This window comes from Flavobacterium geliluteum (genome assembly GCF_017948595.1).
GTDB classification, from domain to species: Bacteria; Bacteroidota; Bacteroidia; order Flavobacteriales; family Flavobacteriaceae; genus Flavobacterium; species Flavobacterium flavipigmentatum.
Map to the genome: position 1 here is coordinate 115344 of NZ_JAGFBV010000002.1, position 115343 is coordinate 230686.

The following is a 115343-nucleotide window of genomic DNA, read 5'->3' on the forward strand; positions in this document are numbered from 1 at the left end:
TTTTCAGATTTGTTATTCAAAAATTGAATGACCGATTTAAAATTAATTTTACAATCATTATCACCCACAAAATCGTTGCAGACTTCAGCAAACTTTAGTGCTTCATCATCTGTAACCGCTATATTTCCAGAGGTTTGATATACCACGTGTACATCATGTCCTTGTTTTATCAATTTTGAAAAAGTTCCACCCATAGAAATGACATCATCATCTGGGTGTGGACTAAAAAGAATGACTCTTTTTTTGGCAGGATTGGCTCTTTCTGGTCGGTGAGAATCATCTGTATTTGGTTTCCCTCCGGGCCATCCTGTAATAGTATGCTGCAATACATTAAACATATTGATATTCAAATCATAAGCAGAACCTTCTTGCGCCAAAAGATCAGACATACCGTTATTGTTATAATCACGATCTGTCAATTTTAAGATAGATTGTTTTGTTTTTTGGCACAACCAAACAATCGCTTTACTTTTTAATTCTTGTGTCCAAATACACTCTCCAACGAGCCAAGGCGTTTTAAAACGGGTTAGTTCTGAAGCAGCAGATTGGTCTAAAACAAAAGTGGCATTAGAATGATTTTGTAAAAATGTAGCAGGAACTTCAGAACTAATATCACCCTGAATGGTTCGTTTGATGATATCGGCTTTGTTTTGTCCCCAAGCCATTAATACGATCCTTTTGGATCTCATAATAGTAGAAACTCCCATGGTAATTGCTCTTTTTGGAACATTATCGATACCATTAAAATCAGATGAAGCATCTACTCGTGTAATATGATCGAGTGTAATAATGCGCGTTCCCGAGTTGATGTGCGATCCCGGTTCGTTGAAACCAACGTGACCTGTACGTCCGATACCTAATAACTGAAAATCAAGGCCTCCGACATTTTTAATATTCATCTCGTAGTCGATGCAATATTGATTCAATTCATCAATTGCTACAGTACCATCCGGAATATTAATATTGTTCGGATTAATATCAATATGATTAAAAAGATGTTGGTGCATGAAATAGTGATAACTCTGATTATTCTCTCTGTTCATCGGATAATATTCATCCAAATTAAAAGTAATCACATTGCTAAAACTCAAGCCTTCCTGTCTGTGCATTCTCACCAATTCTTCGTATACTTTTATAGGAGAAGAGCCTGTTGCTAAACCCAATACGCAAGTTTTTCCTTTTTCTTGTTTTGATCGAATTAGCTGAGCGATTTCTTGTGCTACAATAACTGAAGCTTCAGCCGAATTTTTGAAGATTTCGTTGTGAATTTTTTCAAATCTAGTCTCTTCAAATTTTCCCGCACTTTTATAACTAATATCAGGTTTTATTTCTAAAGCACTTTTCATTTTTTTCTTTTTGAAGTAATTATCGCTTTGGTTTTTGAAATAGCATAGCTAATTTTCATTACCTATGCTATTTACTAACCAAACTTAATATTCTCTTTTTTTTTATTTTTCTAGAAGTTAGGACCAGTAGTATCCCACCAAAGTCGTGTTCCTCCGTTGTCTGCACCTCCTAATTTAGCAACACCAGAAGCAACGCCTCCTGAATTACCGGCTTTCTCAGATTGTACAAAATTTATTCTTCTTACCCCAAACTCAGTTGTAATGGTACCTCCACTGTAATTTTTAATTACAGGGAAAAGTTTAGGATATCCAGTTCTTCTGTAATCAGACCAAGCTTCTTGTCCTTCAGGGAAACCTGCGATCCATTTTTGAGTAATGATTTTTTGCAGTTTTACTTCGTTAGTTGCAGCGGCATCCCATGCAATAGTAACATTGTTTACTGCCGGAGAATTATTTACAGGAAAATTAGGGTCTACATAAGCTGTAGGTAATTTTACATTATCTGCAATATAAGCGGCTGCACCAGAAGCTCCTCTTTGCTCAAATGAAGCCGTTATACCTGCTTCGTATAATGATTTGGCATCACTTCCCATGTTCCATCCTCTCAAGGCTCCCTCTGCTCTTAGGAAATAAGCTTCGGCAGTTGTCATAAGAACAATTTCTTTGGATTTAATAACAGCACCAACACCCGAAAAATCCTGATGATCTGATTTGGCTGCAATATCAATACCTGTGCGTACTCCTTTGTACTGCCCCGGAAATTGAGTCGAAGTATCAAAATAAGTAGCAATTCGGGGATCACTATAACCTGTTAAAATAGACTCCATATCGGCAGACATGCGAATATCTAACCAAGCACCACTAATGGTAGAAATTGGATTATTATAGACTGGAGATACAATTTTGAATAAATCAGCATTGGCAGTAAAAACACCAAATTTTTGAGCCACAGCTTTTTCAGCTTCCGTTTTTGCCAAGGCAGGATTTACTTTTACAATACGCATTGCTAACCTTAAACGTAAGGTATTGGCAAATTTTACCCATGCTTTATAATCTCCTTTGTATCCAGACAAATCAGTTGTGGCAAAACTTGTAGCCTCGCCAGCATCTACTCTTTTGGTTAATTCGGCAACTGCAAAATCTAATTCGGCAAACATTTGCGTGTACACTTCTTGCTGAGAATCATATTCTATCGTTGCATCTGTAGTTCCAAATTTAGAATAAATAATAGGACCGAAAGTATCTGTTAATCGGTGCATACCTTCCACTTTTAGTATCAGTGACAATGCATAAAACTGATCGTATTTACCTTTCGATTTTTGTGCAATATCGTATGCATTAAACATTACGTTACTATACGCATAATCCCAAATAAATCCATTCCAACCATCAACTAATGAGTAAGTTGTATTGTTTATACCTCCTGCAAAACCGGTTGGAGTTGCCATATAACCTGACCAAATATCACTATTTAAGCCCTGTTGTAATTGGTATACCCATTCTGGTGTCAGAACCTGAATATTGTTAAACATCGGAGCAAATCCTCCTTTAATATGATTAAAATCTTGTTCAAACAGTTCGGGAGTAATCCCATTGGGATTTGTATTAATATCTTCAAAATCACCTGTACAACCTACTGCTGTAAGTAGCGAAATACAGATTGCTGTTCTTTTTATCGTATTTAATTTCATGTGTTTAAAATTAGAATGTTACATTTAAATTAAGACCTATACTTCTTGTAGATGGTAATCCGTAAATATCAACACCTTGTAAACCCTCACCCGTACTCAATGCAATATTTGGATCAAACGGTGCATCTTTGTAAAGGAAGAATAAGTTTCTGGCAATTAAAGAAACATTTGCTGTTTGGATAAAAGGTAAATTTTTTGGGTTAAAATTATAGCCAATAGAAATCTCTCTTACACTTACGTTGGTTGCTTTGTACACATATTCTCCTGTAATTCCTGCTCTACCACCTACCAGAGTGTAGTAAAGTTGCGCATCCATGTTTGAAACTGGTGTTCCATCGCTGGCTCTTACAGCATTAATTGGTACTCCGCCCGCATTTCTTGCATCTCCTGTAGCTTTAGAAACACCAAAAGAATCATTTTGAGCCTGTGTTAAACTCATTACGTCACCACCAAAACGACCATCAATTAATACATTTGCAAAGAACGAACCTACTTTGAATGAGTTAGAAAAACCTAACATAAAATCAGGATTAGAATTACCAACTTCTTCAAAATCAGTTTTTTGAATAGTACCATCATCATTCAACAACATTCTTCCCTGAGCATCTTTTTTGATGTTTATACCTTCTATAACACCAAATGGCTTACCTTCAATTAAAGCGTATCTGTAACTGTTTACACCCGCCTCAGTAAGATTAACTCTACCTCCTAATTCAGTAGGGATTTCTTTTACTTTATTTTTGTTTTGAGAGAAATTAATGCTTGAATCCCAAGAGAATTTTTCTCCTCTGAAAATACCTGCTGTAACAACTGCTTCAAAACCTTTATTCTCTATGCTACCTGCATTGATACCATAAAAATCAACTCCTTGCGAGTTTCCTTTTGGCGCTACAACCTGTAAATATTGGTTTTTAGTTTCTGAATTATAATAAGATAATTCAAATCCAAATCTGTTATTAAACATTCTCCATTCTGTACCTACTTCATACTCAGATTTTAACTCAGGTCGCAATGAAGTTCCTTCCTTTGGTGCAACTTTTGGTTTTGGATCTGTAACACCAGGGGTATAATAGTAAGTTGGAACCGTTACAAATGCATTAACATCATTACCCACCTGAGCATAAGTCGCACGAACTTTACCAAAATTAATAAACTCCGGAAGTGTCGTCATTTCGCTAATGATAGCTGTTACACCAACAGATGGATAAAAATATCCAGCATTTTTTGTGTTTGATAAAGTTGAAGACCAATCATTTCTTGCTGCAATATCTAGATACAGCATTTCTTTGTATCCAAAAGTTGTAGCGGCAAATACCGATTGAATTTCTCTTTTGGCATCAATTGTTTGATAGTTACCAGAGTTATTATTGAAATTTTGCAATGTAAACCAGTTAGCATATTTTAATCCAGCGCCAATTCCTGAATCAAGAATAGTCTTTTGATTTCCTAATGTATTGTTGATACTGGTACCAATATTTGCATTAAAAGTAAAATTTTCGCTAAAGTTAGTGTTAATAGTAGCTATCAAGTCGGCATAACGCTGTGTACTTAACGTATTTTCTACATAATAACGACCGTTTTCATGAGATATCGTACCTTGTGTAGTAGCATAGATTTTTTTATCAAAATCACTTTCTATCCTGTTATAGCTATATCTACCAGCAATACTTAACCATTTATTTGCTTTATATGTCAATGCTAATGCACCATTAAAAAAGTTGTTTTTGTCTTCAGATTTATTTCTGTTAATTGCCCAATATGGGTTTTGCATAATATCTCTGTTTGTCATCCAGTTTTGAGCCATTAAATTTCTGTTTGGATCAAAAACTTCATAATTATCTTTATAGAAATTAAAATCATTTCCTCTTGGCATCAAATACACTCCTGTTAAAGGATTGAAATAAAAACCACTCACAGGTTTATTGATTATCGTTTGAGAAGTATAATTTGCACTTGCCGTAAAACTAAGTTTATCCTCAAAGAACTTAGCGGTCTGACGCACACCAAAGTTATTTTTCTTAATACTATTGCCCGGCATAATCCCCGATCCAGATGTATTAGAATAGGTAAAAGAGGTAGTAGAATTTTCTGCAGAAGTAGAATAACCAAGAGAGGTAATTTGAGTAGTTCCCGTTTCGAAGAAATCTTTTACATGGTCTTTTGATTTTCCTGCAACACCCCAAGATTCATCAGCTCCCGGAGCAGCAATATAATCTGTTTGGAATTCCGGCAAATACGCAGCTGACTCAAAAGTAGTTACTGATGAAGCCGAAAGTACTGGTTTACCCGCTTTGGCTTTTTTAGAAGATAATAAAATAACTCCATTAGCACCTTGGCTACCATATAATACAGATGCAGCTGCACCCTTTAATACAGTCATCCCTTCGTAATCATCAGGATTGATTAAAGAAACAACGTCTCCTCCGTCACGGTTTCCTGTAGATGTACTACCGAAACTATCATTTGGTTGTCCCGAACCACCATTATATAAAGGAATACCATCAATAACATATAAAGGCTGATTATTAGAAACAGAAGAGTTTCCACGAATAACAACCTTTGTAGAACCACCTGTACCACCCGCGCTTTTGGTTACGGCAACACCCGCAATTTTACCTGCGATAGTGTTGATAAGGTTGGCATCTTTTACACGAGTCAATTCTTCGCCTTTCAGCTCCTGAGCAGCATAAGTTAAAGATTTTCTGGTTTTCTTGATACCTAATGAAGTTACGACAACTTCAGTTAATGCATTAGAAGCACCTTGTTGCATTTTTACATTTATTGTAGTTTCATCTCCTACCACTATGTTTTGCGTCTCAAGACCTACATAGCTAAAAACTAAAGTCTGTCCTTTTTGTACTTCAATGGTGTACAAACCGTCAAAATCGGTACTTGTACCTTTTTGACCTCCTTGCACAGCAACAGATGCCCCTGGTAACGGCATCCCATCAGAATCTGTAATCACACCTTTGATATTCTTTACCTGAGCAAGCGAAACTTGCGTTGTAAAGGCAATCATAAAGATTAAGAAAATTTTTTTCATGTTGATTTATTTTGTTAGTTATGGTGTAAATTTATTCTTAAGGTATTGTTAAAAAAAATAATTTATACAAACTGCTTTAAACTTTAAACCAACGACACAAAACAATCAATAATACGTTACACGAAAACGTTTTCAGTCAGAAATACTACATCTTTTTAGAATAATAATAAAATTTTATTTAAAAAAATTGTGTTTTTACTAACTAATTGTTTAAAGTTGCAAAATATTTTTCAGCAACAACAATTAACAATAACCTATTCATTATTATAAAGTGAGTGAAATTCAGAAAGTAAAGTTTGATATTAAACTTCAAAATCATATTTGGTTCTGGGGTATTTATTTTACTCTTAATTTTTTGAGATGGGGCGCTTACTTTAACGACTACACCTATTCTTTCCAATCAAATCTGATCGAATTTTCACTACATATTCCGCTCGTGTATTTTAACCTTTTTGTTCTGGTTCCCCGACTTGTATTAAAACAAAAATACATACCCTACACGATTGCTTTATTGTTGAGTTTGTTCGGAGTATATTTGATAAAAACCGCGCTTACCTATTATGTCATTTCAGAAAATATTTGGCCCGAAGCCAATCGCGAATACCATCCTTTTGATATCAATCACATTCTGGCAGTTTGCATAGGAGAATTGTACGTTCTCGCGATGGCTTCGTCGGTTTATTTAACCTTGACATGGTTGCGCGAAAGAGAACGAAACAGGTCGTTGCGCGAGAATCAATTCAAAATCAAACTAAAATATCTTGAAAATCAGATTCAGCCTCATTTTTTCTTCAATACTTTAAATAATTTATATGCGTTGTCTTTAGAATCATCCAATAAAGTTCCAGACGTTATTCTAAAATTATCACGGCTAATGGAATATGTTTTGTACGACATAAAATCGACTAAATTTGTTCCGTTGGTGAAAGAAATAGAGTATATTCAGAATTATATCGAAATCGAAAAGCTTCGTTTTGAGTATGTTGAAGTTGCAGTAAATCTCGAATCGAATATCGAAGATGTTAAAGTTCCGCCTTTAATTTTTATCTCACTGGTAGAAAATGCCTTTAAACACGGTGGTTTTAATAATCAGGATTTGAAAATAAAAATTAACTGCAAAGTTATTAATAACAAAATCCTCGACTTTGAAATCATCAATAACTTTGTAATTTCGCAAAAAAAGAATCAAAAAGGAGGTATCGGATTACACAATACCAAAAAGAGGTTAAAATTAATTTACAAAAACAATTTTGGCTTAGAGCACAAAACAAAGTTTAATTACTATATAATCCGTTTGCAAATACCCATTTATAATGAAGATTAAATGTCTGTTGGTTGATGATGAGCCTTTGGCGATCAAAGTGATACAAAATTACCTTGCTAATTTTGTAGATTTTGAGGTTGTGGGCACATTTTATAACCCGTTAGAAGCTCTGGATTTTATAAACACAACACCTGTAGATGTTGTGTTTCTTGACATCAATATGCCAATGATGACGGGTTTTGAATTAATCAGTTTAATCGAGAGCAAAACCAAAGTAGTTATCACGACTGCCTTTAGAGAATTTGCCGCAGAAAGTTATGATTTGGATGTTTTAGATTACTTAGTAAAGCCTATTCCGCTGCCAAGATTTATAAAATGCATCCATAAAATTACCACAGAATACAATTTAAAGAATAATATCAAAGTTGAAACCAGCAAAGGAGATTCGCATATTTTTATTAAGGTAGATAAAAAAATGATGAAAATCAATATGGAGGAAATCTTGTTTGTCGAAGGAATGAAGGAATACATAAAAGTGGTCACGCCCGATAAAACGTACATCACCCACAAATCATTAACTTCATTATCAGAAGAATTGCCTGCTGAGCGTTTTATCCGCATTCATAAATCATACGTTATTGCACTCAACAAAGTAAAATCTATAGAAGGCAATCGCATCCAGATTTTATCTTACACCATTCCGATTGGCCGAAATTACAGTAAAGAAGTCAAAAACAAGATATTAGAATAACCGCAACATTTTCTGCATTTTAAAACCCTAATAACTAACACATTGTTGAATAATATGTGCTGTTGGTTTAAATTTAACATTATTTGTGTTGTTTTATTTTTTTTTGATAATTGTAACAAATATATTTACGGTCTTCAAAAAACATTAAATTAAAAATTAACCTTAACACATTATGAGTTCAGAAAATGTACAGACCAAATGGGGACAATTTATCTCGTTGATAATCGTCTTCTTCTTTTGGGGTTTTGTTGGGTCTGCCAATGATATCCTAATTCCAGTTTTCAAAAAAGTATTTACTTTATCGCAAGTACAATCACAACTAGTGGCTTGGGCATTTTATGCAGCTTACTTTGTAGGATCAATAATTTTCTTTTTAATATCTCTTAAAATAGATGTTTTACAAAAATTTGGATACAAAAAAACACTATCTGCCGGATTACTTCTTTCTGCTGTGGGTTCGTTTTTGTTTGTTCCAGCAGCTACAATGGAAAGTTTTCCGTTCTTTTTAACCGCTTTATTTACAGTAGGTTTAGGATTTTCTATCCAGCAAATCGTTGCCAACCCTTTGGCTATTAAAATGGGAAGTGCCTCAACAGGAGCTCACCGTCTTACCTTGGCTGGTGGTGTTAACTCTTTTGGAACCACCATCGGAGCTATTTTACTAGGAATTGCTTTATTTGGAATGGGAGACAACAAAAACACTTCTCTTTCATTAGAAGATATCAAATTGCCTTTTATCATTCTTGGACTTGCCTTTATTCTGGTAGCCATTTTTATGTATTTGTCTAAAATTGAAGATCCTGTAAAAGAAGAAGTAGTTGTAAAAGTAGCGCACGAAAAATTTAATATTTCAGACTATCCTCAACTATACTTAGGAATGTTAGCTATTTTTATCTATGTTGGAACAGAGGTAACCATCATCAGTAATTTACCCGCTTTACTTCACACTGCCGAATTTGGTAATGTTCTGGAAGATGCAATTGCTCCATTTATTGCCCTATATTGGGGAAGTTTAATGATCGGACGCTGGAATGGTGGTGTAAACGTTTTTAACACATCCAACTTAGTCAATACAGCATTAAAATTTATTGTTCCAGCTTTGGCATTTGGAGTAATTATTGGTGCTAACATTTTTGCTGCACATGATGTTTCGTCTTTTTATATTTACCCAATCTGGATCTTATTGTTTATTGCTATAAGTTTTGTTGGAGGTAAAAATGCCGGTAAAACTTTAATGCTTTTCGGAATATCAGGTTTGATCATGATGTTGGCAGGATTAGTTTGTCCGAGTCCGGAAATTGCTAAATTCTTCTTTATCTCAGGAGGTTTATTCTTATCGATCATGTGGCCCTCTATCTTTGATTTGGCGATCGCTGGTTTAGGCAAAAACACTGGAAAAGCGTCTTCATTCTTAATCATGATGATTTTAGGAGGTGGAGTTATTCCTTTAATTCAGGGAAGTATTTGCGATATCGATGTTACAAATCCCGAAGGTATATTTGGTATTACCTGGACACATTTCTCTTATGTTGTGCCACTTTTAGGTTTTGCTTATTTAGGTTTCTACGGATTTTACTGCCCTAAAATATTAAAAAAACAAGGCATTAGTTATATCCAAAGCGAAGGCGGAGGTCACTAATATTCTTTTCAACCATAAAAAAATTCCATCTGCAAACGTAGATGGATTTTTTTTTATGTGAAATGTTTTATGTAAGAAGTGAGATATTTTGCTAAGTTACTAAGGGTCTGAGGTGTATACTTAATTCTTTTTATCAGAAAATTAATTCTACCTACAAGTCACTTTTCACTATTTACTAATCACTAAGTACTAACCACTACTTATTTCCTTTCTCAAAATCAGCAACAAACTGCGCCAATCCAATATCTGTCAATGGGTGTTTCAACAATCCGTAAATAGCAGAAAGAGGACCTGTCATTACATCAGCACCAATTTTTGCACAGTTTACAATGTGCATCGTGTGGCGCACAGAAGCTGCCAAAATTTGAGTCTCATATCCGTAATTATCATAAATCTCTCTAATCTCCTGAATCAGGTTCAGACCATCAGTAGAAACATCATCCAAACGACCAATAAATGGCGACACATACGTTGCACCCGCTTTAGCAGCCAACAAAGCCTGGCCAGCAGAGAATACAAGCGTTACGTTGGTTTTGATACCTTTATCAGAAAAATATTTTGCAGCCATAACACCCTCTTTGGTCATAGGCAATTTTACAACGATTTGCTCGTGCAATTCGGCCAATTCCTCACCTTCCTTAATCATTCCGTCATAATCCAGCGCATTTACCTCAGCACTTACATCGCCTTCAACCAGATTGCAAATGTCTACATAATGCTTCAAAATATTGTTTTTTCCGGTAATTCCTTCCTTCGCCATCAACGACGGATTGGTCGTTACACCATCTAAAACACCTAAAGCTTGTGCTTCTTTAATCTGAGCTAAATTAGCTGTGTCAATAAAAAACTTCATATTATATCTATTTAATTGTGTTCGTATTTTGGGCGTGACCACAAGGGTCGGGCTTTCTGTTGCAATCTTTTGTTTTTTAAAGAAAAAAACAAAAGGATTTCCACTCCAATCCCTCACGCAAATTTCGTTGCAAAATTACAACTTATAATTATTTAAGAGAATTGTTTTTGTTCAATTCTTTTAGCTCATCCCTAATTTCTTCGAGAACATTAAGAGTATCTTCTCTATAAAGTTCTGCATTATTTATCCGGTCACTTATCGATTTGAGTAGTCTTCGAATAATGATCCAAAACGCAACAAGAAACAAAATACCAATTGCTACAGGTATAAACTCATTAATATTTTCCATGATTTTATAATTTATAATGGTTCATTAGCATCTTTTCATACACTTTGTCGGGAAGCGCACGTTTCAAAACAATCGAAAACTTTTGCATAAAAGCGCCCACTTTATAATGTATTTTAGGCGATTTTTGCTGTACAATTTGGTACACGGCTTCGGCCATTTCGTTAGGATTGCTTCCTGCGTCAACATGCTCATTCATTGCTGCAAGCGTATCTCCATATACTTTTTCGTAAGCCGAACCTTTAATCACAGGCGCATGAAAACGCCCCGAAGCAATATTGGTCGCAAAATCTCCTGGTGCGATGTTGGTAATTTCAATACCAAATTGCTTCACTTCCATTCGCAACGCTTCGGTAACCAACTCCAAAGCCCCTTTTGATGCCGAATACACACTTCTGTACGGCAAACCCATGTAAGCCGCAATTGAGGTGATATTAATAATCAGACCCGATTTTTGCTCACGCATTTGTGGCAAAACTGCTTTCATCACTTCAATCGGCCCAAAGAAATTGGTTTCAAAATTATTCTTGATTTCCTCCATCGGAATCTCTTCCAAAGGTCCTGTAATTCCCACACCAGCATTATTTATGACCACATCCAGTCGTCCAGAAGTTTTGATAATATTGGCCACCGCAGCCTTTATAGATTCGGCATTTCGAACATCTAACGCCACAAGCGGAAAAATAGAATTTAATACTTTTTCAGGATTTCTGCTCGTTCCGTACACAACGAAACCTTTTTTATGCAAAAATTCTCCAATAGACTTTCCAATTCCTGACGATCCTCCGGTAATTAAAACAACTTTATTCATTGCTTGGTTAGATGTTAAATGTTATATGTGATAAGTTAAATATGATTGTCTGTAATCAGATTTGATGCTATAGGTAAAAACTTCTCAGTTACGACAAGCCCAAAAATAAAAAAATCCTCCATAAGGAAGACTAGTTTTGTAATAATTCTGATAAAAGAATTTCGATAAAATAAAAAATGGCAAGCGACCTACATCGCACCGCTCAACCACGTACCCTTGCTATGTTCCCATCCTGGGGGAGTCTGCAGGAGCTGGTCGTGTAGGACTTGCCGGTGCAAATATACAATCTTTTTATATTTTTGCAAGAGCTTTGTTGCTATAAAAATATCGTCGTATATTGGCTTATTCAAATTTTAAACTATGAAAAATTATAACTTCCTAACTGTCATTTTATTAGGAATCACATTAATTGGATGTGGGGACACAAAAAAAGGTGAAAATTCTCTATTTACGATCGATGATTCGGCTTTTCCAGCCCATTTTTTATCGTCAGAAGCAGTTTCGATAGGTATTTTAAACCCAAAATCGAAAGAAATTGACAGTATTGCGTACACCATAAACGATAAAAGAGCAGGAAGTACAAAAGGTACTGAGAAATTCAAATTCGAATTAAAAGACCAAAAATTAGGCTATCAATACCTCAAAGCAACTGTTTATTTTGGAGCAGATTCCTCTATTGCCACCAAAAGAATCGAATTGGTTTCAAATGTGACTCCAAAATTATTAAAATACAAAGTAATCAATACTTATCCTCATGACATTGCATCATTCAACGAAGGTTTAGAATTCCACAACGATACTTTGTATGAAAGCACAGGACAAAAAGGAAGTTCTTACATAAGAAAATACGATTACAAAACAGGCAAAGTCTTCAAACAAGTTGATCTTGACCAACAATATTTTGGCGAAGGCATTACGATTGTAAACGGTAAACTGTACCAATTGACATGGCAAGAGAACAAAGGTTTTATTTATGATGCAAAAACCCTAAAACTTGAAAAAACTTTTAATTATGATAAAAAGATAGAAGGTTGGGGAATGACCAATGACGGAAAGTTTATTTATCGCTCTGACGGAACTGAAAAAATCTGGAAAATGGATCCAAACACTCAGAAGTTGATCGATTATATCAATGTTTATTCAGGAGAATCAAAAATAAAAGCCATTAATGAATTAGAATTAATTAACGGAAAATTTTATGTAAATGTGTGGCAAAAAGACGCTATCGCAGTGGTAAACCCAATATCAGGAGCAGTTGAAGGTATTCTCGACATGTCTGGCTTACGCAAATTAATGACCGGCGTTACTAAAGACGATGTTCTAAACGGAATTGCTTACAACCCAAAAACAAAAACAATTTTTGTAACGGGTAAAAACTGGAATAAAATGTTCGAAATCACCGTTTCAGAATAAACAATATGATTACTTTAATAACCAATATAAAAGAGCTGTTACAAGTTCGTGAAACTGCTATTGATAAAGTTTCAGGGGCAGAAATGGCAGTACTCCCTACCATAAAAAATGCTTTTTTAATACTCAAAGATAATCTTATAGAAGATTTTGGTTTAATGGAAAATCTTCCTAAAATCAAAGCCGATAAAGTTATTGATGCCACAGGAAGAATTGTTTTGCCTTCTTGGTGCGACAGCCATACACACATTGTATACGCAGGCAATCGCGAGCAGGAATTTGTAGACCGAATCAACGGATTTACGTACGAGGAAATCGCCAATCGTGGTGGCGGAATTTTAAATTCGGCTAAAAAACTCAACGAAACTTCTGAAGAAGAACTTTATGAGCAATCCAAACTCAGATTGGAAGAAGTCATACATTTAGGAACTGGTGCGGTCGAAATAAAATCGGGCTACGGTCTTACAGTTGAAGGCGAATTGAAAATGCTGCGCGTGATTAAAAAACTAGCGCAAAATTATCCTATTGCAATAAAAGCTACTTTTTTGGGCGCACACGCTTTTCCGTTGCATTATAAAGAGAACAAAGCGGGTTATATTGATGAAATCATCAACAAAATGTTGCCGGAAATAGCGCAACACCAACTAGCCGATTATATTGATGTTTTCTGCGAAACGGGATATTTTTCTGTAGAAGAAACACAGAAAATTATAGCTGCGGGCATTCGATTCGGCTTAAAGCCAAAAATTCACGTCAATCAGTTCAATTCTATTGGCGGAATTCAGGCTGGAGTTCGATTTAAAGCCCTTTCTGTCGATCACCTAGAAATTATGAATCCAGAGGATATCGAAGCTTTAAAAAACTCCGAAACGATGCCTGTTGCCTTGCCATCGTGTTCTTATTTTTTAAGTATTCCCTACACACCTGCGCGAGAAATGATACAAGCGGGATTGCCTCTGGCATTAGCCACAGATTTTAATCCAGGCTCTACTCCTTCCGGAAATATGAATTTTGTAGTAGCAACGGCTTGCATCAAAATGAAGATGACTCCCGAAGAAGCTATAAATGCTGCCACCCTAAACGGTGCTTATGCAATGGGACTTTCTGAGACTCACGGGAGCATTACAAAAGGTAAAAAAGCCAATTTGATCCTGACAAAACCTATTTCGTCTTATTATCAAATTCCGTATGCTTTTGGCAGTAATCTTATCGAAAGTGTTTTTATAGAAGGTAAAATTATAGTATAAAAAAAGAGGAGCCGTAAAGCTCCTCTTTTTTATAATAACATGTTTTTTTAGACTTATTTTAAAGTAAAACTTGTTTTAGAAACCAATTCGTCATTATCAAATACATTGATAAAATAAGTTCCTTTTTCAAAATCTTTACCAATTAAATCTTCAGAAACATTTACTGTTTTATTTTCGTACTGAACAGTTGTTTTAAAACTGTAAGTTAATGATTGCTCACCAAAATTTTCTGTTTTCTTATCTCCTAAAACATTGTTTTTGCTATCAATCACTTGTACATAATATGTTTTATCACCAGATTTTGCGATTTGATTTTCAGCAATCGTAAAACTAACTTTTAAAACGTCTGCACGGCTTGCTTTATCAGTCTCGATTTGTTTACCAGAACTTTTTACTTTGTAAGCAATTGTTTTAGTATTCAAAACAGATAATTTTGCTCCTTTTTCAACAGTTTTAGCTAACTCCTCATTTTGACCAACCAAAACTTCGTTGTATTTTTTAGATTCTCCTAAAACCACAATAGTACTATCTCTCTGAATAGTTAATACTCCGTTTTGTTTTTTCAATTCGTCGTTTTCTGCCACCAAAGTTTTCATTTTAGTTTGCATCGCCTGAACTTGGTTTTTGTATTTAGATACATCACCTTTAGATTTATTCAAATCATCCATTAGCGCTACTACTTTATCTCTTTCCTGAATTAATTCATCAGACATAGAAGTATTTTCTGCAATGGCTGCATCATAAGTAGATTTTAATTCTTGCAAATCTTTCATAACAGATTCTTTCTCTGTTAGGGTTGTAGTAAGTTCTGTCTTAACTACGTCTGTGTCAGAAGACAATTTAAAAATATACACTAAGCTACCAATAAGTAGGACTGCTAAAACAGCGATAACTGCCTTTAGACTTGAGTTGTTGTTCTTTGGGTTTTCCATATTTAAATAATTTTCTTTAAAACAAATTTAAGAATTAATATAAGGTTATAACGTAAGTTAGTGCAATTATATTATTTTTGAACAATATTTTTTTTCATGGAGAAATTAATTCCTTTTACTGTTAACGACTTAGCCAGGGTAACCAATCACCGAAGCGGCGAAATAAAATTCGGAGAAAAGATGATTGTCATTCCAAAAGGAGCCGACATCATTCAATTTCTGAAAGAGACCGATGCTAAATATGTCCTTTTGGGCATCCCTGAAGATATTGGCATACGTGCTAATTTCGGGCGTCCTGGTGCGGCGTCTGCTTGGGAAAGTGCGATCAGAGGAATTGCAAATATTCAGCACAATCGTTTTTGCAAAGGCAGCCAGATCATTGTTTTAGGTCAGATTAATGTAAGTCAGGAGATGCGTGACGTCGAAAACTTAGATTTTAATGATATTGATGACCGCTCAAAACTCAGTCAGTTGGTCGAAAAAATAGACAAAGAAGTTTCGCATATTATTTTTAACATTGTCAAAGCAGGAAAAACTCCGATCATTATAGGCGGTGGTCACAATAATGCGTACGGAAACATAAAAGGTTCGGCTTTGGCCAAAGGAAAACCGATTAATGCTATCAATTTTGATGCACATTCAGATTTTAGAATTCTGGAAGGACGTCATAGCGGAAATGGTTTTTCTTATGCTTATGAAGAAGGTTTTCTAAAAAAATATTTCATTTTTGGTTTACATGAAAACTACACCTCAAAAAGTGTCCTCGATATTATAAAAAAAATAGAAGATCGTGTACGTTACAACACCTACGACAGTGTTAACATCCGTAAAGAAAAAGATTTTAGCAGAGAAATGTTTTATGCTTTAGAATTTATCAAAACAGATGCTTTTGGAATCGAAATTGACTTAGACGCCATTCCTAACATTGCCAGTAGCGCAATGACTATCAGCGGTTTTTCGATCGAAGAATTACGTCAGTTTATTTCGTTTTTTGCCCAACATAAAAATGCGACCTATTTGCATATTTGCGAAGGTGCTCCCGATCTGGATGATTCACAGAACAAACATTTAATTGGCAAATTAATTGGATATTTAGTAACCGACTTTATAAAAGCAAACAACGAAAAAGAGTAATTTACGCAAAGATAATCAACTGAAAACAAACACTTTTACCAAATAAAGCAATATTCGGCTAAACGATTACGCGAATAAACCTATCTTTGCAAAGAATTTTAGTACTTAAAACTAAATTCTTAATACCTAAGATATGTTATTCGAAGATTTATCACTTTCAAAAAGTATACAAAAAGCCGTATTTGAAGAAGGCTACCTAAATCCCACTCCAATTCAAGAACAATCTATCCCCATCGTTTTGGCAGGAAGAGATTTAATTGGCTGTGCTCAAACCGGTACCGGAAAAACAGCAGCTTTTGCAATCCCCATCATACATCAGTTACACCGCATTGTAGGTTCATCAAAAAAAGCAAAAGTCATTAGAGCTTTAGTAGTCACCCCTACCAGAGAACTAGCGGTACAAATTGGGCAAAGTTTTGATACTTACGCCAAATATACCAATCTTACTCAGTTGACTATTTTTGGAGGCGTTTCTCAAAATCCTCAGGTTGATACTCTAAAAAAAGGTGTTGATATTTTGGTCGCAACCCCGGGAAGATTATTAGATTTACAAAAACAAGGTTTTCTTGATTTGGATAATTTGCACGTTTTAGTATTAGACGAAGCCGATCAAATGCTGGACATGGGTTTTATAAACGATGTCAAAAAAATTGTAAAATTAACGCCAAAAAATCGCCAGACCCTTTTGTTTTCAGCTACTATGCCGATTGCAATTCGCGAACTAGCCGAAATGTTTTTGCAGGATCCTGCAAAAGTAGAAGTTTCGCCAGTTTCGTCAACGGCAGAAAATGTAGAGCAACGTGTCTATTTTGTTGAAAAAACAGAAAAAAGAAATTTACTTTATCATTTAATAAAAAATGAAGATTTGTCAAATGTGTTGGTTTTTTCGAGAACCAAACATGGCGCTGATAATGTGGTAAAAGCACTTCGTAAAAAAGATATTCCAGCCGAAGCCATTCACGGTGATAAGTCACAAAATGCAAGACAACGAGTTTTGGATGCTTTCAAGAACAAAGAAGTGGGCGTTTTAGTCGCTACCGATATTGCTGCGAGAGGAATCGACATTGACCAATTGCCTTTTGTAATCAACTTTGATTTGCCTAACATTCCAGAAACTTACGTACACCGAATTGGTAGAACAGGACGTGCAGGAAATGGCGGAATTGCTATTTCGTTTTGTAGCAAAGACGAGCATCCGTACTGGAAAGACATTCAGAAACTGATTAAAGTAGATGTAAAAACCATCAGCGATCATCCTTACCAATGGCATGCCGGAAGTCCGGAAGCCACGGTTGAACAGCCTAAAAACTCTAACCGAAGCGGTGGTGCACACAAGTCAAGAAAATCAAATGCTTCTAAACAAAATAAAAAACGTTGGTATTAATAACCAACGTTTTTTGTTTCTACAATTAGGCAATTTATAATTTTAAATAGTTTTACAGGTTCAAATGGCTTGATAATAATTTCATTTATTCCTGATGCAACTGCTTCATCATTTATTTCATCTTTATCAAAAGCAGTAAGTGCTACGATTGGCGTTTTGATGTTTTTAAGACGAATTCTTTTTGTCGTTTCAAATCCATTCATCAAAGGCATATTAATATCCATTAAAATGATATCAAAATCTTCTATTTCTAAGATTTCTAATGCGGCAAAACCATCATCTACAACTTTGCAGCTGTAATTATTATTTTCGATGATCCGTTTGGTCACAATTTGATTGATGCGATTGTCCTCGACCACCAAAACTTTATATTCCTGATTAGATGTCAAATCAACTTGTATTTCGTTAATTAATTTTTTTGTTTTCTCCAGATTATATTCAAAAGCAATCGTAAAAGTAAACATTGTTCCCTTACCAATATCACTTTCTATTTCGATAGAACTTCCAAAAAGTCCCAATAGTCTCTTTACAATGGTCAAGCCTAATCCTGTGCCTTGATAATCTTCCTCTTTCCTGCCAACTTGCACAAATTTTTCAAAAATTTTACTTTGATCTTCTATGGCAATACCAATTCCGTTGTCTTTGATAGTAAATTTAATAAAATAATAAATCCCTTCTACTTTAATAAGATTTGCAGTAATAATGACTTCGCCGTTTTTAGTAAATTTTAAGGCATTACTAACCAAATTGATCATAATCTGGGCCAATCTTAATTTATCACCAATGAGGTATTCCGGGATATTAGGATCGATATTTACAGCAATAGTATTATTATTTTTTTGAGACAAAAAAGACAGTGAATTTTTAATCATACTGATTTCATCCAAAATATTAAAAGTCAGATTCTCGAGAACGACTTTATTTTCTTCAATTTTATTAATTTGGAGAATATCATTGACTAAGGACAATAAATAACGCGCCGAAAACTTTAGGGAACTCAGATGCGGACTGCGAGCGAGTTCTTTGTGTTCCTCAAGAAGCATGTTGGTAATCCCAACCACACCATACAAAGGCGTACGCAGTTCGTGACTTATTGTCGAAATAAATTGTGTTTTTAAAAGTGATGCTTCTTCCGCAATTTCTTTAGCCTTCAAGAGCTCAATATTGGTCTTTTTCTTAAAACTGATATTTTTGAATAAAGTAAAAATCAGAATTAAAAAAACAAACGAAATCAACACAAATAAAAAGACTATAATTCTCGATTTTCTAAGACTTTGATATTGTGAATCTTTTTCGCTCTCAATTTTATCAATTTGCCTTTTATATTCGTCTAATTCGAGATTAAAACCAGCAATAGAAGCCTTTTTTAATTTTTCGACATTGTATAATTCATCGGTAATTGCATTGTATTTTTGAAGATTATAATACGCCTCTTTGTATTTTTTAATATCAGAAAGAAACTTTGAATATTCTAAATGTGCAAAAGACAAATCTGATTTTTCGGTACTTTTTTTACCTAATTGAATCGCTTTTAAGAAGTAAGCATTTGCTTTTTCAATCTCTTTTGTATGTCGACAATACATTCCGTTGAGCATATTCAATATAACTTCTGTAGAATCGTCACCAAATTTTATATGATTTTTGTTTAAAAAGTCTAAATATCGCTTTCCCTGAGTAAAACTTGCAATATCAAAAAAAGCCCACGTAATATTTACAGTAGTAAAATAAACCTGACTGGAATCCTTAATTTTAAGACAATATCGTATAGATTTTCTATAATAATCTATCCCTTCGCTGTAGCTCTTTTTCTCAAAGCAATACATATTTCCGAGATTATTGCAAATCTTATTTTTGATGGTATCATTATCTGTTTTGCTGGCGTATATTAACGCTTTTTTATAAAAAAAAATGGCTTTATCAAACTCAACCAATTCGTTATAATTGGCAGCAATAACTTTATAAGAACGCGCTATTAAATAATCATTTTTTATATAGGTAGAAGTATTTAATGCGACTCTGGAAGTAATCAATGATTGCTCAAAATTGGCTTCTTTAAATTCATTTTCAGCCTTTTTTAAAATCCTTAAAACATTCGCATCCGTTTGAGCCAGTACAAAATTGTCACAGCAGCTCATAAATAGTAGGAAAAACAAAACAATCCGTATTGGGGGCATAATTCGGCTATTTTTGATCAAATATACGTTTTAAAATAAAAAAAGTCGCATTTTATTTACAAAACGCAACTTTCTCTATTTTATTTATTATTTACTTTTTTAAGTACGAAATTATAAAGTCTTATTCTTCAGAAGAAATTTGAAGCTCTTTGTTCTCTTCCCATTTTCCTACCACAGAAGTTGCCAAAGCGTTTCCTAAAACGTTGGTAGCGCTTCTAAACATATCGCAAAAATGGTCAATTGGCAAGATCAAAGCAATCCCTTCAATCGGAATATCAAACATACCACAAGTAGCGGCTACAACCACCAAACTTGCTCTAGGCACGCCTGCAATTCCTTTACTGGTCAACATGAGTACCAGAAGCATTACCATTTGAGTGCCTAAATCTAAGTGTACTCCGTAAAATTGTGCAATAAAAATACTGGCAAAAGTCATGTACATCATACTTCCGTCCAGATTGAAAGAATACCCTAGTGGGAGCATAAACGACACAATTTTGTCTTTTACACCAAACTCTTCTAATTCTTCTGTTAATTTAGGAAAAACGGCTTCGCTGCTGGTTGTTCCAAAAGCAATTGCCACAGGCCCCATAATGCGTCTTAATAATTCTGTCATTCTTCCCTTTAGAAAAATATAACCAATTAAAATCAAAATAAACCATAAAGTACCTATTCCGATTAAAAAAGATCCGAAAAATTTAAAATAAGTAATTAAAAGCTCTGAAGCATTTCTGGTTGCAAAAACGCCCGCAATGGCACCAAAAACACCAATTGGAGCAAAATTCATTACATAATTTACCATTTTTAAGATAATATGTGATGTTTTATCCAAAGCATTTATTACAGGTTTTACAGTATTTCCTAACGAAGCCGCTGCTAGTCCAAAAAAGATAGAAAACACAACAATTTGTAGAATTTCATTGGTTGCCATTGCTTCAAAAATACTTTTAGGAACAATATGCTCTACAAAATTATTAAAAGACAATGTTTGTGTTTTTCCAGTCACCTCAGATGCTGCAGCCATATCTACGTGTTCTAATTTAAGACCTACTCCCGGTTCTAAAATATTTACATAAAACAACCCAATTAAAAGTGATACAAATGAAGCAGTAAAAAACCATCCAAGTGCCTTTCCTCCTACTCTTCCTACCGTTTTCACATCTCCTAATTTGGCAATTCCCACTATTAAAGTGGTAAATACTAAAGGCGAAATAATCATTTGTACCAATCGGATAAAAATTGTCGCCAGCATTTTTATTTTATTGCTAAATGATAGTGCCGCTTCAGACGAAATCGAATTGTGCAATATAATTCCTAAAGTCGCTCCAAGAATCATGGCAATTATAATTTGTCCTGTTAATCCTGAAAGAAATGATTTTTTTTTGGTTTCTGTAACTTGCATTAATTTGTTTGTTTTAAATTAAAATAATAAGACCCTCACTGTCTTAACATTTATTAATAAGTCTTGTTGATCAAATAAAAATCAGCCAAAACTATCGCTGCCATGGCTTCTACAATAGGCACTGCGCGAGGCACTACACATGGATCATGACGGCCTTTGCCTGTCATTGGTGCAATATTTCCTTTATTATCTAATGAGTCTTGCGTTTGCATAATCGTTGCAACTGGCTTAAATGCAACTCTAAAATAAATATCCATTCCGTTGCTGATTCCTCCCTGAATTCCTCCCGAAAGATTCGTCTTTGTTGTTCCGTCGGGATTGTACAAATCATTGTGTTCGCTTCCTTTCATTTCAGAACCAGAAAAACCACTTCCGTATTCAAAACCTTTTACCGCATTGATAGAAAGCATTGCTTTACCGAGCTCTGCATGTAGTTTATCAAAAACTGGTTCGCCTAAACCAACAGGCACATTCTGAATCACACAAGACACCACACCACCAACGGTGTCGCCTTGCTTGCGGATATCACGAATATATTCTTCCATGATTGCCGCCGATTTTTCGTCGGGACAACGCACAGGATTACTTTCTATTTTAGAAAAATCCAAATCCTGATACGGTGTTTCGAGGTGAATTGGACCCACAGACGAAACATACGCATTTATTTTAATCTCCGGTAACATTTGCTTAGCAATGGCACCCGCTACAACTCTGCTGGCGGTCTCACGGGCAGAACTTCTTCCGCCACCGCGATAATCACGAAAACCATATTTTTGGTCGTATACATAATCGGCATGACTTGGTCGGTAATTGTCTTTTATATGCGAGTAATCGTCTGATTTTTGATTGGTATTCGGAATAATAAATCCGATAGGCGTTCCGGTGGTTTTTCCTTCAAAAAGACCTGATAAAAACTGAACAGCATCCGGCTCTTTTCGTTGTGTAACAATTGCAGACTGTCCGGGTTTTCTGCGTGACATTTCAAACTCAATTGCTTCCAAATCAAGTTGTATTCCTGATGGACAACCGTCTATGATACCGCCTAAAGCTTCACCATGAGATTCTCCAAATGTGGTTATTTTATAGAGTGTGCCGTAGCTATTTCCTGCCATTTTAATAGTTTTGAACAAATATATGTTTTATGAATTAAATTAAAAAATTAAAAACACTGATAATGAATTTAAACTCCAACAGAATAACATCACATTTTATTAAAATTGAAACCCTTTTGATAACCTTTTGATAAAATGAAAGTAGTTAAGTTTATGTTAATTTGCTAAACTTCAAATCAATAAAAATTGAAAAAAAGAAATGTCGAATTGGTCATTATTTCGGATGTACATTTAGGAACATACGGTAGCCATGCCAAAGAGTTAAATAATTACTTATCAACGATTAAGCCCAAAACATTAGTTTTAAACGGAGACATTATTGACGCTTGGCAATTTCGAAAATCTTACTTCCCAAAATCACATTTAAAAGTCATTCAAAGAATAATCGGAATGGCTTCTAAAGGAACCAAAGTATATTATATTACCGGAAATCACGATGAAATTCTTCGGAAATTTAGTGATATGAACATGGGAAATTTTGCTTTGGTAGACAAATTAGTCTTAGAATTAGACGATAAAAAAGCATGGATTTTTCACGGAGATGTTTTTGATGCTTCCGTACAACATTCAAAATGGATTGCAAAATTAGGTGGTTTAGGATATGATTATCTAATTTTGATCAATAGATTAGTTAACTGGTGTTTATCAAAATTAGGAAGAGAACCTTATTCATTTTCTAAAAAAATAAAAGCAAGTGTAAAGAAAGCTGTCAAATTTATTTCAGATTTTGAAACCACAGCAACCGATTTGGCTATCGAAAAAGAATACGATTATGTGATTTGCGGACACATTCACGAACCAAAAATCATTCAAAAAGAAAACAAATACGGCTCTACTTTATATCTGAATTCCGGAGACTGGGTCGAAAATCTTACCGCTTTAGAATATCACAAAAAACGCTGGAAACTCTTCTCCTATACCGATTTGAACTTCACAGAAGAAGAAAATCTTTTTGAAATGGAAGATACTTTAACCTCAAATTTAATTACTTCGATTATAAAAAGTAAGTAACACAATAAAAGTATAGGTCTTTTTATTCTTTTGGATAATTTATCCGTTACATTCTATTTTTTTTCACTAGTGTGAATTGTATAACAATTTTCGGAAATTTTATACGTTACAATTTAACACTAATTGTAATTTTGAATTAAAATTTAATCAACTTATGAAAAAAATCATTTTATCTGCCTTTATGCTATTAGGTTTGGCATTTTCGGCACAATCACAAGACATTGCTAAAAACGCCTTAGGTTTACGTTTAGGTAGTAATGACGGTTTTGGCGCAGAAATATCATACCAAAGAGGTTTGTCTCAAAAAAACAGACTGGAGTTTGATTTAGGATGGAGAAACAGTAGAAATATTGACGCTGTAAAAGCGGTAGGATTGTACCAATGGGTTTGGAACATTGACCAAGGATTTAACTGGTATGCTGGTGTTGGTGCTGGTATCGCAGCTTGGGATGACAAACATGAATATGGTCCGGCATACAACGACGACCTTAATGGAGTTTATGTATTTGCAGCAGGAGATATTGGTATAGAATATGGTTTCAAAAATGTGCCTATTTTACTTTCAATAGATGCAAGACCAGAAATTGGTTCAGGATATTACAACGATGACAACTTTGGTTTTGATGTAGGTTTGGGAGTAAAATTCAAATTCTAAATAAAAGTAAAAAATAATTGTAAAAAAATTACCGTCGTTTAACAACGACGGTTTTTTTGTTCTAATTTTTTCTGTAAGGTCACAATTCGAGCTAAAGCTGGTATTTTAAACTCCTAGAATAAAGACTTACTATTAAGCAAGATTATAAGTTATTATCTCAACAAAAAATCACTTAATTATAATTTCTTTTTTCGAATGAATTTTAACAACCGTATAAGGATATGTGATCACTTGCATGAGCATCGCATCTTTGGCAGGAGCGTTTTCTTTTACTGTAATAATGATATTTTTATCCGTTTCTTCAACTTTATCAACTCCTATCGAATATCCTCCTGTGCTTTTCTCGCCCATGTTCAAGATCACATAATTAGAAGTACTGATATCGTCATGTTTCATTTTATCTTTCAAAAGAGGATCATTCTGAAGCATCATAATTTCATTAGGCTCGCTCAAAATTTCAAAAAACTTAATATTTCCACCACCATCAGTCTGTTCGGTCAAGACTTCGTATAAAATTTTCGAGCCCGAATCAGATGTTTTTTTAGCACCGCAAGAAAACAAAACAAAAACCGTTAAAACTACAATTACTTTTTTCATTTGCGTTTATTTTTAAAAATTAATGTTTCTCATGTTTATAATCGTCAATCGCCTTCTCATAAAGAGCCTCATATTTTGGTAGAATATTTTTGATATCAAACTTCTTCGCGACCTCTAAAGCGTTTGCCTTAAACTGATTTAAAACAACATCATCTTTCAATATTTTCATTGCGTTTTCGGCCATTTCTTCTACATTTCCCACGTTGCTCAAATAACCGGAGAAACCTTCAAAATTTACTTCTGGCAAACCTCCTGAATTACTCGAAATTACCGGAACACCACAAGCCATTGCCTCTAAAGCAGCCAAACCAAAACTTTCTGTTTCTGACGGAAGCAAAAACAAATCGGTCAAAAGCAAAATTTTATCAATCTCATTACTGTTTCCAAAGAAAATAACTTTATCATAAATCCCCAATTCCTGACAAAGGATTTCTGCCTTTTCTTTTTCCGGACCATCGCCTACCATCATCAATTTCGCAGGCATTTGTTTCTGGATATTATAGAAAATTTTAATAATATCAGGAATACGTTTAACCTTTCTAAAATTACTAATGTGTGTAATAATACGCTCATTTGGAGCCGCCATCACATTGCGATGACATGGCGCAAGCGGATCTTTTTTGACTTTATCCAACTCAATAAAATTTGGGATGACCTTAATTTTGTTCTTAATTTTGAATAATTTGAGCGTATCATCTTTTAAACTCTGTGATACCGAAGTCACATAATCAGATTTATTGATGCTAAACGTTACCGCCGGCTTATAAAACGGATGATTTCCCACCAAAGTAATGTCTGTACCGTGCAGCGTCGTAATCATCGGCAAATTAATGCCCTCATTTTTCAGCATTTGCTTTGCCATATAACCGGCATAAGCGTGCGGAATAGCATAATGTACGTGCAAAACTTCTATTTTATATAATTTTACCATATCTACCAATTTGCTGGACAAAGCCAATTCATATGGTTGATAATGAAACAAAGGATATTCGGGAACATTCACCTCGTGATAATGTACATTCGGATTTAAAAGCGCCAACCGAACGGGCTGACTGTAGGTAATAAAATGTATTTCGTGTCCTCGTCTTGCTAATTCAAGGCCTAATTCTGTGGCTACAACCCCACTACCACCAAAAGTCGGATAACAAACTATTGCTATTTTCATGTATTAAATTTAGTACTACGAAAGTACTTAAAAATAGCGTTTAATCGAAGTTTTAAAATGTTAGATTTTCTACAATTTTACGTCAACATTTGTCTTTCAAACCAAAATCGAAGTCTTTTAGTGTTTTTTTTAGAAGCAGAAATATTTTTATTCAAAACACCACTCGTCCCGCTGTTCCTTCCAATCTTTTGTTTTTTAAAGAAAAAAACAAAAGGATTTTCCCTCCCATCGGGGCTAAATTAGAGGTTTTTGTTTTCATAGGTTTTTTTTTAAATATGCTTGTAGACGTTGCGGCTGTTAAAGAAACTATTAGACCTATCGCAAACTTGTCATTCCGAGGAACCAGGAAACTTCGCAAGAAAAGCCAATCTTTGTCGATCTAGCTATGCAGATTCCTCGTTCCTCGGAATGACAAATAGTACAAAAAAAAGGCACAAAATCTAAATTTTATGCCTTCCAAATAGGTTATAATTTCTTCTAGAAAAAGCGACTATGCCAGCTATCAGCGGCAGGAACTTCCCAAGATTCTTGGTATTCCTCGATATTGTTTACCAAGTTATTAAAAACAATCGTGTTCTCAGAAACCGATTTGTCTTTGACCATTTTTTTAAAATCGATCAAGGGTTTATGAGCAATATGTTCTCCTAACTTAAAAGTAACATTCATTTTATCTAGCAAATCAACATTGTATTTTTTCTCTAAACCCTGAATAAATTCTACCGAACTATCAATAGAGCAACCAGTAGCTGCTTGCACTTCTTGGTTTACAGCCAAAATAATAAAGCGATTGTATTTCAATTCATACGAAGCTTCAAGGCTAGTGCCGTGAGCAGCCCAACCCTCAATAAACGTTTTAAGGTCAGCTTCTATTTCAGAAAATTCTTCCTCAGAAAATTTTCTGTTTGATTGATAAATCCAAATTCTGGACTCACCAGGTAAATTTTCAAAAGGGATATACATTTTAATTTTAGATTTTAGATTGGTGATTTTAGATTTACGAAATTCTCAGGTTTGATGTTTCAACCTTTGTTCCTTCTGAACCTTTGCAACTTTGAACCTCAGATCAAAGATCTTGTGCGTTAGCGATCAACTCAGCTACATCCATCACTTTTACTTGTCCTTCTTTTTCCTGGTGTTTGATACCGTCTGTTAACATAGTATTGCAAAACGGGCAACCCGCTGCAATAATATCCGGTTGTACTTCCAGAGCGTCTTCGGTACGTAACACGTTTACTTCTTTATTCCCTGGCTCCGCATCTTTAAACATTTGCGCTCCTCCAGCTCCACAGCACAATCCGTTGGCTTTAGAACGTTTCATTTCGACCAATTCTACATCCAACTTTTCAATTAAATCTCTTGGTGCTTCATATACTTTATTGGCTCTTCCTAAATAACAAGGATCGTGAAAAGTGATTTTTTTACCTTTAAACTGTCCTCCTTCAATGGTTAAACGGCCATCATCCAACAACGATTTTAAAAACTCGGTATGATGAATAACTTCGTATTGACCTCCTAATTCAGGATATTCGTTCTTCAAAGTATTAAAACAATGTGGACAAGCTGTCACTATTTTTTTTGCTTCATACGCATTAAGCACCTCGATATTCATCATAGCTTGCATCTGAAACAAAAACTCATTTCCAGCTCTTTTTGCAGGATCTCCGGTACAACTTTCTTCTGTACCCAACACTGCAAAAGAAACATTGGTACGGTTTAATATTCGCACAAATGCTTTTGTAATTTTTTTTGCTCTATCATCAAAACTCCCAGCGCAACCTACCCAAAACAATACTTCTGGTTGTTTCCCCTGAGCCAGCATTTCAGCCATTGTTGGCACTACTAAATTTTCTGACATCTCTATTTGTTTAATCGTTGATTTCTATTAACTGTTTAATCGGCATCTTGCGAATCCTGAATACGATTAAACGAATTAACGATTAACCGATTAAACTTTATTTTTAATTCTCGTTCTTCCAGTTTAACCTGTCTTGTTGATTGTATTGCCAAGGAGCTCCATTATTTTCAATATTGGTCATCATGGCATTTAGCGACATTGGCGCAGCACTTTGCTCCATTACCAAATAACGGCGCATGTCCATAATAATAGACAATGGGCTAATATTGACCGGACATTCTTCTACACATGCGTTACATGATGTACACGCCCACAATTCTTCGGGTGTGATATAGTCGTTTAGAAGCGTTTTGTTATCAGGCACAAAAACACCTTTATTGGCATCGATATTTTTTCCTACTTCTTCTAAACGATCTCTGGTATCCATCATAATTTTACGAGGAGACAGTTTTTTACCTGTTTGATTAGCAGGACACGATGATGTACAACGCCCACATTCTGTACAGGTGTAAGCGTTTAATAACTGCACCCAGTTAAGATCCTGAACATCGCTAGCTCCAAATTTGCTCGGAGCAGCATTTTCGTCAACGGGAGCTGCTGCAAAAGGATCGGCATTAGGATCCATCATCAGTTTTACTTCTTTGGTAACAGATGCTAAGTTATCAAATTGGCCTTGTGGTTTTAGATTAGCAAAATAAGTATTTGGAAAAGCCAATAAAATATGCAAGTGTTTAGAAAAGTATAAATAATTCATAAAAACTAAAATACCAGCAATATGCAACCACCAGAAAACTTCAGACAATAACATCACCAATTCATTCGACATTCCGTTAAAAATTGGTGCAATAAATTGGCTTACAGGAAAACTTCCTGCTTTATGAAAATGTGAGAATCCTCCAGGAACATTTTGCAAATGCAAATCAGAAGCATTCATCAGTAAAAACAAAGTCATCAAAACTACCTCAAAATACAAAATGTAATTGGCATCTTTTTTAGGGAAACCTTTCAAATCTGAACTAATAAAACGCTTCAATCGTATACCATTTCTTCTTATCCAGAAAGCGGCAACAGCAACTAAAACCAACAGTGCTAAAATTTCAAAAGAGCCGATTAAAACATCATAAACGGTTCCTAAAGAAGCAAAAATTCTGTGAGTCCCAAACAAACCATCAATAATGATTTCTAACAACTCAATATTGATGATAATAAACCCTACGTAAACGATAATGTGCAAAACTCCTGCAACAGGACGTTTTACCATTTTTGATTGTCCCAGAGCAATCATCGCCATGTTTTTCCAACGTTCCTTTGGATTATCTTTTCGGTCAACATCAACACCGAGGTTAATATTTCTAATGATTTTTTTAACATTCAATGCAAAAAAACCAAATCCAACGATAAGAAGTATTGCAAATAAAATATTATCTAAATAACTCATATTTATTAATTTTTAGGCGTTATTTTTTCATCTTCTTTTGGTGCTACATACGGTTTGTTTTTCTTTCCAAAAAGAGAAACATTTACATAACGTGTTGGAAAAAGACGAACATCCTGCAATAATAATTCTAATTCTTTTGAAGTTTTAGCCAAGTTATTATAAAGAGCTTCATCGTTTAATAATTTTCCTGCTGTACCTTTTCCTGAGTTTAAATTACTCATTATTCCATCAACTTTTGCTAAAGTTTGGTTCAGGTTTCTGACCGTTTTTCCCAGATCAGCTTTGTTTAAGGAATCTGAAATTTTGTTGAAGTTGCTTGACATTTTATTAAAATTTGTCACCACTCCGTTGATCTGACCTTTATTGGTATCTAAAATACTGTTGATGCTACCAGAAGCTCTGTGAAACTGCTCCATTGTTTGGCTTAGTTCAGCCAAAGTTTTCTTGATATCTTCCTGACCTTTTTTGTCCAAAACATTATTCAGTCCTGATACAAGAGCATCAATATTAACAAGCATTTTTTCTAACTTTTGTTGAATTGGCTCTAATTTACCACCCAAAGAATCTGTTAAACCCAATTTTACATTTGAGATTAACATTTGTCCTTCTTCGACTAATTCTTTATCCGCCATATTTGGAATAATAGCAATTTGCTTTCCACCAATTAAGCCTGGAGAATAAAGTGAGGCCTGACTTGTTTTAGAAATAGGAAAATCAGTTTTTAATTGCATTTCGACTAATAATTTTCCAGTAGTCTCGTTGATGGTGATTTTAGTAACTTTACCAATTACAAGACCGTTTAAAGTTACGGGAGCCGAACCAGATAAATCTTCAACATTATCATACTCAACATATAATGTTTTATAATTTGTAAAAAGGTCTTTCCCTTTTAAAAAACTATAGCCCCAAATAAATAATAAAATTGATGCTATGACTAAAATAGCCGTTTTAATTTCTCTTGTTAGTTTCAAAATTCTAAGTGTTTGTACAAAATTAATATAAATATTCGAACTTATATGTTTTATTTGATAGCGTCTTGAATACTGATTTTCTCACCATCTTTATATGCTATTAAAAAGGAAGCTCCATAACCTTTACTTTTAGCTTCTTGCAAATATTTTTGAGCCATTTGGTAATCTGATGTTTCCTGATAAAAATATTTATAAATATTATTCTCGAATACCATCGTTACATTTTTAAGACCTTTAAAATTTTTAGGTTCCAAAGGTGTTTTTTTTATGCTTGCGATAAGTTGTACTTTAAAGAAAGTTCCTTTTGGAGCATTTTTTATCACTGGCGTCTCTACCGCTTTTGGCTTTACAGGAATTGAAGTATCTTTTTTAGGTCTGGCTTCCATCATTTCGGGAGCGCCGGTTCCAAAATATTCTCTTTTATAACTTAAAATAGCTTCTGCAATAGCTTTTGCAATATCATTTTGTCCCTCTTCAGAATTTAAAATATCACCTTCAGTCGGATTGGATATAAATCCAGTTTCTATTAAAACTCTTGGCATATATGCTTTATGCAAAACCATAAAACCAGCTTGTTTTACCCCTCCCTGACGGAGTACTTTTCCTAATTTTTCAAAATTCTCTTCTACTTTACTGGCCAAAGAAATACTATTATCCAAATATTCTTCTTGCAAAAGGTTCATCCCAATCATAGATTCAGGCGATTTAGGATCATATCCATCATATTTTTGTTTGTAATCCTTTTCTAGAGTAATTACCGAGTTTTCATTTTTAGCTACTTCAAGATTCGAAGCACTTTTACTCAAACCCATCACATAAGTCTCTGTACCGAATGCGTTGGTATTTTTATTTGCATTACAGTGGATGGAGACAAAAATATTTGAATTGGATCTGTTGGCAATATTGGCTCGTTCGACCAAATCAACAAAAACATCTGTTTTTCGTGTATAAATAACATCTACATTTGGATTTAATTCTAAAATTTTACCCACTTTAAGAACAATTGCCAGAGCAATATTTTTTTCAATTCTTCCGCTGTAAACAGCTCCAAAATCATGATCACCGTGACCTGCATCTAAGGTTACCTTAAAAACATTTGCCTGACTGAATGCACAAATTGAAGTTATTGTTAGAAAAAAACTAAATATAAGCCTAGTTCTGTTAAATATGTTCATAAATCTAAAAGTTAATTTTAATAAAATGCAAGTGCTATAATTTTTACAATTGATTATTTTTGACAAAAAATTATATGTAAGTTTGACATGTCAAAAAACAGGCCATAATTTTACAAAAATAGCATTTAAACCTTTGCATACAAACTTATTTAATACCGTTTTGTTATCATTTTTCCTAACATTAGGATGCGGTAATTTATATTCGCAAGATATAAAGTCAAAAAAAAACTCCTTACCAACTGCAAAACAAGCAGATAAACCTAAAACTACCGTAACCGAAAGCCCGGTGGATACTGTAAAGGTAGACAGTATTAAACCTAAAAAGACTTTTCTGGATGGAAAAGTTAAGTACAGAGCTAAAGATTATGCTAAGATTGACCAGAAAAAGAAACTCATTACACTTTACAACGAAGCAGAATTATACTATAAAGATGTCGAACTAAAATCAGGAATCATCGTTCTTGATTATGAAAAGGACGAAGTTTATGCCGGAAGAATTAAAGATTCTGCCGGAGTTTTGATACAATACCCCAACTTTAAGCAAGGTGCAAGCGAAGTTCAGCCCGATTCTATTCGTTTTAATTTCAAAACAAAAAAAGCATTAATTTACAATTCCAGAACAGAACAAGGCGAATTTAGAATAAAAGCGGAAGTTACCAAGAAAGAAAATGACTCTGTTTATTTTTTAAAAAGAGCCCGTTTTACAACAGCAAAAGATATTGACGATCCTGAATATTATTTCCTTACACGAAAAGTAAAATTTGTTCCAGGTAAAAAAATAGTGACAGGATTGACCAACATGGTAATTGCTGATGTTCCTACACCAATTGCTTTGCCTTTTGCTTTTTTTCCAATGAGCGAAGAAAAAAGTATCTCCGGAATTATAATACCTAGTTATAACGACTCGAATACCCGAGGATTTTCGTTGCAGAACGGCGGTTATTATTTCGCTTTAAGCGATAATTACGACCTGACCGTTTTAGGAGATTATTACACCAACGGAAGTTATGCAATGCGTTTTGAGTCTGCTTACGCTAAAATATACAAGTATAGAGGAAATGTGAATATTCGTTTTGAAAATTTGATTAACAGCGAAAGAGGCTATCCCGATTATTCCAAACAAAATATTTACAACATTCAGTGGTCACACTCCAAAGACAGTAAATCGAACCCAAATTCGACCTTTTCTGCATCAGTAAACTTAGGTAGTAGTAAATACTTTAAGCAATCGATCAATCAGGCAAATGTTGGCTCGAATCTTAATAATACTTTGAGTTCGTCTATCTCATACAACAGAACGTTTAATACACTTCCGCAGGCTCGTATAGCAGTAACTGCAACGCATACGCAAAATACGCAAACAGAGGTGATCAACATGACCCTTCCTTCGTTACAAGCCAGTATTGACCGTGTTTATCCTTTTGTGGGTAAAGATGGTGTTAAAAAAGGCTTTATCAAAAACATCAACTTACAATATAACTTAAGTGGTAAAAACAGCTACGTAACAACTGACTCGTTGTTTTTTAAACCTCAAATGTTCAGAGATGCCGAAATTGGTATGCAACACAGTATTCCGCTTAGCACCAACTTTAAGGTATTTAAATATTTTAGCGCAAGTACCTCAGCCAACTATCAGGAAACATGGGTTAATAAGACAATTGAAAAAAGCTACAATATTGACCAAAGCAAAGTAATAGACCGAACTGTCAACGGTTTTGATGCTTTTAGGACTTATAATTTTAGCTCGAGTTTAGGAACTACTATTTATGGTACGTTTAAGTTTGGTGAGAACAAAAGAATTCAGGCTATACGCCATGTAATGCGTCCGTCTATCTCCTACGCTTACACGCCAAGTTTTGAAAAATATTACGACACGTATGCCCTTGATGCAACAGGAACAACGATTAAAGATTATACCCGATTTGAGGGAGGAATATACGGATCTCCGGGCCTATCCAACTCAAATATAGTAGGTTTTGATTTAAGCAATACCTTTGAAGCCAAAGTGAGAGACAGCGATAGTACCAAAACAGAGCCTAAAAAAATGATGTTGTTAAACAACTTAAATTTTAGTACAAGTTATAATTTTAATGCCGACGGAGAAACTACTTTTGCTTGGGAACCCGTTCGCGTAAGCGGAGGAACTCAATTGTTTGAAAACAAAATGAATGTCAACTTTGCTGCTACTTTAAATCCGTATGCCATTGATAATTCTGGTCAGCAAATCAATGTTTTTAATATCGATAATGGAGGAAGCCTTTTTAGAATGACGAGCGCCAATGTAACGCTTAATTACTCTTTCTCGAACAAAGGAACTGGAAAAGATGATAAAAATCAACAAAGCCAGAGAAATGGTGGTCGTAATGATGACTTATTCGGAACCAATACCGACTTGAATGATACTCGGAATAGCCAGTTTTCAGAAGACGATAACGAAGACGATGTGATAACAAAATTCTTTAATGCCAAATTACCTTGGGATATGACAATGGCTTATTCTTTGACATATTCTAATGTGAATCGCGAAAATAAAATAAGCGGAAACTCTATTATGATATCGGCCAACATGGACATCACACCAAAATGGAAAGGTGGTGTTTCTACAGGTTATGACTTTGTACAAAAAGGGGTTACCTTTACACAACTTCGTTTCGAAAGAGACTTATTGAGCTGGAGAATGGCTTTTAATTGGACTCCTCTGGGAGAATTTTCAAACTGGAATTTCTTTATCGGTATCAAATCAGGAATCCTGAGCGACATCAAATGGAACAAGCGAAGCACCATAAATCGATAAATATTCTTTTTTCGTTAGAAAAAAAACACTTTTTAACCATTTAGAAAATTAAGCAAAATAACCTATCTTACTTTGGTAATGGTTAACTTTATAATACAATTAAAAATTTATTAAACATGAAAAAAATAATCTTTACTGATAAAGCGCCTGCTCCTATCGGTCCTTATAGCCAAGCTGTATTATCAGGAAACACACTTTATGCTTCCGGACAAATTGCCCTAAATCCTGCAACTGGCGATTTGATTACCGAAAATATCAATGACGAAACGCAACAAGTAATGCAAAACATTGCAGCCATTTTGGAAGCCGCAAATATGACTTTTGAAAACGTAGTGAAAGCCACGATTTTTATTATGGATATGAATAATTTTGCTGCTATCAATACGGTTTATGGTTCTTTTTTTAATGAAAAAACCGCTCCAGCTCGTGAAACGGTTCAGGTGGCTTGTTTGCCAAAAAATGTAAATGTTGAGATTTCTATAATCGCAGTGCAATAGCATCTAATAATAACTGTGCCGTTGCCTCGTTTGTGGCCAGCGGCACATTATGCACATCACAAACACGAATTAGCATATTGATATCCGCCTCGTGAGGATGACTCGAAAGAGGATCTTTAAAAAAGAAAACCATATTGGTAATTCCTTCTGCCACTCTACCCGCAATTTGTGCATCTCCCCCCAAAGGTCCGGACAACATTCTTTGTGTTTTAAACCCCGCAGCTTCAGCTTTTCCTCCTGTAGTACCAGTTCCGATAAGTTGTATGCTTTCGTGATGTAAAACTTCAGAATTACGAAGTAAAAAATCAATTAAATCTGCTTTTTTACCATCATGTGCAATTATAGCAATTTCCATAAATTATATTACTGATTGGCAACGTGATAAGCGATCAATCCGTCTATAGGACGTCTTAAAACATTACCTAACTTAAGTTCGTATTTATCAAATGTTTCTTGTAGCTCATCTTTTAAATAAAAAGCAATTGAACCCACAAAATGCACAGGAACTTCTTTGCAGTTATCAAACTGTTTGATGTAATTTTTAACGAAAGATTTCATTCCTTTGAAGATAATTTTTCTGCAAAATTCTGAATCTTTATGCTGAATTAAAAACTTAGCGAAAGTCGCTAAATACGCATTAGGATTAGCTTCTTTGTACAATTTGTTTTTAATAAAATCAGCATCTAAGTTATAATCTTTTTCAAACAGCGTCGCTAATTCTTTAGGCATTTTATTAAAATAATACTTTCTGATCAATTCTTTACCAAAAACATTTCCGCTGCAATCATCCATGACAATATATCCTAATGATTGTACTTTTTGGTGCAATATTTTTCCATCAAAATAACTGCAGTTAGAACCTGTACCCAAAATACTCACAATGGCTTCCTCTCCTTTTGGAGTAGTAGCATAAACGGCTGCATACGTATCTTCCTGAACTTCTACTATTGCATTAACAAAGTATTCCTGAAAAATTTGCGTCAGGGATATTTTCATCCTATCTGTTCCGCAACCTGCCCCGTAAAAGAACAAATGTGTTGCATTTTTTTTGTTTTGCAAAATATCAAAACGATCATTTAGTCTCGAAATAATTTCGGGACCATCAAGAATTTCAGGGTTTAAACCTAGGGTTTGCGTTGTAAATAATACTTTTCCGTTATCATCAATTGCTATCCAATCGGCTTTAGTAGACCCACTATCAACTATTAATTTCATTTTCTTTAGTTTTTGGATTAGTTCAATCCTAAATTACCTTAAAAATTTATTTTTTTAACTAATTTACGATCAAATAAAATAAGAAAATCCCGTTAACTTAAGATAACGGGATTTTGCAAAGTTATATACTATTATTTTAATCCTGCGATATGTACAGATAAATCGATTAATTTACTAGAATATCCGTACTCATTATCGTACCAAGACACTAATTTAAAGAAAGTAGAATTTAAACCAATTCCTGCAGTAGCGTCAATAATTGAAGTTCTTTTATCAGAAATAAAATCTTGAGAAACGACTGCATCTTCAGTGTATCCTAAAATACCTTTCATTGTAGTTTCAGAAGCTGTTTTTAAAACTGCCATAATTTCTTCATAAGAAGTTTCTTTAGCCACTTTTACAGTCAAATCTACTACAGAAACGTCAGCAGTAGGAACACGGAAAGACATTCCGGTTAATTTTCCATTCAAAGCAGGAATTACTTTTCCAACCGCTTTTGCAGCTCCTGTTGAAGAAGGGATGATGTTAATGCTAGCAGCACGTCCACCTCTCCAGTCTTTTCTTGAAGGACCATCTGCAGTCATTTGAGTTGAAGTTGTTGCGTGAACTGTAGTCATCAAACCTTCAACAATTTCGAAATTATCGTGAATTACTTTAGCCAAAGGAGCCAAACAGTTTGTTGTACAAGAAGCATTAGAAACAACAAGATCAGTAGCTTTTGCAGTTTCGTGGTTTACTCCCATTACAAACATTGGCGCATCTGCAGAAGGTGCAGAAATAATAACTTTTTTAGCACCACCTTTGATATGCTCATTTGCAGTTTCGATAGTGGTAAAAATACCAGTACATTCTGCTACTACATCAACATCTACTTCATTCCATTTCAAATCAGCAGGATTTCTTTCTGCCGTGATACGAATATTTCTTCCGTTTACGTATAATTTTCCTTCTTTTACTTCTACAGTTCCGTTGAAACGACCATGAACTGAATCATATTTTAATAAATAAGCCAAGTGATCTACATCTAATAAATCATTGATAGCTACTACTTCTACATTATCTCTGTTGAAAGTCTCTCTAAAAACGATTCTTCCAATACGTCCAAATCCGTTTATTCCTAATTTTACTTTTGACATTTTACTTAATTTTTGCTTTTGTTTTTAATTTCGCTAATTTAAAGTCTAATTTCCTCACAATAAACTTCATTCCTTTTATGTTGACATTATATCAGATACTCTTAATAATTCTCTATCAATCTCAGATTTTCCTTTGATTGCTTGCTCTAGAGGTGTCAAAGCCACTTTGTCTGACTGTAAACCAACCATATAATTTGATTTACCCTCTATCAGCGACTCGACTGCTTTTACGCCCAATCGGCTTGCTAATACACGATCAAAACAAGATGGAGAACCTCCACGCTGCATGTGACCTAAAACAGAGACTCTCACATCATATTCTGGTAAATTGGCCTCTACGTAATCTTTTAATTCGAAAACATTTTTACCAATTTTATCTCCTTCAGCAATAACAACTATACTGGATGATTTTCCTGAAGCTTTACTTTTTTGAAGTGAATCTAAAAGTCTGTCTAAACCTAAATCTTCTTCAGGTATTAGAATTTCTTCGGCACCAGCACCAATACCAGCATTTAGTGCGATATGACCTGCATCACGACCCATAACCTCTACAAAAAACAGACGATTATGAGAACTTGCTGTATCTCTAATTTTATCAATACAATCTACAACCGTGTTCAGAGCGGTATCATATCCTAGGGTATGACTTGTTCCAAAAATATCGTTATCTATTGTACCTGGAATTCCCATTACTGGAAAACCATATTCAGCATTAAAAATCAAACCTCCAGTAAAACTACCGTCTCCACCAATCACTACCAGTGCGTCAACACCTGCTTTCAAAAGGTTTTCATGTGCCTTTTTTCTACCTTCCGGGGTTCTAAACTCCGTAGAACGGGCAGATTTTAAGATCGTTCCTCCTTTGTTTACAATATTATTTACGCTTCGAGGGCCCATTTCTTTAAAATCACCTTCGATCATTCCTTGATACCCTCTATAAATTCCTATGCATTCTATGTTATGATAAGCACATGTGCGAACAACTGATCGTATGGCGGCATTCATTCCCGGTGAGTCTCCTCCTGAAGTAAGAACACCTACTTTTTTTATTGTTTTTGGCATTATTTAAGTATTAAAGTGTAAAATTAACAAACATTCACCACTTTTTGATGGATGTTTATTATAAATTAATAAAATATGTTAAATTCAAACGTTTTCGTTAATAAGTTTTTCTGTGTGTAAAAATTCATTTAAAATAAAAAAAGACCCTTATTTTAATTAAATCCTTAAAATTAACAATACATTAATGAAGTGTTATAAAAATAGGTAATTTTTGCATCATGTGTCTTATCTCCATTTAATAAAGTATTAAACAAAAAAAAGCCATTCAAAAAAAATGGCTATAAGTTATGCAATAATTAAAAATCGTCATCCGGAATCAATCCTTGATTCAAATCTTCACGTTTTTGCTCTTCTTTCTTTTTATCATCTTTTTTGTCGGTATCCTTTTTAGCAGCGTTTTCTTTTTCTTTCTTGGCGTTATTAAAATTAATGAAATCAGGATTTAAATACGAATCTTGATAATCGTCAGAAGTTTTTGTGGTGCGCTCTAATTTGTGGTTTTTGAATATTTTATTGACCAACTCGGTAAAAGTATCAAAATCAACCTCATAAGTAATACCGACACCCTGCGTGTAGCCAATGCCCTGACCGATATAACTGACATCATTTTCTTTGTTAAACAATCGCAAATTAGCCGTACCGTCTGGATTAATGCGATACAGCACTTCAATATCTCCCACAATTGCAGATTCATTGATTCCTCCTACAGGCACACCTACTTTACCATTGATAGAAATTTTCTCATTTATTTGTGATGAAACTGTCGCTACAAACTGACCATCAGCTTCCTGGCCAATACGCCTGTCGGCAGATATAAAATTAAGACCGACATTAAACTTATCATTATCAGATTTAATGATACCTCCTAACAATCCCATGGCCGTTTCTGCAAATGTTCCTGATAAATCATTCTGATTAAATCCATCGGTACTCATAAACGAGCCCGTTGACAATAGATACAATGCTTGTGTTTGACGCACATCTTTATCATCTAATTTATATTGAATCTCTGATTTAAAAACACTGCTTACCGAAGGAAAAAGTATGTCAAAGTTAGGTTCTGGACTAGCCAAATCGCCTCTTAAACCAATGACAACCTCAACAGGTACTTTTTTATTAAAAGAAGAGTTATCTAATAATACAGCAGGATTTGCCAATGTTTTGTATACCGCTTCAAGATTCAGTTGTGCTCGCATTGGGTTTCCTTCCCAAGTAATTGAACCTCCTTTTCTTACCGAAAACTTTTTATCTACTAATCCTTTATACTTAAAATTATACGTTCCTTCATAGGCCTGGAAATCCCCCCACATATTAAATTTACCCAGAGTATTGATCTTAAACAATAACGAACCATACCCTTTCCCTTTCATACCGTGTCCCGAGCTTCTATCCAAAATAACTTCAACTTCGGCATCTGGTGTGATATCAAAATCAAATTCCAGTTCTAAACCATTATAATTTCTTGTGTTTTCTAAAATACCGTTAGCTAAATTATATTTTTCTTTAGGAGTGACGAAGTGAATAAAACTGCTTTCACCCACACTTTCGGCATTATTTATCGGAATTTTTATCTGTGTTCCTTTTTCAGATTTCGCAGCTACTTTGATGAATAATCCGTCGACAGGACCTGTTATAGAAGCGGTTCCGTTAATAAAAGCAGTTCCAAAATAAGCGGCATCTTCACTGTCTTTGGTATCAAGTACCAGTAGTCTTTTGGTCGAAATATTCAAATCAAGTTTCCAATCTGCAAAATTATTATGTTCAATACTTCCGTTTAACAATCCTTTGCTATCGTATTTCGAATCGGTCAACTGATTGTTTCGAAACAAGAATTTTTCACCTGTTAAATCTACAACAGTTCGATCGCTCAATGCATAATCTGTATTGAGGTAAGGAATTGTCATTCCGGCTTTTTCTAAATAAAGTCTTCCGTTGATTTCAGGTTTTTTGACGTTACCAACAATAGCAGCGTTTCCGGAAACGCTTCCTCGTATATTAGACAAAACATCACCACCGACTTTTCCTAAAGTGGCTAAATTAAATCCTTCGAGTTTTAAATTTAAATCTAAAATCGTCTCTTTATTTTCAATAGAAAAATTACCATCTGCTTTAAATGATTGTGTAAAGCCATTTTCTATAGTCGAATAAATCGTAAACTTTTTAAAACTTTGGTCTCCTGAAATATCAAAATCCAACGTTCCTAACTCGGTATCATTCAAGTTTAAGTGATCTACTACTATCGAAGCGGTTGGTTGATAAACATCTTTATTTTGCTTAAAGTTTATATTTCCATTTAAATTTCCCTTGAATACAAATTTATTATTCAACGGCGTAATTTTATAAATGTCAACATCTTCAAAATTCAAAGCAATATCTTTATAATCTTTTCCTTTTATGACACCATTCAAATCAATTTTCTGATTTTCATGCGACAAAACAATATTATCAATAGTAAAATTCTTGAAATCCTGATCAAAAACTATCTGATTATCTTTTTTTGAATCTTCATTCAAAAACCACAAATAATCTTTAAATTTCATTTCAGATTTGTGAATTCCTACGATATTATTTTTGTTTTTATCAATAGTGTGGTACAAATTCAGATTGTAATAATCCTCGCCCCGATCACCTCCTTTAAACTCAGATCGAACAAACAATGTATCTTTTGATGTTACATTAATCAAACTAAAATCTCTAACCTTATAGTATTTGGTTTTAATGCTATCCAATTCGACAAAAGCATTATAAAGCGGATTTTTGTTATCAATTGCAATCCTTATATTATTAAATTCATTTTCGGCCGCGGTGACTTTCTGAGAATTAAATCTGAATTTAAATTCTTTTTTATCCGAGTCAATTCTTCCGCGAAAAGCGGTACTGGAATCAATTTTAATCTCTGGATACAACATCTCAACGACTTTATTGTACACATGAAAATTAAAATTTAAAAACTGTCCTTTACCTACTTTATACGGTTTGTAATTGGTGTAAAGACTTCCTACAGAATTCATTACCAATCTCCCTAATTGATTAAATTGAAATTTACCTACAATTTTTCCGTCGACGATATCCGTAGAATTGACCGTTATGGTTCTTAATTTATTCGTATCAAAACTAGAATTTACGGTTACCTCATCAAACTCGTAAGTCGCTTTTGGGTTTTGGTACACAGCATCTTTCAAATATATATTTCCCTGAAGATTCTCGATCGAATTTCCTGTAGCTTCAACCACCATATCTCCCCTAAAATAGGAGATCGAATCATTTACAAATTTTAATTTTCGTAAATCCGCATTCTCTACATTCAGGTGAAAATCGTATTTACTTTCTCGCTTACTTAAATCGACTAATCCGTCAAAAGTAAGACTCAAATTGGGGTCGTTTACAGACAGTTGCCCTTTATAATAAGGCAGTTTAAAAGTACCATCTACTACGATATTATTATAGGTATATTTATTATAATCGAATTTAGAAATATCTCCTTTTATTACCGTATTGAGATATTTTTCTGAAAAACCAACGCCATCAATGTCTAAATTTAAAGTTGTTTTGCCAAGATCTTTTCTGTCTAATAAAGTTCCAATATCAAAATTTTCCAAAACGATGTTGCCCGAATAAGAAGCTTTATCAATAAAATCGATATTATTCATATTCAAATTGGCTTTTCCATTCCCGAGATCGGTCACCATGTAAAAATCGGCTTCGAGATCGGTGGTAGAAACTTTTGCTTTTCCAACAATATTAAATTTTCCTATTCTTTTGAGTTCTTTTGGAAGTTTTTTACCCAAAACATTAGGCAAGATAGCTACTAAATTATCATAACTCGAAATCAATTTATCAAACTTTCCATCCATAGAAAACTTTTGATTTTTGTTTCCTAAAAGATTTCTGAAATTGATGTTTCCGTTTATTTTTGAACCATTAGTATCACTAAGTCTCAACCTATTTAAAGTAAGGTTATTTAAAGTTCCTTTGATTTTTGTTCTAATTTTAAAATGCTGACTTTTTCCTAATCCGTCATAAAAATATCGAATGTCATTAGAAGCAATAGAAGCCGAGTCGAAAACGGCTTTAAACTGTACTTTATCGGTAAAATTCAGGAAATCTTCTACTTTATAATTCATTTCCAGTTTCCCGTAAATAGAAGATCTTTTTGTAGTGATAGCAAGCTCTTCCAGCTTTATCTGCTTCTTAGTATAACTAAATTTAGACTTTAAATTAGAAACATACAAACCTCTACTATTCAGAAACGAAAACCTGTGGATATACGTGTTAACATCTGGTCCATAAATTTTAAAATCACTAATATACGCGTTAAGATTTTTTAAGTCGAGCATATTTTTGTTGACTTTATTCTCGTCAACTACAGAAAAAGCGCCTCTGGAGATGTAAGCGTTTTTGGCCGTCATTAAAAAATGCTTATTGGTTTTTTCGGAAGCTTTGCCAGTTTCAAACAAACGAATAAACTTATTGATATTGTTCTCGTTTTCGCCTTTATAGGTTTTTAGATTAAAAATTAAACCCGTCAATCTAATGTCTCCAAAAATCAAATCTCCATCGGTCAATCTTTTAAAACTTAAAATATCGGTAGAAATAATATCAGAATAAATTAAAGTTTTTTTATGATGATCTTTGATCAGAACATTCTTCAATTTTACGCCGCCAAAAATATTAATAGCAACTTTATCTACCGTAATATCGGTTTTAAAATCTTCATTTAATGTTCTGGTAGCGTAATGCGCAATATAAGTTTGCACGACTGGCAAAGACAAAATGATAGCAATAGCTAACAAAAGTAAAATTAACCCAATTAGGGTTCGAGATACTATTTTTTTGACTTTTTTGATACCTATTAAATTTAGTTTTATTTTAAAATTATTTTGAACAGACAAAGAACGGCTGTTTTGATAAAAATTCTTTAATTTTGACTGCTAATTTTAACTAAAGAAAATCTTAATATTTGATTCGTCAAATATAATTCAAAATTCGTGCCTTTATATGCAAAATCCAGAGGTTTTTATTCTTGCCATCGAAAGTTCCTGCGATGATACTGCTGCGGCAGTTTTACATAACGATAAAGTACTCTCAAATGTTGTGGCCAATCAGCTAATTCACAATCAGTATGGGGGTGTTGTTCCTGAATTAGCGTCTCGAGCGCATCAGCAAAACATTGTTCCTGTAATTGATGCTGCGCTTCGTAAAGCAAATGTACAAAAAGAACAGTTATCTGCCATTGCTTTTACGCAAGGTCCGGGACTAATGGGTTCTTTATTGGTAGGAAGCTCATTCAGTAAATCACTGTCATTGGCTTTGCAAATTCCGTTAATTGCTGTAAATCACATGCATGCCCACATTTTAGCACATTTTATTGATGAAGAAGGATATGATAAACCTGAGTTTCCGTTTTTGGCTTTGACGATCAGCGGAGGCCATACTCAAATAGTAAAAGTCAATAGTTTTTTTGATATGGAAATCATCGGCGAAACGACTGATGATGCGGTTGGAGAAGCGTTTGACAAGAGTGCCAAAATTCTTGGACTTCCCTATCCTGGCGGCCCCTTAATTGATAAATATGCCCAATTAGGCAATCCAAAAGCATTTGTTTTCACCAAACCAAAAGTTCCTGGGTTAGATTTTAGTTTTTCAGGTTTAAAAACGGCCATCTTATATTTTATTCAGAAGAAAAAACAAGAGAATCCCAATTTTATCGAAGAAAACCTGAATGATATTTGTGCTTCGATACAATATACTATTATCGAAATTTTGATAGACAAATTAAAACTAGCGGTACAACAAACCGGAATCAAACAAATCGCGATTGGCGGAGGCGTTTCTGCCAATTCCGGCATCAGAACCCGATTAAAAGAGAATCCTTATGGCTGGAAAACGTACATTCCGAAATTTGAATACACGACCGATAACGCTGCTATGATTGGCATTGTGGGCTATCAAAAATATTTATCTAATACCTTCGAAACTGCTTCGGTAGTCTCAAAAGCGAGAATTCAATTTTAAATTATGCAATTATTTTACAATCCTGCCATAGACGAAACAACTGAAACTTTTTTTTTCGATAAAGAAGAAAGTCGTCATATTATTAAGGTATTACGAAAAAAAGATTCAGACATTTTACACGTTACAAATGGTGTTGGACTTTTGTTTGAAACTGAAATCACGCTGGCTTCTGACAACAAATGTGCTGTTAAGGTCACAAATATTAAAAAAGCAGCTGATCCAAAATTCTGGTTGCATTTGGCTGTGGCTCCAACCAAAATGAACGATCGTTTTGAATGGTTTCTGGAAAAAGCTACCGAAATTGGAATTCAGGAAATCACGCCAATTATCTGCGACCGTTCTGAAAGAAAAGTGATTAACAAAGAGCGTTTTGAGAAAATCATTCTTTCGGCGATGAAGCAATCAAACGAAACTTTTTTGCCAAAACTGAATGATGCCGTCTCGTTTAAAGAATTCATAAAACAAAAAAACAAAGGCTTACAACTGATTGCACATTGTGAAGAAACCGGCAAAAAATCACTAAAAGAAGTCCTGAAAAAAGAGGAGAACGTTACGATTCTTATTGGTCCCGAAGGCGATTTCTCTGATAAAGAAATTACCTTGGCACTCCAAAATAATTTTCAGCCTGTAATGCTTGGAAACACACGTCTAAGAACCGAAACAGCTGCTATTGTAGCTTGCCATAGTGTTGTCTTTTTTAATGAAACGATTCAGTAATTGATATTTTAGAATTATGAAAAAGCTTTTCTTATTAGTAGTATTGGTTTCTGTTTCGTCATTTTCGCAAGAAATCGCATTACTGAAATACAGCGGAGGTGGCGACTGGTATGCCAATCCAACCTCATTGCCCAACTTAATTAATTTTTGTAATTCGAATATTAATACCCGAATAAAAGCAAAACCATCAACGGTTGAACCCAGTAATCCCGACTTACTTTCGTACCCATTTGTACACATGACAGGTCACGGAAATGTCGTTTTTAGTGATGCTGATGTAAACAATCTTAGAAATTATCTTACCGGAGGAGGATTTCTTCATGTTGATGATAATTACGGAATGGATCAATACATTCGAAAAGAAATAAAAAAAATATTCCCGAATAACGATTTGGTCGAAATTCCAGCCAACCATCCTATTTTTCAAAAACCTTTTCCTTTCCCCAACGGATTACCCAAAATTCATGAACACGATGCCAAAAGACCTCAGGCTTTTGGTGTTTTTGTAGAAAACAAATTGGTTTTGCTTTATACTTACGAATGTGATTTGGGAGATGGATGGGAAGATGCAGAAGTAAACAACGACCCTATTGAAGTTCGTCAGAAAGCGCTAAAAATGGGTGCCAATATTCTCAACTATATTTTTACCAACTAATACAAAAACGGTGCAGCTGACTCACGGAGAGAATCAATTTGAAAGAAAAACGTTTCCGATAACGCTTGTTTGCGATCATATCTATTTTCAGCAAAATATTGGTTCATTGTTTAGAATAAGTGAAGCTTTTGGCGTTGAAAATATTATTTTTTTAGGCAAAGATATTCCGCTTACTCCCCGTAAAATCAATAAAACTTCCAGAAGTACACATCTTCACGTACCCCACTCTGTCATTGAAGAAACCAATGAATTAGTACACTATTTACAAGAAAATAATTTTGAAATTATTGCTTTAGAAATTGCCAGTACCAGTAAAACGCTCAAAGAAATTAACATTCCCCAAAGTAAGAAAATAGCTTTAATTGTAGGAAGTGAAATTAATGGCGTATCGGAAGAAATTTTAAAGATATCCCATCAAATCATTCATATTACGATGTTTGGAAACAATAGTAGTATGAATGTATCACAAGCTACAGGTATAGCATTGTACGAAATAACTTCACAATTTTAACTCATTAAATTTTTGTAAGAACTATATTTTACAAGGGATTGTAAAATTCTCACAAATTATTATAAGCAAAAATTTTGTTACTTAAAACTTTTGTTATAGAATTGCTTCATTAATTAACCAAATCACAATTTTATAACAAAAAACCAAGTTATTATGAAAAAAGTTTTTTTATCTGCATTCGCAGCGTTAGTATTCTTTTCTTGTCAAAATGATCAAAGTGAAAATTTAGATCAAGATACAAACACTATTGCACAACGTGGCTGTGCTTCACAAGACGTTTTGGATGCCCAATTAAGAGCCAATCCTGCTTTGGCTATTAAAATGAACGAAATTGAGGCCTTTACTCAAAATCAAGTTTTAACAAACCGTTTAGTAAATGGTAAAGTTGAGATTCCTGTAATTGTAAATGTATTGTACAGAACTACTGCACAAAACATTTCTGATGCACAAATTCAGTCACAAATCGATGTTTTAAACAAAGATTTTAATGCTGCAAACTCTGATTATAATAGTGTACCAGCATTATTTTCAGGTGTAAAAGCAAATGTTGGAATTACTTTTGTTTTAGAAAAAATCAATCGTAAATCGACTACTAAAACTTCATGGGGAACAAATGATGCCATGAAAAAAACGGCACAAGGAGGTATTGCACCAACTTCTCCAACTACAAAATTGAACATGTGGTCATGCGCCATTGGTGGAGGAATTTTAGGATATGCACAATTTCCTGGAGGATCATCTGCTACAGATGGAGTTGTAATTGACTCTAAATATTTTGGTTTATCTGGTAGTGCAAATGCACCTTTCAACTTAGGAAGAACAGGTACTCACGAAGTAGGACACTGGATGAATTTACGTCATATTTGGGGAGATGCAAATTGTGGAAGCGATTTAGTAGCTGATACACCTACGCACAATACTGCAAATTACGGAGTTCCAGCATATCCTCATTATAGCACTTGCTCAGGTACACCTGTAGAAATGACTATGAACTACATGGATTATACGGATGATAATGGAATGTATATGTTCTCTAATGGACAAAAAAGCAGAATGGCTGCTATCTTTCTTTCTGGAGGACCGAGAGCTGCTTTTGGAATCTAATTTTCAAAATCAAAAAAAATAAAAGCGAGATATAAAAGTCTCGCTTTTTTTATGCCTTATAAATTATAAAAGCTTTTTCTTATATTTATACACTAAAATAAAATCATGATCACACCAAAAATTATTTCGAACGGCATTTTAAGAGCTTTAGCCACCATTTTGATAATTGTTGCTATTTTATATTTTTTGTATGAAATACAAACTGTAATTGTATATTTGGTGATATCCTTAATACTTTGTTTGATAGCAAATCCGCTCATTATTTTTCTAAAAAACAAATTAAAATTTAGTAATTCGTGGGCTGCTACTACTACGCTGATAATTTTTATATTGACCATGATTGGTTTTTTTCTGCTTTTTGTTCCTTTAATAATTTCGCAAGCCAATAACTTATCCTTGCTCGATACAGATAGTTTGCAAAAACAGTTAATGACAACTGGAAGAGCTATAGAAACTTATTTTAACATACAACACCTTGATTTAAATGAAGTTCTAAGAGAATCCAAAATTACATCAAAATTAGATTTTAGCTATTTTACTGGTTTTATCAATTCTATAATGGGTTTTATGGCCAATATGGGAATGGGCTTAGTATCTATATTTTTTATTACTTTCTTTTTTATTAAAGACCAAGAAATTTTTAAGGCAGGTGCCAAAAAAATTCTTCCTGATAACAATGAAGATAAAATTCTAAATTCTATCCTTAAAATCAATCATCTATTAACACGCTATTTTATTGGTCTACTATTACAATTAACCGTTGTTTTTATTTTGTATTTAATTGTTTTAATTATTTTTGGAAATAAAAATGCTTTTGTGATTGCCTTTTTATGCGCCATCCTAAACATTATTCCTTACATAGGCCCCATCATCGGAACCATCTTAGCTGGAATTTTAACGATGATTAGTCTTATCGGAAGTGATTTTCAATCAGAAATTTTGCCTCACACCATTTATGTTGTCATCGGATTCCTGATTGTTCAGGCGATCGATAACAATATCAGTCAACCCATAATTTCATCAAAAAGTGTAAATTCGCATCCGCTGGAAATTTTTCTTATCACTTTAATCAGTGGAATAACCTTTGGAATTGTTGGAATGATCATTGCTGTTCCCGTCTATACAATGCTAAAAGTAATTTTGAAAGAATTTTTTCCGGACAACAAAATTGTATCTGTACTAACCGAAAGAATTTGACCTTGAACACTCCTATTTTAAGCAACGATATTCAAGAATTTATAACTAATAATATTGGCGCCTCAATTGCTCAATTAGCACTTCAGAAAAATCCTTTTCCAGAGGTAGACTGGATTTTGATTTTAAATCAAATTGAAGCCAAAACCAAAGCAAAAGAGAAACTACCAACTTGGTTTACAACTCAAAATATTATCTATCCGAGTAAAGTTTCGGTAGAGCAAACCTCTTCTGAAAAAACGGCAGCGTACAAGGCTTCTTTAGTTTCTGGCGAAACCCTCATTGACCTAACAGGCGGTTTTGGAGTAGATGATTATTACTTTGCCAAACGATTTGATGCAATTACACATTGCGAAATAAATCCCGAACTTTCGGCAATTGTACAGCATAACTTTAAGCAATTACAAGTTGAAAATTGTTTTTGTTATGCAGGTGATTCTATCAATTTAATAAAAGAATCAGGCACAAAATGGGACTGGATTTATATTGACCCCTCAAGACGAAATGATGCTAAAGGAAAAGTTTTTTTACTGAAAGACTGTTTGCCAAATGTTCCCGAATTATTGCCGCTTTATTTTGAAAAATCAAATGCCATTCTAATAAAAACAGCTCCTTTACTGGATCTTTCAGCTGGTCTATCAGAATTAAAATTTGTAAAAAATATTCATATTATTGCTTTAGATAATGAAGTAAAAGAATTGCTTTTTGAAATTCACAATCAGTATTTGGGCAAAATAAGTATCAAAACTGCTAATATTTTAAAAGAAAAAACAGAGACTTTCAATTTTATTCTGGACGATGAAAAAGAGTTTTCCAATTATGAACTGCCTCAAAAATACTTGTATGAACCCAATGCAGCGATCATGAAATCTGGCGGTTTTGAAGAAGTAAGTACCACCTTTAAAATACATAAACTTCATAAACACTCTCATTTATATACTTCTGAGACGTTAATTGATTTTCCCGGACGAAGCTTTGAGATCGAAAAAACCATTTCATACCATAAAAACGAAATGAAAATTGAGTTGCAAAACAAACAAGCCAATATCACAACACGTAACTTTCCGGAGACTGTAGAAAACATTCGAAAAAAGTGGAAAATAAAAAATGGGGGAAATTGTTATTGTTTTTTTACAACTGATAAAAATGATAACAAAATAGTTTTAATTTGCAGAAAAATAAATTAAACATGAAATACCTAATTACATTAACTTTTTTGCTGTTAAGTTGCACTTCTTTTTCACAAAAACCTTGCGAATATACCACCAACGTAAACGACTCTATTGGCACCTACAAAATAACACCGGAAACCTTAGTGAGCGAAAAAAACTTTGCAGGAACGTCTAACTATATCTTTTTTGCCTTGGCGCAAACAGATGGTTTGCCAACTTTGAATGTACAATTGATACAAAAAAGCAAAGATTTTATAAAAGCCAATTGTTTTGACAAAAACTCCAAAATATTTTTGCAATTGCAGAACGGAAAAATTGTAACCTTAATTTCTGTTAATCAGGAAAATTGCGGGACGCTTATTCGTGATAAAGGTTTTAATAACAGGATCAACTCTGGAATGTTTATGTTTATGAAAGATAACTTTGAGGAACTTAAAAATTCTCCCGTTACGATAATGCGCATCAAATATTTGACAGATACCGAAGATTATATCCTAAAAAGTGAGTTAACCTCTGAAATGGACGGTAAAGTCTTTCATCCGGAGACTTATTTTATCGACAATATTCGATGCATTCAAAACTAATTGCAGTTCCATTTTTGATTAGAAACTTTATCTTTCAATCCTGTTTTTAAATTATAATGCCACCATTCTGAATCAAATGACTGGAAACCATTTTTTATCATTACATTTTTTAAAAATTTTCTATTTGAAATAATTTCTTTAGAAAATTTGCTATAATTGTGACTTGCTTCAATTCCAAAAAAATCAAAAGAAGTTCCCATATCTAATTCTTTTCCACTGGCATCGACCAAAGAAATATCAACGGCTCCTCCTCTATTATGGATGGAGCCTTTTTTCGGATTTGCTACATACTCTGGATTGGGCACGATTTCCCACATTTTTTTCTGTATAGATAAAGGTCTATAGCAGTCGTAGAGTTTTATTTTATATCCTTTTTTTATAAAACTTTTATTGGCTTCGATCAAGGCTTTAACAGTCTTTAAACGCAAAAAACATTCGGCACAATCGTATACTTTTGCTTTCAAAAAATTATCTTCAGAGGCATATTTCATATCATAAATAAAATCTTTACTATACTCTTTTAAGTTTACAAATGTAGTGTCTGAAACTCCTGCACTATCTTGCGTCTGTGCATTTGAAGAGACGACACAGAAAATGCAAATTAAAAAAAATAAAGGCTTTGCAAATGATTTCATGAAAATGATGTTTTATTCCTAAAAGTAAATATAGCAATAATTTATTGCATCCAGCCAGAACTTGAATAGGAAACTCATGTCAGGAAAAATTTAAATCTTGCCGTACTTTTCTTTGTAGCGATCAAGTTCTCCTTCAGTTCTGTCTAATAATTTTTCGAGTAATTTTATTTTGTCTTCGTATAGCTTTTTCAGAGCAACAGAATTATCCGAATTTATGAGAACACTCCCGTTATTATTGCCTTTTACATTATTAAAACTATTAAAATATTTCTGCCTATCAAAACTGATGATGTCTTCTACGCTGACTTCTAAAATGTGTGCTATTGCAACTAATTTTTCATAGGATAAAATTGTAATTCCTTTTTCTATTTTACTGTAACCTGCCTGCGTAACGCCTAATTGTTTGGCCATATATTCCTGCGTGTAATTTTTTAATTCTCTAATACTTTTTATTTTATTTTTTATCGAAGTTGTCATATCTTGTGGTTTGGGGGGCTTGTACAGAAAGACAGCCGCATCACTAGACTTTGTAGCGTGCAACTGTCTTTATTTTATGTTAAATATCAAAAACCATTTCAATAATAGATTGATGAAACAGTTTCTCGTTATTTTTTTCGAGTAGTAATAATAAAACCATATACGACCGCTACAACAATAAAAGCGAGATCGTAATGGGAGAGGGTGCGTGTTAACATGGGTACAAAAATCTAAGCATTTTTCTTTAAAACACGATGATAGGCAACGTCTAGATACTCATCTATTTGTTTTGCGATGACGTTCTTATGTTCTGATTTTATTTTGATTTTTGTTTCTTTCTGATAGATATTCCGGACAACAAGATAATACTCAAATTCTGAAGGGTTTTGAAAGCGTAAGACGATAATAATAGTGTAACAAAAAAGTGTTGGCACTATATAATACATTTCGTTAACATCTGAAAAAACCATAATGTAGTAAGCTAATGCAGTAATGGCAATGAAAGTGGCATTTTCGAGGAAATAGATTTTCTTTTTTTTAAGCAATGCCAATTGTACTATCTCTTCAAACTGATAGTGCCATTTTTTGGATCCATAATTAAACTGTACTTGATCTGAGGTAAGAGTGATGAACATAATTATAAGTAAATAATTTAGAAAAAAGGATGATCGATTTTACCAATATTTTCAAATAAATTAATATTTAAAAAGTCAAAAATAAGACATGAATTAATGAATTCATAAAAACTCATCTATTGATAGCAATATTAATCATTATACTCTTTTTTTTCTTACAATAACCATTATAGAATATAACTAAATGTTATAATTAAATCTATAAACCGATGTTTTTACTGTATAAAATGCTTGTAAGGAATAGTAGTACAACTTTGAGCAAAAAAAAGTTGTTTTTGGCTATACAATTATAAATAATTAGAAGCATCAAACAAGATTTTTTTGTCCTGTTTTTGAAGACAAAATTGCTCTTGATAAGACAGCAGGTGAGCAAGTCAAAATACTGCGTTTTTGTAAAACCAAACAACCATTTTGAAAATAAAAAAATGCTTAAAAAAAGAGTTTTTTTTATTAAAATATTATGGAAATAAAAACACTGTATACGAGAATTGAATAACAGGCTCTTTATTGTAGAAATTATGTAAATTTTTATAATAATCTACGGTTCCTGTAATTCAATTATGTGAATTATAAATTAAGTTGTAACACCTACAAATTTGATTGTAAAAATCGTAAATTAAATTATGTTAACTCATAACTCAATTATTATAATTGCAAATTGAATTATGTGGAGTACTAATTCAATTTTTAGAAGCCATTTGTGGTTGGAGGGAATTTTGGAAAAAGAATTAAAGAGCCTTTTTGCTTTTTATGACTTCAATTCAAAAGTTACATGCTTGATATATTTACGGTTGTAAGTATATAAAACATGAATTTTTTTATCGAAAGATTGAATGATAGCCGGATAGCTAAACTCACCTTCGGGTTGGTTTTCGAGATCGATGATTTTTTTCCAAATTATACCTTCTTTAGAATATTCGACATCTAATACATTACGACCGTTAAACCAGTCTTTTCCTTGGGGCAGCGGATTATTCACTAATAAAAAGGAATGATTGGGCAGCGTTACGGCATCGATTCCGGAGTTAGAATTTACAACATTGATCGAGTCAGTCTTTGTCCAATTTTTTCCCTCGTCATCTGACCAGCTCGCAATCAGTTTATTGTGCTTGCTTCTGGATAACATCTGAATTTTGGTGTTAGGATGTATTAAAAAAGTGGGTTGAATGATATCGAAATTATTTTTGTTATCTACAAGTATTTTCTGCCAGGTATTATTGGTTTCATTATAGCTCTCGACATGTACACGCCACTGATTATTTTCGACACTTTCTGTGCTGCTGCCACACAAAATAGTACCGGGTGTTGTTTCGATAGGTTTGTTTTTGATAGGACCCAATATTCCTTTAGGCAAATATTGAGGAGCACTCCAAGTGTTGCCATCATCTTTTGAAGTAATCATGGCACCAACCCACTCTCTTGGATTTTTACCCACTTTATAAAATAAATAAAGACATTTGCTTTTACTTTTGAATAACACAGGATTCCAGCAAGGCAATGTATCCTTATGTATAATAGCGGGAGCCACTAGATTTTGTGGTTCCGACCATTTGTTTTCTTTGAAAGTAGCACAGTAAATACCGACATCTTTGGCACCCTCATATTTCCCGCCGAACCAGGCTGCCATCAATTTATTAGGCTTTACCTCAACTAATGTTGCAGCGTGACTGTTTGCCGTTACGGGAGAATCTGCTATAAAACGAGTCATTATATGGATTGCTTCCGGCGTTTTCTGAGCAAACGACACCGAAAAGCACATTAAAACTACTAAAGATATTGCTTTTTTTACTGTTGAAATCATGGTTAAGCCAAAAATTAATTTTTAAATTAAGTAAAAAAATAAAAGGAGAGTTACCTCTCCTTCTATCTAATAAGTAACGAAACTCACTATCATTACTTCATTTTATTTATTTAGTATCCCACCAAAGTTTTGTACCTCCTGAGTCAGGACCACCCAATTTTGAGATAGCATCTGTAACAGCTTCTCTATTTGATGAATATTCGTTGGTAACAAAAATCACACGTTTCATTAAGCTTTTACCAACACCCGCTTCTACATTGTCTGTGTTAAGTATTGGGTAAATTACTTTAGCATCGCTTCTGCGCAAATCTGCCCATGCCTCCCAAGATTCCGGGAAAACTGCCAAATATTTCTGAACCGCAATTTGAGTACGTTGATCTGCTGTAGAAGCCGACCATGCCACAGGAAGAGTTACAGGAACTGTCTGCAAATCCAGAGTTGGGTAAGCTGCAGCTACGTTGGGTACACTTGGCGTAGATGTTCCGGCAATATAATTTGCAATAACGGCAGGATCTGTTATGCCCCATTGTCTTAAAGATAATGTAATACCTTGCTCATAAAGACTTTGGGCAGTACCACCCATACTCCATCCATTTAAAGCACCTTCTGCTCTGCTTAAATAATTTTCAGAAGCCATAAAGATTTCGATATTTTTAGTTTCGCTCAGACTTCCGTTAGCACCGCTTCCTAAAACGTCATTATTAAACATAGAAAATTTTGTAGTTCCGAACTGACCTTGTAAACCTCCAACAGGTCGCCCTTGATAAACACCTGTATCTATAGGAGAAAACCATTTTGCCAATCTAGGATCATCATATCCTACAAGAAGACTTTCCATAGAAGCAGTCATATAATAACCCCATGCATTTACAATCATGTTCATGTTGTTTGGGGTAATGTTACTCACTTTAAAAGTCGCACTTTGCTCATTGGTTTCTATCACACCTGCAGCAACAGCAGCTTCTGCCTGAGTTTTTGCTTTTGCCGGTTGTATATCCGAAATTCTTAAAGCCAAACGCAATCTAAGACTGTTTCCAAATCTTTTCCAGTTTTGCACATTCCCAGAATATATTCTATCGTTGGGCTGAAGAGTACCTACCGTAGTGGCAGTAGTACTATTAAGAGTAGCATTGGCTTCGTCAAGCAATTTAAAAAAGTCTTCGTAAATAAATTCAACACTGTCATAAGGAACTTTTTCTTTGTTATTTCCTGCTTCAGTGTAAGGAATTGGTCCATAAGCATCAGTCATCTGATTGTACATAAATACTTTCCAGATTTTTAGGACTGCAAGAGCATCTTCATTTCCTGCAGATGCTTTGATAGCATTGTTTAAAGCAGGAACGGCAACGGTATAAAATCGTAACCATCCGCGTCCTTCATAACCGTTTACAAATGCATTTCTTTCTGTTCCGTATCCACAACTAAGATATTGTGTAAAAGTAGACGGTAGTATACCCGTTGCAATACCCCAGGTACCTTGATCATCTACACCCGGCGAAGAATAAGAACCATTGTGTATCCCGGCATACAATGCTGATGCAAAGGCTGGACCTGCAAGAGTTTGATCTAATTGATCTTCGGTCAAAGCATTTTTATTGGTGTTTATTTCATCAAAATCCTGCGTACAGCTTGAAAAAACGGAGACCATCGATAAGACAGCAACGATTGTTTTAATTTTATTATTGTTTTTCATGTTATCTCTTTTTTAAATTAAAATCCAAACTTTACATTCACACCATATTCTCTGGTTGAAGGAATATTAAAAGATTCGATACCTTGTAAGTTTCCTGTACCGGCACCGGCTTCTGGATCAAAGTATTTCGCTTCATTCAGGAAGAAGAATAAATTTCTTCCTACTAAAGAGAAATCCATACTGGCAAAACCAGTATTCTGCAACATACGTTTTGGCAATGAATACCCGAAAACAAGTTCTCTCAATCGGATGTTTGTAGCATCATAAATAAAAGGTTCTGCTACAGGAGTTCTTTGACCAATTGCTGTCCAGTATTGTTCTGCAGTGATACTTGTAGTGTTTGGAACAAAAGTTCCTCCGCTGGCAACAACACCATCAACTACAATTCCGCCTTCTCTTCCTGCTAAAGTAACATCACTTACCCCTAAACCAGCTTGTCTTGCTTGTGTATAAGAAATAACCTCTCCACCAATTCTAAAATCAACAAGGAAACTAAGTGAAAAATCTTTATATCTAAAATTATTTTTAAAACCAGCCGTCCAATCTGGGTTAAAGTTACCCGCACGAACACTAAAATCGTCAGTTGCCAAAGGAATACCTGCAGCGTTTACAATAATTTGTCCCTCTGGTGTTCTTTGAAAACCTTTGATGTACAAATCACCATATTCACCACCTTTGATAACTTTACTTCTCACCAACCTTCCTTCTCCAATCACCAATTCTTCTCTATCATCATAAATAGAAGTGATTTTGGATTTGTAAGAAGCATAATTGGCCATAATATCCCAAGTGAAATTTTCTGTTTGCACCGGAGTTGCTGTAAGCGTAAGCTCTATACCTTTATTTTCGATATCTCCTCCGTTAAGCACGGCTCTTGATTTTGAAGAAGATTCAGGCGTATTGATGTAAAAGATTTGATCTGCCGTTTTTGTTTGAAAATAAGTAAAATCTAAACCTAAACGATTTTTTAGAAATCTAACATCAACACCAAACTCTGTAGAAGTAGACATCTCTGGTTTCAAATTAGGATTTGCAGCAGTAGTTTGAGAATACAGCATACCACCATTACCCCCAATATAAGACAATTGAGAACTGGTCTGGTAAGGATCTGTATCGTTACCTACTTTTGCATAAGATCCTCTTAATTTAACAAAGCTAATAAGTTCCGGCAAAGTAACCATATCTGATACTACAGCAGAAAGACCTACTGAAGGATAGAAGAAAGATCGGTTATTAGAAGGCAAAGCAGAAGACCAATCGTTTCTAGCTGTTAGATCTAAGAACAAATAATTTTTGAATCCGATTTGAGAAAATCCGTAAACCGAATTTACTTGCTTTTCTGACATTGTCGAACTAGATCCTACGGTGGCAACATTAATCAAAGAAAAATAATTTCTTTTGCTTAAAACCCCACCAGAGCTTAACCCAGAACTAGATTGTTTTAGCATGTTGGCACCCGCATTAAGACCAATAGTAAAATCACCAAAAGTCTCTTTGTACGAAAGCAATGCATCTGTATTGAACTCACTTACTGTTTCGTAAGACTCTGTATAAGAACCTAAATTATTATTAAAAGCTCTGGTTGCATACCTGTTTCTCACTGCTTTATTGGTCATTTGATCCAAACCGGCTCTTACTTGCAAACTAACCGTATTGGTAATATCATATTTAAGAGATGCAAGACCAATAAATCTGTTTCTTTTGTCTTTACGAGAATCATCGCGTAATGCAGACCAGTATGGGTTTCCGCCCGGAGATCCTGCTTCGTCTATAAAATAGTTTTGTTGCAATTGTCCAGCAGCATCGGTATATTCAAAATCTCTGTATTCATTAAATTTAATACTACGAGGCAATAAGTAAGCCGAAGTACCAATAGACTCTTCACCCGTTCTTAATAAATTATCAATATTCTGAATGATATAGTTTGTTTTTACATCTAAAGAAAATTTATCAGACAATTTGCTTGTCAATCTTAAGTTAAGATTATGTCTGTCTAAAGCATTTCCTCCCACAATACCTTCTGCGCGAGTATTTGTGTATGAAAAATAACCTTGTGCCTTTTCGTTTCCTGTAGTAACAGATAATGTATTGGCCAAATTATATCCTGTTTTGTAAAAATCAATAACATTATTGGGTTGTGCCGAATAGTCTGTAGTAGCAGGACCTGAATAATTAGGATTACGAGCCAACTGCCATGCTGAAACCTGACTTCCGTCTAATTTTCCTCCCCAGCTTGATACAGAGATCGGATTATAAACACCTTGATCTCCCTGTCCGTACTCATTTTGAAAATTTGTCAGATCATAAGCTGTAGAAGCCATAAAATTAGAAGATAACGAAACCGAAGTTTTACCAGCAGCGCCAGATTTGGTCGTAATAATAATAACCCCGTTACTCGCTCTGTTTCCGTAAAGAGCTGCAGCAGAAGGTCCTTTTAGAACCGTCATAGATGCAATATCTTCAGGGTTAATATTCGAAATACCATCCGGCTGTGTAGTTCCTCCTGTATCAATATCAGGATTACCAGTTGTGGTTCCGTTGCTAATTGGCACACCATCTACTACATATAAAGGCTGATTGTTACCATTAAGAGATCTGTTACCCCTTAAAGTAATTCTTGACGAACTACCCACACCATTTGAAGTCGTAGAATAGTTAAGTCCCGCAACTTTACCCGAAAGGGAGTTGGCCACGTTAAGAGACCTTGCCTGAGAAACCTCACCTACATCAATGTTTTGAGCAGAATACGTAATAGCTTTTTTCTGTCTCTTGATACCCAAAGCCGTTACTACTACTTCACCTAGTTGCTGTGTGTCTGGGCCTAAAGCTACATTTATAGTGGTCTGTCCTGCAACAGGAATTTCTTTTGTAGCAGTGCCTACATAAGAAAACACTAAAATCGCTGATTGATTTGAAACATTTATACTGTATTTACCATCAAAATCTGTAGATACAGTTGTTTTGGTTCCTTTTACAACAACATTTGCTCCTGGAATTGGAATCCCGCTTCCAGCCTCTGTTATCGTTCCTTTTACTGTAGTTTGTGCTTGTAGATTCTGAAATCCGAATAAGCAGAAAACGAACAGTAATTTTAGTACGTCTTTAATCATATAGGTTGTTTTTTGAGTTAATAACATGTTAAATTTAGGAATCCGTTTTGTTAAGTAAATCATTATTTCGACAAATGACAATTTTGAAAAGGTGTTGGTTAAACTTTGCTCAAAACAGTCATTTTTTTCTATTAAAATCCTTACTTTTTGGAAGTTAACATGTTATTAATCTAGTCAATTTGTAAATTTTTAAAAGTATTCTATATAAAACACTTAAAAAGTTGATTATCTTATTTTCTATTACTCTAAAACCTTAAAAGTTAACTTTTGCAGATCGGTAGAATTGCCTCCAACCATAACTTCAAAATCACCTGGTTCTACAACCTTTTTCATTTCGCGGTTCCAGATAGAAAGTTCATCAGCAGTCAATGTAAATTCAACCTTTTGAGTTTCTCCTTTTTTGATAAATATTCTTTTAAACCCTTTTAATGTTTTTCTCGGAGTTGTTACAGAACTGTAAACATCATTAATGTATAATTGTACTACTTCATCTCCATCATAATTTCCTGTGTTTTTTACCTCTACGCTAACTTTTAATACTCCGTCGGCCTTTATTTCTTTAGAATTTAAAGTAAAATTTGAATAATCGAATTTGGTATAACTCAAACCGTACCCAAAAGTATACAATGGGTTTTCGCTTTCACTCACATATCGGTGTATCGCTGATGGTTTTTGGTTATAATAAATAGGCAATTGCCCAACAGATTTCGGAACCGTGATAGGCAATCTTCCACCCGGATTATAATTCCCAAACAAAACATCGGCTACAGCCTTTCCTCCTGCTTCACCGGGAAACCAGCCTTCTACAAGAGCAGGAATATTTTCGCTGATCCAGTTGGTCGAAAGGGGACGACCATTTAACAATACACAAACTACCGGAGTTCCAGTTTTTTGAATCGCCTCTATCAATTCTTGCTGCATTCCGTGTAAATCTAATGAAGCAACATCTCTGTTTTCTTCAACCAATTCGTTTGATTCGCCTAAAACCACAATTGCAACATCTGATTTTTTAGCAATATCTATCGCAGGTTGAAAGTTTACTTTTTCTAAATTCCAACGCAAGTGCGCTCTGGCTCCCCAGCCGCCTTCCCACATCTCGATACGGACTTTGTATTTTTTGCCCGCTTCGATATTTTTTGGAGTTGTTACCATGCTTGTCGCTCCTTTTGTCCAGTTGTCAATCACCAATTGATCGTCAATCCACATTCTGATTCCGTCATCCGAACTTAAACCCAACCAGCCGTCAAATGCCTTTTCTGATTGAATGTAACCCGTCCAGCGAATAGAGAAATCATCATCTGTAACGCCATCACCCGGAGACCAAGGCCAGTCAAACTCTAACTGACTGTCGATACGCGTCAAAACCGGATTTCCTTCTACATTTCTGTTATTAAAATATTCTCCTTTTAATCCGTTTTGAGATCCATCAGGAGTAAATAAAAATTTTGACGGAATAATTTGTCCTTTTACAATCAAAGAAACTCCTTCTTCATACAACACATTGGTATTAGCACCCACAACTTGTTTTACACCTTCCAAAACTGTGGTTCCTACCTTATTTTTTACAGAATAACCTCCTAATCTCGAAGCATCTGCATTGGGGCCTATAACTGCAATCGTTTTTATATCTTTATTTAAAGGCAAAATTTGATCTTGATTCTTCAATAAAACAATCGATTTACGACCTGCTTCTAAAGCAATATCCTGATTCTCTTTAGTATGAAAACGTTCCTTGATCAAATTTTTATCGGTATAAGGATTTTCAAATAAGCCTAACAAAAATTTAAGTCTTAAAACACCACCTGCAGCACGGTCGATTTGCTCCATGGTTAGTTTTTTTTCATTCACCAATTCAATGATGCTTTGTTGCCAAAACTCATTAGTGAAATCATAAAACTGCATGTCTACTCCCGCAGCCACAGCTTCTCTGATGCTTTCTTTTGGAGAATTAGTAACATAATGTGTCGTTTGAAGGTATTTTATAGCCCCTAAATCCGAAACTACAATTCCTTTGAAACCCCATTCTTTACGCAAAACATCTGTCAACAACCAATGATTTGCGGCACAAGGAATTCCGTCAAGTTCAGAATAGGCACACATGGTACCGAGCGCATTTCCTTTAGTAAAAGCTTTTTCAAATGAAGGTAAAAAATCTTCGCGTGCCGAACGTTCTCCAACCAAAACCGGAGATGAATTGCCTCCCGCTTGTGGAATACCGTGCACCGCAAAATGTTTGGGTTCTGCAATTATAGAACGATCAGATTTAAAATCATCACCTTGCATTCCTTTGATCATCGCAGTACCCATTTCTCCCACCAAATAAACATCTTCGCCAAAAGTCTCTGCTACTCTGCCCCAGCGTGGTTCACGACCAACATCAAGATTAGGGCCTAAACCAAAATGAACGCCATGCGCTCGGGCTTCAGTTCCTATTACTTTTCCAACTTTATCCATCAAATTAGTATCCCAAGTTGCGCCCAAACCAATATTCATAGGAAAAGCGGTGCTTCCGTCATCTAAATAGCCGTGAAGCATCTCGCACATGATCAGTGCAGGAATCCCCCATTTGTTCTTTTTTATCACTTCACTCTGAAGATCATTGATCATTTTTGCCGAACGCGGATAAAGATCATGAATGGCACCGATGCCTAAATTGCCTATTTTTAAATCCGATTTAGATTTCGAAAAATCTTCCTTTTCTTTAAAAAATTCACCTTTGTACATGTCCATTTGGCGTGCCTTTTCCTCAAGAGTCATTAGGCTTAACAAGTCTTTTACTCTCTCTTCAACCGGTAATTTAGGGTCTTGGTAAGGATATTTTTTTTGCGCTTCGGCATGGTTTAAAAAACCTACAGCCATTACAAAAATAATGGCTGTCTTTTTCATTCTTACTTGTAACATAGTGGTATTGTTTTTAATTTTGAATCACTTTTAGTGTTTTTCCATTCACAAAATCTTCATGCGAAATAAAAAAGCTATTAAGTGGTTTTCCGTTTAGCTCAATCGAATTGATTTTTCCATCATTATTGATTTGTCTTTCAATTACAATGCTTTCTTTTTTATAATATGCAGGATCTAATTTGATTGTGATTCTATGAAACATTGGTGCTGTAATCGTATAAATTGGATCACCAGGAGAAATTGGATAAATACCCATCATAGAATATACTAACCAGGCCGACATTGTTCCCGTATCATCATTTCCTGGTAATCCTTTGGGTTTATTCTGAAAATACTCTTTCACCAGTTTTTTTACCATTTCCTGTGCTTTCCATTCTTCTCCTTTTACATAATTGAATAAATACGGATAAGCAATATCAGGCTCATTGGCCATATCAAATTGTTTGGTATCAAAGACTTTTTGCAATTGATCGGAGAAGGCTTTATCACCGCCCATTAATTTTTTAAGTCCAACAATATCATGTGGCACCATAAAAGCATATTGCCAGGCATTGCCTTCGATAAAGCCAACATTTTCCTGAAAATTAGCTCCTGCTACAGGATCAAAAGGTTCGTACCATTTTCCGTTAGCGGTTCTTGGTCGGAGTAATTTTAACTCTTTGTCATATAATTTTCTGTAGGATAATGAACGATTAGTAAAACGCTTATAATCTTCTTTTTTACCCAAAGCTTTCGCTAAAAGTGAAATCGCATAATCTGAAGCATTATATTCCTGAGTTGTAGAAACTGGGCCACGATCATTTGTTGTTAAATAGCCTTTTTCGATATAATCTTTAAGACCGGGACGCAACGGATTATTTTCAATCTGATCTGCCCCTTTTAACATTGCATAATATGCTTTGTAAATATCAAAATCCTGAATTCCTTTTAAGCAGGCATCAACTATAACGATACTCGCAGGATCACCTACCATAGTAAAAGTCTCGGTAGAATTTAATTCCCATTTGGGCAACCAGCCGTTTTCATCATACATATCCAACATGCTTTTTATCATATCAGATTGTTGTTTAGGGTATAACTAAAGACGTCAACGGATGCACGTTTCTATACGTATCCCATAAAGAAAATACGGTATAACGGGTTCCTAAAGTCTTACCAATCTTCTTTCTTTTGATTTCAGGATATTCTCCGTTTACATCATTTAATGTATTGGGATGAATTAAAGTATGATACAAAGCAGTATAAAAAATCGTTTTATCATCTTTTGAACCACCTTCGACTAGAATTTTAGAAAGTTCTTCGTTCCATTCTTTATACGTTTCTTTATAAACGGCGTCAAACGATTTGTTTCCGGTTTCTTTTTCTAAGTTTTCACGAGCATTTTCGATACTTACGTAAGAAATTCCAATTTTAACTTCAACGCTTTCTTCCTTATCAAATTGATATGAAAAATATGTGCCAATGCTATCGCCCACTACCGTTTTAATGGTATTGTCCATCATTCTGGTTTTACCATTGTAGGTCATCCATTGTGCTTCTAGACCTTTATATTTTGATGTTTTTTTCCAAACTCCGAACTTGTTGGCTGGTTTAGAAAATTTTGCTACAAAATATACGGGATAAGTATCTTCTGGGCTATTATAACAAAATGACCCAACGCTTCGCATTCCTTCTATTTCTGTAGAAGATACTATTTTTACCATAGCGCCTTCTTCATTGGTTAAACCTAAACCAAGATTTAACAGAACATTTGATTGCCCTTTCGGGAAAGTAAACTTGCTTACACCTACTCTTTTTGAGGCGGTAAATTCGCCTTTAACATTATATTTATCAAGTTGTACGCTGTAATAAGCCGCTTTTGCAATTTCGTTGGAATACGTAGAACCGTATTTTAAATGGTCTGTTTCTACCATTCCCGTAGTTGGCATTACTAAAATAACGCCTAAATCAGGGCAACCAACGCCGCTAATATTGACCTGACTGAATCCGGTGAGAAATGTGTTTTCATTTACATACGGATTTGATAACCACTGACTGTCTTTTTCTAATGCATTTTGAGATCCAGCAACATTAAAAGGACTAATACTCGCCATTCCTCTTGGTGCAATAGGTCCCGGAAAAGTCGCTCCATAATTAGAAGTCCCGATAAACGGATTGACAAAATCTGCCGGTTGCTGTGCAAAAATAGTGATGCTAAAAAACAGCATGCAAAAACAACATGCTGTTTGTATGGTTATCTTTTTTGTCAAAAACATAAATAATTTTCTATTGGTTAATCGCTTCAATTTTTAGCGTCCATGCTTCTTTGCAAGGCAAATTATTTCGTAAATTCTCCGGAATCACTACTTTAAATCCTTCTTTTTCTTTGGTCCATTTCAATGGTGTTTTAGCGCCCAGCATCGTAATTTTTGTGCCTTTTTTAGGATTGATAGATTTTACAACAACTTCAGCAGGAATATTGGTTTCGCCTTCTTTAGCCAAATAAAACAGGAATACATTTCCGCTTTTATTTTGGGTCATGCAAATATTATTTTCTTTAAAAGGCTCAATAGGTTTTGTATCATAAATAGCAGTGCTATTAACCTTCATCCAGTCTCCGTATGCTGCTAATAGATCATAAGCGCCTTGTTGCCACTCTCCTTCAGGACTTGGTGCAACATTCAATAATAAATTCCCTCCTTTTGCTACAATATCAATAAGCATGTGGATACCTTGTCTTCCAGTCATGTAGGTAACATCTGGAGAATAAGACCATCCACCACCTGATGTAATACAAGACTCCCAAGGGTAAGGTAATGTTTTAGCAGGAACACGTCCTTCGGGTGTTAAATAATTTTGGTTTTTTCCATGAACAGCTCTGTCTACCACAATTAGTCCCGGTTGTTTCTGGCGTGCTTTTACAACCAATTCATCCATTTTAGGATCTTGATCTACCACTCTATGCTTGATAAAACCGTTTTTAGATTCGTTTTCAGTAAACTTTTCATCATAGTTTTCTTTTAGGTTTTGTTGGTCTCTTTTTCTAACCCAACCGCCATCAAGCCATAAAATATCAACTTTACCGTAATTGGTAAGAATTTCTAAAATTTGGTTATGGGTAAAATCAACATATTTCTGCCATTTTTCTGGATATAAAGACGGATCATAATTTACGTTTCTATCGAATGGAGGAAAATAAGGATCCCAGTAATTTTCGTTGTGCCAATCAGGTTTAGAGAAATAAGCTCCTGTCGAGATATTTTCAGCTCGAAAAGCATTGAAAACTTCTTTTAAAATATCAGCTTTCGGATTAACGCTGAAAGGACAATCTTTATCTGTTACTTTATAATCAGAGTATTTTGTATCATACATATTAAATCCGTCATGATGTTTGGTGGTAAAAACCATGTATTTCATACCTGCAGCTTTGGCCGCTTTTGCCCATCTTACAGGATCAAATTTTACGGGATTGAATGTTTTCTTCAATCCTTCATACTCCTTTAGATATGCTGTGTAATTGCCAGGATTACTTCCTTTTTTACGTTCACACCATCCATAATCTTCAGGGCAAATTGACCAGGATTCTACAATTCCCCATTGGCTGTAAGTACCCCAATGCATTAATAATCCAAATTTTTTGCCTTGCCATTCTTCTAAATTTTTTAACACCAACGGATCTGTTTCTGGCACATAGCGTTCGTCTTCATAAATGGCTTGCGAAAACATTTGAAGGGAAAATAAAATGGCGATTATGAATAGTATTCTTTTCATTTTTAATATGTTTATAATTTATTATTCTTTTTAATTTACCAAAACCTCATCCACAAACAGCCAAGAATCTTCTTCTTTAGGACTTTTCTTTAAGTTAAAAGCAATTACTTTTACAAATCTTGCGCTGCGTTTTTCAAAATTGATTTTAAAATCTTTTAGTTCCGAATTTACATTCGCAGCATAAGGACGCACGACTTTGCCAACTTCTTTATATTTGAAGCCGTCGCTGGACACTAAAACTTTTATTTGTGTTGGAAAATTAACTCCTGAACCCTGACTTTCCAAAGTTCCAAGAGTGACCTGTTCTACGCTCTGTTCTTTTTCTAGATCGATAACAAGTTCCATATCATTAATCAACCACGCCTGCCACTGACCATCATGAAAATTCTTCGAACCTCTGATAGTATTGACCATCATAAAAGGACCATCACCTTTATAATTTTGATTAAAAGGGGTTAAATAAGTCACTTTGTGGGCAAATGCTTTATGAAAAACAATCGTATCTGTAAAAATTTTACCTACCAGTTTTTCATTTTGAAAAAGAGATGCTTTTAAAATTGTGTTTCCGGTAAACTCAATAGGAGTTGTATATTTTATAGCATTGCCCGCCAGACTTTTATCTCCCAAAACATAACGGATATCAGGATTTGGAAATTCATTTTTTAATGTAACATTAATTTGTTTCTGCGTCATGTTAGCACTTGAAGAAGCGGTAACCAAATAAGCACTTTTTGCATAATTGATACCTAAATAATCGTAACGCTCTAGCAAAAAGGTTAATCTGTCTGTAAAATCATTCCAGTTTTTACTTTCTTTTTTAGTCCATAAAACCTCGGCCAAAGCAGCAATTCTAGGAAAAATCATGTATTCTGAATCCGTTGGTTTAGGCAGGTGTTCTGCCCACAAATTGGCTTGTCCACCCAAAACATGTTTTGCCTGTTCTGGTGTCATCGTGGGTACAACAGGATCAAATTCATATACTTTACTCAAGGGTGTATAGCCGTCAAAAGCGATAGGTTCTTCGTTTTGAGGTCCCTGATAAAAATTAAAATAACAATGTGATTCTGGCGTCATAATCACGTCATGACCCTGCTCGGCCGCATCGGTACCTCCTTTAGTTCCTCTCCAACTCATGACTGTAGCTTCTGGAGCAAGCCCACCTTCTAATATCTCATCCCAGCCGATTATTTTTCTACCTTTCGAATTGATGTATTTTTCCATTCGTTTAACGAAATAACTTTGCAATTCGTGGCTGTTTTTCAAACCGTTGTCTTTCATTCTTTTTTGACAATTAGGACATTTCTCCCAATTGGTTTTGGTGGCTTCGTCTCCACCAATATGAATATATTTTGAAGGAAAAACAGCAATAACCTCATCAATTACATTCTGCAAAAACTCAAAAGTAGTTTCTTTTCCTGCGCAATAAATATCGGTAATCGGCCATAATCCGCCTGAAGGCACACCAATACGCTGATTAAAACAAGCCAATTCTGGATACGATGCGATGGCACTGCTCACGTGCGCCGGCATCTCGATCTCTGGAATGATTTCGATGTTTTTGGTGGCAGCATATTTTACAATTTCTTTTAATTCTTCTTGTGTCAGAAAACCTCCGTACGTTCCTTTTTCATCCGGATTTACTGTTAATCTGGCATTCCACGCTAGATTTTCCTGATCGACTCTCCATGCACCGATTTCGGTTAATTTTGGATATTTTTTTATTTCTATTCTCCAACCCTGATCATCGACCAAATGCAAATGCAAAACATTCATTTTAAGCATGTACAAGCGATCAATGGTTTGAATAATATAATTTTTATCAAAAAAATGACGTGACAAATCCAACATCAATCCTCTCCATTGAAAACGAGGTTCATCAGTAATGACAACATTCGGAATTTGCCATTTTACATTCGGCACTACATTTTTGCTTTCAATAGCACTCGGGAGCAATTGTCTAATCGTTTCTAAACCGTAAATAAAGCCCGCATTACCCTTTGCTGTTATTGTAATAACATTTGAGGTAACTTCTAGTTTATATGCCTCTTTATTTAAGGTTTCATCTGTTTTGAATTGAATAAAATTACTCTGCGGAATTGCATTTGAAAATTCAGGACTCCATCCAGCAGCAGCACCAAATTTCTCTATTAAAACGGCAGTTATTTCTTTTTGAAAAACATTATTTACAACAAATTTCGTCTTTTCAGAAAATTCAAATACACCTGGTTGAATAAGCAATTGTAATGGTTTTGGAATAATTTGAATCTCTTTTTCTGTATATATTTTCTGAGAATATACAGTACTTACAAAAGTTAGAAAAAAAACGATAAGGAATGGTTTTAATATCCTCATAATGAATTATTTTATTGATGGTGTTATTTTAAATTGATATTGATAAGTTGCATCTTTTAACAGATATTTTTCCATTGGCCAGGCTTGCCAGCTATCAATTCCGCCAACACCCATTTGTTTGTAATCAATTTTCAAACTTGTTAAATCTCTTTCTTTCAATTCGGCGGCGTGTCGTTGGTCTTTTTTCAATCCATCATCTAAATCTTCGTTTAAATAATGCAAAGCCGTAACAGCCAATAATTCATCAGATGTAACTGTTATTTTCAATTTATCATTTGATAATTCTAACCAGCGCACATCAGTTTTATTTCCAGTTTCCTGCGGACGGATGTACGGATAATATTGTTCTGTAACCGTCTGATTATAAATTCCGACCTGAGCACTATACTTTCTGTCGCTATAATTTTCGTGTGGACCTCTTCCGTAATAACTCATATTGCTAAAATCTTTCGGAACAATAATTTCCATACCAAATCTTGGCAACATAGGTTGTTCTTTAGTTTTATCAATAATTAATTGCTCTTTAAGACTCAACTCTCCGTTACTATTTATTTCATAATTTAATACTACTGCCGAGAAAACTTGAGGTAAATTATACGTAGCTTTTACCAGAATCTTATTGTCTTTTCCAACTGAATATGTCCAGCTTACAAGTGTAGGATTTTCTGTTGCTTCCTTCCATGCTACTAATTTTTCTTGAAATAAAGCTCCAAAATCATTATCATTTGGCGCTCTCCAAAAATTAGGGCGCAATTGATAACCCTCTTTTAGAATGGGCTGATTATTGAATGAATAACCATTAATAAATCCGGTTTTTTTATCGAAAGTTACAGTCGCTTTTTCACTTTTAAAAACGGTGTTATCCAAATTTTTCTCAATAATTATCTTTGCTGCACCTTCAATTGTAATATCATTTTTCCAAGTTCCTTTGTACGCCAATTGTTCTGTTGCAATTTCAAAACCTTTTGGTAAAAAGGGCTCGTCTTCTTTAATCTGATACGAAACCACCACAAATGCCTCCTGAAATTCTTTTCCTTCTAAATTAATAGGCAATTGAAACGTTTTATATTGGCCCGGATTTATTTCTAAATTTTCAATAGCGCCTGATGCATCGGCTTTGCCATCTAAAACTAATTTCCATTGCAAACGAATATTGCTCAAATCTTTAAACGAAAATTCATTATAAACTTTAATGGTTGTTGTATTCAAGTCCTGCCATGAAGTGAGAATGTTTTGCATTACATTTCGCATTTCAAAAGCATGTGGATTCGGAGTTCTCTCCGGAGAAAACACGCCATTGTCTAAAAAGTTATTATCGCTTCTTACGCCTTTGGGACCAAAATCGCCTCCGTAAGCCAAAACTCGAGTTCCATCTGGCTGCGTTTTATATACCGACTGATCGATCATATCCCAGATAAAACCTCCCTGAAAATTTGGATATTTTCTGAATACATCCCAATAATCTTTAAAATTTCCCATCGAATTTCCCATGGCATGCGCATATTCACATTGAATATATGGACGACTTGGATTAGGATTTGCCAGAATATATTCTTCCATTTTATTGGGAGAACTGTACATAGGGTCAATAATATCAGAGTCCCATTCAAACTTTAAATCTTTTCCGTCCCAAGCGCCGGCGGTTGCTCTTTCGTACTGGATTGGTCTTGATTTATCACGATTTTTAATCCACAAATAGCCTCTGTAAAAGTTGTAACCATTACCTGCTTCATTACCCATACTCCAAATAATGATCGAAGGATAATTTTTATCCCTTTCAATCATGCGCTCCATGCGTTCTAGGTGCGAAAGCTCCCAATCTGGTTTATTGCCCAAAGTTTTGGTAATATCATAACCCATTCCGTGCGACTCTATGTTGGCTTCATCCACGACATAAATTCCGTATTTGTCACATAATTCGTAAAAATATTCATCGTTAGGATAATGCGACATTCTCACGGCATTGATATTAAATTGTTTCATGACTTTAATATCCTGCTCCATTCGTTCTCTAGAAATTGTTTGTCCCGTAACGGGATCAGTCTCATGGCGGTTTACACCTTTTATATAAATTGCTTTTCCGTTTACGAGAAGTTGACCACCTTTAATTTCTACCTTTCTAAAACCAATATTCTGATTGATAACTTCTACAATATTTCCTTTTTTATCTTTTAAAAGAAAAGTAATTTGATACAAATTAGGAATTTCTGCACTCCACTTCTTCGGATTATTTACATCGAAATCAAAAGTTTGCTTTTCGCTTAGCAAAGTAATCAATTTTGAAGCTATGATTGTCGACCCGTCTTTAAGCTGAACGTCAAGCGTATAATTGTCTTTTTTATTTAAATTTGAAAACAGAGTTGTAATTTTTAAAGATCCGTTTACATAAGATGCATCTAAATCTGGAACAATTTCGTAATCTTTTAAATGCGTTTTGTTTCTGGCAACCAAATAAGAATCACGTGTAATTCCGCTCATTCTCCAGAAATCCTGACATTCTAAATACGAACCATCGCTCCATTTCATTACTTTAAGAGTGATCGTATTTTTACCCGTTTTTATATAATTATTCAAATTAAATTCAGATGGTAATTTGCCGTCTTCGCCATAACCTACATATACGCCATTTACCCAAACCATAAGATTTGATTTTGCGGCACCTATATGCAGGAAAACATCTTTTCCTGCCCAGGATTTATCAATTGTAACCTCTTTTCGGTAAACACCCGTCGGATTATATTGTGCAGGAACAAACGGAGGATTTGGCTTCATTAAATAATCAAAATCATAAGTCGTATTGGTATAAACAAGAAACCCATAACCATTTACATCCCAAGTAGCAGGAATTTTAAAATTGTCCCAAGCTGAATCATCAAAAGTGTTTTTTTCGTAATTATCAGGCAATTCAGCAGGACTATTTACATACTTAAATTTCCATGTTCCGTTTATATCCAAATAATTTTTCGATTGCCTCCAGTTGTTTTTTGCGGCTATTGTTTCATTTTCATACACATAATAAGAGGCATGCATTGACGCCCTGTTCTCCTCATTAATTTTTTCGTTTTGCCAAAAAGGAACACTTTCCTGCGCTTTTACAGTTCCTATAAAAGTAATAATGAAAGTTACTATGAATGCCGTTTTTTTCATTGCTTGTTTATTATTTATCCCAAGACATTTTAAACTTTGCATCTTCCATTCTATGTCCGTTTTCGTCATCAGAAACTGCAAAATTAAAACCTGATCTTAAGCTGTAGCCAGCATGTTCACCATTTTTATTCAAAGCAATAAAACCTACTTGCAGGTATTCCATGTCTTTATGGTTTTTATGTTTGTTATAAATGCGTTCTGTAATTTCCTTACAGGCATCGTAAGGCGATTTTCCCTGGCGCATTAATTCGACAACCATTGCACTTCCGGCCGTTCTAATAACAGCTTCTCCGAGACCGGTTGCTGCTGCGGCACCTACTTCGTTGTCCAGAAAAAGACCCGCGCCGATGATTGGGGAGTCACCGACGCGACCATGCATCTTCCAGGCGGCACCACTGGTCGTACAGCCACCGGCAAGATTGCCGTCTTTATCCAACATTAACATACTAATTGTATCGTGATTTTCTATATTGATAACTGGTTTGTATTTTGAATCTTCCAGCCATTTTTTCCAATCTTTTTCTGACTCAGGAGTTAATAAATTTTCTTCTTTAAATCCTTCTGAAAGAGCAAACTGCAAAGCACCTTGGCCTGCTAACATGACATGAGGCGTATTTTGTAGTACTCTTTTAGCCACCGAAATAGGATGTTTGATTCCTTGCAAAAAACAAACAGAGCCGCAGTTGCTGTTATGATCCATAATACACGCATCCAAAGTTACTTTTCCTTCACGGTCAGGATATCCTCCATAACCTACACTGCGAATATTAGGATCTGCTTCTGGGATTTTCATGCCCGCCTCAATAGCGTCTAAGGCTGATTTTCCTGCTTTTAATTGTTTCCAACTTTCTTCATTTGCCGGAAGGCCATGATTCCATGTTGAAATAATTACGGGCTTTTTTTGTTTTTTACCAGTATTCTCCGTTACATTTTCCTTGTCGTTAGCAAATCCGCTATACCCCAAAGAAGCACTTAGAGCAAATGTCCCTAAAGTGGTTTTTTTTATAAAATCTCTTCTATTCGACATAATTTTATTTTTTATGAAACATTTCGGATGAAAAGTTATGCAATTATGTCTACTTAAATAAGCGATATTGATAACTATTTCGAATCATTTATTTCAAAATGGCTTTTGTTGCTGCAATGGTTTTTAAATTACTATCGGATAAAGCATTACCATCAAAAAAAGAAACCCCTTTGGCTCCATTTTCTTTGGCTAGTAGGATTGCTTCCCTTAATTCTTTATCTGATTTTAATCCTGGAATGTAAATTCCGGTGTTTATTTTGATCTTTTTTTCCTCTAAATCTGCTACTCCTTGTTGGGTTGCATAACCTACCCAGTCAATTTCTTCATTATAAAAACTGTGATAAATCATCGGATATACCTCATCAATGTTCCACTTGTCCCAACGTTGGCGTACCATGTGATCTGCCATTTCTGGATAAGGAAATACTGCAGCCGTTAAGTTTTTGTTGTATTTATGAGCAATTTTGTAAGCATCATTTACCACCGATTTTATAGCATTCAATCTAAAGTTTTTCCACTCCATATCGATAGAAGTATTGTGGCTCTTTTTTGGATTTTTATGATGAATTTTTTCAAAAGCTTTGATACATTCATCACAATAACAAAAATCAAATTGCGGTAATTCTTCGTCTTGAACTAAATTGTATTTTGGCAATAAACTAATTGGTAAAAAAATATCTGGAAACCGAATATAATCCAGATGTACACTTTCTATACCTTCTACTTTTGCCAATTCTTCCACCAAGCCCAAAACATGTTCTCTGGACTCTTTTCTTGTTGGGCATAACCATTGATAATAATCGACATACGGACGATTATCAAAACATGATTTTCCCTCTTTACTCACCATGTACCAATCAGGATGTTGCAATGCAATTGAATCTCCAGGTCGGTTCATGGCCATGATCCATGCATGAACTTTTAAACCTTCTTTTGTAGCCAGTGGTACTAATCTTTTTAGCAATTTTGGATCTGTTCCCGTATTGATTAATACTTCGTCAATTCCGCCAGCTTTGTATTTTTTAAATTCTTTTGTGTATTCCGAATCTGCTTTTTTAGCATCAGCGGTAGTCCAAACCCCAAATTTAAAAGTAGTTTTTTCGTCTTTATTTACACATGAAATAGTACTTATTACCAGAAAAAAAAGTAATAATTGAGATAGTTTCATGGTTATTTTAGTTGGATATGATTTGACCATCTTGTTTGATAATTAAGGTTTTATTGGAAAAAGGACTTTTTATTGTTATGTTGTATCCTGCCGAATGATTTTCTACTATTGGTTTCAAAATTTTACCATCAACGCTGATGGTTTCTTTAGTAAGACTCGTTAAAGACTTTGCCCATGTTTTATGTTTTTGATAATATTCTTTCTGAGCCCGATACAAATTGTACAGCTCCCATCTTACTTTTTCTTCCTGCGGAATTGTAAAAATTTCTTTTTCTTTGGATGAAAAATAAACATAACCCCATTTTTCTGGCTCGTGCATATTGATGACACCCATTGGTGACCAAACCCAATTGTACTCGGGCAAAAATTTTCCGTCGGCATCTTTCTTGCGCATGTAACTGCCATTTTTTACAGTATGTTGCCAATTTACTCTTGAAAAATTGACCCTCCAAAATTTATCTTCAGGTACATTATTTTCGTTATTAGATTTTCTATAAGATGCCCAGGGAATTGCCATTTCTAATACCCAACCCTGATCGATATCGTTTGGATTGTTTAGCGTTCCGTTGATTTTAACTGCCGATTTTAGACCCGGAATATTCCAGTCATTTAAAACAACATTATCATTTTCTCTGTAAGGTTTTGACAAAAATAGATCCCAAGCGGTGTTTAAGGCGTTTATCTCTAATTCGTAATAGTTGAAAGTGTCGCTATCGGGATCTATGAAAACTTCAAAATCGTTGTTGTAAAAAATAATAGTATCGCGCTGTTTCAAATTGGCCCAAACATGTGGCTCCTCCATTTTTGCCAGTATGTAAAAATTGGTATCATCCCAGAGCATTTTAACTTGTGTTGCATATTTAGGTTTTTCGTTATTCTCTATGTCTTCAAAAAGATCGGTCCAATCTGCTTTATTCCAAGAAACATCCGATTCTTCTCCATCAATTACAATAATATCACTGGTTTTAGTGGCCACATAGGTTTTGGGCGTAATGGTTTTATTCGATTGTGAATACCCCATTATCGAAAGAAATGCTAAAATGACGGTTAACCATTGAAATTTTGAACCCATATTTTTTCTATAAACTATTATCTTTTGTAAACTGAACAACTTCACTTAATTTACCAAATGCCATGGCCACCACAGTATCTGCAGCACCATAATAAACGGCCAATTTATCTTCTTCTGTATCGTGCAAAGCTGCACAAGGAAATACGACATTGGGTACATCGCCAACTTGCTCATAAATTTCTGCAGGTCCAAGTAAATAAGGCTGTGTTCTGTATTTTACATTCTCAGGTGCATCAACCTCTAAGAGGGCTGCTCCCATTGCATAACGAAAACCATTGCAAGTATTAATCACGCCGTGATATAACATCAACCAGCCTTCATTAGTTAGAATCGGGATGGCCCCTGCTCCCACTTTGGTACATTGCCAGGCACTTTGCTCAAAAGGACTTGGTTTCATTACTAATCGGTGTTCTCCCCAATATTTCATGTCTGGGCTGTAACTGATCCAAATATCTCCAAAAGGCGTATGACCATTATCACTCGGACGACTTAACATCGCGTATTTTCCGTTTATTTTTTGAGGGAATAATACCCCATTTCTGTTAAAAGGTAAAAAAGCATTTTCGCACTGAAAAAATTCTTTAAAATCAAAAGTATACCCAATTCCGATTGTGGGTCCGTTATAACCATTACACCATGTAATCCAGTAGCGATCTTCGATAAAAACAACGCGAGGGTCATATTTATAAGCCGATTCTATCATTTCTGTATTCCCCGATTGCATTACAATTGGCTCGTGATTAATATCCCAATCGATTCCGTTTTTACTAAAACCAGCAAAAATATTCATTTGAACCGCTTTGTTATCACATCTAAAAACACCTGCAAAGCCATCTCCAAAAGGAACAACTGCGCTGTTAAAAAGACTATTTGATGAAGGTATTGCATATCTTTCTATAATGGGATTATTAGAATATCTCCACATTACATCATTGTTGTTTTCTGGTCTGTCTTGCCAAGGAATTGTGCTCATTTTGCTTTATTTTGTTTGTTTTTTATATTAAATATTTTTTAACACAATCAAAACCAATGCTTCTATGTGTTACATTTTTATTTCTAAAAACTTTGTAAAAGTTTGAATCTTTAATAAAGTTTTATATTCTTACTACTCCACTCAATTTGTCATCCTGACGAAGGAAGGATCTGCGCAAGAAGCTCCTCGTGAAAATTAGCCAATCTTTGTAGAGTTTCTCTCTAAGATTCCTCGTTCCTCGGAAAGACAAACTTTGGCGTGAAACTTTGACACAATTGCTATAAGTATTAATCCTCTATTTTCCGAACCTTATCTAACCAAGTAAATTTTAATATCGTTGTTGTCACTAAAAACACTACTAATGCTGTAATTGCTTTCGGATAATCTTTAATAATAAAAAATATCGGAAGTAAAATCATACTCGATTGCCACACAATCCCGATGACACAATTGAGCATATCTCGGAAGAAATCATTGTTTTTTTCGAAAGACTGATCTTCTAATTTTAGTGTTTTGTATACGGGATTCCACCATCCCCAAGGTCTTACATTTTTGTAAAAAGATCTTAAAACGTCCATATCTGTTGGTTTACTGAGAAAAGTTCCGAGAAGGCAACCTAAAATAGAAAAACCAAATATTACCGGAAATAAATAAATAGCCTGTACCTCTGACAAATCATATAAAAATGATCCCGGTGTAAAATTTCCTTTATTTTGCCCTAAAACAAACTGAAAAGAAGCTACCAATAAACCAGCAAACATTCCCCAGAAATATCCCCATCCGTTAAAACGCCACCAAATCCATTTTAAAAAATTGGCGGCTACATAACCACCGTACAAGGCACTGGTAATCCATAAAGTTAGTGAGTTGATTGAGTCTGCAAAAAAACCCATGAATACTCCTAAACCTACCACCAAAAAAGAAGAAATCTGACTCACTTTTATATAATGAGCATTTGTGGCCACAGGTTTGAAATATTTTTTATAAATATCATTTACAATATAGGCCGGCCCGGCGTTTACAAAAGCTGAAAATCCCGACATAAATGCAGCCAATAAGCCCGCTAATAAAATTCCCTTTATTCCAACAGGAATATATAAATTGACCACTTTGGGCATTAATAACTCTAAGTCAGCACCTGTCAAACCAGTATTTGCATTTAGTTCCGGAGCTAAATTCATCAAAGCAATTACCACAATTCCGGTAATTAATAAATACCTCGGAATAAACAAAATCAGGTTGGTAAAACCACTCATATAAGCCGCTTCTTTTACCGATTTGGTAGAAAGAATACGTTGTAAATCGTAACTTGGCGTTGGCCCGGCAATACTGGCAAAAAAGCCTTTAAACAAGGTCATTCCGATAAAAGCGCCAAACATTTTGTAGCCTTCAGAATCAATGAGATTATTAAAGGTCTGAAACTTATCGCTCCACTGGGGTTCGAACTGCCATCCGAAGAAAACATTTTTCCATTCTTCGGTTATAACCGAATTAATTTGAACATCTGTATAATTGACAAATGCGTAACCGGCAATTAAAACACCCGCAATAATCATGATTAAATATTGTACCACTTCTGTGGCTACTACAGAAAACATTCCGCCTTTTACGGTGTAAATTGTAGTTAAAAGAATAATTATTAACGCATAAGAACGCTCAGAAGTCAGCAAAATTAAATCTCCGTAATGAAGCGTTAAATCCCAAGGAAGAATAATAGTTACAAATTTCCCGATTCCTTCAAAAAAGTAAGCGATAAAACCAATTGTAGAAATAATGGCAAAAATAGCTACTATAATGTGTGATGCTTTTCCGGCTCTGTCGCTTCCAAATCGGGTTAAAATCCACTCAGAACCTGTCATTACTTTCGATCTTCGTATCCAAACGGCGAGGAACATCATTACAAAAATCTGATTCCAAATTGGCCAAAGCCACATAAACATAAAACTTTTTACACCATATAAAAACAAGACGCCAATCATCCAGGAAGTCCCCGAAACATCAAACATTCCAGATCCGTTACTTAGCCCTAAGAAATACCATTTGATTGTTTTTCCACCAAGGAAATAATCATCCAAGCCTTTCGAAGCCTTTCTCGAAATCCAGATTCCTATGCCCACTGAGAGGAGAATATAAGCTACGATAATTGATACGTCAATAATGTCCATTAATTAATTTTATTAGTTAGTTACGCTTGTTTTTATTTTTTAATTCCCCAGTTTTTATTGGGTTCCGCTCCCATCACAAAGTGTAGAATTCCGCCTTGCAGTATTTGCTTATGCGTGATGAGTGTTTTGTTGAATGGAACACCGTTTAATGTTGCCGATTGAATGTAAAAATTTTTATCGGAAACATTTTCTGCTTCGATTACAAAGGTTTTTCCGCCTTGAAGATGTATCGTTGATTTTTCGAAAATTGGACTTCCGATTTCGTATTCTCCCGAAGCCGGATTCATTGGATAAAATCCTAATGAACTAAAAACATACCAAGCCGACATCTGACCGCAATCTTCATTACCGCTCAATCCGTTTGGCGTTGTATTGTATTGTGTGTCTAAAATATGACGTACCCAATATTGTGTTCTCCAAGGCTCATTGGCTTTATTAAACATATAAGCAATATGATGACTTGGCTCGTTGCCGTGCGCATATTGCCCAATTAAACCCGAAATATCAGCCGAAACATTGTTTCCTGTAATTTCTGAACTCTCCGTAAAAAGTTGCTCCAAACGTTTGGTAAAAATGGCATCACTTCCGTGAAGTGAGATAAAATCCTCTACATTTTGCGGTACAAACCAACTGTGTTGCCATGCATTTCCTTCAGTATAATCGGTATGCTCTCTATGGTTCGAATGTTTAGGATCAAAAGGTTCGTTCCATGACTTTCCATCTTCCGATTTACCTCTCATAAAACCTGTTTTCGAATCAAATAAATATTGATAGGCTTTAGAACGATTTAGAAAAAATTGATAATCATCATTTTTCCCTAAAGCTTTTGCCATTTGTGCCACACACCAATCATCAAAAGCATATTCTAAAGTAATAGTAACCGATTCGTCTAATAAATTATACGGAATATAGCCGTATTTTTTGTAGAAATTTAATCCCCGTTCGTCTTGCATCATTGTGGCTTTCATAGCTTCGTAAGCTTTTTCCGCATCAAAACCTTTAATTCCTTTTAGATATGCATCTACAATTACAGGAATAGAATGATAGCCCGTCATTGTATTGGTTTCATTGGCATAAAGTGTCCAAACGGGCAATATTTTTTTTGTATCATAATAGGCGAGCATCGAGTTTACCATATCCGAAACCTTGTCTGGAGCCAATAAAGTCAACAGAGGATTTTCGGCCCTAAAAGTATCCCATAGTGATAAGGTCGAGTAAGCAGTATAATCATTTGCTGTAACAATTTGATCATCTTCTCTCCTAAACTGACCGTTTTTATCACTATAGGTTACAGGGGCAATCTGAGCGTGATACATCGCCGTATAAAAAATGGTTTTTAAAGAATCTGTGGGAGTTTCCACAGTAATTGTACTCAAAGCAGTGTTCCAAATTTTGGTAGCTTTTGATTTTGCTTTTTCAAAGTTAGAATTATCACCCTCCAGATTATCTTTGGCATTAGCCACACTCACAGAAGACAGCGCTACTTTTACCAATAATTTATCTGTATTTGCGGGATCAAAAAATAACTGAGCCGCAGTATCTTCTCCTTCTGCACTATTGCCGGTAATAACACTTTTATTAGCAATTAAAACAGATTCTGCAATAGGTTTTGAAAATTGAGCGACAAAAAATACTTTCTGATTTTTTGCCCAACCTGTACTGTAGCGATAGCCACTAATGGTATATTTATCTTCAACTTTAAGGGATGTTTTTAAGGCTTTGTCCCAGTTGATTGCAAAACCAAGATCGATCACGACCGATTGCTTGTCGCCTTTAGTAAAGGTATATTTATGAAAAGCAGTGCGTTGTGATGCTGTTAACTCTACATTAATTTTAGGATCTTCAAGAAAAACCTGGTAATAACCCGGTGTTGTTTTTTCGTTAACATGATTGTATGATGATTTATAAGGTAATTGATCTCTAGAAGTTGTTTTGGTCGTCAAATCGACTTTTTTATTAATGGGCATGAATAGAATGTCTGCCAAATCACCAATTCCGGTACCACTTAAATGCAAATGGCTAAAACCAGCCACAGTAGCATCAGAATAATGATATCCCGAGCACCAATCCCAGTTTGAAATACCATTATCGGGACTCACCTGCAACATCCCGAAAGGAACAGTTGCGCCGGGATAGGTATGGCCGTGACCACCTGTACCAATAAGCGGATCAACATGGTTGGTAAAAAGTGTTTGCTGATGAGTATTTTTATTTACATTTATTTTGCAACTTGCAACTAAAATAATCAACAAAACTAGCAGTGTAAAATTCTTCATAGAGCACAATGTTAATTTAACTTTAAATTTAGATAAATTTGATTTTTATTAAAAGTAATTTAGACGGACAACACTTAAACTTAGATAAACATCAAAAAAAGTCACAAAAAATACTATAATTATGAATTTCAATTCCGGCAAATTATATCGAATACCGCTTCATTATCATATCATCTTTTGGCTGACTTATTTTTTATTTAATACCTTTCGATGGGGAAGCTATTTTAATGATTATCTATATTCCTTTAAAACAAATTTATTAGGATTTCCGATTCACATGACGTTGTGTTATTTGAATATTTTAATTTTTATGCCATATTTGGTATATCGAAAAAAATATATCTTGTATATTATTTCGGTTTTAGCGGCTATATTTATGATGGTGATCGTAAAATTTAACCTTACCTATTTATTAATAACCCATGAAGTTTGGCCCGAAGGTCCTGAAACCATAGATAAATTAACGCTCAACTATACCATCGACATGATGATGGGAGAACTGTATGTCATTACTTTTGTAACGGCAATAAAAATCACTTTGGATTTTTTAAAAGAACAAAAAAGAGTTACTGATCTTGAAAGATCACAGTTAGAGACCGAATTGCTTTTTTTAAAATCTCAGATTTCTCCGCATTTCTTCTTTAATACGCTTAATAACATTTATTCTTTATCGGTAGAAAAATCAAACAAAACACCTAAAATAGTTCTAAAATTATCTGAATTAATGCGTTACATGTTATACGAAACAAAAAGTAAGCGCCAAACTTTAGAAAACGAGATACTTTGCATTCAAAATTACCTTGATTTAGAAAGAATTAGAAATGATGATCGCCTTGAGGTAAACATGTCTATTTCCGGAGACATTCACGATAAAGAAATATCTCCAATTATATTATTGACCTTTATTGAGAATGCTTTCAAACATGGCGTTAATAAAAACACCGGAAAAGTAGTTATAAATATTAATTTTAAAATTAAAGGAGATTTTCTACATTTTACAATTTCGAACCCAACGCCAGAAATTACACAACACAAAGAAAATTTTAACAAGTCAAGTGGCATAGGTATAGAAAATGTTAAAAAAAGACTTGAACTTGGCTATAATAAAAATGATTATAAGCTTTCATTTAAAAATAAAAAGGATATTTTTGTTGTTAAACTTGTCATTAAAGTCTCTTGAGACACACTGCTTTTTTTCTAAAAAGTCATCGTTACAAAAATTATTTCGCTCAAATAATAACAACCAGAAATGAAAATAAATTGCCTAATTATAGATGATGAGCCATTGGCTATTAATGTTATTAAAAATTATTTAGATCCTATTGAAAATTTTGAGGTAATCAATACTTTTAGTAATCCAATAGAAGGTCTTAATTTTTTGAAAAACAACAAGGTAGATGTGATTTTTCTTGACATCAATATGCCTGTTCTTGATGGTATTAATTTTATTAAAAGTCTGGATAACCCGCCATTACTTATTATTACGAGCGCATATAGTCAGTTTGCGATCGAAACTTACGAATTAGACGTGTTGGATTATCTGGTAAAACCAATTGAGTTTCCGAGATTGATGAAGGCATTAAATAAGGTAAGTAAAAGACTGGAAAACAACACCCAAGTAATTACAGAAAATAATCCTGAAAGCCCTTTTATTTTTGTTAAAATTGACAAAAAAAGAATGAAGAAAATTTTCTTTAATGAAATTCTAGTCATAGAAAGCCTGAAGGATTATTTAAAAATAAACACTTTAACAGGCAAATACATCATACACAGCACATTATCTGATTTTACAGAATTATTACCCGAAAGAAATTTTTTAAGAATACACCGATCTTACACGATCGCCATCGATAAAATTGATGCTGTTGAAGGAAACAGTATTGAGATTGAAGGCCTTAGATATGTTATCGGTAGATCTTATATCGACCATGTAAAACAAAGAATTTTAAATTCTCCTATGTAAAAAAAAATTAAGTTCTCCTTCTTAAAAGCGTACCGTTTTGCGCTTTTTTCTACACTAGATTTATAACATCTCTATAAAACAAAAAAAATGCAACCATAAATGATTGCATTTTAAACATATAGGTAACTAACCAAATAAACCACATGAAATAGTTTATTAATTTTCTAAAACAATACCAACCTAAAAATGGTATCGTTTAAATGCTTCAATTGCCGAGTAATCAGCCAGTCCTAAAGCATGATATTTTTCTGCTGTCAATCTGTTTCGATCTTCAACTCTTACCCAAAATTCTCTACTGTCATCTCCCTGAAACATCACTCCATCTTTTTGAGATTGGTGATAGAAAATAGCATGACGTTTTTTAAGCACCTGATCCGGACTCATCGGAACTGCCATCTCAATCTGATAGGACTCCCATTCGTGCCAAGCCCCTCTATACAGCCAAACCCAGCAATCATTCATAAAACTATTGTGTTTTAGTCTTTTTAGAGCTTCAAATAAGCTATCCAGGCAAACTTTATGTGTTCCGTGTGGATCTGCCAGATCTCCGGCGGCATAAATTTGATGTGGTTTTACTCTTTCAATAATGTCACACATAATTTGTATATCTTCCTCTCCGAGATTATTTTTCTTTACTGTTCCTGTTTCATAAAAAGGCAAATCAAGGAAATTTACATTTGAATCTGGCACGCCTAAATATCTCGTCGCAGCAAGAGATTCGCTTCTTCTAATTAACCCTTTTAATTTTCTAACTTCCAGCGAATCAATATCATTCTCTTTTTTAGTTTTTAAAAAGTTGATAATATCTTCAGACTCATTAGAATTTGCATTTAATGCCTTTGAAATTTCGGCAAACTTTAAAGCCTCTTCATTAGAAACTGCTATGTTTCCTGAAGTTTGATAGGCAATATGTACATCGTGTCCCTGTTCTACAAGTCGATCAAAAGTTCCTCCCATCGAAATAACATCATCATCAGGATGCGGGCTAAAAATGATAATCCTTTTTCTCTCAGGCGTAGCACGTTCAGGCCTGTAAGTATCATCAGCATTGGGTTTTCCACCTGGCCAGCCAGTAATGGTCTGCTGCATTTTGTTAAACATTTTAATATTCAAATCGTATGCAGTTCCTTCTTCTGTCAAAAGACTAGACATTCCATTATCGTTATAATCTTTATCCGTTAGTTTAAGAAAAGGCTTTTTAGTCAATTCGCTCAACCAAGCCACAGCTTTAAGTTTTAACTCTTCTGTCCAAACAATTGATTTAACTAACCAAGGTGTTTTTACTCGAGTCAACTCTGATGAAGCTTCGGTATCTAAAACAAACGTTGTATTTTTATGTTCTTGCAAATACGTTGCTGGCACTCTCGAAGATATTGCTCCTTCGATAGTCTCTTTGATGATATCCGCCTTACTAATTCCCCATCCAAGAAGAACAATTCTTTTGGCATTTTTTACAGTACCAATTCCCATAGTAATCGCTTTTCGAGGCACATTATCAATTCCTAAAAATGATGATGCAGCATCTTGGCGTGTCAAATGATCTAGCGTTATACTTCTTGTACCAGAATTAACATGAGATCCAGGCTCATTAAATCCGATATGACCTGTTCTTCCAATACCTAATAACTGAAAATCCAATCCGCCATAGGCCTTAATTTTCATTTCATAATCTATACAATATTGCTGTAGCTCTTCACTACTTATCTTTCCGTCAGGAATGTTGATATTTCCCTCCAAAATATTCACATGATCAAAAAGATGCTCATGCATAAAATGATGATAACTTTGAATATTATTGCGATCCATCGGATAATACTCATCGAGATTAAAAGTTACCACATTAGCAAAACTTAAACCTTCCTCTTTATGTAGTCGGACTAATTCTTCGTAAACTTTTATTGGTGAAGACCCTGTTGCTAAGCCTAAAACGCAAGGTTCATTCAACTCTTCTTTTCTTTGAATGATGTTGGCTATTTCTTGCGCTACTAATATTGAAGCTTCATGAGACGATTCGAAAATAACGTTATGAATCTTTTCAAAACGAGTTTCTTCAAACTTTCCAGCCTCACTAAAATTTATGCCTTCCTTAATCATTTAATGCTATTTCGTTTATCATTAGTATAAAATTAAGAATTAGCCTATCGATTAAATCAAAAATTCGACCAATAACCTGTCAACTTCGGCAAAAGACATTTTTTTAGACTTGTATTTTATTCAATCCCTAAAACAGAAATAATTACTCCACAATACTAAGCTCTCCAATAGTTACAGTCTTACATCTGTCAAGACCTGATTTAGCTACAAAACGTAAATATCTTGTTCTTACCGGATCGAATGTTTTGATTTGCTCTATTGGGTTATTCTTTATATTTGAATACTCGCCTTCTGATTGTTTAGTCCAAATTTTTCCGTCTATACTACTATAAAATTCATAGTTCGAAATTAAATTAAGAGGATTGCCTACTTGTTGCGGAGTGTAAGTAAACCCTTTTATGGTGATCTCGTTTCCTAAATCAATAATTACTTCTTGTGCATGTTGATTGACATCTTCTTCAAAACCCCAGGTTGTGCCAGGATTACCATCAATAATTTTATTCACTGTTTTTAAGTCACCACTGGAAGCTGAAACAATTTTCCAATTTTCTTTAGAAACACCATACTTAACAATTCGAATAGCACTACTTATTTTCTCTTTATTATGTAATGAAATAGCCTTTATTTCGACTGCTTTATCATACTTAAAAGAACCACTGTATTTAAAGCTTTTTGCAGTAGGTTTTGTCCCATCAAGAGTATAATAAATCGTGTTTTCTGCTTCGGAATCCATAGAAACCATTCCATTTTTATCTCTTTGTACAGCTGGCATTCGCACAAAAGTAGGCGCATTAAAGGCCTGAATATTAGAAATCACAATACTTGATTTAGAATCGGTAATATTAATCCTAAGCGCAGAAGCTGTCACTCTTTTTGTTCTCAATATTCTTTTGTAACCAATAGTTGTTTCATTGGCAATAGTTTGCCATTCTCCATCTACTTTTGCTTCAACTGTAAATACTTTAACCCGCTGTCCTAATTTTATATATTCTTGCAATAAAATCCGATTGAAAGCTGTTGGTTTTTTAAATGTAAATAATATAGAAGCTTTTTTTACATTATCATCCGTTGCCCAATACGTTTCTTTATTTCCGTCAATTGTATTTTTAGCAGCATATTCTGTACTATTACCTCTCCAATTACTGGCACTAACTTTACTTTTTGCAAGTACTTCTGTCTTGAAATCCTTTTTAATAATGGCTGCATATTCTTTTAATCTTTGAATATCATTTTCATGAATCAATCCTCTTTTATCAGGAGGAATATTCAATAAAAAAGTAGAATTACGACCTATAGAATGATAATAAAAATCTACCATTTCGTCTAGTGTGTGCACTTTATCATCTTCTACAGCATGATAAAACCAACCTGGTCGTATCGAAACATTGGTTTCTCCAGGAACCCATTTTTCGCCATCTTCATGACCAGACATGTATTCTGTATAATGCACTTTTCCAGCTAAGTCATCTTTTTGACGTAAGAGACTCCAATTGGTTTCATGGGCATAACCTTCCTCGTTGCCTATCCATCTGGCCTCCGAAGGTCCAATACCCCAAACCAATGTTTTGGGTGCTATTTTATATATTAACTCATAAGTTTCATCCCAATTGTAATATTCTAAAGTATTTATTTTTCTAATTTCATTAGCACCTCCATAGTAACCATCGCCACCATTTGCTCCGTCAAACCACATTTCAAAAACATCTCCATAATTGGTTAGTAATTCTTTTAATTGATTTCTAAAATAAGTAATATAGGCAGGTTTACCATAATCAGGATTATTTCTATCCCAAGGTGAAAGATACAACCCTAATTTAAGTCCATATTCTTTACATGCAGCAGCCAATTCTTTAACCAAATCACCTTTGCCATTTTTCCAAGGAGAATTTTTCACAGAGCGTTCTGTGTACGCCGAAGGCCACAAGCAAAATCCATCATGATGCTTTGCGACCAATATAATTCCTTTCATTCCAGCTTCTTTAGCAGTACGAGCCCATTGACGTACATCCAAATCACTTGGATCGAACAATTGTGGAGATTCATCACCATACCCCCATTCTTTATTTGTAAACGTATTTAATGAAAAATGAATAAATGCATAGAATTGCATTTCGTGCCAGTCCAATTGTTTTTGCGTTGGTAAAGGGCCAAACGGCTCAGGAGGTGTAACCCGTTTCTGACCATAAATTGGAGTTAGTAAAATAAAAAAACTTAGTAATAGAAAAATATTTTTCATCGCAGTTTTGATTAACATTTTGTTATTAAAGTAGTAACAACACAATATTAAGCAAAAAGACTTCTCTGATAAATACTATTTCGACCAACAACCTTTTTAAAAGAGTTTTGGTAAAATTTAGATGTTAAAAAAAATCCACAAGAAAAATATGATTTAAAAAAAAGAGGAAATCAAGGTAACTCAACCATTAAAAATAATTTTAAAAGTGGTTCCTTTTCCTAATTGACTCTCAACAGTCACTCGCCCATTCATGGACTCAATCTGATTTTTCGTTATGTAAAGCCCTATACCATTGGCATTTTCGTGCTTGTGAAATGTTTTGTACATTCCAAACAACAGATGTCCGTACTTTTCCAGATCAATCCCTAAACCATTGTCTTTTATGGTAAACACTTTCTGTTCGTTTTCTACAAAAAAATTAAATTCAATTATTAAAGACTTTTCAGGATTGGCATATTTAATTGCATTCGTACATAAATTTTGCAAAACACTTTCAAGATAGGCGGGATTAAAATTAATCGTAGCATCTTTAGGCACATTATTTACAATGGTAGCATTATTTTTATAACTGTAAGCACTAACAATATTAAGCACTCTACTTAAATAATCGTTCAAATTGAGAGGTTTTACAACAATATCCTTACTGTTCTGTATATTGACTATTTGAGATAAATCTTCAATTGTTTTATTTAAATCATTAGAAACAATTCGAAGATACTTCATCGTCTCCCGTTTTTGAGCAAAATTATCCTCCAAATCAAACATATCCAAAAGAAGCTTAAAATTGCCCGCATGCGAATTTAAATTATGTGATACAATATGTGAAAAATTCAGTAATCTGTTATTGTTTTGGCTGGATAACTCCGTTCTATTTATCACCTTTGATTCTTCTTTTCCCTTTTGGGATGAATCATCTATAGGAATGTCTGTACGCTGTATTTTAGAATCTGTTATATCTGTAATTCGTCCGTAAAAAGTAATACTTTGATCACTATTTATCTCACTTGTTGAGGAAATTTTAAACCAACATAACCCTTTGATGGGTAATTCTACCCTAAAAATAGTGTCCCATCTTTTTCCTTCTTTGACCGAGTCAAATAAAGATTGTTTCACAAGTTTCTTATCTTCCTGATGAATTTGATTATAAATATAAAATACTTTATTTATAAAAATCTCATCTTCTGATATTTCAAACATTTCATACACCGAATCATTTACAAATGGCAGATCGTAATCATTACTTGGCGATACCGTTAATACAAAAAATGCATCTTGGATGTTGTCAAACAATTTTACTTTCAATTGATTAACAGTGTTTTCTATTTTCGTTTTATAAAAATTGAATTCCATAATTGTACTTTTTATAAATTAATAAATTTCTACATATTCTCTTGATTAGTTATTATATTTTTTCTTCAAAATACAACTGAAAAAGGTTAATTAAATCAGGTAAATTATCTATTCCAAGTTTTTCAAAAATTCTGTTTTTATAGCTATTAACTGTAATAATATCTTTTTTTGACTTTAATAATTCCAGAATTTCTAAGTTTCCATATCCTTTGATTAACAATCTTGCGACTTCAATTTCTTGATTTGATAAAATATCCAACGGATTTACTATTGTTTTTGAAATAAAAGAATCTAAGATTCTCTCTTTTATATTTTGACTAATATATTGCCCTGATGAAATCATAGTATTAATTGCAAATTTCATTTCATCTTCTGAACTTCCTTTATTCAAATAGCCTGATGCCCCATTATTCAGGTAGCGCATAGCATAAATATTTTCATCACAGGCAGAAAATACAAGTATTTTAATATCTGGTTGGATTGCTTTTATTTCTGCCAGAATATTCAAACTATTGCCATCCGGAAAATGAACATCCAGAACCAATAAATCAACGTAAACTTCACTTAATATTTTAAAAATATCTTTGAAAGATCCTGCTTTAAAAACCTCAGCATTTAAAAATAAATCCTTAAATATCAAAGAAATACCTTGACGCACTACGCTGTGATCATCGGCAATTAAAAAATTATATTGATCTGATGATTTCATTTGTAATTAAATTATTGCAACTCTGTTCACTAACTCATCAACTATTCTAGAAATGTTTACTCGAAACAATCATAGGTCTTTAAAATTTATACCAGATTTAATATTAAATTAAAAGTAACCTTGGTACCTTTGCGTTCTTTACTTTCTACATGTATTTCTCCTCCAAATAATTCGACTATTTCCTTACACAGGTTCAAGCCTAAACCTACACCTAAATCATTGACTTTTGTCGAGACTGTTCCTTGATAATATAGCTCAAATATGTTTTTTAAGTCATTTTCGGCAATACCAATTCCTTGATCTTGAACTTCTATTTTTAAGTTCAGTTTAGTACCCGAAATATAGTCCAGATCAATAGTAATTATTATCAATCCATTTTCTGAAAACTTATTTGCGTTACCAATTATGTTATAAAAAAGCTGATGAATTTTTATAGCATCTGACAGTACTTCATAATCAAAATCTAAGTTGGAATTTACCTTTATTTTATTTCCTTTGGTTTCGACCAACGAAGCCATAGAAGAAATAATCTGCTTGATTTCTGTTTGTAAATAAAACTTCTTGTCATTTAATTTTGGTTTATGATTTTCATCTTTAGAATACTCTAAAATCTGATTCGCTAAAAGTTGCAGTGAATTAGTGGTAAACTGGATAGATTTGAAAGTTTCTTTTATTTCAATATCTTTTATCGAGGAACTTATCATTTTACTATAAATAGAAATAATACTCAAGGGAGACCTAATTTCATGGCTTATCATACCCATAATTCTATTCTTAAAATTCAGGCTTTGTAGTATCTTATTCTGCGCATTTGTTAATCTTTTTTCATATCCAAAAGCCATTCGTGTAAAACTGAAAAGTATAATTGATATTACAAACATTAATACTAAAAGCAGGATTATAGAATAATTTCTAACTGTGATATTTGATTTGTATCTGTCCTCCAGCTGTTTTTGAGTGTTCTGTTGAAGCGCACTCAAAGAATTACTGTAATTAGGTATTATTTGTCCTTGCAAGTCAAGGAGTTTGCTATTAAGTTGGGTCAATTTTGAGTCTTGATTTGTCAAACTCGAAAAAGACTTTTTTAAGCTATTAAATTCATTTTCATAATATTTATTGGTAGCATTAAAAACATTTTCTACCTGATCTTCAATACTTCCTGAAACTACTTTATCATTATATTTCATAGTGACAATGATATTAAGATGCTCTTTTTGTACATCAATTTTACCAGCTAATGCATCTCCAAGTCTTAAGAACAATCCTTTGCGTGATACACTGTCAACTTTTATATAAAAATCTGTTTTAATACTGTCTAAAATCTTTTTATATTCAAATTTATTGAGCTTAAATGAGTCTGATGAATATTTTTTATCGGGATTAATTTGTATTGCTATAATAGAATCAATATCAGATTTTAAAGATAAAATATCAGATTCTGACTTGCTCTTTTCCATCAAAATCCTTTTAAATTCCTGATTTTTTTCGGTAAATAAACTCAAACTATCCACTAGACGATTTATCTCGTTAAGAGAACCCGTATAGTTTTGAAAAGAAACCTCATCTTTATAATTTATATAATCATTAAAATACTTTTGAGAATTAATGAAGGACCTATTTACTTTATTGGTTACAAGTGAAATTTTATTTAAGGTGTTGATAGAGTCAAAAGCTTTCGCAATCTGGACTTCATTTGAAGTTTCGTTATACCAGAGGATAATGACAACAACTTGCAAAAAAACAACACATGCCAGCAAAGTATAATGAATTACTTTCCTGTGTCTAAATTTTAGTTTTATAAAACTAAACGTATTACCTATAAAATGCTTTCTGATCAAAATTTATATTTTAATTCAATTTTTGAATTTATATTTATTTTTATTTATGAGTTGAAGGCAAAAGTACTTCTCTAAAGCAAAACGTTTTGTAGTACGTTTGACAATCCCATGTAGAACTTGTTCTACAATTTATTTTGTTATTAACGCTACTTCTGGGCAGAATTAACAAAAATCATGACGCATATTTATCTTTACAAAACAGATATAATAAATTCGCTCCTTCTGTTCATCTGATGTTCTTCCTCGGTACATTTTACATTATCAGAGCACTTATTTACAAGTTGATTTTCTCCATAACCTTTGGCTATTAATCTGTTGGAAGCAATCCCGTTTTTTACGAGCCATTCCTTTGTTAGTCTAGCTCGTTTGTCTGATAAATTCTGGTTGTATTGAGCCGTTTGGCGGCTATCTGTATGTGAACGAATATCTAATTGCATTTTTGGATATTGATTCAAGACATCTAATATTTTTTCAAGATCTAAAGCGGCTACTGTGCTTATAGTAGATTTATCGACCTCAAAATAAATCATTTTTATACCAAAACATTTACCAAGATCATCACCAACCGTTACCACGCAATCTGCCTTTTCCATGAAAATGGGTAAATTCGTTTTTCCGTTTTGTTTCGAGATACTAACACTTTGTTCCTTGGTTGTATATTCCTCCTTTTCAACTCTTAGGACATACGTCATATTACATTCGACAGTAAAAGTATAATTGCCGTTTTGATCAGAATAAGTACTACTTACCGTCTTAAAATCAGCATCATACAAAGTCAGTTTTGTGTTTGGTAAAGCCTCGCCGGTTGCAACATCTTTTAGCACTCCGCTTAATTCTTGGGAACAATCTAAACTTCTTGTTTCCAAAAATTGGTAAATATCATCAGAGCCTAGTCCGCCATCTTTATTTGATGAAAAAAAGCCTCTTCGGGATTTAGAATCGATGATGTAGGCAAAATCATCTTTAGGAGAATTTACATCGGCTCCAATATTCTGAATATTACTTATGCCTTTGTCGTCAATTTTGCCAAGAAATAAGTCCAATCCTCCAAGTCCAGGATGCCCGTCTGAAGCGAAATAGATTTCATTTTGATCGGTTACATAAGGAAAAGTCTCTTTTCCTTCGGTATTGATTCCATGTCCAAGATTTACAGGAGTACCAAAATTACCGCTGTTGTCTATACTCACTTTATAAATATCTGATTGACCAATAGTTCCCGGCATATCAGATGCAAAATACAATGTTTTTTCATCGGGACTTAATGCGGGATGCGCCGTACTGTAGTTGTCGCTACTAAACGGAACTTCTGTTACATTGACCCATTTATTATTTTCAAGTGTAGCTCTGTATATTTTTACTAAAGTGTGTTTGTTTTCATCTTTTCCTTTTCTTCCATGAATGTAATTATTTCGAGTAAAATAAACCGTTTTGCCATCTTTTGTAAAAGTGGGAGTCGACTCATGAAATTTTGTATTAATTTTTGATTTTACCTTTTTCGGTGTATTCAGATTAAAATCAGTATCAATATCCGATTGATATAAATTTGTAAAATATTCGCCAGTCCATTTGTGTTTTCGCTGCGTAAAATTTCCAGTATCTCTTGCAGAGGTAAAAACTATTTTATCTAGATAAAAAGCAGTTCCGTAATCCGAATATGGGGTATTTATTTTTGAATTTTGGATGATATAACGACCAGAATTGGCTTTGATCTCCTCAAGATAATTTCTATCTTCCTGATACAATTTTGATCGAGTATCATTTCCGGATTTTTGATTGAATAAATCAATCATTTGAGTCGATTTTTCTATATTTCCAATCGATTTTAAAGATTGAGCGTAACGATAATAATATTCTGGTTCTGCTTCACTATTCATTGCAAATAATTCCCCGTACCATTTTGCTGCCTTATCAAACTGAGAGTTGAAATAAAAAGAATTACCTAGCTTTTTAAACATACTTTCAGATTTATATCCTTTCTCCGCTATTCGTTCATAAGTTTTAATTGCATCTACATAAGCATAGTTATAGTAATTCTTATCAGACGAAGCTATTTTGCTTTGTTGTGCATACGTATTAAATGAAAAAGCACTAATTATTGTGACGTAAAGGAGTATATATTTTTTCATAATAAATATTTTTTAGAAAAAACGTGGAGTTGTCATTTTATTATTATTTTTAAATAATTCATAACGCAGGAAAATTTCATGTGATCCTGAATTATAGTTATTTAACTGAGTCGTTTCACGATCATAACCATAACCGATATACATTGCATCGTTGATTTGAAACCCTGCCATGGCGCTCAATGACGCATTCCATCTATAAGCAGCTCCAACTACAAACTTGTCCATAAACATGAAATTGGCAGAAATATCTGCTTGAAAAGGTGCGCCTTCTACCATTTTTGCGAGTACAGCTGGTTTGAATTTGATAGAACCATAATCGTCCAGATTAAAAACTAGACCTCCCATAAGATAATAATTGATTTTATCCCTGTAGATTGCTACATCATTATCATTATAACGATTAGTTTCAATAAAATTCGGCACTGATAAACCAATATAGGCCTTACTAGAATGCCAATAAACCCCTGCCCCTATGTTTGGAGAAAATTTGCTATCAAAGTCCTGAAACTGAATATCGCCCTGATTTTCAGGATTTAATTTATTAATGTCGAGATTAAATAAGTTCCCGGTTCCTTTTATACCAAAGGATAGTTTAAAATCAGCAGAAGTTTGTACTGTATAGGAAAGATCTATAGAAAAATTATTCTCATTGGTTGGACCAATTTTATCATTGACTAATGAAATTCCTACTCCCAAATTACTATTGTTTATTGGAGTATTTATAGAAAAACTAGTTGTTTCTGGTGCTCCGTCAAGCCCAACCCATTGCGTACAATATAAACCAAAAATACTTAAAGCTCCGCGTGAACCCGCATAGGCTGGATTAATATTTATAGTGTTGTACATATATTGTGTAAATTGAGCATCTTGCTGAGCGTGACTTACAATAGCTGTGAAGATCAAAACGAAAGAAAATAATTTTGTTCTCATAATAGATATTTATTATTTTATTGAAGCTAGTTGAGTCAAATAATAAGAAAAGCCAATCTAAAAACAGCACTTTATTGTTTTAGCATAATTCAAAGCTGTTATTAAATTTACTATTTTTTTTACTCCACTATTTTAATCTATTGTTTGTTAATATATAGATACCCTGATTTTTCAATCATTCTGCTTCCTGTATTGTATTTCAAAATATAAAAGTAAGTTCCTGCAGGAAGTCCTTCCCCTCTATCGATAGTTGTTCGCCCATCAGAATATCCTCTAAACATTACATCGCTTTCATTATATGAATTTGCCGCAAATACCCTTATTCCCCAACGATTGTATATTTCAACTCTATTATCTGGGTATTTATCAATTCCTTTAATATAAAAACGATCATTGACGCCGTCTGCGTTAAGAGACAGCGCATTATAGATAATTAAATCACTTTCTACGACAGGTACCTTTTTAACAAGTGCTATTGTAAAAAGACCATATCCGGAAACTTGTGCCGTAATTAATTTAGAATAACTTTCTCCAACGGAAGCATCACTGACTATTCCTTTTTCATTGATCCATTTTGATTGTATGTCATCCCAACGCACAATAGCCAGTTCTGTTTCCGCAGTTTCTGAAAAAAATAAAGATGGTGTTGTATTTGTATCTAAAGTGATACTTAAAACAATCTTTTCGCTCCCCTGCTCTTGTATTACACTCCAGTATTCAACCTCATCAGTAGACAAAATTGTATCCTCCTTGTTGGTATAAGGATGAAGACTACCTGTATTTTCATGAAAATATTGAGTTGTGTAGGCGTTACTACTATTGGTGCCTGTTCCATTATAAGAAGGTCTAAAGAATACATTATCTCCAACAGGAAATTCAAATATTTCACTTCCTATTTTTTCTACTTTACCGTCTACAAAGCTCAAATCACTAACATTAGAGTGAAAAGCATTTTCATTAAAAATCATTTTACCGTTAAAACTGGCAGCATCAACAATCCCAGTGTTAAACTCTGCCTGATTACCAATTGCGATTGTTGTAGCTAAATGAATGGGAATTAATGAGGTTTTATTATCAAAAACAATATTCTGGAAATGCGAAATTTGTGTTCCCTCTATTAACTGTTGCTGCAAACCAATAAAAAAGGTTTTACCGTTACTCGAATTACTATAAGTTGTTAATCCGTCGTTTTTAAAATTTGCATAAACAATGCAATTCCCATCATTTAAAAAATCTCCAGTTGCTGTATTATTAAAATCAAATAATGTTACAAACTGTGTATTAGGTGCAATAGATAAATCTCCAATATTGACTGTTTGCGCAGCAACTTCACCCATCAGAAAAAGTAATAATACAACTATTTTTATATAAATTTTGTCCATGTTTTTTAATTAAAATAAATCTATAAGACATTAATAAAAATCATCTAGTTTATTAAAACACCTCGATTATGAAGCTCATAAAAGAGGTGCTTTTTTATTTAACTATTTTTAAGGAATAACATAAGCAGAGTTTATGTTTGCTTGTACATATTTAATTGCCCATGCCATGGTATTAGCATACATAATACTATTGTATACCGTAATCCCGGAATCATACGCTTTTGTTAAGGGTAATCCTGTCGAACTCATTTTTGCTGGATAAATAGTCGTTGCGGCATTTGTTGCATCACCTGCTGTCCATCCCGAATCACCCACATAGATATATCCTAAAGTAGTATGTTTAAAAGAAAATATTCTCGTTGCATTACCATTTTGAGTAGATAAACTAGTCACATTTGCAGGTAAACCAGTTGCGTAATAAGAGATATTTACATCTGAACCTAAATTGAATCCTTTTATATCTCCAAATGGCCCTTCCAAAATTGAATCAGAAATATTCAAAATTGGATTTGTATAAGTAGTTCCCGTTGAAGCGATAGCGACTGTTGTAGAACCACAAATAGTATTAACTAAATTCACAACATTTGCGGCATCATTTTCTTGAGAATGAATAAGAACCCCTTTCTTGTTTTTAACAAAATTATTCAGAACCGTAATAGTAGCTGCATCTGGAGTATAATTATAACCGATCACAACAATATCAATATTGTTGGTGTTAATTAAATTTCGTAATGCAGTGCCATAACTATATGCTCCATCAAATATCGTGATACCTTGTACAGGAAAAGTACCTGTAGCACTAAAGTTTGCTGTTGAGGCCAATATTGCTCGAGAAGAATTTGCTGCACCTGAGGATCCTGGCTGATAAACACCGCCTCCAAGCCCCAATATCCTCATAGTACGAAAAATAAAAGTGATGCTTTTATTACAAGCTGTAGCTCCATTGGTACTATTTGCTGAAACTGCATAAGAAAAAATCCCTCCAGATACTGGCGTACCAGTTGCCGTCATGACTACATTTTGAGCACCTGTTGCCGTAAATGTTCCTGTTGCTGCGAAACTAACTCCATTTACTGAATTTGTTGTAATGGTATAAGCTCCAACATAAGTTACATTAACAGGAACAGTCATCGTATTTGTTGCAGTCATTGCTATTCCCGGAGCATAGCTGCCACTCGTCGTAATTCCTGCACAATTTGTTGTATAGGTTACAGGTTGTGGAGCGATAGTTACATTGAGAGAACACGTTGCTGATGCACCCGGAGCTCCAGAAACTGTTAGAATCGTTGTTCCGGCAGATGAGGGCATTCCTGTACCAGTTAACGTTACGTTTTGGAGCCCTAAAGTTGATAAATTGACTAATCCAGAAGTAAATGAGATTCCATTTGCTGTAGTAGTTGTAATAGTAGTTTGACCCGTTGCGGTCACATTAATCGGGAGCGTTATAGTATTTGAAGCAGACAGTGCAACATCTTGCATATATACTCCATTTTGAGTTGCTGTAGCACAATCAATTGTGTAAGCTACTGTAGAAACAGTTACAGGAATACCTGTGCAAGAACCCGTTGCTGTTGTGCTGGCATTAGAAGAAAGATTAAAACTATTTGTACCAGATGCGACTGGTGTGCCAGTCCCTAATAATTCGACACTTTGATTAGGTGTTGTATTATTAAATGTTCCTGTCCCACTAAAGGAATATCCATTTACGGTGTTAGTAGTCATACTCCAAAAACCAATAGTTGTGGGATTTACAGTTAATGTAATTTTATTTGAAGATGTCAAAGGAATTCCTATAAAATAGTCTCCTAATGGACTTATACTTCCACAATTTATTACAAAATCAACACTCGCTTTTTCTACAAAAATATTTGGCACACAAGAACTATCCACTCCGTTTAGCGAAATATTTACAGGATCTCCTGGATCTCCAATAGTATAGCCATTATTAGGTGTACCTGTACCGGGTAAATTCAAAATATAAGAACCTGCACTTGGAAAAGTACCATTCGTATTAAAATAATATCCATTTGTTGTGGTCGCAGAAACCGAATAAACTCCTGGCTGTGTGACTGTGACCGGAATGGATAAATAATTTGATAAATTCAAAGAAACACCTTGTTTAAAATTTCCAGATGCTGCTACTTGGGTACATTGTGTTAGAGAAATATCAAAAATCGCCGGAGGTAATGTCCCGCAAATACTTAACCATATATTTTGTATTTGACTCCAATAATCAAAGCATCCAGTAGTCAAATTATACAGTAATAATCCATCTGTCAAATTAGCTGGCGGAATAGCATCTCTTTGAGCCGTTGTTAATCTCGAAGTTAACATTCCTTTATTGTTACTCTCTAATTCAAATATGGCTCCCGCCTTCGCTTTTTCAGCCCCTGTACTTACTGTTCCGTCTTTTATTTTAGTATTATTTACTTGCGCAAAAATCGAAGAGAAACTGAATAAACTAAATACTATTAGAAATAGTTTTTTTTGTATTTTATGTATTTTTATTTTCATAATCGTGCTATTTAAATCTAGAATAATATGAATTGTTCCTAAGAATTTCAAGTTGTGAATACTCAAAATCCAGTAATTGTTTTTACTTCTTTTGTTCTACTATTAATTTTTCTAGTTTCTCAAGACGCTGATTCAGTGAGTTAGAAGCTTCTTTTAATTCTTTAATTTCTTTATTTTTTTCTTCAATTTTTTTACTTTGAATTTCGTTTATTTTGTTCTGCTCGATAATATGCAGATAAAGTTCTTCTGTCTTTTCTAATAATTGAACTGATAATTCGGATATATTAAATGAATAGCCTTCTTTTGTCTTAACTAATTCTTTGATAGACGTTATTCCAGGAAGATGATTGTTCTCTTTAATAAATTTCTCCGTTTCTGATAAAGGTTTGAATTTGTAATCCTTCTTAATATTTGAAAATCCATTAAAATAATCCTCAAATACATAATCTGCATAGTAACTGTTTACGGTAGTTATTGCGCCGTTAACTCTTAGTTTTTCATTAATAGCAGCAGATGGAGATGTATAACCAATTCCTACCCATCCATTTGTATAAATATCCTCTGTATTTAAAGTAGCGCCAATATTAGTTGTTGTACTAAACCAAGGTTCTTTTACAAGAACACCAAGATTCAGTTGATGTAATTGTGTGTCTTCGTCAGTATAATCTAATGTTCCAGCTGTTGTATTGACTTCCAATTTGGTTAATGTCTCAGCATCTCCAATTAAATCAATCATTTTAAATTCTGATGAAATGCCCTTTTCATCTTTATAAATTAATGACTGATTGGCACCATCATAGACTAATGAGGTCAAGGTTTCTACTCCTTTGACTAAAATTTCTAAATCTATAGGATTAGGTGTATTTGTTTCATCAGTGTAAGTCAGAGTATGTAAATCAAATACTTGTCCAAGCGGATCAGTACTTTGCGTTACAACGTCTCTCAGAGACGTAACAGTCTCTTTAATATCAACGGGAACTCCTCCTGCTTCATTGGTATAATTCGCAATAGTATTTCCTGCTGTCACAACTGGTACTATTGTCGTCAGCGTTTCATTGGCCTTGATAACAGCATTATCAATAAATCCACCTCCATCGGTTCCCACGCCGATAAGGTTGCCAGCAGAGGTGCTCACTACTTGCGAGGTTACTGCTGTGCCTGCTTCATTGGTATACGTGATCGCTCCTGTGCTAGTGTTTTGTGCCTGAGTTGTTAGTGTTTCATTGGCTTTAATAACTGCATTATCAATAAAACCACCTCCATCGGTTCCAACACCAATAAGGTTGCCAGCAGACGCACTCACAACTTGCGAAGTCACTGCCGTGCCTGCTTCATTGGTATAGGTGATGGCTCCTGTGCTAGTGTTTTGTGCCTGAGTTGTTAGTGTTTCATTGGCTTTGATAACTGCATTATCAATGAAACCTCCTCCATCGGTTCCCACGCCGATAAGGTTGCCAGCAGACGTACTCACTACTTGCGAAGTCACTGCCGTTACTTCTTCATTGGTGTACGTGATCGCTCCTGTGCTCGTGTTTTGTGCCTGAGTCGTTAGTGTTTCATTGGCTTTGATAACTGCATTATCAATAAATCCACCTCCATCGGTTCCAACACCAATAAGGTTGCCAGCAGAAGCACTCACGACTTGTGAAGTTACTCCCGTGCCTGCTTCATTGGTATACGTGATCGCTCCTGTGCTCGTATTTTGAACTTGGGTCGTTAGTGTTTCATTGGCTTTGATAACTGCATTATCAATAAAACCTCCTCCATCGGTTCCCACTCCGATAAGGTTGCCAGCAGAGGCGCTCACTACTTGCGAAGTCACTGTCGTTCCTGCTTCATTGGTATAGGTGATGGCTCCTGTGCTAGTGTTTTGTGCCTGAGTTGTTAGTGTTTCATTGGCTTTGATAACTGCATTATCAATAAATCCACCTCCATCGGTACCCACGCCGATAAGGTTGCCAGCAGACGTACTCACTACTTGCGAAGTCACTGCCGTTCCTGCTTCATTGGTGTACGTGATCGCTCCTGTGATAGTGTTTTGTGCCTGAGTCGTTAGTGTTTCATTGGCTTTGATAACTGCATTATCAATAAATCCACCTCCATCGGTTCCAACGCCGATAAGGTTGCCAGCAGACGCACTCACAACTTGCGAAGTCACTGCCGTTCCTGCTTCATTGGTATACGTGATCGCTCCTGTGCTAGTGTTTTGTGCCTGAGTTGTTAGTGTTTCATTAGCTTTGATAACTGCATTATCAATGAAACCTCCTCCATCGGTTCCAACTCCGATAAGGTTGCCAGCAGAGGTACTTACTACTTGTGAAGTTACTGCTGTGCCTGCTTCATTGGTGTACGTAATCGCTCCAGTGATAGTGTTTTGAGCTTGGGTCGTTAATGTTTCATTGGCTTTGATAACTGCATTATCAATAAATCCACCTCCATCGGTTCCCACGCCGATAAGGTTACCAGCAGAGGCGCTCACTACTTGCGAGGTTACTGCCGTGCCTGCTTCATTGGTATAGGTAATGGCTCCTGTACTCGTATTTTGAGCTTGGGTCGTTAGTGTTTCATTGGCTTTGATAACTGCATTATCGATAAATCCTCCTCCATCGGTTCCAACACCAATAAGGTTACCAGCAGTTGCACTCACAACTTGCGAAGTCACTGCCGTGCCTGCTTCATTGGTATAGGTGATCGCTCCAGTGCTCGTATTTTGAGCTTGGGTCGTTAATGTTTCATTGGCTTTAATAACTGCATTATCAATAAATCCTCCTCCATCGGTTCCAACTCCGATAAGGTTGCCAGCAGAGGTACTTACTACTTGTGAAGTTACTGCTGTGCCTGCTTCATTGGTGTACGTAATCGCTCCAGTGATAGTGTTTTGAGCTTGGGTCGTTAATGTTTCATTGGCTTTGATAACTGCATTATCAATAAATCCACCTCCATCGGTTCCCACGCCGATAAGGTTACCAGCAGAGGCGCTCACTACTTGCGAGGTTACTGCCGTGCCTGCTTCATTGGTATAGGTAATGGCTCCTGTACTCGTATTTTGAGCTTGGGTCGTTAGTGTTTCATTGGCTTTGATAACTGCATTATCAATGAAACCTCCTCCATCGGTTCCCACGCCGATAAGGTTGCCAGCAGACGTACTCACTACTTGCGAAGTCACTGCCGTGCCTGCTTCATTGGTATAGGTGATCGCTCCAGTGCTCGTATTTTGAGCTTGGGTCGTTAATGTTTCATTGGCTTTAATAACTGCATTATCAATAAAACCTCCTCCATCGGTTCCAACTCCGATAAGGTTGCCAGCAGACGCACTCACAACTTGCGAAGTCACTGCCGTGCCTGCTTCATTGGTATACGTGATCGCTCCAGTACTCGTGTTTTGTGCCTGAGTTGTTAGTGTTTCATTGGCTTTAATAACTGCATTATCGATAAATCCTCCTCCATCGGTACCCACGCCGATAAGGTTACCAGCAGAGGCGCTCACTACTTGCGAGGTTACTGCCGTTCCTGCTTCATTGGTATACGTGATCGCTCCTGTGCTAGTGTTTTGTGCCTGAGTTGTTAGTGTTTCATTGGCTTTGATAACTGCATTATCAATGAAACCTCCTCCATCGGTTCCCACGCCGATAAGGTTGCCAGCAGACGTACTCACTACTTGCGAAGTCACTGCCGTTCCTGCTTCATTGGTGTACGTGATCGCTCCTGTGCTCGTGTTTTGTGCCTGAGTCGTTAGTGTTTCATTGGCTTTGATAACTGCATTATCAATAAATCCACCTCCATCGGTTCCAACACCAATAAGGTTACCAGCAGAGGCGCTCACTACTTGCGAGGTTACTGCCGTGCCTGCTTCATTGGTATAGGTAATGGCTCCTGTACTCGTATTTTGAGCTTGGGTCGTTAGTGTTTCATTGGCTTTGATAACTGCATTATCGATAAATCCTCCTCCATCGGTTCCAACACCAATAAGGTTACCAGCAGAGGCGCTCACTACTTGCGAGGTTACTGCCGTGCCTGCTTCATTGGTATAGGTAATGGCTCCTGTACTCGTATTTTGAGCTTGGGTCGTTAGTGTTTCATTGGCTTTGATAATTGTTCTAATATCAACAATTTGTGTAGTCCCCGATCCGTCTACATAAGTAAATTCTTGAGTAGAGGGATTATAAATAACTGTATTAGGAATCGAAGCAATTTCACTTGAAACAACAATTCTGTTCCATTTATTATTGTACCAATAGTAATAACCTGGTGTTATATCTGAAATAATCTCTGTATTAAAAACTAATAAGCTATTTATATTACCGTTTAGAATTGTTGTTACATCTGTTGAACCAGTTAACTTTATTCTCGGAATTAATACACCTTTATCATTAGAAACAACTTCTAATTGAGAAGAAGTATTTGGCATAGAAGTTCCGATACCAACCTGAGAATAAGCTGCAAAACTACCTGAAAATAAAATTAAAAAAAGTAATTTATTCTTCATAAGATTGAATTATTAGAGTTATAACAATTTATTATAATGAAAATCTAAAAATGAAATAAAAAAAATCGAATGCTTTTTCTATTAAGTATCCTCAAAAAATCATACGCTACAAAATATTTAATGGCAGAAAAAAATTAAGGTTTGAAAAAACTTTATTTATATCTACAAAATGGGCAAAAAAAACTACTTAATAACAAGTAATTTCGTAGATGATATTTTCAATAGAAAAATTCAATAACAAAAAAGATGTGTTCTAAAAATTATTATTTTAAAACAACTAATAAGAAAAAAGACAAGCATCTCATCTCCATTGAGACACTTGCCTTTTTACAAAAATCATGGTTTGATTTTATAGAATACTTATTTATTGAACAATACTGTCGCCATCGCTTTGTCTTGTTTTTGAGAAATGTTAATAATACCTGCTGTTGATAAACTATCAACCCCTGTTAGTTTTAAGGCAATGTTCTTGTCGCCTTTTTGTTCTACGTCTGGAATAACAAGTACCTGAATATCGGCTTCCATATTGTCACAGTTTCCGGCAATAACTAGATCGTGGCTATTTAAAATCACAAAATCTTTATTTAGTACTGCTGTAGTATTGGTTGCATCAACATCAAATTTAACTCGAATGTCCGAGCCAGAGCAATTCACTAGCTGCTTACCGTCACTTACTTTAGTAAAAAATACTTTGAACATGGCTACTGGCAAAACACTAGACTCGTTTCTATTAGATAATTTTGAAATTTGTAATTCAGCAGCCTGATCTTTTATTTTTTGGATATGAGAAATCGTTCTAGCACCTCCTAGGAATTCTACCATCGACTCTACACTATTTGATTCTACTCCTGTCAAAACTAGTTGAACAGATTCGACATCTTCAAATAAATTATCATCTTTAGTTTTTACTGATAATTTTGCAGAAGATTGATCTACAGGTATTTTTAATACAGTTTTAGTATCTCCAAAAAAGTCCTGACCTTCAGTTGCCGATCCATTTCCAAACATATAATTAAGCTGTAAAGCTTTTGAAGTTTTGTTCACCAAAGGCTTTCCATCTTGACTAAATAAACCCAATTCATAACTTAAAGATCCTTTCTCCTCTGCATCCGAACCTCCTACAAAACGAACTACGGCTGCTTGATTGATGATATTTATTTTAGCTTCTTCTTTGGCTATGTAGGTATATTCTGGTGAAGATAATTTCACATTAAAATACTCCGAATCCTCAAAATAAGAATCGCTTTTAATTGGAATCTCAATCGTCTTTTCAATCAAAGAGCCAGTTGCAAAATCAGATGGTAGAAACGATAAAACTCCTTCCGATGGCAAATAATCTTCTCCTGAAGCGGTTCCGTCTGAAAGACATTTATAACTTATCTTAACAGGCATTCTCACTCCGTCTTTACGTAGGAAACCAGACAATATTACTCGTACACTTGCTGTCATAATACCATTTAATGGCTCCGACACAGAAATATCATTAATCGTTGCTCCTTGACTTATTTTGGTTATTCTACCTCCAATATTTGTACCTGTTCCTAAAGCAATCATCTCTCCTGTTGGCAAGATGATTAAGGAAGCATAATGTCCTTCTTTACTACCTTTTACATAATTTTTATCAAATACAAGATTTCCTTTAGTATCAAATTTTACAATACTAAAATCTTTTGCTGTTGTCGCATAAATATCGTTATCCTCAGACACATACAATTCTTTTAAGGCATGAGCTATTTTTTTTTCAAAAATAAGTTTACCATTTTGTTTAGTTTTTATCACTACACCTTGCCCTTCTTTCCCTCCAATAGCAACAATATTGGTGTCTTCACCTCTTTTTATTGATGTTAATGGTGTGTCTGTTTCCTGATTGAAAACCATAGTACCATCGAATCGCAATCCTAACATACGCCCTCGATCAAATTCTTCTGCCGATGCATATATGTAGCCAGAAGGATCTACCTCTAGAGCAGTAAAAATACCATCTACATTACTATAGGTTTTGTCAAAAATAACTTGACCATCCATCCGAATACGTGTTATTCTTGGAGAATTCCCTGAACCGTATCCACCACCACCGATAGCTAACAAACTCTCATCTTCTAAGAGTTTAAACTCTTTATAAACTCCTCCGGCAATAGGCGAAATCTGATGAAAAATTTCAACTCCTGAGGTATCTAATTTTAGTAAAACACCTGATCCATTGCTATTATCTACTGAGCTCCCCATCGAAAGAATATTATTGTTCTCATCTATGATTAGACCGTGAAGTACTGTACTATTGTCAAAAAATTTATCGAAGATAATTTTTCCTTCCAAAGTAAATTTTACAATTCGCCCCTGTTGCAAAATGCCTCCGGACACCCCAACTGCTATAAAGTTACCTTCTAAATCTTCTTTGACTGTGGTGAAATAACCTCCATCATTTTCTCCAAAAACTTTATCAAAAACAGGTGTTCCTTTAGAATCAAAAAGAGAAATTCTTCCGGCACCTACATTTAATGTTCCTCCACCAACTGCCAAAAAGGAACCCTTTTTAGTAACAACAATATCACGATAGGAATCTATTCCACGATTTACTATGGTTCGTTCAAAGAGCACTTTTCCGTCTTCCGATAATTTAGTTATATACGCTTTTGAGCTACCTCCACCTGCAATGATCAGATCACCTGATTCTAGAGGAACTACTTTATTTACGGTACTATTTCCTTCGCTTAAATTCTTATTAAAAACTACGGGCATCTCCTGAGCATAAGTGGCAAAGCAGCCAATCATAATCAATAATTGTGTAAATTTTTTTATCATGTTAAAGGATTTATTTGTTTAATTTATTATTTTAAAGTAATAACAGTTCTCCTGTTCTCTCTTGAAATTTGTTCAATTTCATTTTCTGACATTCCGGGTTGAATGCGTCTCAAAGGATTATTATCCCCATTGTATCGAAGAATGAATGATTCACTAGGAATCCCTTTTGCCATCAAGTAATTTCGAACAACTTCTGCTCTTCTTTTGGATAACTCCAGATTATATAATTCTGTTCCTACTGTATCTGTATTACCACTGAGGTCAATTACTGCTTTTTTATTTAAAGTCCACAATTGATAAATATTATCCAAAATAAATAATTCCTCTGTCTTCAAAGTTGCCTTATTAAAATCAAAATGTACTAATTTGTATATTTCTTCATCTGGAAGAGCAACCAGTTCTTCAACAACTTTCGATCCTACACCAGAACCACCAATAGGTCCAGCTTTAACAGTTTTATTAAAGGCATCCATAATTGAAAGCATCGGATCAGGAGATTCGACTATATAAACACATTTGTTTGTCAGATTATCCTCTTCGCTGTTTTTTCGATCAGAAGAAAAATAATATTTCTTATTGATTACATCATAAACAGGGTTCGAATCATCAAAATGAGTATTGATTGGGTATGGAAAATGAAATATTGTTGCATCTGCTTCTTTTAAGTTCGTAACAAAAATATCCTGACCTCCATATCCTTTGTGACCATTAGATGAAAAATGCAAGCTGTTTCCTTCTACATAAGGAAATAATTCATCTCCATTAGTATTGATTTTTGGCCCTAAGTTTACTGGCTTACCAAAATTCTTCCGCTTTTTATCATAATCTACATAATAAATATCCACTCCTCCATATCCTCCCGGCATATCCGAGGCAAAATATAAACGGCTTCCATCTTCTGAAATACTTGGATGCAAAAAAGAATATTTATTAGATTTTGGACAGAAATTTTTTGAAATTATTACCGGTCGAGACCATTTGTCACTCCCTTCTTTTCTGTTTTCTACATACAATTGCAAATTGTTAATCTCTCCAAAAGGCTTATCGCCTATCTTAGAGGAGCGCAATTTGTTTAGCGTAAAAATAACTGAGTTACCATTGTTATAAAAAGAAACTGGCCCAGCCTGAAAAATAGTTCTTAATTCTGAGAAAGGAACGATTTCTCCAGTGCTTGTAAATCGATACAACTTTGAATTAGTACTTAACGATTTTAATCTGAATTTGTCTACCTCATTTGCCAGAAAAACAATTCCGCCTTGGTAAGGAGCTACTCCATACACGTAACTACCATCGACTATAGATCCAAATTCGAATTTACTAACTATCAATCCTGTATTTCTAGCCTGATCGCCATAATACTGATAGTATTCTAATAAAGATTTCTCTAAATTATTAAAACGTACATTTCCTCGCATATTCTTATGATAATATTTTACCACTTCAACACCTCTGGAAATTGATCCGTTTCGTTTTAATAAATCCAGATATAGACACACATCATTTGGTGTGAATCCACGATTATGCTCATTATGCAAACTATTGTATAATTCTAAACTCTTGGCATACTCATTAATATCATTGTATACCCTTGCCAGTAAAAGGGCTGACTCTCCTACTTCATATTTTGAAGAAGATTCACTGACTATCGAATAATTAAGTATTTTTATTGCACGTTCATAATTTTTTAGTTCGAAAGCTCTCAGAGCCCTTTTATAGGAAGATCCTAATTTTCCTGGCGGCACTTTTTTGAAATCCGCTTTTAAATCAGACGAAAAAGTCAATTGTGTAAAAGCGAGTAAGGCTAAAAATAATATATTTTTTCTTTTCATTTTTATATAGTTTTTAAAAGTATGACGGTCTTACAATTTTTTCTCTATTACTAAATCGGTAACTTAATGAAAACTCATGTGAGCCTGAATTTATCCTGTTTAATTTTCCTATTTGTCCATAATCATAGGAATAACTAAACTTTAACCCCGGGGTTAACTGAAATTGTGTTAAAAACAATATTGATTCATCTTGGCGCCAACCAGCTCCTATCCAAAAAAAATCATGTATCAAAAAATTAGCTTGTGCTTCTGCCTGAATGTCAAAATTTCCTTTCTTTAATAAAACAGACGGCCTAAATTTTAAATCTCCACTAAGATCAAATAAATAACCTGTGTAGAAATACATTACTTTCTCACTATCCAACTTAAAATCATTATTAGATGACACATCTATTTTTGAAAATGATGGTATCGAGAATCCTGCAAAAAAACGATCTGAAAAATAATTAATACCAAAACCTATATCGCCTCTTGTAAAATTTCTTGGCTCGTTAAATCGGGGATCATTATCTACATTGTTAAGCAAATTATTATCTTCCTTAAATACCCCAATTCCCGTTGTAAAACCTAACGCCAGAAAGGAATTGTCTCCTAGTCTAACATTTTGTGACAGTAATACATTTATTTTTGTATCGCTGTCAACACCAATTTCGTCGCGAGAAACAATAGCGCCTAAACTAGTCTTTCCACCTCCTACTGGAGTATAAAAACTTACTACTCCTGTTTTAGGTGCACCTGGTACTCCAACCCATTGGTACCGATACATTACATTTACACTAGAATATTCATCCATAGACATAAATGCGGGATTAATTAGAGAACTGTTGTAGATGTATTGTGAATATAAAGGAGACTGCTGAGCATTTACACCTACGCTAAATAATCCTATTAAAAACAAAATTTTTGATTTTTTAAGAATTTTCATGTTATTTTTTTTATTATGAATAATTTTATTTTTTATCTAATTCTCTTATTTAAGTACATGTTTTGAAAGAGAGAATTTGAAAATTTTTGTGTGGAAATGAATTACTGACAGTGTAAGGATTTAAGACCTTACACCACCAGTAATCTATTTTTTTATCTTTTTAGAACTAAAAATCCTTTGTATTGATGTTCAACTTGTTTACGAACAATTGTGATGAAATAGAAATAGGTTCCGTTTTCTAAATCTTTACCTCTAAATTGTCCATCAAAGATTGTAGATTGATTATCATAACCTCTTACTTTGAAAACTTCTACTCCCCAACGATCAACAATAGTAACGGTGTTATCTTTATATTTCTCTATATTTCCAATAGCGAAGTAGTCATTTATTCCGTCTCCATTTGCCGAAACAGCATCTGCAACTTCTATCAAATCATTTTTGACGATAACCTTACCTGGTTCCAAAGTGAATTCATAAGAAGGTAGTTCGTTTTCACGTGTCTCAAAAATTACGTCATTCACGTTACCTTTTATTTCTATGCTCTCATTGTTCTTTCTTTTGCTTCCAACTTTTACTTCAAACTCAGCTGAATTTTGACCCGCTGGAATGATCACAAATTTGCTCATACTTAAGTCGCTGTAAGAACTAAATACGTTATCTAGATTTACATAAATATCTTCAGTAGCCGTTATTCCACTAGGCAAACTGGCTGTTAAAATTACAGATTCTTCATCTAGGTAAGCTGTCCCTGAAGAAATACTTATGATTCTATTGTTTGCATCTTCTCGCTCTAAGTCTATGATAGCTATCGAAGCTTTATTCGCAAAAATATCCTAGGTAAAACCTGTTGTAGCTGCTCCTTCAAGTTCTACTGTCTCATCCGACTCTAAAACACGATCTGTTAATGCTCTTACAGGAATAGTAACCGAATTGGATCCTGCTGGAATAGTTGCCGTTCCTGTTAAAGTGGAATAATCCACACCGTCATCCGTTGTCCCTCCAATATTATAATTAACTACCTGCGCAACTCCTGTAGTTATTCCTGAAGGCAAACTAATTACCAAATTGGTACTTGAACCTTCGCTAATACTACTAATCTCTGGTAAAATACTTAGCACTTTATTTGCTGGATTATTTCCTGTTTCATCCGTAATGGTAATTGTTGAAACATTATTTGATCCCCAAGTAAATCCATTAGTAGCAGCACCTGTTACAACAATCGTTTCATCTGATTCAAGAACCAAATCATTCAAAGTAGTAACATCCAGATTAACTGAATTTGCTCCTGCAGGAATTGTTACTTTACCCGTTAAACTTCCAAAATCTGAATCTTTTGAGGCTGTACCTCCTATTGCATAATTTACAATGAGACTATTGTCTGTCGTTATTCCATTTGGTAAGCTTATTATTAATGAAGTACTATTTCCCTCAGAAACATTCATTGTAGCTGGTAAAATACTCAATACTTTATTAGCTGGATTGTTGCCTGTTTCATCTGTAATAGTGACAGTCGCAACATTTCTCACACCCCAAGTAAAACTAGATGTCTCTGCACCTGTAAATACTATGGTTTCTGGAGATTCAATTGCACCGTCATTCAAAGCCTCAACAGGAATGGTGAAAGAACCAGAACCAGCTGGAATTATTACCGTACCAGTTAAAGGTCTAAAATCTGATATTCCTGCTGTACCACTTAATGTGTAATTTACATTCAGATCTTGAGCTGTCGTGATTCCTGTTGGTAAACTTACTGTCAAATTAGTAGTAGCACCTTCAGCTACGGTAGCTGTAGTGGGAATAATACTCAATACTTTATTTGCTGGATTGTTTCCTGTAGCATCTGTAATAGTTACAATAGCAGTATTTGCAGCAACATTCCACGTAAAGCTTGGAGTAGTTCCTCCAGTTAGAATTACGGTTTCATCAGTCTCTATGACACCATCTGCTAAAGTTGATATACTAATTGTTGCTGAATTTTGACCTGCTCCAATAGTTACAGTTCCGTTCAACAACCTATAATCTGAAGCGCTCAGAGCTGTTCCCGATATTGTATAATTAACAGCTAAGGCAACTGCCGTACTTACTCCTGTTGGCAAACTTACGGTAATTGTACTGAGACCACCTTCGAGTACACTTGTTGTTATAGGAGAGAAACTCAAAACCTTATTAGCAGGATCATCTACATTTTTAATTGTCACTGTAGAAGTATTAACAGATGGGTTCCATGTAAATCCTGAAGTAATAGCACCCGTTACTACAATAGTTTCATCAGATTCAATTGCTGAATCAGTTAAAGCCGCTACGTTTATTGTAGCAGAACTAGAACCTGCGGGAATCGTTACAGAACCTGTCAAGGCAGTAAAATCAGTTCCACTTGTAGCAGTACCAGAAACTGTATAATTTACAATCAATGGATTAGCTGTTATAATACTATTTGGTAAACTCACTGTCAAAGTAGTAGCCATACCCTCGTCCACATTAACCGTATCTGGTGTAATAGTCAACACCTTATTAGCAGGATTATTTCCTGTAGCATCATTTATTGTTACTGTAGAAACATTATTTATACCCCAAGTATATCCATTGGTGGTAGCTCCAGTTAATACTACCGTTTCGTTTGATTCCAGAATGTTATCCGTTAAACCTGATACATTAAGCGTAGCCGAATTTTGACCAGCTGCAATGGTTACAGTTCCGCTCAATGCTGCATAATCTGTAGTACCAGTTGCTGTTCCCGAAACCGTGTAATTTACTAATAATAAACTTGATACTGTAATTCCTGTTGGCAAACTGACCGTCAAATTAGTACTAGTACCTTCGACTACATTTGTTGTAGTTGGCAAAATACTTAGTACTTTATTGGCAGGATTATTTCCTGTAGCATCCGTAAGCGTTACCGTTGCACTATTAGCAGAAGCATTCCATGTAAATCCTGGAGTAACTCCTTCTGTTAAAATTACAGTTTCGTCTGATTCAATAACACCATCTGTTAAAGCAGAAACATTAATGGTTCCAGAATTTTGCCCTGCTCCAATAGTTACCGTTCCACTCAATGCTGTATAATCGGACCCACTTGTAGCGGTTCCTGAAACTGTATAATTGACAACAACAGCAGTAGCAGTAGTAATACCTGTTGGTAGACTTACTGTTATCAAACTACTACTTCCTTCAGCAGTACTTATGGTTATTGGAGAAAAACTCAATACCTTACTAGCTGGGTCGTCTACATTCGTAATTGTTACTGTTGAAATGTTGTTAGTCGGACTCCATGTAAATCCGGCTGTTGTAGCTCCTGTAACCACAAGTGTTTCATCAGATTCGATTGCCGAATCACTTAAAGCAGCAATCGTTATTGTAGCCGAACCAGAACCAGCAGGAATTGTTACACTTCCCGTTAAAGCAGTATAATCTGTAGCGCTTGTAGCTGTTCCTGCAATGGTATAATTGACAATAAGGGCAGCAGCGGTAGTTACTCCCGTTGGCAAACTTACCGTTAAGTCGGTACTAGTACCTTCATCAGTACTCACTGATGTTGGATTTATGCTCAATACTCTGCTAGCAACACTAGTTACATCTGTTATTGTAACAGTAGAGCTACTGGCAGATGGGCTCCAAGTAAAACCAGCTGTTGTAGCTCCTGTTACAGTAACCGTTTCACTTGACTCTATAATGCTATCGCTTGAAGATGAAACATTAATAGTAGCTGATCCTTGTCCTGCTGGAATTGTTACACTTCCTGTTAAGGCAGTATAATCGGTATCACTTGTAGCAGTGCCTCCTATAGTATAATTAACTAGCAATGCATTAGCAGTAGTTACCCCTGTTGGTAAACTCACAGTTAAAGCAGTATTACTTCCCTCTGCAACGTTTACTGTTGTTGGTGTAATACTCAATACTTTTTATTAGCTGCACTAGTTACATCAGTTATTGTTACTGTGGATGAACTCGCTGAAGGACTCCAAGTAAAACCAGATGTTGTACCGCCTGTAACTACAACTGTCTCGTCAGATTCTATAATTCCGTCGGTTAAGGCTGATACATTAATTGTGGCAGACCCTTGTCCAACAGGAATGGTTACACTTCCTGACAATGCGGTATAATCTGTAGCACTAGTTGCTGTTCCTGAAACTATATAATTAACAACAATTGAAGTAGCAGTAGTAATACCAGTTGGTAAACTTACCGTTAAAACAGTAGCTGTTCCTTCAGCTGTACTTACCGTTGCTGGCGTGATACTTAATACTTTATTCGCTGCATTAGTTACATCTGTTATTGTGATTGTTGCAATATTTGCAGATGGATTCCATGTAAATCCTGCTGTTGTTGCACCTGTAATTATTACTGTTTCACTAGATTCAATTAAACTATCCGCTGAAGCTGCTAATGTTATAGTGGCAGAACCCTGCCCAGCTGGAATTGTTACACTTCCTGTCAAAGCCGTATAATCTGTACCACTAATAGCAGTTCCTGATACCGTATAATTAACAGCAAGAGCATTAGCTGTTGTTACTCCTGTTGGCAAACTAATGGTTAAAATAGTATTACTTCCTTCTGCAACATCTACAGTTGATGGTGTAATGCTTAATACCTTACTTGCTGGATCACTTACGTCTGTGATGGTTACAGTAGCGGTATTTGCTGAAACATTCCAAGTAAAACCTGTTAAAGGAGTAGCTGTAATTGTTCCACCAGTAAGAATTACTGTTTCGTTGGATTCTATTGCCCCATCTGTCAAAGCCGACATATTAATTGTAATCGAATTTTGTCCTGCTGGAATTGTTACACTTCCAGTCAAAGCAGTATAATCAGTTCCACTGGTAGCAGTACCTGTCACAGTATAATCTGCCGTAATCGGAGAAGTACTTGTTATTCCAGTTGGTAAACTTACTGTTAAAACTGTCGTTGTTCCTTCTGCTGTACTTACAGTAGTTGGGCTAAAACTTAATGTTTTGTTTGCTGGACTTGTTACATCGGTAATTGTGACTGTTGAATTACTTGCAGAAGCATTCCATGTAAATCCTGACGTCGTACCACCTGTTAATATTACCGTTTCATCTGGTTCTATTGAGATATCGCTTAAACTAGCAACCGTAATAGTGGTAGAACCTGATCCTGCGGGTATAATTACCGTACCGCTCAAAGCGTTATAGTCTGTAGCGCTTGTCGCCGTTCCTGATATCGTATAACTTACAGTTAGCGGACTTGCTACAATGACCCCTGTAGGCAAACTAATTGTTAAAGTTGTGCTGCCTCCTTCTACAATGCTTACTGTTGCAGGTGTTATACTCAACACTTTACTTGCTGCATTACTTACATCTGTAATAGTTACTGTAGCTACATCGCTGCTTCCCCAAGTATAACCAGCAGTTGTACCTCCTGTTACAATTACCGTTTCGTTTGCCTCTATCAAACTATCCGTTAGAGCAGCTACTGTTATCGTCGCTGAACCGGAACCAGCTGGAATCGTTACGGATCCTGTTAAAGCGGTATAGTCTGTAACACTTGTAGCCGTTCCTGATACTGTATAACTCACCACAAGCGGACTTGCAACAGTTATACCTGTAGGCAGACTTACTGTTAAAGTAGTAGGACTTCCCTCGGCAACACTTACCGCAGTAGGGGTAATATTTAGTATCTTACTTGCTGCACTCGTGACATCCGTAATGGTAATTGTACTTGTATTTGCTGAGCTACTCCATGTAAATCCAGTTAAAGGGCTTCCTGTTATAGCTCCTCCTGTCAAGATAATCGTCTCATTCGGTTCTATAATACTATCGGTCAAAGGTGTTACAGCTATTGATACAGAATTTTGTCCTGCAACTATAGTACCTGTACCACTTAAAGCAGTAAAATCACTGCCGCTACTTGCCGTACCACTAACTGCATAATTGAATGTAATATCATTCACTGCCGTAATACCTGATGGTAAACTTACTACAACCGAAGTAGCTGTACCTTCTGGTGTGCTGATGGTTGTGGGTACAAAACTTAAAAACTTATCTGATGCTGGATTTGCATCTGTTATGGTTACGGTAGTGGTTTTATTTGCTGCTACAGTAGTCCATTCTGAACCTTCTATAGATGTAACTGTCGTTCCTGTTAGAGTAATAGTTTCATTTGTTTCTAAAACATTATCAGACAATGCCGCCACATTTATATCTACTGAATTTTGACCTGCAGGAATTGTTACAGAACCAGAAAGTGTGGTGCAATCTGTACCATTTATACCTGTTCCTGTTATAGTGTAATCAGCAATTGTATTGGTGACCAAAGTGATCCCTGTAGGAAAGCCTACTTTGATAATTTGAGTTGAACCTTCAGCAACAGTTGCAGTAGCTGGAGTAATACTCAATGCGATAGTGGCTGGATTAGTATTGGTTGCCAATGTAAAAAAATCTCCAGTATTGAAGTTAATATCACATGCCAAATAAGCTATTGAACCTACAGTATAAGTAGTCAGAGGAATGTATTCGTCTCCTGCATCAAAAGTTGGATTGGTTGAACGAACCAAATAAACTTTTCCACTAGCTCCTATTGTCGAAGGAACTGCAAATTTAACGATCCCTACATTTCCTGTTTCCTGAATTTTCCAAATTCTTGTGTAGCGAGTGTCTACTCCATGACCATTAGTCGTAGGAGTACTAAAAGTAGCCGCTGCACCATCATCTCCCCAAACCATAAAGTTTTTATCCGATCCAAAAGCAGCAGTATTACCTGCATTGGTCGGTTCTATGGTTGTCAAACCTATCGTTACCTGAAAACCTGTGTTTACAGATTGACTTTCTTTTTGGTTTAGACTACTTAAATCGTCTCTACCAATACCTGCTATATTTTTTCCGTACGCAGCATTAGCAGTCGCATTCCATATAATACCAGAACCAGAATCTAAATAATTCTGTGCTACTGTTTGATCTAAACTTACTCCATATTTTATTCCCAGATAAGAGTTCACGCGTTGTTTCTCAGCAAGCGTCAACTCTCTTTCATAGGCAATAACCTCTTGCATAAGACCATTAAATTCTTCTGGCTGTGACCCTAATATAGCACCTTGTGCTGTTTGTATAAAATCAGGATTAGGAGTTGTTGACGCATTTTTACCATCAAGAGATAATATTCCGGAACCTGTAACATTATAGCGCCAAGAAAACCCTTGTATGTGAGTTTTTCCTGCGGTCATTGGGATACTAGGAGCATTAGGCCAATCTCCATCATACCAATAAGGATTCCCCCCAGTTGCACCCATAACTGGAGTATTTGCAGTTCCTGGAGCTGCTAATGTGGTTGAACCTCCAAATCCAAAAGTATCTTGAGCACCTGCCACACTTGTTTTATTAAGAACTACATGAAGGGTTCCGTTAAGATTATCAGCCGTAAAGGGAGCATTTGTTACTACTCTACTTCGCAAAAATTTATTTGTAACAAAATTAATAGCGGGATGAAAATTATAAACTGCTGCTGCTGCTGTAAGTGTAGGTTGAGCAGTAGCATTTGTTTGATCAAAATTATTAGGGGTAGCAATTCCTGATTGATCTGCCCAATTGCTTACATTGGTTCCCGAGGTTGTAATACCCACTTCTGGTTTTAGCCAAATACGTAAATTAGCACTTACACCTCCGGGAGCCGTTTGGGAAAATCCCGCCATGCTACATTGTAGCAAGAATATGATAATTCGTAATTTTAATTTCATATTTATTGGTTTTTAAAATTTAATGATTAGTAATTATTTTGTTATGCTTTCTTAGCTATAAAATTTAGATATTGCCTTATCTCAACTTCTTGTCTTATTAATTGTTTATCAATTTTTGTCCTTAATATTATAATGCTCAAATCCCAAAACAAAAAAGAGCTTTTAGCATTTTAAATTCAATTATATATAAGAAACAAATCAGAATAAAATCATAATTTTTATATGTGAACAAATTTCTCCTCTCCAATCATTCACAAATCAAAATAGTCAATATATTAAAGACATAACGATCATTTAAAGCAAAGGTAAATACAATAAAACCAATAGTTTGTAGAAAAAAAACAGTTTTTAGTAGAATTAATTCTACAAAAAACCGTTACTTTTTTCTTAAAAAAATGTAAGAAATATTTGGAGTGAAATTTTAAATTTTTATAATTGCAACTCGAATAACAGTAAAATAAGATTACGAGCTTTATTACCTTGCTTAAAAAAGCATGGCAAACACAATAGAGAAAAATCTAGAGAAAAAATCAGGAAGACTTATTGTAAAAAATTTATACCTATATATAAGAGAGAAAATATTCTTAGTTTGCTATTTGGTATCTTATAATCACAGCACGATAAAGCAAACTAACAAATTGGCCTAAAAGAATAAAGCCCAAGTACTTTAATTGCAATAAAAAAATTAGAAAAGTGAATTTTATATGACTCTAAAAAAGAAATTAGAATCATGACTTTACAAATTAGATCTAGGTAAAACGGGGATAATCGAGAAATAAGAAAGTTGTTTTGCTTCAAGTTAATAAATATTCATCTTAAAGACATCGATAAGTTCTACCAAAGTACGTATTTTAAGTTTCTCGTACATTCTATTCTTATACGTGCTTACTGTAGACATCTGAATATTTAATTTATTTGCAATTTCGAGATTGCCATTACCAATTACGAGTAATTCGGCAATTTCAAATTCTCTTTTTGACAAAACATCCAATGGGTTCATTTCTATTTTGTGCAGTGCTGCCTGAATTATTTTTTCGACAATTTCAGCCGAAATATAACTGCCGCCTTCTAAAATAGTTTTTACGGCCGTTACTATTATTTTTTCACAAGACAGTTTATTTAAATAGCCGTGAGCACCTAAAAGAATATATTTGTAAGCACTTCGCTGATCATACGTTGAAAAGATTAAAATTTTAATATTAGGTTGTATTACTTTTATTTCAGCGAG

76 protein-coding genes, 1 other RNA gene and 1 pseudogene (2 of these 78 cut by a window edge) are annotated in these 115343 nt (G+C 34.6%); 21 read left to right on the forward strand and 57 right to left on the reverse strand.

The annotated features are described in order from the left end of the window. The 3 genes from nagB (J3495_RS01970) to J3495_RS01980 form a co-directional block, all read right to left on the reverse strand. Nucleotides 1–1346, reverse strand: partial view of a glucosamine-6-phosphate deaminase gene (nagB, locus tag J3495_RS01970; RefSeq protein ID WP_210664882.1) — the 5' portion only. Its footprint begins 592 nt before the window's first position; only the first 1346 of its 1938 coding nucleotides appear in the window; the start codon lies at nucleotides 1344–1346; the stop codon falls past the left edge of the window. Nucleotides 1347–1456: 110 nt separating this feature from the next. After that, nucleotides 1457–3037, reverse strand: a complete 1581-nt coding sequence (locus J3495_RS01975; RefSeq protein ID WP_210664883.1) for a RagB/SusD family nutrient uptake outer membrane protein — start codon at nucleotides 3035–3037, stop codon at nucleotides 1457–1459. 10 nt (nucleotides 3038–3047) lie between these two features. Continuing rightward, nucleotides 3048–6080, reverse strand: coding sequence for a SusC/RagA family TonB-linked outer membrane protein (locus J3495_RS01980; RefSeq protein WP_210664884.1), 3033 nt, complete (start codon nucleotides 6078–6080; stop codon nucleotides 3048–3050). A gap of 271 nt (nucleotides 6081–6351) precedes the next feature. Here J3495_RS01980 and J3495_RS01985 point away from each other — a divergent pair, with 271 nt between their 5' ends. The 3 genes from J3495_RS01985 (at nucleotide 6352) to J3495_RS01995 (ending at nucleotide 9734) form a co-directional block, all read left to right on the forward strand. After that, nucleotides 6352–7404 carry a sensor histidine kinase gene (locus J3495_RS01985; RefSeq protein WP_210664885.1) on the forward strand — a complete coding sequence of 351 codons (1053 nt, stop codon included), beginning with the start codon at nucleotides 6352–6354 and terminating at the stop codon, nucleotides 7402–7404. Further along, nucleotides 7394–8095: a LytR/AlgR family response regulator transcription factor gene (locus tag J3495_RS01990; RefSeq protein WP_210664886.1), complete on the forward strand. Its 702-nt coding sequence runs from the start codon at nucleotides 7394–7396 to the stop codon at nucleotides 8093–8095. The genes J3495_RS01985 and J3495_RS01990 overlap by 11 nt, the downstream gene beginning before the upstream one ends. A gap of 172 nt (nucleotides 8096–8267) precedes the next feature. Further along, nucleotides 8268–9734 (forward strand): MFS transporter, encoded by a 1467-nt coding sequence (locus tag J3495_RS01995; protein WP_210664887.1) that lies wholly within the window; start codon nucleotides 8268–8270, stop codon nucleotides 9732–9734. Between the two features lie 196 nt (nucleotides 9735–9930). Here J3495_RS01995 and fsa read toward each other — a convergent pair whose 3' ends face one another. The 4 genes from fsa to ffs all read right to left on the reverse strand — a co-directional run bounded on the left by fsa (nucleotide 9931) and on the right by ffs (nucleotide 12016). Further along, nucleotides 9931–10587 (reverse strand): fructose-6-phosphate aldolase, encoded by a 657-nt coding sequence (gene fsa, locus J3495_RS02000; protein WP_095383453.1) that lies wholly within the window; start codon nucleotides 10585–10587, stop codon nucleotides 9931–9933. A 148-nt stretch (nucleotides 10588–10735) separates the two neighbouring features. After that, nucleotides 10736–10936, reverse strand: coding sequence for a hypothetical protein (locus J3495_RS02005; protein WP_210664888.1), 201 nt, complete (start codon nucleotides 10934–10936; stop codon nucleotides 10736–10738). A gap of 4 nt (nucleotides 10937–10940) precedes the next feature. Further along, nucleotides 10941–11744 (reverse strand): SDR family oxidoreductase, encoded by an 804-nt coding sequence (locus J3495_RS02010; RefSeq protein WP_210664889.1) that lies wholly within the window; start codon nucleotides 11742–11744, stop codon nucleotides 10941–10943. Between the two features lie 174 nt (nucleotides 11745–11918). Next, nucleotides 11919–12016, reverse strand: an RNA gene (gene ffs, locus J3495_RS02015) — signal recognition particle sRNA small type. An 88-nt stretch (nucleotides 12017–12104) separates the two neighbouring features. Here ffs and J3495_RS02020 point away from each other — a divergent pair. Further along, on the forward strand, nucleotides 12105–13157 hold the full coding sequence (locus J3495_RS02020; RefSeq protein ID WP_210664890.1) for a glutaminyl-peptide cyclotransferase: 1053 nt from the start codon (nucleotides 12105–12107) through the stop codon (nucleotides 13155–13157). 5 nt (nucleotides 13158–13162) lie between these two features. Beyond that, the gene (hutI, locus tag J3495_RS02025; RefSeq protein ID WP_210664891.1) at nucleotides 13163–14401 is read left to right on the forward strand and encodes an imidazolonepropionase; all 1239 of its coding nucleotides are present in this window, start codon (nucleotides 13163–13165) and stop codon (nucleotides 14399–14401) included. A 53-nt stretch (nucleotides 14402–14454) separates the two neighbouring features. On the opposite strand, the gene J3495_RS02030 is transcribed toward hutI, so the two are convergent. Further along, nucleotides 14455–15333, reverse strand: a complete 879-nt coding sequence (locus J3495_RS02030) for a hypothetical protein (RefSeq protein WP_210664892.1) — start codon at nucleotides 15331–15333, stop codon at nucleotides 14455–14457. 96 nt (nucleotides 15334–15429) lie between these two features. Between J3495_RS02030 and J3495_RS02035 the strand changes: the two genes are divergently transcribed. Together J3495_RS02035 and J3495_RS02040 are read left to right on the forward strand one after the other, a co-directional pair. Continuing rightward, the gene (locus tag J3495_RS02035) at nucleotides 15430–16467 is read left to right on the forward strand and encodes a formimidoylglutamase (protein WP_210664893.1); all 1038 of its coding nucleotides are present in this window, start codon (nucleotides 15430–15432) and stop codon (nucleotides 16465–16467) included. 133 nt (nucleotides 16468–16600) lie between these two features. Then, nucleotides 16601–17851, forward strand: coding sequence for a DEAD/DEAH box helicase (locus J3495_RS02040; protein WP_210664894.1), 1251 nt, complete (start codon nucleotides 16601–16603; stop codon nucleotides 17849–17851). On the opposite strand, the gene J3495_RS02045 is transcribed toward J3495_RS02040, so the two are convergent. From J3495_RS02045 to aroC, 3 genes are all read right to left on the reverse strand, one after another. After that, entirely contained in the window at nucleotides 17848–20025 is a 2178-nt protein-coding gene (locus J3495_RS02045; protein WP_210664895.1) for a response regulator, read from the reverse strand. The genes J3495_RS02040 and J3495_RS02045 overlap by 4 nt on opposite strands. A 121-nt stretch (nucleotides 20026–20146) precedes the next feature. Then, complete coding sequence (locus J3495_RS02050; protein ID WP_210664896.1) at nucleotides 20147–21427, reverse strand: dicarboxylate/amino acid:cation symporter; 1281 nt, start codon at nucleotides 21425–21427, stop codon at nucleotides 20147–20149. 53 nt (nucleotides 21428–21480) lie between these two features. Continuing rightward, on the reverse strand, nucleotides 21481–22539 hold the full coding sequence (gene aroC / locus J3495_RS02055) for a chorismate synthase (RefSeq protein ID WP_210664897.1): 1059 nt from the start codon (nucleotides 22537–22539) through the stop codon (nucleotides 21481–21483). A gap of 186 nt (nucleotides 22540–22725) precedes the next feature. Between aroC and J3495_RS02060 the strand changes: the two genes are divergently transcribed. Together J3495_RS02060 and J3495_RS02065 are read left to right on the forward strand one after the other, a co-directional pair. After that, a complete protein-coding gene (locus J3495_RS02060) occupies nucleotides 22726–23550 on the forward strand; it encodes a UDP-2,3-diacylglucosamine diphosphatase (RefSeq protein WP_210664898.1) in 825 nt (274 codons plus the stop codon). 154 nt (nucleotides 23551–23704) lie between these two features. Further along, nucleotides 23705–24205, forward strand: a complete 501-nt coding sequence (locus tag J3495_RS02065) for a hypothetical protein (protein WP_210664899.1) — start codon at nucleotides 23705–23707, stop codon at nucleotides 24203–24205. Nucleotides 24206–24373: 168 nt separating this feature from the next. Here J3495_RS02065 and J3495_RS02070 read toward each other — a convergent pair whose 3' ends face one another. The 7 genes from J3495_RS02070 to J3495_RS02100 form a co-directional block, all read right to left on the reverse strand. Then, nucleotides 24374–24802 (reverse strand): protease complex subunit PrcB family protein, encoded by a 429-nt coding sequence (locus tag J3495_RS02070; protein ID WP_210664900.1) that lies wholly within the window; start codon nucleotides 24800–24802, stop codon nucleotides 24374–24376. A gap of 19 nt (nucleotides 24803–24821) precedes the next feature. Then, nucleotides 24822–25967 (reverse strand): N-acetyl-alpha-D-glucosaminyl L-malate synthase BshA, encoded by a 1146-nt coding sequence (bshA, locus tag J3495_RS02075; protein ID WP_210664901.1) that lies wholly within the window; start codon nucleotides 25965–25967, stop codon nucleotides 24822–24824. A gap of 477 nt (nucleotides 25968–26444) precedes the next feature. Further along, nucleotides 26445–26927 carry an ABC transporter ATPase gene (locus J3495_RS02080; RefSeq protein WP_210664902.1) on the reverse strand — a complete coding sequence of 161 codons (483 nt, stop codon included), beginning with the start codon at nucleotides 26925–26927 and terminating at the stop codon, nucleotides 26445–26447. A 103-nt stretch (nucleotides 26928–27030) separates the two neighbouring features. Next, nucleotides 27031–27822, reverse strand: coding sequence for a (Fe-S)-binding protein (locus J3495_RS02085; protein ID WP_210664903.1), 792 nt, complete (start codon nucleotides 27820–27822; stop codon nucleotides 27031–27033). Between the two features lie 103 nt (nucleotides 27823–27925). Further along, nucleotides 27926–29260 carry a (Fe-S)-binding protein gene (locus J3495_RS02090; protein WP_210664904.1) on the reverse strand — a complete coding sequence of 445 codons (1335 nt, stop codon included), beginning with the start codon at nucleotides 29258–29260 and terminating at the stop codon, nucleotides 27926–27928. Between the two features lie 5 nt (nucleotides 29261–29265). Continuing rightward, nucleotides 29266–30231, reverse strand: a complete 966-nt coding sequence (locus J3495_RS02095) for an MlaD family protein (protein ID WP_210664905.1) — start codon at nucleotides 30229–30231, stop codon at nucleotides 29266–29268. Nucleotides 30232–30281: 50 nt separating this feature from the next. Beyond that, nucleotides 30282–31406 (reverse strand): N-acetylmuramoyl-L-alanine amidase family protein, encoded by a 1125-nt coding sequence (locus tag J3495_RS02100; protein WP_210664906.1) that lies wholly within the window; start codon nucleotides 31404–31406, stop codon nucleotides 30282–30284. A gap of 82 nt (nucleotides 31407–31488) precedes the next feature. Here J3495_RS02100 and J3495_RS02105 point away from each other — a divergent pair, with 82 nt between their 5' ends. Both J3495_RS02105 and J3495_RS02110 read left to right on the forward strand, forming a co-directional pair. After that, on the forward strand, nucleotides 31489–34200 hold the full coding sequence (locus J3495_RS02105; protein ID WP_394369560.1) for a putative LPS assembly protein LptD: 2712 nt from the start codon (nucleotides 31489–31491) through the stop codon (nucleotides 34198–34200). A gap of 116 nt (nucleotides 34201–34316) precedes the next feature. Beyond that, a complete protein-coding gene (locus J3495_RS02110) occupies nucleotides 34317–34697 on the forward strand; it encodes a RidA family protein (RefSeq protein WP_210664908.1) in 381 nt (126 codons plus the stop codon). Here the strand turns inward: J3495_RS02110 and J3495_RS02115 are convergent. The 5 genes from J3495_RS02115 to J3495_RS02135 all read right to left on the reverse strand — a co-directional run bounded on the left by J3495_RS02115 (nucleotide 34678) and on the right by J3495_RS02135 (nucleotide 42882). Beyond that, nucleotides 34678–35052: a methylglyoxal synthase gene (locus J3495_RS02115; protein WP_210664909.1), complete on the reverse strand. Its 375-nt coding sequence runs from the start codon at nucleotides 35050–35052 to the stop codon at nucleotides 34678–34680. The genes J3495_RS02110 and J3495_RS02115 overlap by 20 nt on opposite strands. An 8-nt stretch (nucleotides 35053–35060) precedes the next feature. Then, nucleotides 35061–35912, reverse strand: coding sequence for an N-acetylglucosamine kinase (locus J3495_RS02120; RefSeq protein WP_210664910.1), 852 nt, complete (start codon nucleotides 35910–35912; stop codon nucleotides 35061–35063). Nucleotides 35913–36043: 131 nt separating this feature from the next. Continuing rightward, nucleotides 36044–37048, reverse strand: a complete 1005-nt coding sequence (gap, locus tag J3495_RS02125) for a type I glyceraldehyde-3-phosphate dehydrogenase (RefSeq protein WP_210664911.1) — start codon at nucleotides 37046–37048, stop codon at nucleotides 36044–36046. A 75-nt stretch (nucleotides 37049–37123) separates the two neighbouring features. Beyond that, complete coding sequence (pfkA, locus tag J3495_RS02130) at nucleotides 37124–38110, reverse strand: 6-phosphofructokinase (RefSeq protein WP_210664912.1); 987 nt, start codon at nucleotides 38108–38110, stop codon at nucleotides 37124–37126. Between the two features lie 296 nt (nucleotides 38111–38406). Then, nucleotides 38407–42882 carry a translocation/assembly module TamB domain-containing protein gene (locus J3495_RS02135; protein WP_210665009.1) on the reverse strand — a complete coding sequence of 1492 codons (4476 nt, stop codon included), beginning with the start codon at nucleotides 42880–42882 and terminating at the stop codon, nucleotides 38407–38409. A gap of 226 nt (nucleotides 42883–43108) precedes the next feature. Here J3495_RS02135 and tsaD point away from each other — a divergent pair, with 226 nt between their 5' ends. From tsaD to J3495_RS02175, 8 genes are all read left to right on the forward strand, one after another. Further along, complete coding sequence (gene tsaD, locus J3495_RS02140; RefSeq protein ID WP_210664913.1) at nucleotides 43109–44125, forward strand: tRNA (adenosine(37)-N6)-threonylcarbamoyltransferase complex transferase subunit TsaD; 1017 nt, start codon at nucleotides 43109–43111, stop codon at nucleotides 44123–44125. A gap of 3 nt (nucleotides 44126–44128) precedes the next feature. Beyond that, nucleotides 44129–44842, forward strand: coding sequence for a 16S rRNA (uracil(1498)-N(3))-methyltransferase (locus J3495_RS02145; protein ID WP_210664914.1), 714 nt, complete (start codon nucleotides 44129–44131; stop codon nucleotides 44840–44842). 16 nt (nucleotides 44843–44858) lie between these two features. Continuing rightward, nucleotides 44859–45497 carry a DUF4159 domain-containing protein gene (locus J3495_RS02150; protein ID WP_210664915.1) on the forward strand — a complete coding sequence of 213 codons (639 nt, stop codon included), beginning with the start codon at nucleotides 44859–44861 and terminating at the stop codon, nucleotides 45495–45497. Nucleotides 45498–45507: 10 nt separating this feature from the next. Next, nucleotides 45508–46008, forward strand: a complete 501-nt coding sequence (locus J3495_RS02155; protein ID WP_210664916.1) for a TrmH family RNA methyltransferase — start codon at nucleotides 45508–45510, stop codon at nucleotides 46006–46008. A 153-nt stretch (nucleotides 46009–46161) separates the two neighbouring features. After that, nucleotides 46162–47112 (forward strand): zinc metalloprotease, encoded by a 951-nt coding sequence (locus tag J3495_RS02160; RefSeq protein WP_210664917.1) that lies wholly within the window; start codon nucleotides 46162–46164, stop codon nucleotides 47110–47112. Nucleotides 47113–47217: 105 nt separating this feature from the next. Beyond that, a complete protein-coding gene (locus J3495_RS02165; RefSeq protein ID WP_210664918.1) occupies nucleotides 47218–48309 on the forward strand; it encodes an AI-2E family transporter in 1092 nt (363 codons plus the stop codon). A 2-nt stretch (nucleotides 48310–48311) separates the two neighbouring features. Next, on the forward strand, nucleotides 48312–49493 hold the full coding sequence (locus J3495_RS02170; protein ID WP_210664919.1) for a THUMP-like domain-containing protein: 1182 nt from the start codon (nucleotides 48312–48314) through the stop codon (nucleotides 49491–49493). 2 nt (nucleotides 49494–49495) lie between these two features. Then, entirely contained in the window at nucleotides 49496–50062 is a 567-nt protein-coding gene (locus tag J3495_RS02175) for a hypothetical protein (protein ID WP_210664920.1), read from the forward strand. Here J3495_RS02175 and J3495_RS02180 read toward each other — a convergent pair. From J3495_RS02180 to J3495_RS02260, 17 genes and pseudogenes are all read right to left on the reverse strand, one after another. Beyond that, the gene (locus tag J3495_RS02180; protein WP_210664921.1) at nucleotides 50059–50697 is read right to left on the reverse strand and encodes a M15 family metallopeptidase; all 639 of its coding nucleotides are present in this window, start codon (nucleotides 50695–50697) and stop codon (nucleotides 50059–50061) included. The two genes, J3495_RS02175 and J3495_RS02180, sit on opposite strands and share 4 nt — an antisense overlap. Before the next feature lie 90 nt (nucleotides 50698–50787). Beyond that, a complete protein-coding gene (locus J3495_RS02185; protein WP_210664922.1) occupies nucleotides 50788–51174 on the reverse strand; it encodes a helix-turn-helix transcriptional regulator in 387 nt (128 codons plus the stop codon). A gap of 230 nt (nucleotides 51175–51404) precedes the next feature. After that, nucleotides 51405–51809 carry a hypothetical protein gene (locus tag J3495_RS02190; protein ID WP_210664923.1) on the reverse strand — a complete coding sequence of 135 codons (405 nt, stop codon included), beginning with the start codon at nucleotides 51807–51809 and terminating at the stop codon, nucleotides 51405–51407. Nucleotides 51810–52557: 748 nt separating this feature from the next. Continuing rightward, nucleotides 52558–53610 (reverse strand): sialidase family protein, encoded by a 1053-nt coding sequence (locus J3495_RS02195; protein ID WP_210664924.1) that lies wholly within the window; start codon nucleotides 53608–53610, stop codon nucleotides 52558–52560. A 106-nt stretch (nucleotides 53611–53716) separates the two neighbouring features. Beyond that, a complete protein-coding gene (locus J3495_RS02200; RefSeq protein ID WP_210664925.1) occupies nucleotides 53717–55303 on the reverse strand; it encodes a SusD/RagB family nutrient-binding outer membrane lipoprotein in 1587 nt (528 codons plus the stop codon). Nucleotides 55304–55320: 17 nt separating this feature from the next. Continuing rightward, the gene (locus J3495_RS02205; protein ID WP_210664926.1) at nucleotides 55321–58413 is read right to left on the reverse strand and encodes a SusC/RagA family TonB-linked outer membrane protein; all 3093 of its coding nucleotides are present in this window, start codon (nucleotides 58411–58413) and stop codon (nucleotides 55321–55323) included. A 240-nt stretch (nucleotides 58414–58653) separates the two neighbouring features. Continuing rightward, nucleotides 58654–61314 (reverse strand): glycoside hydrolase family 3 protein, encoded by a 2661-nt coding sequence (locus tag J3495_RS02210; protein ID WP_210664927.1) that lies wholly within the window; start codon nucleotides 61312–61314, stop codon nucleotides 58654–58656. A gap of 13 nt (nucleotides 61315–61327) precedes the next feature. Further along, nucleotides 61328–63569 (reverse strand): annotated as a pseudogene (locus J3495_RS02215) (GH92 family glycosyl hydrolase). A 10-nt stretch (nucleotides 63570–63579) separates the two neighbouring features. Continuing rightward, nucleotides 63580–65064: an alpha-L-fucosidase gene (locus tag J3495_RS02220; protein WP_210664928.1), complete on the reverse strand. Its 1485-nt coding sequence runs from the start codon at nucleotides 65062–65064 to the stop codon at nucleotides 63580–63582. A gap of 30 nt (nucleotides 65065–65094) precedes the next feature. Then, the gene (locus J3495_RS02225) at nucleotides 65095–67416 is read right to left on the reverse strand and encodes a beta-N-acetylhexosaminidase (protein ID WP_210664929.1); all 2322 of its coding nucleotides are present in this window, start codon (nucleotides 67414–67416) and stop codon (nucleotides 65095–65097) included. A gap of 6 nt (nucleotides 67417–67422) precedes the next feature. Further along, nucleotides 67423–70563: a glycoside hydrolase family 2 TIM barrel-domain containing protein gene (locus tag J3495_RS02230; RefSeq protein WP_210664930.1), complete on the reverse strand. Its 3141-nt coding sequence runs from the start codon at nucleotides 70561–70563 to the stop codon at nucleotides 67423–67425. Between the two features lie 10 nt (nucleotides 70564–70573). Next, entirely contained in the window at nucleotides 70574–71590 is a 1017-nt protein-coding gene (locus tag J3495_RS02235) for an isoaspartyl peptidase/L-asparaginase family protein (protein ID WP_210664931.1), read from the reverse strand. 88 nt (nucleotides 71591–71678) lie between these two features. Next, the gene (locus tag J3495_RS02240; protein ID WP_210664932.1) at nucleotides 71679–72758 is read right to left on the reverse strand and encodes a putative glycoside hydrolase; all 1080 of its coding nucleotides are present in this window, start codon (nucleotides 72756–72758) and stop codon (nucleotides 71679–71681) included. A gap of 7 nt (nucleotides 72759–72765) precedes the next feature. Next, nucleotides 72766–73830 (reverse strand): carbohydrate-binding family 9-like protein, encoded by a 1065-nt coding sequence (locus J3495_RS02245; RefSeq protein ID WP_210664933.1) that lies wholly within the window; start codon nucleotides 73828–73830, stop codon nucleotides 72766–72768. Nucleotides 73831–73837: 7 nt separating this feature from the next. After that, on the reverse strand, nucleotides 73838–74803 hold the full coding sequence (locus tag J3495_RS02250) for a glycoside hydrolase family 130 protein (protein ID WP_210664934.1): 966 nt from the start codon (nucleotides 74801–74803) through the stop codon (nucleotides 73838–73840). Between the two features lie 287 nt (nucleotides 74804–75090). After that, complete coding sequence (locus J3495_RS02255; protein WP_210664935.1) at nucleotides 75091–76968, reverse strand: sodium:solute symporter family protein; 1878 nt, start codon at nucleotides 76966–76968, stop codon at nucleotides 75091–75093. 32 nt (nucleotides 76969–77000) lie between these two features. Further along, complete coding sequence (locus J3495_RS02260; RefSeq protein WP_210664936.1) at nucleotides 77001–79244, reverse strand: GH92 family glycosyl hydrolase; 2244 nt, start codon at nucleotides 79242–79244, stop codon at nucleotides 77001–77003. Between the two features lie 121 nt (nucleotides 79245–79365). Between J3495_RS02260 and J3495_RS02265 the strand changes: the two genes are divergently transcribed. Both J3495_RS02265 and J3495_RS02270 read left to right on the forward strand, forming a co-directional pair. Continuing rightward, a complete protein-coding gene (locus J3495_RS02265; RefSeq protein WP_210664937.1) occupies nucleotides 79366–80424 on the forward strand; it encodes a sensor histidine kinase in 1059 nt (352 codons plus the stop codon). Between the two features lie 69 nt (nucleotides 80425–80493). Continuing rightward, entirely contained in the window at nucleotides 80494–81207 is a 714-nt protein-coding gene (locus J3495_RS02270) for a LytR/AlgR family response regulator transcription factor (protein ID WP_210664938.1), read from the forward strand. Nucleotides 81208–81387: 180 nt separating this feature from the next. On the opposite strand, the gene nagB (J3495_RS02275) is transcribed toward J3495_RS02270, so the two are convergent. The 17 genes from nagB (J3495_RS02275) to J3495_RS02355 form a co-directional block, all read right to left on the reverse strand. Then, nucleotides 81388–83301 (reverse strand): glucosamine-6-phosphate deaminase, encoded by a 1914-nt coding sequence (gene nagB / locus J3495_RS02275; RefSeq protein ID WP_210664939.1) that lies wholly within the window; start codon nucleotides 83299–83301, stop codon nucleotides 81388–81390. A gap of 142 nt (nucleotides 83302–83443) precedes the next feature. Then, nucleotides 83444–85537: an alpha-L-fucosidase gene (locus J3495_RS02280; RefSeq protein ID WP_210664940.1), complete on the reverse strand. Its 2094-nt coding sequence runs from the start codon at nucleotides 85535–85537 to the stop codon at nucleotides 83444–83446. A 180-nt stretch (nucleotides 85538–85717) separates the two neighbouring features. After that, nucleotides 85718–86887: a PAS domain-containing sensor histidine kinase gene (locus J3495_RS02285; protein WP_210664941.1), complete on the reverse strand. Its 1170-nt coding sequence runs from the start codon at nucleotides 86885–86887 to the stop codon at nucleotides 85718–85720. Nucleotides 86888–86939: 52 nt separating this feature from the next. Beyond that, entirely contained in the window at nucleotides 86940–87596 is a 657-nt protein-coding gene (locus tag J3495_RS02290) for a response regulator (RefSeq protein ID WP_210664942.1), read from the reverse strand. 86 nt (nucleotides 87597–87682) lie between these two features. Further along, a complete protein-coding gene (locus J3495_RS02295) occupies nucleotides 87683–89434 on the reverse strand; it encodes a sensor histidine kinase (protein WP_210664943.1) in 1752 nt (583 codons plus the stop codon). Between the two features lie 191 nt (nucleotides 89435–89625). Next, nucleotides 89626–91560: an OmpA family protein gene (locus tag J3495_RS02300; RefSeq protein ID WP_210664944.1), complete on the reverse strand. Its 1935-nt coding sequence runs from the start codon at nucleotides 91558–91560 to the stop codon at nucleotides 89626–89628. A gap of 12 nt (nucleotides 91561–91572) precedes the next feature. Next, on the reverse strand, nucleotides 91573–92490 hold the full coding sequence (locus tag J3495_RS02305; RefSeq protein ID WP_210664945.1) for a PorP/SprF family type IX secretion system membrane protein: 918 nt from the start codon (nucleotides 92488–92490) through the stop codon (nucleotides 91573–91575). Between the two features lie 137 nt (nucleotides 92491–92627). Next, nucleotides 92628–93872 (reverse strand): gliding motility-associated C-terminal domain-containing protein, encoded by a 1245-nt coding sequence (locus J3495_RS02310; protein ID WP_210664946.1) that lies wholly within the window; start codon nucleotides 93870–93872, stop codon nucleotides 92628–92630. A gap of 108 nt (nucleotides 93873–93980) precedes the next feature. Then, entirely contained in the window at nucleotides 93981–96386 is a 2406-nt protein-coding gene (locus J3495_RS02315) for a hypothetical protein (protein WP_210664947.1), read from the reverse strand. An 82-nt stretch (nucleotides 96387–96468) separates the two neighbouring features. Then, entirely contained in the window at nucleotides 96469–100872 is a 4404-nt protein-coding gene (locus tag J3495_RS02320) for a hypothetical protein (RefSeq protein WP_210664948.1), read from the reverse strand. Between the two features lie 360 nt (nucleotides 100873–101232). Next, nucleotides 101233–103674: a Calx-beta domain-containing protein gene (locus J3495_RS02325; protein ID WP_210664949.1), complete on the reverse strand. Its 2442-nt coding sequence runs from the start codon at nucleotides 103672–103674 to the stop codon at nucleotides 101233–101235. Nucleotides 103675–103700: 26 nt separating this feature from the next. Continuing rightward, nucleotides 103701–105503: an OmpA family protein gene (locus tag J3495_RS02330; RefSeq protein WP_210664950.1), complete on the reverse strand. Its 1803-nt coding sequence runs from the start codon at nucleotides 105501–105503 to the stop codon at nucleotides 103701–103703. 13 nt (nucleotides 105504–105516) lie between these two features. Beyond that, nucleotides 105517–106428 (reverse strand): PorP/SprF family type IX secretion system membrane protein, encoded by a 912-nt coding sequence (locus J3495_RS02335; protein ID WP_210664951.1) that lies wholly within the window; start codon nucleotides 106426–106428, stop codon nucleotides 105517–105519. Nucleotides 106429–106580: 152 nt separating this feature from the next. Beyond that, nucleotides 106581–107132 (reverse strand): gliding motility-associated C-terminal domain-containing protein, encoded by a 552-nt coding sequence (locus J3495_RS02340; RefSeq protein ID WP_210664952.1) that lies wholly within the window; start codon nucleotides 107130–107132, stop codon nucleotides 106581–106583. Nucleotides 107133–107261: 129 nt separating this feature from the next. Then, nucleotides 107262–110321 carry a beta strand repeat-containing protein gene (locus J3495_RS02345; protein WP_210664953.1) on the reverse strand — a complete coding sequence of 1020 codons (3060 nt, stop codon included), beginning with the start codon at nucleotides 110319–110321 and terminating at the stop codon, nucleotides 107262–107264. Further along, nucleotides 110318–114115 carry a beta strand repeat-containing protein gene (locus J3495_RS02350; RefSeq protein ID WP_210664954.1) on the reverse strand — a complete coding sequence of 1266 codons (3798 nt, stop codon included), beginning with the start codon at nucleotides 114113–114115 and terminating at the stop codon, nucleotides 110318–110320. The genes J3495_RS02345 and J3495_RS02350 overlap by 4 nt, the downstream gene beginning before the upstream one ends. 799 nt (nucleotides 114116–114914) lie before the next feature. Then, a protein-coding gene (locus tag J3495_RS02355) for a LuxR C-terminal-related transcriptional regulator (RefSeq protein WP_210664955.1) crosses the window boundary here: on the reverse strand, nucleotides 114915–115343 show its 3' portion. Its footprint extends 198 nt past the window's final position; 429 of the gene's 627 nt are visible here — the last part of the coding sequence; its start codon lies beyond the right edge, outside the window; its stop codon occupies nucleotides 114915–114917.

Bases quoted from the DNA above. Each gene is read 5' to 3' on its own strand.
- aroC (WP_210664897.1), bottom strand. From the start codon at position 22,539: ATGGCAGGAAATAGCTACGGCACACTCTATAAAATAACCACATTTGGA.
- J3495_RS01980 (WP_210664884.1), bottom strand. From the start codon at position 6,080: ATGAAAAAAATTTTCTTAATCTTTATGATTGCCTTTACAACGCAAGTT.
- J3495_RS02150 (WP_210664915.1), top strand. From the start codon at position 44,859: ATGAAAAAGCTTTTCTTATTAGTAGTATTGGTTTCTGTTTCGTCATTT.
- J3495_RS02085 (WP_210664903.1), bottom strand. From the start codon at position 27,822: ATGTCAGAAAATTTAGTAGTGCCAACAATGGCTGAAATGCTGGCTCAG.
- J3495_RS02260 (WP_210664936.1), bottom strand. From the start codon at position 79,244: ATGAAGAATTTTACACTGCTAGTTTTGTTGATTATTTTAGTTGCAAGT.
- J3495_RS02300 (WP_210664944.1), bottom strand. From the start codon at position 91,560: ATGAAAAAATATATACTCCTTTACGTCACAATAATTAGTGCTTTTTCA.
- J3495_RS02240 (WP_210664932.1), bottom strand. From the start codon at position 72,758: ATGAAACTATCTCAATTATTACTTTTTTTTCTGGTAATAAGTACTATT.
- fsa (WP_095383453.1), bottom strand. From the start codon at position 10,587: ATGAAGTTTTTTATTGACACAGCTAATTTAGCTCAGATTAAAGAAGCA.
- J3495_RS02100 (WP_210664906.1), bottom strand. From the start codon at position 31,406: ATGAACATATTTAACAGAACTAGGCTTATATTTAGTTTTTTTCTAACA.
- J3495_RS02305 (WP_210664945.1), bottom strand. From the start codon at position 92,490: ATGAGAACAAAATTATTTTCTTTCGTTTTGATCTTCACAGCTATTGTA.
- J3495_RS02250 (WP_210664934.1), bottom strand. From the start codon at position 74,803: ATGAGCACAATTCCTTGGCAAGACAGACCAGAAAACAACAATGATGTA.
- bshA (WP_210664901.1), bottom strand. From the start codon at position 25,967: ATGAAAATAGCAATAGTTTGTTATCCGACTTTTGGTGGTAGTGGGGTT.
- J3495_RS02210 (WP_210664927.1), bottom strand. From the start codon at position 61,314: ATGTTACAAGTAAGAATGAAAAAGACAGCCATTATTTTTGTAATGGCT.
- pfkA (WP_210664912.1), bottom strand. From the start codon at position 38,110: ATGCCAAAAACAATAAAAAAAGTAGGTGTTCTTACTTCAGGAGGAGAC.
- J3495_RS02180 (WP_210664921.1), bottom strand. From the start codon at position 50,697: ATGAAATCATTTGCAAAGCCTTTATTTTTTTTAATTTGCATTTTCTGT.
- J3495_RS02035 (WP_210664893.1), top strand. From the start codon at position 15,430: ATGGAGAAATTAATTCCTTTTACTGTTAACGACTTAGCCAGGGTAACC.
- J3495_RS02010 (WP_210664889.1), bottom strand. From the start codon at position 11,744: ATGAATAAAGTTGTTTTAATTACCGGAGGATCGTCAGGAATTGGAAAG.
- J3495_RS02030 (WP_210664892.1), bottom strand. From the start codon at position 15,333: ATGGAAAACCCAAAGAACAACAACTCAAGTCTAAAGGCAGTTATCGCT.
- J3495_RS02245 (WP_210664933.1), bottom strand. From the start codon at position 73,830: ATGGGTTCAAAATTTCAATGGTTAACCGTCATTTTAGCATTTCTTTCG.
- nagB (WP_210664939.1), bottom strand. From the start codon at position 83,301: ATGATTAAGGAAGGCATAAATTTTAGTGAGGCTGGAAAGTTTGAAGAA.
- J3495_RS02205 (WP_210664926.1), bottom strand. From the start codon at position 58,413: ATGATTAAAGACGTACTAAAATTACTGTTCGTTTTCTGCTTATTCGGA.
- J3495_RS02020 (WP_210664890.1), top strand. From the start codon at position 12,105: ATGAAAAATTATAACTTCCTAACTGTCATTTTATTAGGAATCACATTA.
- J3495_RS01990 (WP_210664886.1), top strand. From the start codon at position 7,394: ATGAAGATTAAATGTCTGTTGGTTGATGATGAGCCTTTGGCGATCAAA.
- tsaD (WP_210664913.1), top strand. From the start codon at position 43,109: ATGCAAAATCCAGAGGTTTTTATTCTTGCCATCGAAAGTTCCTGCGAT.
- J3495_RS02200 (WP_210664925.1), bottom strand. From the start codon at position 55,303: ATGAAAAACAATAATAAAATTAAAACAATCGTTGCTGTCTTATCGATG.
- J3495_RS02165 (WP_210664918.1), top strand. From the start codon at position 47,218: ATGATCACACCAAAAATTATTTCGAACGGCATTTTAAGAGCTTTAGCC.
- J3495_RS02230 (WP_210664930.1), bottom strand. From the start codon at position 70,563: ATGAAAAAAACGGCATTCATAGTAACTTTCATTATTACTTTTATAGGA.
- J3495_RS01995 (WP_210664887.1), top strand. From the start codon at position 8,268: ATGAGTTCAGAAAATGTACAGACCAAATGGGGACAATTTATCTCGTTG.
- hutI (WP_210664891.1), top strand. From the start codon at position 13,163: ATGATTACTTTAATAACCAATATAAAAGAGCTGTTACAAGTTCGTGAA.
- J3495_RS02335 (WP_210664951.1), bottom strand. From the start codon at position 106,428: ATGAAAATTCTTAAAAAATCAAAAATTTTGTTTTTAATAGGATTATTT.
- J3495_RS02045 (WP_210664895.1), bottom strand. From the start codon at position 20,025: ATGCCCCCAATACGGATTGTTTTGTTTTTCCTACTATTTATGAGCTGC.
- J3495_RS02190 (WP_210664923.1), bottom strand. From the start codon at position 51,809: ATGTTCATCACTCTTACCTCAGATCAAGTACAGTTTAATTATGGATCC.
- J3495_RS02280 (WP_210664940.1), bottom strand. From the start codon at position 85,537: ATGAAAAATATTTTTCTATTACTAAGTTTTTTTATTTTACTAACTCCA.
- J3495_RS02270 (WP_210664938.1), top strand. From the start codon at position 80,494: ATGAAAATAAATTGCCTAATTATAGATGATGAGCCATTGGCTATTAAT.
- J3495_RS02195 (WP_210664924.1), bottom strand. From the start codon at position 53,610: ATGATTTCAACAGTAAAAAAAGCAATATCTTTAGTAGTTTTAATGTGC.
- J3495_RS02225 (WP_210664929.1), bottom strand. From the start codon at position 67,416: ATGAGGATATTAAAACCATTCCTTATCGTTTTTTTTCTAACTTTTGTA.
- J3495_RS02160 (WP_210664917.1), top strand. From the start codon at position 46,162: ATGAAAAAAGTTTTTTTATCTGCATTCGCAGCGTTAGTATTCTTTTCT.
- J3495_RS02080 (WP_210664902.1), bottom strand. From the start codon at position 26,927: ATGTATATCCCTTTTGAAAATTTACCTGGTGAGTCCAGAATTTGGATT.
- J3495_RS02005 (WP_210664888.1), bottom strand. From the start codon at position 10,936: ATGGAAAATATTAATGAGTTTATACCTGTAGCAATTGGTATTTTGTTT.
- J3495_RS02040 (WP_210664894.1), top strand. From the start codon at position 16,601: ATGTTATTCGAAGATTTATCACTTTCAAAAAGTATACAAAAAGCCGTA.
- J3495_RS01975 (WP_210664883.1), bottom strand. From the start codon at position 3,037: ATGAAATTAAATACGATAAAAAGAACAGCAATCTGTATTTCGCTACTT.
- J3495_RS02120 (WP_210664910.1), bottom strand. From the start codon at position 35,912: ATGAAATTAATAGTTGATAGTGGGTCTACTAAAGCCGATTGGATAGCA.
- J3495_RS02090 (WP_210664904.1), bottom strand. From the start codon at position 29,260: ATGAGTTATTTAGATAATATTTTATTTGCAATACTTCTTATCGTTGGA.
- J3495_RS02285 (WP_210664941.1), bottom strand. From the start codon at position 86,887: ATGGAATTCAATTTTTATAAAACGAAAATAGAAAACACTGTTAATCAA.
- gap (WP_210664911.1), bottom strand. From the start codon at position 37,048: ATGTCAAAAGTAAAATTAGGAATAAACGGATTTGGACGTATTGGAAGA.
- J3495_RS02220 (WP_210664928.1), bottom strand. From the start codon at position 65,064: ATGAAAAGAATACTATTCATAATCGCCATTTTATTTTCCCTTCAAATG.
- J3495_RS02175 (WP_210664920.1), top strand. From the start codon at position 49,496: ATGAAATACCTAATTACATTAACTTTTTTGCTGTTAAGTTGCACTTCT.
- J3495_RS02265 (WP_210664937.1), top strand. From the start codon at position 79,366: ATGAATTTCAATTCCGGCAAATTATATCGAATACCGCTTCATTATCAT.
- J3495_RS02065 (WP_210664899.1), top strand. From the start codon at position 23,705: ATGAAAAAAATCATTTTATCTGCCTTTATGCTATTAGGTTTGGCATTT.
- J3495_RS02115 (WP_210664909.1), bottom strand. From the start codon at position 35,052: ATGGAAATTGCTATAATTGCACATGATGGTAAAAAAGCAGATTTAATT.
- J3495_RS02310 (WP_210664946.1), bottom strand. From the start codon at position 93,872: ATGGACAAAATTTATATAAAAATAGTTGTATTATTACTTTTTCTGATG.
- J3495_RS02325 (WP_210664949.1), bottom strand. From the start codon at position 103,674: ATGATAAAAAAATTTACACAATTATTGATTATGATTGGCTGCTTTGCC.
- J3495_RS02050 (WP_210664896.1), bottom strand. From the start codon at position 21,427: ATGCAAGTTACAGAAACCAAAAAAAAATCATTTCTTTCAGGATTAACA.
- J3495_RS02320 (WP_210664948.1), bottom strand. From the start codon at position 100,872: ATGAAGAATAAATTACTTTTTTTAATTTTATTTTCAGGTAGTTTTGCA.
- J3495_RS02315 (WP_210664947.1), bottom strand. From the start codon at position 96,386: ATGAAAATAAAAATACATAAAATACAAAAAAAACTATTTCTAATAGTA.
- J3495_RS02185 (WP_210664922.1), bottom strand. From the start codon at position 51,174: ATGACAACTTCGATAAAAAATAAAATAAAAAGTATTAGAGAATTAAAA.
- J3495_RS02110 (WP_210664908.1), top strand. From the start codon at position 34,317: ATGAAAAAAATAATCTTTACTGATAAAGCGCCTGCTCCTATCGGTCCT.
- J3495_RS02330 (WP_210664950.1), bottom strand. From the start codon at position 105,503: ATGAAAAGAAAAAATATATTATTTTTAGCCTTACTCGCTTTTACACAA.
- J3495_RS02350 (WP_210664954.1), bottom strand. From the start codon at position 114,115: ATGAAATTAAAATTACGAATTATCATATTCTTGCTACAATGTAGCATG.
- J3495_RS02070 (WP_210664900.1), bottom strand. From the start codon at position 24,802: ATGAAAAAAGTAATTGTAGTTTTAACGGTTTTTGTTTTGTTTTCTTGC.
- J3495_RS02145 (WP_210664914.1), top strand. From the start codon at position 44,129: ATGCAATTATTTTACAATCCTGCCATAGACGAAACAACTGAAACTTTT.
- J3495_RS02235 (WP_210664931.1), bottom strand. From the start codon at position 71,590: ATGTCGAATAGAAGAGATTTTATAAAAAAAACCACTTTAGGGACATTT.
- J3495_RS02255 (WP_210664935.1), bottom strand. From the start codon at position 76,968: ATGGACATTATTGACGTATCAATTATCGTAGCTTATATTCTCCTCTCA.
- J3495_RS02290 (WP_210664942.1), bottom strand. From the start codon at position 87,596: ATGAAATCATCAGATCAATATAATTTTTTAATTGCCGATGATCACAGC.